This is a genomic window from Escherichia sp. E13S3 (assembly GCF_004212325.1).
GTDB lineage: Bacteria > Pseudomonadota > Gammaproteobacteria > Enterobacterales > Enterobacteriaceae > Escherichia.
The window spans coordinates 57,672-173,014 of the sequence record NZ_RHJR01000002.1 but is presented as its reverse complement, the minus strand read 5'-3'; the positions used below and the strand labels follow the sequence as shown (position 1 = coordinate 173,014).

Genomic DNA, 115,343 nt, shown 5'->3' with positions numbered 1-115,343 from the left:
GCAAACATCTGCGGTTTTACATTTTGCTTTAACTCAAAAACCATCCGCACGGTTTGCGGATCAAATTGGCCGACGCGTGCCGACTTGATGAACGGGTCGTCAGCGCGGATTTGCGCAGCCATCCCCTTGAGCACCGAGTTCAGGTTTACATCTTCGATATCCACCACCACGCGTTCAGGATTACTCAACGCGAACTGCTTATATTTCAGCTGACGATTTGATTCTACCGTCACGCGGGTGTAGCTGGACGCAGGCCAGACGCGCACCGCCACGACCTGGCTGACCGCAGCCAGACTCACCTGGCTTACGCTCAATAGCCACATGGCGCCCGCGCCTTGCAGTAAACGACGACGGCTGATTGCAGTGTTGGATCCTGACATGCCTCTCCCGAGCAAAAGAAATCTAAGCTGTGTAACAAGTAAACGACCAATTTGACCGGAAACTTTAGCGAAAGACGCATAATCTGTCATCTATAAAACGGTAAACATTCTATTTATATTCACGGTATTACTGATAAAAAAGTCGCACTCGCATAAAATTTGCACTTGCACACGGCGAAAAAACAGAATAAAAATACAATAATTTCGAATAATCATGCAAAGAGGTGTGCCGTGGTAAAGGAACGTAAAACCGAGCTGGTCGAGGGATTCCGCCATTCGGTTCCCTATATCAATACCCACCGGGGAAAAACGTTTGTCATCATGCTCGGCGGAGAAGCCATTGAGCATGAAAATTTCTCCAGTATTGTCAATGATATTGGGTTGTTGCACAGCCTCGGCATCCGTCTGGTGGTGGTTTATGGCGCACGTCCGCAGATCGACGCGAATCTGGCAGCGCATCACCACGAGCCGCTATATCACAAGAATACGCGCGTGACCGACGCCAAAACGCTGGAGCTGGTGAAGCAGGCTGCGGGTACGTTACAACTGGATATAACCGCTCGCTTGTCAATGAGCCTCAACAACACGCCGTTGCAGGGCGCGCATATCAACGTCGTCAGCGGCAATTTTATTATTGCCCAGCCGCTGGGCGTGGATGATGGTGTGGATTATTGCCATAGCGGGCGCATCCGGCGGATTGATGAAGAAGCGATTCATCGCCAACTGGACAGCGGTGCGATTGTGCTGATGGGGCCGGTGGCGGTTTCGGTCACTGGCGAGAGCTTTAACCTGACCTCGGAAGAGATTGCCACTCAACTGGCCATCAAACTGAAAGCTGAGAAGATGATTGGTTTTTGCTCTTCACAGGGCGTCACTAATGACGACGGTGATATTGTCTCAGAACTTTTCCCTAACGAAGCGCAAGCGCGGGTAGAAGCCCAGGAAGAGAAAGGCGATTACAACTCCGGTACGGTGCGCTTTTTGCGTGGCGCAGTGAAAGCCTGCCGCAGCGGCGTGCGTCGCTGTCATTTAATCAGTTATCAGGAAGATGGCGCGCTGTTGCAAGAGTTGTTCTCACGCGACGGTATCGGTACGCAGATTGTGATGGAAAGCGCCGAGCAGATTCGTCGCGCAACAATCAACGATATTGGCGGTATTCTGGAGTTGATTCGCCCACTGGAGCAGCAAGGTATTCTGGTGCGTCGTTCTCGCGAGCAACTGGAGATGGAAATCGACAAATTCACCATTATTCAGCGCGATAACACGACTATTGCCTGCGCCGCGCTCTATCCATTCCCGGAAGAGAAGATAGGTGAAATGGCATGCGTGGCTGTACATCCGGATTACCGCAGTTCATCAAGGGGCGAGGTTTTGCTGGAACGCATTGCAGCCCAGGCGAAGCAGAGCGGCTTAAGCAAATTGTTTGTACTGACTACGCGCAGTATTCACTGGTTCCAGGAACGCGGATTTACCCCGGTGGATATTGATTTGCTGCCGGAGAGCAAAAAGCAGTTGTACAACTACCAGCGTAAATCAAAGGTGTTGATGGCGGACTTAGGGTAAGCGATGGAAATCGCCGGATGCGATATGCGTAACACTCGTAGGCATGATAAGACGCGCATGCGTCGCATCAGGCACCGGCACTCATCGTCGGATGCGGCGTGAACGCCTTATCCGACCTACGGAAAATCAAAGGTGTTGATGGCGGACTTAGGGTAAGCGATGGAAATCGCCAGATGCGATATGCGCAATGCCCCCAGGCATGACAAGACGCGCATGCGTCGCATCAGGCATCGGCACTCATCGTCGGATGCGGCGTGAACGCCTTATCCGACCTACGGAAAATCAAAGGTGTTGATGGCGGATTTAGGGTAAGCGATGAAAATCGCCGGATGCGATATGCGCAATTCCCCTGGCATGATAAGACGCGCATGCGTCGCATCAGGCAATCACATTTATCCCCGCGAACTAAACAACGCTGCCAGCCCGCTACGCCGCTCGGTGCGCGTGGCGATTGCCGCACTTAAAATGCGTTCATCGGCATACAATGACAAACGCCGACGCGCACGGGTCACCGCGGTGTAAACCAGCTCTCGTGTTACTACCGGCGTGCGTTGGCTCGGTAAAATCAACGCCGCATGGTCGAACTCCGATCCCTGCGATTTATGTACCGTCATCGCCCACGTGGTTTCGTGCTCTGGCAAGCGACTCGGTTGCACCGACTTGATATTGCCATCCGGCATTGCAAACCAGACGCGCGTCCCCTGCCCGCGATCCAGAGCAACACCGATATCACCATTAAACAACCCAAGCGCACTGTCATTACGGGCAATCATCACCGGCCGGCCTTCGTACCAGCGCGAGTGCGGATGACGATGAATTTTGCGCTTCTGTTGCATAAACTGCTCAATTCGCTCATTCAGTCCAGCCACACCAAACGGCCCTTCCCGCAGGGCGCACAAAAGCTGATACTCATTGAACGCCTGAATGATTAAATCCGGCTCGGCACGCGCTTGCAGCAGATCCAGATAACGTCCGTAACCCGCAAGAGCTTCCTCAAGCATCGCAATATAATCTTCGCCGCTCTGTAAAAGCCGTTTTTCGATATCAGTAAAATCCTGCTGAAAAACGGTTTTCACTGCCGTTTTATCGCCACGATTAATAGCCGCCGCAAGCTGACCAATGCCAGAGTTGCTGCCGAAACGGTAACTCTTTTGCAGCAGGCAGAGACTGTCGCGCAAAGATGCCGCTTCTGTGCCGCTTCCCGCCGGAACATGGCTTCCCGTCAGGCGGCTCAACTGCCCGGCACGCTCTGCGGTAAAGCCCGCATTGGCATAAGCGCAGATATCGCCCAGCACAGCTCCAGCCTCAACGGAGGCCAGTTGATCGCGATCGCCGAGAAAGATCACTCGCGCATGATCGGGCAAGGCGTCGATCAGTCTCGACATCATCGGTAGATCGATCATTGACGCTTCATCCACCACCAGCACATCAAGATGCAACGGGTTACCCGCATGATGGCGTAAACGCTGGCTACCTGGCTGCGCGCCCAGGAGGCGGTGCAAGGTGCTGGCGTCTTCTGGTATGCGTTTCTTTTGTTCATCGGTCAGCGGTAACTGGCGCAGAGCCTTGCCGAGAGATTCTGTTAAGCGTGCGGCAGCTTTCCCCGTTGGCGCAGCCAGGCGGATACGACAGCGTTCACCGTCGGCCATCTGAATTAACGCAGCCAACAACTTCGCCACGGTCGTCGTTTTACCTGTGCCGGGGCCGCCGGAAATTACCGAAATGCGCCGCGTCAGCGCCACTGCTGCCGCCACTTTTTGCCAGTTAACTTCATCACCAGGCGGAAAGAGTTTATCCAGCGTTTGCGCCAGCAACGCTTCATCCACCTCGATGGCATGATTCACCTCATTGAAGAAGCGCGCCACCGTACGCTCGTTACACCACATGCGATTCAGATAAAGGCGATCGCCACAAAGGATCATCGGCGTTGGTTCATCTCCCCGGCTGACCGCTTGTGAAGCCAGCAAGCATTCTTCCCAATTTTGTAGCTCACCGATTTCACTGACACAGGTCGCCAACAGCGGATGCGACGCCTCGTTATTTTCCAGTCGTGAAAGCGGCAAACATACGTGTCCCTCTCCGGCATCATGACTTAACAGTGCCGCCGCGAGGGTGACGGCAGGATGTTCATCTCCGGCCACGGTCAGGGCAAATTGCACATCCAGCGGGCGTAGCTGTTTGTGCTCCACAGCTTCCAGTAATTGCTTTTGCAATTTCATTACGCCTCCTCCAGGGTCATACCGGCAAACATCTCATCCATCAGGTCAATCAACTCGGCGTTGGGTCGGGTCGCGTAGATCCCTTGTTGCGGATGTTCTTTATCAACGCCACGCAGGAACAGATAGATAACGCCGCCAAAGTGACGATCATAGTCGTAATCAGCAATGCGATGGCGCAGATAACGATGCAGCGCCAGGGTATAAAGCTGATATTGCAGATCATAGCGGTGTGCCTGCATCGCCGCTGCCATAGCCTGTTGGGTGTAGGCCGAACTGTCTTCACCCAACCAGTTGGATTTATAGTCGAGCAGGTAATAACGCCCTTCGTGGCGGAACACCAGGTCGATAAAGCCTTTTAACATGCCGCGTACCTGCATGAACTCCAGCGGCGGGCAGCCAGCGGATAGCGGGTCAAACTGGCGGATTAACGTATCAAGCTGACTGGCGATAAGCGGTTCACTAATCGGTAGATAAAACTCCATCTCCACCTGTTTATTGCGGGCGGAAAGTTGACTCAGGCTTACGCCGGTTTCATTGAGCGGCGCCTGAAGAATAGCGGTGATCCACTCAGTTAACACAGGTTCCCAGTGCGCTTCAAAACCGCCAAGCTCCAGTTTTTCCCGCACCCAGTTCGGGTCAACCGGCTGGGTAAAATCCAGGTCTTCAAACAAACTGTGCAAGAACGTCCCCGGTGACGCACCGCGCGGAAACTGATGTGGTGTTAACGTCGGTTCTTCAACGACGCTGACCACGCCTGCGGCATCAACATCCAGCCGTGGCATCAGATCCTGAGCGATACCGTGACCACGCTGCTGCAAACCTGAGTAGCTGGTGACACGCCAGTTATCGCCGGGCAATCGTTGTAGCGTCCTCGCATTCAGTTTTGCAGTTAAAGCATCATTAACCTGCCAGGGCTTGTTATCACCAGTTTGTGCCGTTTGCCAGGCAATATCATCATCGCATAACGCTTCAATACAGGTGCGAAGCCCTGCCGCATCTTGCGGTTCCCCTTTTTGCAGCAAACGCCCGAGCGCACTTTGGTGGACGTCGGTGTCACCTTTTTTATCGCCACGACGGCGCACTAGCGGTGCAACGCCGAGACTGCAATGCCAGACCGAACGCGTGAGCGCCACGTAAAGCAAACGCAGATCTTCAGCCAGACGTTCGGCTTCAGCAAAATCTACGCTTTCTGGCGCAGCGTTAAGATCCAGAACTGCTTCAAACGAGCCTCGATCGTGATAGAACGCCTGATCCTGTACACGGAAATTAGTGATAAACGGCAGCCAGACCAGCGGATACTCCAGCCCTTTCGATTTGTGGATCGTGACAATCTGCACCAAATGTTTGTCGCTTTCGAGGCGCATTTGTTGGCTGGAGGCATTACTGTCTGGCTCAAGGATATGTTGCGATAACCAGCGTACCAGCGCATGTTCACTTTCCAGCTGCGTTCCGGCTTCTTGTAGCAGTTCGCTGATATGCAAGATGTCAGTAAGACGCCGCTCGCCACCTGCCGTTGCCAGCAGGTTTTCTGCAATGTTGCGCGCCGACATCAGCGCCCGCAGCATTGGCATGACGCCACGTTTGCGCCAGATTTGCCGATAACCATCGAACTCTTCGACCACCGCGTCCCACGCATTTTCGTCATTGTTCAGCGTTTCGATATCCAGCGCGTTCAGCCCCATCATTGACGTTGCCAGCGCACTACGCAGGGTGTTCTCACGTTCGGGCGTCATCACCGCCTGCAACAACCAAAGCATTTCCTGCGCTTCCAGAGTTTCAAAAACACTGTCGCGGTTCGAAAGGTAAACGGAAGGGATTTCCAGCAACGTTAAGGCATCGCGCACCTGGGCGGCCTCCTGGCGGCTGCGCACCAGCACACTGATGTCCGAGGCACATACCTGACGTGCATCATCGCCGTTCATCAGCAACGCTTCCCCGCGCTGCCCGGCCTGTAACCAGTCGCGGATTTGCGCGGCACATACCTGCGCCATGGTACTTTGATAGTCGCCAACGCCGCAGCTTTCGCCTTCCATCAGCCACATTTTCATCGCTGGCTGCGTTTCACCTTTAAATACAAAACGCAGTGCCTGATTTTTCCCGGCAGATTTCACTGGAATAAACGGTATTTCGCGAAACATGAATGCGTCATCAGTCTGGCTGAAAAGCTTGTTTACGCTGTTCACCATTCCAGGTGCGGAACGCCAGTTGGTATCTAAGGTGTAGTGCGCGTGAACTTCGCTACGCGCCTTCATATACGTGAAGATATCCGCACCACGGAACGCATAAATGGCCTGTTTCGGGTCGCCAATTAGCAGCAATGCGGTTTCCGGCTGATGGTGCCAGATACGGCGAAAAATCCGGTACTGCTGCGGGTCTGTGTCCTGAAATTCGTCGATCATTGCCACCGGGAATCGCGTACGGATCGCCGCTGCCAACACCTCGCCGCTTTCGCTACGCAGCGCGGAATCGAGCCGACTTAACATGTCGTCAAAACCCAGTTCGCCACGGCGACGTTTTTCACGCGCTACCGTTTCGCGGATCTCAGCCAACGCGCGGGTGATCACCAGGTCGCGGATCGACAATGGTTCTGCAAGCAGTTGATCGATCGCCTCAAACAGCGGATGTCGCGGGGTTTCTCCCCCGGCTTTCGTGCGATCTTCTAAGAAACGCTGAGAGAATTTTTCCAGCGACTCTGGCAACTGATAACTGTTTGTCTCTTCTTCTGCCCAGGCACTGATCTTGTCTATCCATTTCGCCTGATTGCTACGGTTAAACTTGCGTCGATCAATACCAGAAGATTCGATCAGCGCATCCAGTTCACCCACTGCGTCGCGCCACTGCTGTTTTACCGTATCAATACGCGCCACAATTTGCGCGTGGCGGGAAGCCAGCGTTTCATCATCGGGCGGCGGTGCTTTGATAACCGGCGCTTCGCCTTGCAGATAACGATTAATATCGCGCAGTAACGCCTGCGGCCCTTTCCAGGTTTCAAAGACTACCTGAGCAATTTCACGCGGTAACGGGTAGCAATGGCGACGCCAGAAATCGGCGCAGGCCTGGTAGCGTAGCAGAGACTCATCTTCAATCAGCTGCTGCTCAAACAGCATGCCGGATTCAAAGGCATTCAGGTTGAGCATACGCTGGCAAAAACCGTGAATGGTAAAGACTGCCGCTTCATCCATCTGCCGCTCGGCTAACAGCAACCACTGCGCGGCCTGTGCTTTATCGTCGAGCTCTTCCAGCAGGCGTTTGTACAGTGGATTGTCGGTGGTTTCACGCAAACAAGCGATGCGCAGCTCGTGGATATTGCTACGGATACGACCGCGCAATTCTGCCGTGGCAGCCTCGGTAAAGGTCACCACCAGCAGTTCTTCAACGGTCAGCGGGCGGGGAAAGGCGGCAGAACCGCCTAGTCCAAGTAACAGGCGCAAATAGAGCGCCGCAATCGTAAAGGTTTTGCCTGTGCCAGCAGAGGCTTCAATCAGGCGCTCGCCCTGTAAGGGCAAGCGCAAAGGATCTAGAGTCTCGGCGACATCACTCATTCTTTTCACTCATCAGGGGCATTGTTTGCTGCAACGCGCTGACGTTCTCCCACACTTTCCAGCCTTCAGGGTGTACATATTCTGCTTTCCCATTCTGGCTGCCGGAAATCTGCGACAGGATAGCCATGCCTTGCGGCTCGACTACCGCCTGATGGAAGAAATCGGCCAGTTTTTGCGGCGTCAGCAGTTTAATCTGGGCTACGATTTTATCACGCGAATCGAAGCGCATATTGCCGCGATCGAAATCTTTACTTAACTTCGATGCTTCTTCGCCGAGCGTTTGCGGTGCCTGCAGCATCTGAGTAATTACCGCCTGCTGGATTTGCGCAAACTCTTCTGGCTTCATCGCCCGCAATTTTGCCTCTGCGGTTGGGAAAAACGCCTTGTAACGCTCCCACAAGAATGAAGGCTGTTTATCATTGCTTTGCAAAAGGAAGCCCATGCCCCACTGACGCCCCACGCTCATTGGGAATGCAAACACGGCATAGCCCAACTGTTCTTCGGTGCGCAACTGGTTGTAGAACCACGGCTGTACTATCTGCCCCAGCAGAGAACTATACGCTGAGCTGGTGTATTCATCGTAGCCAGTCGGTACAAATACCGCTGCCAGCGCAGAGTCGGTGCTATTACCGGCTTTTTCAAAGATGACGGATTGTTTTTTATCGACCAGTACATCTTTGTTACGACACCACTCTGAGCCATCAGCGCCCAACTGTTTTTGCACATTGCGCGCCAGCGTTGTTGCCTGGGCTTCGGTCATGTTGCCAATAACCATAAACTCTGGTCGAGCCCCTGATTTTAAGGCGTCGCGATAGGCCAGCACCTCTTTCAAAGTGATGGAAGGCAAAATTTTGCGCCGTTCATCACGCGAGAAGTAAGGCACCTGGGAGAGCATCTGCGCGGGCATAATCGCCTGCTCAAACGCTTTGCCCTTTTCTGCGGAATCCATCATCTGGTTATACCAGGATTTTGCCTGCTCAAGCTGATCTTCCGTGGCGGTATAGCTAAAGTACCCCTCGAGCAATGCCTGGAACAGCTGCGGCAGACGCTGGGTGTAACCATTAGCATTAACCATAAGGCCGTTGTTAGCATTGGTGGAAAAACTAATGCCGCCAACCGATGCCTGGTTGCTTAACTGATCAAGCGCCAGCCCTGCGAGATAATCATTGAGCGCAAACATCACCTGATTGCGGGCGCTGTCCATGGCTTTCGGATTACGCAAAATCAGGCTGACATCGGCTTTTGGCTCGCTGGCAAAATAACGGCTCGGCGCATACACCACACGCAGGTTCGATTCATCAACAATCAGCTCTGGGTGGTCATATTTCTTCTCTGACTTAATCAGCGAGAAATCGTCAGGAATATAAGGGTTAAGCTCTGGCAAAGAGAGCGCAATGTCGGCGGCTTTTTTCTGCCAGTCGGCGAAAGTTTGTGCGCTAATTTTATCGACCTGATACGGCGCATCTACAAAATAAGCCGTTTTATTGTGCGGCTCTTTCGGGCTGATATACCAGATACGCGCATTCTGCGGCGTCATCATCGCCAGACGTTCTTTTACCGCTTTAGCATCGTACCGATCGGCAATATTGACTGCATCCAGCGTATGCTCAACAGGAACGCGAATCATGGTATCCGCCAGCCATTCGACGTAATCCATATCACGGGTGATCGACGGATAACGGAAGTCGATATCCAGCACATTCGCCAGTTCATCGAAGTATTGTTTATCGATCCCTTTTTCACGTAACAAATTGAGGTAGCTAAAAATGGCCGCCACAACCTGATCGCGATTCGCCAGACCTTTATCGGTTAAAGAGGCTGAGATCGCTAAAACGCCGCTGTTGCCGTTGACGATAGGATCGGAGTTGGCGCTAATGCCCTCAACTAATCCCTGTTTTTGCAGCCAGTCGGAAAGTGTACCTGGGCTGCGATTACCAATCAGATAGGTAATCAATTCATCCGTTTTACTACGGAACTTCTCTGAGTTGTTATCGATGCGAAACTCAACGCGCAGAACTTTACGCGGCAGCGCCGGGACGTAATGAATGATAATGCCCTTTTGCGCGTCGGTGACTACCGGCACGGTGATTTCCGGTTTTTTGCTCTCTTTGTTCGGCACGCGACCGAAGGTGTCCGCCGCCATTTTTGCCAACTCCGGCAGCGGTTTATTGCTGTAAATAACCGCCTTCATCAGATTGGCGGAATAGTACTTCTCGTGGAAATCTTTCAGCGCCTGCTGCACCGGGTTACCAGGTTTATCGCTTAAAGTTTCGAGGTTACCACCAGAAAACTTTGAACCGGGGTGTGCCGGGTTAATGGTTTCTGCGCTGACCTGTGCCATGCGCATCCCGTCACGCGTACGCGCCATGGTTAATTCAGCGTTCACCGCATTACGCTCACGTTCGGCATATTTCTTGTCGAGCAAGGGTTCAGCAATAGCATCGGCCAGGCGGTCTACCGCACCAGGCAAGGCGTCGTTCTCAACTTCCAGATAGAAAGCCGTGCGATACGGCGCAGTGCTGGCATTGTGACTGCCGCCATGCATTTTGAGATATTCGGCCAGGCTATCAGCTTGAGGGTATTTTTTCGACCCCATCAAACTCATGTGTTCAAGGTAATGCGCCAGCCCCTGATAAGCCTCGGGATCTTCCAGCGACCCAACGGGCACCACCAGCGCCGAAAGCGATTTAACCGCCTGCGGATCTGAAACCAGCAATACCACCATACCGTTATCCAGACGCACAGCCTGATACTGGCGGTTATCTTTATCACTTTTACGGATGGTTTCCTGAATCGGCTGCCATCCCGTTTCTGCCTGACTTAAGGGTGCCCAGAGGGCGACAAACAACAATAATGCTTTGAACCAGGTGCTGCGGGGCATTCACGGACCTCATTATCAACTTTATTTTCCAACCAGATTCAACACGTTAACGCAAATCATCTGCCAGAATTTAATCTTGTGCTGAACGAGTCAGCCTATGTCTATATATCCATCAGTCCGTGACTGGTGCGCATCATAAAGTAAGCGAATGAATTGCGCAATTTTTATACAGCACTCATGACTGATTAAAGCGAAACAGCGGTAACAGAAAACGTTGCGATTGTTTAACGATGGCTTCCATTGTCTCTGGCGTTAATTGCCGCCATAGCCGTTGATACCAGATATCATCACCTTCGCCACGCACCATCATGTTGCCTTCGTAAGCCTGAAGGAATTTCGAACGAGCTTTTTGCAACGTGGATTCGTCGTCCAGCATGGCATCGTTTTCTGCGTCATAACAGGTTTTTAACCATGCACCGCCGCTTTCAGGTAATACCAGCAATGGCGCGGACATACCTTCACGATACCCTTCAATCAGCTGTGAGAGGTAATGTAAAGCCTGTTCGGCTGCAAGCGGCGGAAAACGCCACTCGCCGTCTTTGCGTAGAAAAAGGCGACTTTCACCATTACCACCGCTGGCACAGTAGACAAGGTGTTCCAGCCAAAGTTGCATTCCCTGCGCCACACTTAATAAAGAGGGACGCCAGCGCAACAGGCCATCCGACTGGACCTGCGGCAACCAGCCCGTTATTTGCACGCCGTTACAGGCGAGATCGATTTCCATGCTCTGGCCCGGCTGACGACAGGCAATGACTCTGTCGGCAAGTTGCTGCATTTCCTGACACTGCGTTTCCCAGAAAATTTCACCAAAGGCACCATACGGCAAATCACCTGCCGCCCGGAATCGGCGGAACAAGCGTTCGGCATCATCCTGCTCAACCAGTGCATTTAATAACTGCTGGTTGATTTGATAACGACTAAGCCCTTCAAGAATAAAAGGTTCGGTGTCGGGAATTTCGCTGTCTTCGGAACGGAAGTTCACCTGCAAACGCATCTGGAAAAACGCCCGCACCGGATGCGCCCAGAATCGTTGTAGCGTCTCCAGCGGCACAGTTTCCGGCAAGGTAAACGGTAGCGGCTGAACAAATTCAGAATGTGCCTTACCTGCCTGGCTGGCCGCGGGTAGCCACTCGCGCGCATAGCTTTGTAAGTTACCGGGCTGGTAGTTTTGCGGGTCAAACGGCATCCGGGTATGGTGGCAAGTAAGATGCGCTTTTACCCTTGCCTCGCTTTCATCACAGTTAAGCGCTTCATCGCCCGGTAGATAATGGCTTTGCCCGATGTAGTCGATCAGTTCCTGCACCAGAACCGACGGGAATCGTTCGCTGTTATCTTGAATGGAACGCCCGATATAGCTGATATAGAGTTTTTGTTGCGCGGATATTAACGCTTCCAGGAACAGATAGCGGTCGTCATCACGACGGCTACGGTCACCGCGCTTCGGTTTCTGGCTCATCAGGTCAAAGCCCAATGGCGCAAGCTGGCGTGGGTAAACTCCGTCGTTCATCCCCAGCAGGCAAACCACTTTGAACGGGATTGAACGCATTGGCATCAGCGTACAAATGTTAACCGGGCCTGCGAGAAAACGCTGGCTGATACGTTCTTGATCCAGGCGTTGTGCCAGTTCATCACGCAACAACGATAGCGGCACTGCGTCGCCATACTGCGCACCTAAACCTTCAGCGATAATCGCCTGCCATTGTTGCTCAATAAGCGTCATCGCCGCTTCGGTTTCCGCATCCGGCAGGAAGAAGGCATTGAGCATATCGCGGCAAACCGGCAGCCACTCTTCAAGCGGGCGCTCCTGCGCCAGCCCGCGACGCCAGATGTTTAGCTGCATTAGCAGTGAAGCCAGATGCCCCACCAGTTCTGCAATTAAGCCGCTCGATTCATCATAAGGTAGAACCGATTGCCACTCGCCCTGCGCGCTCTCCATCGCGTAGCCCAACAACATACGCGTCAGGCCAAATCGCCAGGTGTGTTGTCCGGTGGCGGGGAGTTCCAGCTCGCGAACGTTATCGTCATCTATCCCCCAACGAATGCCAGATTCGTTGACCCACTGACGTAAATAACGCAGCCCTTCTTCGGTAATGTCAAACCGCGCCGCCAGCACCGGCACATCCAGTAATGCCAGCACATCCTCCGACACAAAGCGACTGTCAGGCAGTGATAACAGGCTGATAAACGCTTCCAGCACGGGATGCGACTGCCGCGCCCGACGGTCGGAAATGGCGTAAGGCAGATACCGATCCGCTGGCGCACTGCCAAACACGGCCTGAATAAACGGACTGTAGCTGTCGATATCAGCCACCATCACGATGATGTCGCGCGGAGTGAGTGTCGGATCTTCTTCCAGCATCGCCAGCAGGCGATCGTGCAAAACTTCAACTTCACGCTGCGGGCTATGGCAAACGTGGAAGGTGATACTGCTATCCTGCGGGTCAAGCGGGCGTTTGTTATCGCTACGGGAAAACTCTTCGAGGTTCACGCCCGCAACGGCGCGGTTTTCCAGTTCCAGAATGTCGGACTGTATGTTATGCAGCAGATTGTCTGGCGTGACATCGACAAAGGCGTCCAGCTCCTGACTGTTCTCCAGATCGGAAAGGAGATAGATATAGTCGCGCCCCAACTTGCCCCAGGAGGCCAGTAGCGGGTTGCCGACATCCTGTTCACCGTCACTGTTAAAGAGCTGTCCGGCATTTTCGCTATCGCGAAATAGCGGCAATTCGCGATCTTCAAAACTGTGTCGACGCTGGCGGGTCAGCAGTTTCGCCAGATAAGCAGGATCTTTAATATCGCCCCAGTAATAACGGCAAGGGTTGGTAAACAGGAGATGGATTTCAATATGTTTACCCAGCGCCTGTAGCGCCTGGAGATAAACAGGCGGTAACGCGGAAATACCGCATATAAAGACGCGCGAAGGTAAGCCGGGTGGGCAGGTCGTCGCAGACTCCAGTGTTTCGATAAAGCGTTGATAGAGATTGGCACGGTGCCAGCGCGGTTGCCCGAGTTCATGGGTATATTCCACCAGCGCCTTCCACAACGGCGCTTGCCAGGCCTGCGCTTCTCCCAGCCCTTCAACCAGATGCCCGGCTTCCCACTGCGCCAGCCAGTCCGGGCGATAGACCAGATATTGGTCAAACAGGTCCGCCGCTTTTGAGGAAAGCTGAAACAGTTTTCGCTTGTCGCTATCGTCAGTCAGGTAATGACGCAATAGTGTAAAATCTTCGCGATCCAGCAGTTGCGGCAGCAGAGTCATCAGTTTCCAGGTCATACTCCGCTTGTTAAAGGCGCTCTCTTTGGGGATCTCTGGTAATACACGGACAAACATATCCCAGATAAAGCTTGCAGGCAGCGGAAAATCAATGTTTGCCGCAATGCCGAATTTCTGCGACAGGGTCATTTGCAGCCACTGCGCCATACCGGTACTTTGCACCAGAATCATTTCTGGCTCGAAAGGATCGTCCAGCCGTTCGCGTTCGACAATAAACTCCATCAACGCTTCCAGTACGTCCAGACGATTGGAATGGTAGACCCTTAACATAGCGGCTCCTGACTACTGACGATTCGGGCAATGCAGGCGGGTCATCTCGCCTTCTCTGCCCCCGGGTGAAAATAGCGTAACGCTGATGCTGACACATCCCGCCTGCGATGTCTGCATTCGGTTGACCTGCCAGTTTGCAGGTGGCGAAATCGCGCGCAGTTGTGCTTGCTGCCAGGCGTGGCGCCAGAGCTGCTGATACTGGTTTCTGCTGGCAAGACTGGTGCTTAATGTTCGCTGGTAACCAGATAACACAGTGACAATCATCACCATCAGTACCATCGCCAACATCACCTCCGGCAGGCTAAAACCTTGCTGATTCTTCAGGGAAGCTGACATAACGCCTCCTCTTTCAGCGGACAAAAATCACTCCAGCCATGTGGCGAAAATACGATATTCCCATCGATGACTTCCCCCATTCGCCATAATGAAACGTCTTCATAACCGGCTATTAGCAAGGCTTTATTATCCGCAAGTCTTCGCAGGCACGCTCGAGCACCCGTTGCGGCGTATTGCGAACACTGAACAGCTTGCTGTACCTGCCAGGCATGCATTTTCCCCCACTCAAGCGCCGACTGCACAATGGCCTGACGGCGTAATGACTGGCTTTCCATAGTCACGCGAGAGGCAAAACTACGCTCCTGCTGGCTCATTCCTTGTAACAGCAAGCTGCCCAAAACCAGCAGCATCAGGACCAGTGCCAGCGATGAAACACCCTTTTCGCGGTTCACAGGTTGAATCCTGTCACGCTATAGCTGGCATCCACCACGGTTTGTGGATCAGCCTTGCTGGCAGCGTGCATATTAACCGTCAGCACCGGCGGGAAACCGCTGTTATCCTGTCGGGTAACCTGAAAAGTGTCGATAACGACGGCATCTGGGTTGGTCAATTTATCCCAGCCCTTACCTTCACAGGATGTCGTGCCGCGTAGCGTTTCCAGGACATTGTCTTTTAGCCGAAATCCAATCTGGTCGGATTCTTTTCCCGGCTCATGCTCCCAGATACCGTTACTGTTCGCATCCCACTGCACAATGATGCAGTCACCCTGCCCAACAATTTTCAGACCTTCACCGGGACAGGTTCCATGACAATAACCTGCTCTCTGGAGATGCTTCGCGACTGTAAATACCCGCAGCCAGATTTCATCTTCCAGCGCCAGCTTGCGAGTAGTAATCAAACTGTCACGCTGTAATGCGGGCAGAAATCGCGCAGCTCCCAGCAGCAGTACGCTACTGATTGCCATAGCAATCAGCACTTCCAGCAGAGAAAAACCTTGCTCTTTTACAGGCATCCTTCTGTTTCTCCTTGCTGACAAAGCCGGAGCCTTCCCCACGGCGAAACCACCAACCACCACTCGCCCGCTGAATTTTTGAAGCGAATATGTCCGGCCCATGCAGTATTGCGTAGGCCAAAGAAAGTGAGCGAAGGTGTCAGGTCGCTCATTTCGACTTCGGGCCAGCGAGGCACAAAGACCAGCGGTGAACTGCCATGACAGGTATTCGCCCCAGCGGCGGCACTCGCAAGACACCATGACGTTCCCTCCCTGATGACACCGATACTGTGGTCGCGGTTATGCCAGTTGGCATCCTCACGTAAATAGAGCAAATAGTCTCGCGCCTGGCTGGCGGTTTGCCATAACCGTTGCGACTGCTGCCAGTACTGCCAGCCATAGAGACCACTTGCACTTAGCATGACCAAAATCAGCATCGCGACCAGCGTTTCAATCAGCGTATAACCACGTTGTGTTTTCATGCCGGCAGTATGCGGCGCGGAGAAAAAAAGACGAGTGCCAGTTTCTATTTCTTCGGCACGTCTTCCGGACTATTTACCCTGTTGCAGGGCGTTGCAAAATTTCGGGAAGGCGTCTCGAAGAATTTAACAGAGGATAAAAAAAACCGACGCACACTGGCGTCGGCTCTGGCAGGATGTTTCGTTATTAGATAGCCACCGGTGCCTTAATGCCCGGATGCGGATCGTAGCCTTCAATCTCAAAGTCTTCGAAACGGTAGTCGAAGATGGATTCGGGTTTACGTTTAATAATCAGCTTCGGCAGCGGACGCGGTTCACGGCTTAATTGCAGATGGGTTTGATCCATATGGTTGCTGTACAGGTGCGTGTCGCCACCGGTCCAGACAAAATCACCCACTTCAAGATCGCACTGCTGCGCCATCATATGCACCAGTAACGCATAGCTGGCGATGTTAAACGGCAGCCCCAGGAAGACGTCACAGGAGCGTTGATAAAGCTGGCAAGAGAGTTTGCCGTCTGCGACATAGAACTGGAAGAAGGCATGGCATGGAGCCAGTGCCATTTTATCCAGTTCCCCCACGTTCCACGCCGAAACAATAATGCGGCGGGAATCCGGGTCGTTTTTCAACTGGTTCAGCACTGTGGTTATCTGGTCAATATGACGTCCATCCGGCGTTGGCCAGGCGCGCCACTGTTTGCCATATACCGGGCCGAGGTCACCGTTTTCATCAGCCCATTCGTCCCAGATGGTGACATTGTTTTCGTGCAGATAAGCAATGTTGGTGTCGCCCTGCAGGAACCACAGTAGTTCGTGGATGATGGAACGCAGGTGGCAACGTTTGGTTGTCACCAGCGGGAATCCATCCTGCAGGTTAAAACGCATCTGATGACCAAAAATGGAAAGCGTTCCGGTTCCGGTACGGTCGTTTTTCTGTGTGCCTTCGTCGAGCACTTTTTGCATCAGTTCTAAATACTGTTTCATGGTTCCTCAGGAAACGTGTTGCTGTGGGCTGCGACGATATGCCCAGACCATCATGATCACACCCGCGACGATCATCGGGATGGAAAGAATTTGCCCCATGCTGATGTACTGCACCCAGGCACCGGTAAACTGCGCGTCGGGCTGGCGGAAAAACTCAACAATGATGCGAAACGCGCCGTAGCCAATCAGGAACAAGCCAGACACGGCCCCCATCGGGCGCGGTTTACGAATATACAGGTTGAGGATAATAAACAGCACCACACCTTCCAGCAGCAGTTCGTACAACTGTGACGGGTGGCGAGGCAGCACGCCGTAAGTATCAAAAATGGACTGCCACTGCGGATTGTTTTGCAGCAACAGAATATCTTCGGTACGGGAACCCGGGAACAGCATGGCAAACGGGAAGTTCGGGTCAACGCGGCCCCACAATTCACCGTTAATAAAGTTGCCCAGACGCCCGGCGCCAAGACCAAACGGAATAAGCGGTGCGATAAAATCAGAGACCTGGAAGAAGGAACGTTTGGTGCGGCGGGCGAAGATAATCATCACCACAATCACACCAATCAGGCCGCCGTGGAAGGACATGCCGCCGTCCCAGACACGGAACAGATACAGCGGATCGGCCATAAACTGCGGGAAGTTGTAGAACAGAACATACCCAATACGTCCGCCAAGGAAAACGCCAAGGAAACCCGCATAGAGTAAGTTTTCAACTTCATTTTTGGTCCAGCCGCTCCCCGGACGGTTCGCACGACGTGTTGCCAGCCACATCGCAAAAATGAAACCTACCAGATACATCAGGCCGTACCAGTGAAGCGCAACGGGTCCTATTGAGAAAATGACCGGATCGAATTCCGGAAAATGCAGATAGCTACTGGTCATCTGTCACCACAAGTTCTTGTTATTTCGCTGAAAGAGAACAGCGATTGAAATGCGCGCCGCAGGTTCCAGGCGCTCCAAAGGTGCGAATAATAGCACAAGGGGACCAGGCTGGTTGCCGGATACCGTTAAAAGATATGTATACGATCCGCGCTATAGCCCCCCGCGAATCAGCCCACCCATGCCGCGACGCTCCATAAATGCCGCAACCTGATGACGAACTTCAGTCGCCAGTTGTGCTTCCAGGCTGCGCCGCGCAAGGTTTTCCGCTTCGGCAAAATCAATGCGCCGCAGCAAATATTTTACGCGCGCGACAGAACGCCCGTTCATAGACAGATGGCGATACCCAAGCCCAATGAGGATTGCTACGCACATAGGATCTCCCGCCATTTCGCCACACAAACGGAGATCTATTCCTTGCGTTTCCGCTTCCCGGGCGATCATTGCCAGCGCACGTAACATCGCAGGATGCAAGCTGTCATAAATGTTCGCAACTCGCGTGTTGTTACGATCAACAGCCAGGATGTATTGAGTCAGATCGTTGGTGCCAACAGAGATAAAATCGACCCGGTTTGCCAGATGCGGCAGCATAAACACCATCGATGGCACTTCCAGCATGATACCGATACGCGGTTTCGGGATTGCATAGCCGATCATCTCCTCGACTTCACGTCCGGCACGTTCAATCAGGCGGCGTGCTTCGTCAACTTCATCGAGGCTTGTGACCATCGGCAATAAGATGTTCAGGTTGCCCGTTGCTGCATTAGCACGCAGCATCGCCCGCACCTGGATCAAAAAGATCTCCGGCTGATCGAGCGTAATGCGGATCCCACGCCAACCCAGACATGGATTCTCTTCGCTGATAGGCATGTAAGGCAGTTGCTTATCAGCACCAACATCCAGCGTGCGCAGCGTGACAGGCTTATCATTGAACATTTGCAACATGCCCTGATATTGCGCCACCTGCTCTTCTTCCGACGGGAAACCGCTTTGCAACATGAAAGGAATTTCAGTGCGATAAAGGCCGATGCCATCAATGCGGCTGCCCAGTTTTTCTTCATGTTCCGGGCTTAAACCTGCATTGAGCATGACTTTAATGCGCTCACCGCTTTTTAACTGTGCGGGTAAATTGACGTCATCTTCCGCCAGCCGGCTTAGCTCATTTTCTTCGCTAATTAGCCGTTGGTATTCTTGTAGCAACACCGGTTCCGGGTCGACCAGTAATTCCCCGCGATAACCATCAACAATCAGCGTCCGATGATGCAGCACTGAAGGTTGAATGTCCGCCCCCATCACGGTAGGAATACCCAGCGCGCGCACCATAATCGCCGCATGGGAGTTGGCCGCACCATCGCGTACGACGACGCCGACTAAGCGATCCTGGGGCAACTCCGCAAGGGTCGTCGCCGACAATTCATCTGCCACCAGAATGAAACGTTCCGGCCAGGCGTTCGGCCCCTGATTTGCATCATCAAGGTGAAACAGCAACCGCTGGCCCAGCGCGCGTAAATCGCCAGCGCGCTCTTTGAGATAGTTATCACTTAGCGCGGCAAACTGTTCAGCAAATTTTTCAATGACCGTTTTCACAGCCCACTCTGCGACCGAGCCTTTATCCACCTCGGCAAACAGTTCGCGACGCAAACGGGTGTCGGAAAGCAGGTGCGAGTAAAGATCGAAAATGGCCGCAGTTTCTTTCTGCGCCCCGGCAGCAAAGCGTTTGCTGTAACGACGAAATTCGTTAGCTGCCTCTTCCAGCGCTCCGGTCAGGCGCTCACGTTCCAGCGCTGGATCCAGCGTTGATGCCTGATACACCTGTTCCATTAAGGGTAAAGTGGCATCCTGCCAACCTTCGGCAATTGCCACGCCGGGTGCAGCCGGTAATGCGCGGATTCGCGTCTGGCGATATTGTCCGAATAAGGCAGTCAACTGCGACTGGGAAAGAATGGCCGCCATCTGGGTGGCGAGCGTCACCAGAAAGGATTCTTCGCTTTCATCGTACTGGCGTAGCTCTCGTTGCTGCACCACCAGCACGCCAAGCAATTGGCGACGCTGAATAATCGGAACGCCTAAGAAAGCACGGAAACGCTCTTCTTTTACGGAGGGGACATATTTGAAGCTGGGGTGTTTTTGCGCATCCGCAAGGTTTATCGGTTCCGCCAGCCTGCCAACCAGGCCGACGATCCCTTCATCAAACGCGAGCGTTACGGTGCGACCTCGCGGTTTTTTCAGCCCCCGAGTCGCCATCAGGTAGTAACAACGTCGGTCGTGATCGGCCAGGTAGACCGAACAGACTTCGGTATCCATCGCAAGACAGATGTCGGTAACCAGAATATTCAACGCCTCGTTAAGGCGGGGAGCACTGGCTACCTTTTCGACTATTTCGCGCAGGCGAGTGAGCATAATTGGCGTGACTTAACCTCTTTTACGTCGATAAGTAGATGCGTTTTGTGGTTTAGGCGTATTGTCCTGTAGCGCCATCACAACACTCGCAAACTCTTTCATTACCCTGCGGTAGACATCACGTTTAAATGACACCACCTGTCTGACCGGATACCAGTAACTTACCCAACGCCAGCCGTCAAACTCTGGTGTACTGCTGGTTTGCATATTGATTTCCGCATCGCCGCTCACCAGCTGCAAGAGAAACCATTTTTGTTTTTGGCCGATACACACCGGCTTCGTGTCCCAACGCACCAAACGTTTTGGTAATTTGTAGCGCAACCAGTTACGCGTTGAAGCAAGGATTCGAACGTCTTTACGGCTTAATCCTACTTCTTCAAACAATTCACGGTACATCGCCTGTTCTGCGGATTCTCCGGGGTTAATTCCGCCTTGCGGAAATTGCCAGGAGTGCTGACCAAATCGACGGGCCCACATTACTTGCCCCTGACGATTACAAATCACGATACCTACGTTTGGGCGGTAGCCATCGTCATCAATCACCGGACTACCTCAAAATAAAACTTTATATGCGAATGATTGTTTCATACTCCTGGAAGGCGGTAAACCACTCTCTGCAAGGCATTACACACTAATAACAATTGAATAACTCACAGTTAAGTGCAGAGTTATAAACAGCAGAGGGGGAACATCACCGTTTTTATTCACCTTTTCTGTGGATAGAGTTGTGAAGAACTACGGAATTACTACGGGAAAACCCAGAGCATTCTGAACACCCCTGATTCAGGCATTACAAAATAATAATTACTAATCAATGAACTAGGTGCTTAAATCGCTACCAAACAGGTAAAATCGTGACCTGTATCACACTCGCTGTATACGAGGTGGTGAAAGATCAACCAATGTCGTATTTATCCACAGAATGTGCCAATAAGTTAAGCACCGCATCACTAAAAATTGGAGTTTCGTCGCACGTCAAGGCTGTAAATGGAAACAGTAGTGAGGGTTTTTCACAGTTATCCCAGCTTTCTGTGGATAACATGGTGTAAGATCCTGTTTATTTTCAGTGACCAGATTTGGAAAACCTCCCCATACGTTGCGCAACACGGTTATCTGAGGCCTAAAAAGCAATATAAATCATGCAATTGAATAACACGCGTGGAAAAAGTTACACTTGGCATATCCGGTATAAAATTGCTGCTCAATTTTTAATCAAGGTATAACACCATGCTCCAGCCTCGCCCATTGCTCTCTCCACCAGAAACTGAAGCGCAGTTATTTGCGCAAGCACAGCAACTTTCCGGTTACACATTGGGTGAGCTGGCGGCACTTGCCGGGCTGGTTGCACCGGAGAATTTAAAGCGCGATAAAGGCTGGATAGGCGTGTTGCTGGAAATTTGGCTTGGCGCAAGCGCAGGCAGTAAACCTGAACAAGATTTTGCGGCCCTGGGCGTAGAGCTAAAAACGATTCCTGTGGATAGCCTTGGCCGTCCTCTGGAAACCACTTTCGTTTGCGTGGCGCCTTTAACCGGCAATAGCGGCGTCACCTGGGAAACCAGCCATGTACGTCACAAGTTAAAACGCGTGCTGTGGATACCTGTAGAAGGCGAGCGCAGTATTCCTCTGGCGCAGCGGCGCGTAGGGTCGCCATTACTGTGGAGTCCAAATGACGAAGAGGAACGGCAGTTACGCGAAGACTGGGAAGAATTGATGGATATGATTGTTCTTGGTCAGGTTGAAAGAATTACCGCTCGTCACGGGGAATATTTACAGATAAGACCTAAAGCGGCGAATGCGAAAGCGCTCACCGAAGCCATTGGCTCCCAGGGTGAACCGATTCTGACACTGCCACGCGGCTTTTATTTAAAGAAGAATTTCACCAGTGCGCTATTGGCTCGTCATTTTTTGATCCAGCACCCATCGCTTTGACCTGCCGCATTCCGGGCATATAATTACCGCTTCATTTTTTTGGCAGGGCTTTGTTTGATGTTATTTGCATGGGTAACCGATCCTAACGCCTGGCTTGCGCTCGGTACGCTGACGCTGCTGGAGATCGTTCTTGGGATCGATAATATTATTTTCCTCTCGCTGGTGGTGGCAAAACTACCTACAGCACAACGTGGCCACGCACGGCGTCTGGGTTTGGCAGCGGCTATGGTCATGCGTCTGGCGCTGCTGGCGTCTATTGCCTGGGTCACGCGTCTGACGAATCCGCTTTTTACAATTTTCAGTCAGGAAATTTCCGCTCGCGATTTAATTTTGTTACTCGGCGGTCTGTTCCTTATCTGGAAAGCCAGCAAGGAAATCCACGAATCCATCGAAGGTGAAGAAGAAGGATTGAAAACTCGCGTTTCATCATTCCTCGGCGCTATCGTGCAGATTATGCTGCTGGATATTATTTTCAGCCTCGACTCGGTGATTACCGCTGTAGGCCTGTCAGATCACTTATTCATAATGATGGCAGCAGTGGTGATTGCCGTAGGCGTGATGATGTTCGCCGCGCGCTCGATTGGTGATTTTGTCGAACGCCACCCTTCGGTAAAAATGCTGGCGCTCTCTTTCCTGATTCTGGTGGGCTTTACCCTGATTCTGGAAAGTTTCGATATCCACGTACCGAAAGGTTACATCTACTTCGCGATGTTCTTCTCTATTGCGGTTGAAAGCCTCAACCTGATTCGCAACAAAAAGAATCCGCTCTGATATTCCGTTCGCTCTCCTGCGGGAGAGCGTTCGGCCAGATCTCTTCCTCACAGTTTAAGATTTTCCTGCTTTCATGATGTATAACGTCAGATTATAAACAGTCTATTATCATTAATGGGCAAAATAGGTGAGGATGACCGGATGAAAAAATGGGCAGTATTAATTTCTGCAGTCGGACTGGCATTTGCCGTTTCCGGCTGTTCCAGTGATTACGTCATGGCGACCAAAGATGGCCGTATGATTTTGACAGATGGAAAACCGGAAATTGATGATGACACCGGGCTGGTGAGTTATCACGATCAGCAAGGTAACGCGATGCAAATAAACCGTGATGATGTTTCGCAAATTATTGAACGTTAAAAAATAAGGTCAGCATCCGGCTGACCTTAAGATTTTTCTCTTTCCCTTTTCCCTTCCCTCTGCCATTTTTATATTCCTTATGTCGTGATTATAAAAAGGAAACGGCTATGCAATATCACCGTATACCCCACAGCTCGCTGGAAGTCAGCACGCTGGGGCTTGGCACGATGACGTTTGGTGAACAGAACAGCGAAGCCGACGCCCACGCACAACTCGACTATGCCGTTGCTCAGGGCATTAACCTTATCGACGTTGCCGAGATGTACCCGGTACCGCCACGCCCCGAAACTCAGGGGTTAACCGAAACCTATGTCGGTAACTGGCTGGCAAAACATGGCAACCGCGAAAAGTTAATTATCGCCTCCAAAGTGAGCGGACCGTCGCGTAATAATGACAAGGGGATCCGCCCGGATCAGGCGCTGGACAGGAAGAATATTCGCGAAGCTCTGCATGACAGCCTCAAGCGTCTGCAGACTGATTATCTCGATCTCTATCAGGTGCATTGGCCACAGCGCCCCACCAACTGTTTCGGCAAGCTCGGTTATAGCTGGACAGATTCTGCGCCTGCAGTTTCGCTGCTGGATACGCTGGACGCACTGGCAGAGTACCAACGCGCGGGAAAAATTCGTTATATCGGCGTGTCGAATGAAACCGCATTTGGCGTAATGCGCTATTTACATCTCGCGGATAAACACGACCTGCCGCGTATCGTCACTATTCAAAACCCCTACAGCTTGTTAAATCGCAGCTTTGAAGTGGGCCTTGCTGAAGTCAGCCAGTATGAAGGCGTCGAGTTACTGGCTTATTCGTGTCTGGGTTTTGGTACGTTGAGCGGGAAATATCTCAACGGCGCAAAACCGGCTGGCGCGCGCAATACGCTCTTTAGCCGCTTCACTCGCTACAGCGGTGAGCAAACGCAAAAAGCCGTCGCGGCGTATGTTGATATAGCCAAACGTCATGGTCTGGATCCAGCTCAGATGGCGCTGGCCTTTGTGCGTCGTCAACCGTTTGTTGCCAGCACTCTGCTGGGCGCAACAACGATGGAACAGCTGAAAACTAACGTCGAAAGTTTGCATCTGGAGTTAAGCGAAGACGTGTTGGCAGAAATTGAAGCGGTGCATCAGGTTTATACTTATCCGGCACCGTGATCCTCTCGCCTGGCGTTTTGCGCCAGGCGTCTTTTTTCCCACTTTTCAGAATATATTCACTACTTTTCGCCGCATCTTTCCTGACAAAGCGCAATAGACTCTTTCGGTCAACGCCAGCGCGCGTTTCAATGCTTGTTAAGGATAACCATGTTGATTCTAAGACCACTTCCTCTCGCTATGCTGTTTGTCGGTTCCGTTTCTTCCGTTTGGAGTGCGCAATTAACCCAACCGCTAACACTTAAAGACGTCACTGTTTATCTGCATGGTGCCAGCCTGCAAGGTGAAGAGACACTCAACTTACCGGCAGGTGAAAGCGAAATCATCTTCACCCATATTGCCAATTCAGTAACCGACGACAGCATCGCTATCTCTATCGATAACGGAGTGACGGTGCTTTCCTCACGTATCGCGCTAATGGAAACACAGCCGAATGCGTTGCCGTCAGAGATTCAGCAACAGTTAAAAGCAGCAAAGGTGGAACAGGCAAAACTAACCGCCGAGAAAAACAATATTGCGGCTCAAATTAAGGTATTAGAGGCAAATAGCACATTAACCAATAAAAGTGCCGCCGAAGTTGGCAAGTATCTGCAAATGGTGAAAGAGAAAAATGGTGAGTTACTACGAGCCGACAATGAGTTGACGCAGAAACTTGCTGATAACCAGCTTGAAATTGAAAAGCTGGAACAACGCGAGAGTATGAATAACGGCGATTCAGAGGCTGCCGATGATCCGCAGGTTATTATCGCTAAGGTCTATGCCCCCCAAGCCGTCACGGCGAAGTCAGTGGTGCGCTATATGACGCCAAATGCCGCATGGACGCCGCTCTATGATGTTCACGCGAGTGCCATCAACCAACCGCTTCGTCTGGTTTATAAGGCTAATATTCGCCAGTACACCGGGCTTACATGGAAAAACGTTAATCTCGTACTCTCGACCAATGAACCTGATACTCATCTCACCTTGCCGCAACTGGAAACACAGTATGTGGATGTACCGGAGTATGGGGGCGGCTCGCTTTCAGCATCAACTTATAAGCGGGAACCCGTAATGGAACAGCGTTCGCGAGAGTCCTCTGACCAGGATGCCTCAGAATTGCAGAAAGCCCTGGAGACAGAGATGCAAAAAACAAGGGAGCAACGAGCCGGGCGCATGTATGCGGCATCGGCAGCGCCCGTTTCACCGCAACCAGAAAGTTTCACCGCGCAAAATGTTCGCTATGCACTTTCGCTGCCGTGGCAAATCGACAGCTATAATACCGCGCGCACGGTGGTCATTAAGGAAGAGTCGGTCAACGGTAAATATCGCTTCTTTGCTATTCCAAAGATCAGTAATGACGCCTGGCTCCAGGTGCAAATTAAAGAGTGGGAACAGTTAAATTTAATCCCCGGAGAAAGTCAGATCTTCTTTGGCAACAACCGTACCGGCGTGGGTTATTTGCAGCCGCCGGAAGATGGCAAGTCGCTGGATATTCAGCTTAACCGCGATCCTAAGTTGATAATTCAGCGTAAAGCCGCACTCAAAAAAGAGAATGCGTTATCTATCTTTAACGACAGCGCAATACGTAACTTCAGTTACACCCTTAATGTGAAGAACAGCTACGGCGAAGCGGTGGATATTACTCTGCTCGACCAGATCCCAGTCAGTGCTAATAGTGATATTACGGTAGAAAAAATGCAGTACGGGCAGGCGCAGTTTGATGCGAAAACGGGTGAACTGACCTGGACGCTGAAACTGTCAGGCAAAGAGAACGTGAGTCTGCCATTCTCTTACAGCGTGAAGTATCCGAAAGGTATGCACCCTTCGGGAATGTGACCTTCACCAGATGGCTGAATGTGCCATCTGGCAAAAGATTAATGACGGCGTTGCCAAATCCACAGCGCCGTTATTGCCAGCGCAAACAGCGCACCAAAGCCAATGCCTATGGGCACGACTGGGATGCCTACCATTACTGCCAACGAGTAAATTCCCAACATCAGCAGCATGGCGCTGTTTTCGCCAAGGTTTTGTACGGCAATCGCATTCCCCGCCCCGACGCTTTTTTTGCCTCGCTCCTGTAGCAACGCATTAAGCGGTACCACAAAAAAGCCCCCAAGTACGCCAATCAACATCAGCAAGGCATAGGCTGGCAGCAGTTCGTGTTGCAGGGAGAAAATCAGTACCACCACGCCAATCAAAATGCCGGCTGGCATGCAGCGTGATACGGTTTCCAGGGTGACCAGTTTTGCTGCCGCCCCCGCACCAACCACGATGCCAATCGCCACCATCGCGTTGAGGTAGGTCGGGGTCGCGTTATCGGTAATGCCCAGCGCCACCGGCACCCACAGCACCAACAGGAAACGCAACGTAACCCCCGCGCCCCAGAATAAACTGGTTCCCACCAGCGAAAATCGTGTTTCACCGTTGTGCCATAATACGGCGCAAGCAGAGATAAAGCTGCGGGCCATGTTGATGAGATTCCACGACTGTCCCGGACGCGCCGCCGCCAGTTTCGGAATGTAGAGATTTGCGGCTACCGCGCCAGCATAAGCCAGCGCACAGGCCGCCAGCGCAGCAAGAACATGCCAGTCCGCCAGCACGCCACCGGCTACGGAACCGAGTAAAATCGCCGCAATGGTGGATGCTTCCATCAAGCCGTTAGCTTTCACTAACTGATTACCGGTAGTTAACTCGCCAAGAATACCGTATTTCGCCGGAGAATAAGCCGCTGCACCGACGCCCACCAGCGTATAACCGAGAAACGGATTAATGCCAAAACAAATACTGGCAGCACCCAGCAACTTAAGGCCGTTGGCAAACATCATTACCCGGCCTTTCGCAAAGCTATCCGCCACCTGACCGACAAACGGCGCAAAAAGAATGTAAGCGCCCACAAACACCATTTGCAGGATTGGCTGACTCCAGTCCGGGTAGAACTGCGCTTTCAGTAGCGCCAGAGTGGCAAACAGCAGCGCGTTATCGCCAAACGCAGAGAGAAACTGCGCGGCAATAACTGCTTTCATCCCCTTCGACCATAGCGAAGTGTTAGTGTGCACTGACTCACTCATCGTGTTTTTCCGCTTCGTCTACCCAACTTTTCAACGTGACAAAGTCAGGCTTGCCGCTGCCCAGTAATGGCATCTGTTTCAGATAGCGAATGTCACGCGGTACGGCAAGTTCCGGTACGCCGTGCTCGCGGGCGTATTGCTGTAGTTTATCGCGCGTCAGTTCGCTGTCTGTAGTGAACAGTACCAGCGCCTCGCCTTTACTGGCGTCGCTCTTAATCGCGGTGGCATGGACTTTATCTGGAGAAACACCAAGTGCCAGTTGTTCCACCATTTCCAGTGAAACCATCTCTCCGGCAATTTTGGCGAAGCGTTTTGCCCGCCCCTGAATCTGCACAAATCCCTGTTCATCAAAACGCACGATATCGCCAGTGTCATACCAGCCGCGCTCCATCTCACCGTGGATGTTCTCAGCCGTTGGCACTTCCAGCACGCCTGGTTTCTCCACCCGCAGATAGCCGTTCATTATGTTCGGCCCTTTTAGTTGCAGGCGACCACCTTCTTCAATACCCGGAACCGCCAGCAGACGTGCATCCATCCCCGGCAAAATACGCCCGACGGTGCCGGGTTTCGCTGCCATCGGTACGTTGATGGACACCACTGGCGCACATTCAGTCACGCCGTAGCCTTCAAGAATACGCAGACCAAATTTATCCTGCCAAAGTCGTTTGGTGCTTTCTTGTAGTTTCTCCGCGCCAGCCACCACATAGCGTAGACGATAGAAGTCATACGGGTTGGCGAAGCGCGCGTAATGACCAAGGAAGGTCGAAGTGCCGAAAAGCACCGTACAACTGCGGTCGTACACCAGTTCAGGCACAATGCGGTAATGCAATGGACTGGGGTAAAGGAAGACTTCTGCGCCCGTCAGCAGGGGCGTAAACAGGCCAACAGTTAAACCAAAAGAGTGAAATAGCGGTAACGCCGACATAAAGCGATCGTTGGTGGTGAAATCGGCAATCGTTTTAATCTGCTCGACGTTCGCCAGAATGCTTTTATGGCTATGGACGACGCCTTTCGGATGGCCTTCAGAACCGGAGGTAAAGAGGATCAGCGCCTCTTCTTCTGGCTGCTGTTTTACCTGTGCCAGACGCGGCATCAACAGATGGGCGAAGATCCACACTTTGTCGGCAGTGGTGACATCCGCTTTTAAATCTTCCAGATACACCCAGCGTACCTGAGTCAGCTGCTCCGGCAGATGCCAGAGTTTGCCTTTGTCGAGGAACTGGCGGGAAGTGAATATAGTTTTGATTTCAGCCGCCGTAATGGCGCTGGTCAGCCCTTTTACCCCGGCGGTGTAGTTCATCATTGCCGGAATACGGCGACGGGCGATGGCCCCAAAAATCACTGCCGCACTAATGCCCGCATTGGGCAGCATTAAGCCGATTCTTTCCCCTTCAACGCTATATTTTTCGAGGATGCGACCAACAAACAGTGTTTTAGTGAGCAACTTGCGATAGGTATCCGGGGTAAAGTTGACGTCTTCGACACACTTTTTCCTGGCCCCAAAACGGTACATTGCGCTCAGTAGTGATTCGTACAGCGTTTCACGTGGGCGTACCGCCATACGCGCTTCCATCATAATTTGGTGCAGCATTTCCCCCGCGATTTTACGGCGGTCACGGGCGCGCGGCGCATCTGGCATCGGCACCTGCGTGGGAGGCAAAATATGCAGATGAATTTGCGGGAACAAGCGCCGTTTAACCAGACCTTTCAGGCGACTGAAGTGCGTAAGCTCCGCCCCTTCAATTCGCACCGGAATAACCGTCGCGCCTGACTTCGCCGCCACAAAACCGGCGCCATCGTAAATTTTCATCAGCGAACCGGTGGTCGTGATGCGCCCCTCCGGGAAAATCACTACCGGACGGCCTTGTTCCACCAAACGAACCAGATGTTTGATTGCCATCGGCTGTGTCGGATCGAGAGGAACGAAGTCGATAAATGATTTCAACCAACGCATATACCACTGCTGGCTGATGGAGGTGTAAACAGCAAACACTGGGCGAACAGGTAAAAATAGCGCCAGCAGAATGCCATCAATAAAAGAGACGTGATTGGGCGTGATAAGAACGCGCTCGCCCTTCAGCGCCTGGGTGTCACCTGTCACGCGAACGCGGTACAGAGCAAGGCACAAATTTCGAAAAAAGCTAAAAAGCATTTCAACTCCCTTTGCTCATTATTCATTAAATGCGAATGCGGTGAGATTACACGAGATGAAGAGCTCGAGCGATAGTAAAGTCGGTGCGAAAAAAAACCTGCGCATCCGCGCAGGTTGGTGCAAGAGACAGGGTACGAAGAGCGTACCGAATAATCTCACCAATCAATACCTCTGGGATCTTGATTGTGGTCCGCACGACGACGCTTCGCCAGCGAGAAAAAGCAAAGGAATGAAGGGAAATGCAACGAGGTGTGTAAATTGTCGGTTACTGTTACAGATTTGCGACAGGCAAAAAAAACCTGCGCATCTGCGCAGGCTGGTGTAATTCATGTGCTCAACCCGAAGTTGACTTCACCTATCAATACCTCTGGGATCACCACTTTATCAACCTGTAGACAAATGCCACCAGCAGTCAATCGCAACAGCGTTTCGCAAAGTGTAACCAAAGGTTTGCAATCTCTTTTTTTCCTTACGTATTCTCGTTTCGCGCACACTTCCCACGCTGAAATCACAACGCCCCTTGAACCAACGGGCGTTTTCCGTAACACTGACAGAATGTAAGCGTTTACCCACAAAGGTATTTTCATGGCGACCATTAAGGATGTAGCCCGACTGGCAGGCGTTTCAGTCGCCACCGTTTCCCGCGTCATTAATAACTCTCCAAAAGCCAGCGAAGCTTCTCGTCTGGCTGTGCATAGCGCAATGGAATCTCTGAGTTATCACCCGAACGCTAACGCCCGCGCGTTGGCTCAACAGACCACTGAAACGGTTGGCCTGGTCGTTGGTGATGTTTCCGATCCGTTTTTCGGTGCAATGGTGAAAGCGGTCGAACAGGTGGCTTACCATACCGGTAATTTCTTATTAATTGGCAACGGTTACCACAACGAACAAAAAGAGCGCCAGGCCATTGAGCAGTTGATTCGCCATCGCTGCGCCGCGCTGGTCGTCCATGCCAAAATGATCCCGGATGCCGATTTGTCCTCATTGATGAAGCAAATACCCGGCATGGTGTTAATCAACCGCATCCTTCCGGGTTTTGAGAGTCGTTGTATCGCTCTGGACGATCGCTACGGTGCCTGGCTGGCGACGCGCCATTTAATTCAGCAAGGTCATACGCGCATTGGTTATCTCTGCTCTAACCACTCTATTTCTGATGCCGAAGATCGTCTGCGAGGGTATTACGATGCCCTTGCCGAAAGCGGTATTCCGGCTAATGATCGGCTGGTGACTTTCGGCGAACCGGACGAAAGCGGTGGCGAACAGGCGATGACTGAACTGTTGGGAAGAGGCAGAAATTTCACCGCCGTGGCTTGTTATAACGACTCGATGGCGGCAGGCGCGATGGGCGTGCTCAATGACAATGGGATTGATGTACCGGGTGAAATTTCGCTGATTGGTTTTGATGATGTGCTGGTGTCACGTTATGTACGCCCACGGCTGACCACGGTCCGTTACCCAATAGTGACAATGGCGACCCAGGCTGCAGAACTGGCATTGGCGCTGGCGGATAATCGCCCACTGCCAGAAATCACCAACGTCTTTAGTCCTACGCTGGTACGTCGCCATTCAGTTTCAACACCGTCGCTGGATGCAAGTCATAACGCAGCCAGCGACTAGCCGCGATTAAAGCAACTCGAGCGCCAGTAATTCCTCAATGGTCTGGCGGCGGCGAATCAACCGCGCCTGACCATTATCAAACAGAACTTCTGGCAACAGTGGGCGACTATTGTAGTTAGATGACATTGACGCACCATATGCACCGGTATCATGCAGCACCAGATAATCGCCCGCCTTCACTTCCGGTAAGGCGCGGGTTTCGACATTCCCCCCTTCCTGCTGGGTAAAGACATCGCCCGATTCACATAATGGCCCTGCGACAACGGTTTCCACCGTTGGCGCATGTTCAAGAGAGCGACCATCAGCCGCCAGCGCGCTAATATGGTGGTAACTGCCATACATTGCCGGGCGCATCAGATCGTTAAATCCAGCGTCAACCAGCACAAAGTGGCGACTCCCCATTTGTTTGACGCTCCGCACCTGGGTAATTAACACACCAGACTGCGCTACCAGGAAGCGACCCGGTTCGATTTCCAGTTTCACAGGGTGACCGAGATGGCGGGCGATTTGCTCACGCGCGGCATGCCACAGACCATAATAATGTTCAGTATCAACCGCCTCTTCTCCCTGCTGATACGGAACAGAAAGCCCGCCCCCCGCAGAAATAGCCTGTAAATCCTGACCGAATTCGATGACCTGATGCACCATCGCGCCACACACCTGCTCCAGATGCGCATAATCAACACCAGAACCGATGTGCATGTGAATGCCAACCAATTGCATATGATGACGTTGTATGACTTCCAGCGCGGCCGGAAGATCGGTATACCAGATGCCGTGCTTGCTGTTTTCGCCACCGGTATTGGTTTTTTGGCTGTGTCCGTGACCAAACCCCGGGTTAACGCGCAGCCATACCCGATGTCCTGGCGAAACCTGACCCAGTTGATCGAGCATATCAACAGACCCCGCATTCACCGGAATTTGCAATTCACTGACGCGCTCAAGCGTTGCCTGATCGATAACATCCGCGGTAAAGACGATGTCATCGGGATGCGTTTGCGGATTATATCCCGCCGCCAGCGCACGCTCGATTTCCCCCAATGAGACGGAATCTACTTTCACACCCTGCTCACGCATTAAGCGCAAAATATGAATATTGGAACAGGCTTTCTGCGCGAAGCGCACCACATCAAACTGTTTCAGCGCTGCAATCTGCCGACGAATAATTTGCGCATCGTAAACCCACACCGGGCAGCCAAATTCTGAGGGCAAACGCAGTAGATTTTCGGCGGTGAGATCGGTATCGGTGCTGAACAGTGAATGTGGCATAACAAACTCCAGATAAGTGCTTTTTTATGATTACGCCACATCATAAAAAGAATAAAAAATATCGATTTATGTCGAGTCTATGCAAAAATGATATGGATTACCGGATTGCGAGAGAATGCTAATGGCCGCCGTTAACTTACGTCATATTGAAATTTTTCATGCGGTTATGACCGCCGGAAGCCTGACTGAGGCGGCACAACTGCTGCACACTTCACAGCCAACCGTCAGCCGCGAACTGGCGCGCTTTGAAAAGGTGATCGGGTTGAAACTGTTTGAACGCGTACGCGGTCGATTACACCCTACCGTTCAAGGGCTGCGTCTGTTTGAAGAGGTGCAGCGCTCCTGGTACGGGCTGGATCGCATCGTCAGTGCCGCCGAAAGTCTGCGCGAGTTTCGCCAGGGAGAACTGTCTATTGCCTGCCTGCCGGTCTTTTCGCAGTCTTTTTTGCCGCCGCTGCTACAACCGTTTCTGGCCCGTTATCCTGAAGTCAGCTTAAACATTATCCCGCAGGAATCACCGCTACTTGAAGAGTGGCTTTCAGCACAACGTCATGATCTCGGACTCACCGAAACGCTGCATACGCCTGCGGGTACGGAACGCACTGAATTACTGTCTTTAGACGAAGTGTGTGTTTTACCGCCAGGTCATCCGCTGGCGGTAAAAAAGGTATTAACACCGGAAGATTTTCAGGGTGAGAACTACATCAGCCTTTCCCGTACAGACAGCTATCGCCAGCTGTTGGATCAGTTGTTTAGTGAAAATCAGGTTAAACGACGCATGATAGTAGAAACCCATAGCGCCGCGTCAGTTTGCGCGATGGTACGGGCGGGGGCGGGAGTTTCGGTAGTTAACCCGCTCACCGCTCTGGATTATGCGGCAAGCGGATTAGTGGTTCGGCGGTTCAGTATTGCGGTTCCCTTCACCGTCAGCCTGATTCGCCCCCTGCACCGCCCGTCATCAGCACTGGTGCAGGCATTCAGCAAGCATTTACAAACCGGTTTACCAAAACTGGTTGCCGCTCTTGAGGCTATTTTGTAGCGAATTACGACAGCATAAAGGCGACTACATCCTCGGCATGAATAGCAGCAGTATCAAACACAGGCAGAACACTGCGCTCTTCTGGCACCAGTAAACCAATTTCCGTACAGCCAAAAATGACACCCTGCGCGCCCTGTTCTGCGAGGCGAGCAATCACTTGCACATAATAAGTGCGTGATGTTTCGCTAAAATGCCCCAGACACAGTTCTTCAAAAATAATCTGGTTAATTTTCGCCCGTTCATCCGCTTCAGGGATCAGACAGTCGATGGAAAATTGCTCCGCCAGTCGCCCACGATAAAAATCCTGTTCCATGGTGTAGCGTGTACCCAGCAGCGCCACGCGAGTCATTCCGGCACGGGTAATTGCACGTCCGGTGGCATCCGCAATATGTAAGAAAGGCAGTGAACAACGGGATTCGATAGCATCCGCTACTTTGTGCATCGTATTGGTACATAACACAATGCCTTCAGCCCCCGCCCGCTGTAAGCCAAGCGCCGCTTCAGCCAGAATTTCTCCTGCTTTGTCCCACTCCCCGCGACGTTGACACTCTTCTATTTCATGAAAATCAACGCTATGTAGCAGCACTTGCGCAGAGTGAAGCCCACCAAGTCGCTGTTTAATGCCTTCATTTATCAGACGATAGTAAGGAATAGTGGATTCCCAGCTCATACCCCCTAGCAGACCAATTGTTTTCATTCCTTTCTCCTGACTTGTGAGTTAATGCAGCAAGGCTGAATAAGGAACTCAACGGCCTGGCGCCCGATCTCTATTAGCGAAAAAAAGGCCGGATGTACAGCACATCCGGCCAGAGACATCAGATGCCGATATTTCTCAATTTCTCGCCTGCCATCAGTTTGCGTTCGATATGCTCCAGCGTGACATTCTTGGTTTCCGGAATGAGCCAGAAGGTAATACCCACAAACGCAATGTTCAGCGCGGTGTAGAGCCAGAACGTACCGGCAGCACCAATGCTGTCGAGCAGCGTCAGGAAGGTCGCGCCGATAATCATGTTCGACACCCAGTTCGTGGTGGTCGAACAGGTAATACCAAAATCGCGGCATTTCAGCGGCTGAATTTCAGAGCACAGGATCCACACCACTGGCGCGGCGCTCATCGCATAACCGGCAATACACATCATCGTCATGCCAACAGAGAGCCAGGACAGGCCACTGGAAGCCGTACCGTTATCAAACTGCATCAGGCAATAGCCCAGCACCAGGGTGCCTAGCGCCATCACGCTGAAACCAATTTTCAGTGCCGGCTTACGCCCGGCTTTATCTACCGTAAACACCGCAATAAAAGTAGCAAACATAAAGGTTAGCCCTACGACCAGAGTCGCAATCATCTGCTGTTCGGTCGTCGTAAAGCCCGCCATTTTGAAGATGCGCGGCGCGTAGTACATGATGATGTTCATACCGGTAAATTGTTGCATCGCCTGCAACAACATACCGAGGAATACCGCACGACGTACGTTACGGTTGATTTTAAACAGCGCCCAACCGCCCTGTTTTAACTTCAGGCTTTCACGAATTTCGTTAAGTTCTTCTCGCGCTTTTTCTGATGTATCGCGCAGCATACGCAGCACTTCTTCCGCCTCGATATGACGCCCTTTCTCCGCCAGCCAGCGCGGGCTATTTGGCAGGAAAACAACCAGAATAATCAGCAGGACTGCCGGTAAGGCAAGAACACCTAACATTGCACGCCAGTTACCGCTATAGCTGAATGCAGTGTCGGATAAAAACGCCAGCACGATGCCCAGCGTTACCATCAACTGGTACATACTGATCATCTTGCCACGTACGTTTTCACTCGCCATTTCAGAGAGGTACAGTGGAGCTGTATAAGAGGCAATCCCCACGGCAATACCAAGCACCACACGAGCGGCGATTAACATTTCTACGCTGGTCGCAAAAGCCGACCCTATCGAACCGAGCACAAACAGGATAGCCCCTGCCATCAAACTGTATTTACGTCCCAGGCGGAACGACAGCCAACCATTGAACAGCGCACCAATTGCCGCGCCGAGCATCATGCTACTGACCACCCATTCCTGCAATCGACTGGTTAGCACAAAGTGATCGGTAATGAACGGCAACGCTCCGGCGATGACCCCGATATCAAGACCGAATAACAATCCTGCGACCGCAGCAGCTACCGAAACAAACATATTCATACGACGCGTATCTCGCAGAGGACGCGGTGTTAAAGCAGATTCCGTATTGATAGTCACCATTTTTTTCCTGCCAGCAGAGAATAAGACATAGTGAAAAAATACGTGAACAACTCATTCTGGTGTCAGGTCGGAATTAGTATAAATATGGATTAAATTGCTACGACATGCGGTTATGTGATGGACATTCCAATTTTCAAATTAAGTAAAATTATTAACATTATTATTAACTACCTAATTTTAAAGTAGATAAAACTCATAAAGTTCATTAATTGATAATTGATATGGATTATTTCATAACCGAGATATGGATTATGATGATCTGCAGGTATAAAAAACCCTGCCATACGGCAGGGTCATAAAAGTGAATTGAATAACTTAACGCGCCAGCCAGCCGCCATCTACAGCGATGGTATAACCATTCACATAGTCTGAAGCACTGGAGGCAAGGAACACCACTGGCCCCATCAGATCGCTCGGCAATCCCCAACGCCCTGCCGGGATGCGGTCAAGAATTTCCGCACTACGCTGTTCATCAGCCCGCAGTTGTTGGGTATTGTTGGTCGCCATATAGCCCGGAGCAATCGCATTAACGTTGATGTTATGTTTTGCCCATTCGTTCGCCATCAGACGGGTCACGCCCATCACGCCGCTTTTTGATGCGGTATACGAAGGTACGCGGATCCCGCCCTGGAATGAGAGCATGGACGCGATATTGATAATCTTGCCGCCGTTGCCCTGTGCGATGAAGTGTTTCGCCGCCGCCTGGGACATGAAGAATACACTTTTGATGTTCAGGTTCATCACATCGTCCCAGTCTTTTTCACTGAAATCGAGTGCATCTTCACGGCGAATCAATCCGGCGTTATTCACCAGGATATCAATATGGCCGAACTCTGCTACCGCACGATCCAGCAGTGCAGGAATGCCATCAATCTGACGTAGATCGGCGTTCAGGCTTAAAAAGCGACGCCCCAGCGCCGTGACCTGTTCAATGGTTTCTGTCGGTTCAACGATATTAATGCCGACGATATCACAGCCCGCTTGCGCCAGTCCCAGCGCCATCCCCTGCCCCAGTCCAGTGTCACAACCAGTGACTACCGCGACTTTACCATCAAGAGAAAATTCTTTTAAAATCATGATAATACCTTATTCATTTTGCCCGCAACTAGCGCAGGTCTTTAACGGCAACGTGGTCCATATCATCGAAGACCTGGTTTTCACCGACCATGCCCCAGATAAAGGTATAAGCTTTGGTCCCTACGCCGGAGTGGATAGACCAACTCGGGGAAATGACGGCCTGCTCGTTATGCATCACAATGTGACGCGTTTCTTGCGGTTGCCCCATCATGTGGAAAACGCAGGCGTCATCATCCATGTTGAAATAGAAGTAAACTTCCATCCGACGCTCGTGGGTGTGGCATGGCATGGTATTCCACAGGTTTCCCGGAGCCAGCTCCGTTAGCCCCATGCTCAACTGGCAGGTTTCCAGCACATCTGGCACAAAATATTTGTTAATTGTGCGACGATTACTGGTGATGTTATCGCCCAGCGTAACCGGAGCGACTTCAGCCGGGGTCACTTTTTTAGTGGGATACGTCGTATGAGCAGGTGCGCAGTTGTAATAAAACTTCGCCGGAGTGGCACTATCAATGCTGGCAAAGACCACTTCTTTTGCACCTTTGCCAACATAGAGAGCGTCGCGGTGACCGATTTCGTAGCATTGACCATCGACGGTAATCGTACCAGCGCCGCCAATATTAATAACGCCCAGCTCGCGACGCTCCAGAAAGTAGCTCACGCCCAGTTGTTTTCCAACTTCCCCGCCAACAGAAACCGTTTTTGCTACCGGCATAATGCCGCCAACAATAATGCGGTCAATGTGGCTGTAAACCATCGTGTACTCATCCGCGACGAATACCTTTTCAACCAAAAATTCATTGCGCAGCCCCTGTGTATCCAGCGTTTTTGCATGCGCACTGTGGATGCTCTGTCTTACGTCCACATCAACCTCCGATAATCATTGAACTGTAAAATTACAACGATTGTGAAACATCGTTTCGTTTTATTCTTTAAAGGATGATATGCCTGCACAGTGCGCTTTTCAATAAAAAATAAAACATTGTTTCATTTTTAGATAAGGGATTGAGAAAAGTGTCGCGTCGATCACGAATAAGTCAGGTGAAGGAAAAACTCAGCGTCTATGGGGTATGTGCGCAGACGTGCCAACCATCATCATGAAATGGCTTGATGGCGGCAGATGTTTAACGAATAGAAAGGAATTTAGATCGGGTCGTCACGTTCAATAGTTAACGCCACGCCCTGACCACCGCCAATACAAAGTGTAGCCAGCCCTTTACGCGCGTTGCGTTTTACCATTTCATGGACCAAAGAAACCAGAATACGGCAACCGGATGCGCCAATCGGGTGACCCAACGCAATTGCGCCACCGTTAACATTGACCCGACGTTCATCCCATTCGAGCATTTTGCCAACGGAAAGCGCCTGCGCGGCAAACGCTTCATTAGCCTCAATAAGATCGACATCAGAAAGCTGCCAGCCCACACGCTCAAGGCAACGGCGAGTCGCATATACCGGAGCAATCCCCATCAGCGCAGGATCAACACCAACACTGGCAAAGGCGCGAATACGTGCCAGCACGGGTAAATTCAATGCTCGCGCTTTGGCTTCGCTCATCATCATTACTGCAGCAGCACCATCATTAATAGATGAAGCATTACCCGCAGTAACAGAACCGTGGCTATCAAATGACGGATTTAAGCTCGCCAGCCCTTCTGCACTGGCATCCGTACGCGGCTGCTCATCGGTATCAACAATCAATAGCTGCCCATTATTTTGCGTTCTTACCGGGACAATCTCATCGTTGAATCGTCCAGCGTCAATGGCCGCCCGCGCTTTTTGTTGTGAACTAAGCGCATAGGCATCTTGTAATTGACGGCTGATACCATATTCACGCGCCAGATTTTCGGCAGTGACACCAATATGGTAATCATTGAATGCATCCCATAAGCCATCATGCACCAGACTATCAACCAGTTGGCTATCGCCAAGCTGTGCTCCGGTACGGCTATCTGTCAGGACATGTGGTGCGCGACTCATGTTTTCCTGACCACCGGCGATGACAATATCAGCCTCGCCACACTGGATCGCTTGTGTGGCAAGATGCAGTGCTTTTAGCCCGGAACCACAAACATCATTAATCGTAATTGCCGAAACACTGTTGGGTAGACCACCTTTAATGGCTGATTGCCGTGCTGGATTCTGCCCAGCCCCTGCGGTCAGAACCTGCCCCAGAATCACTTCATCCACCGCATGTGCAGCAACGCCAGTACGTTCTAATAACGCTTTCACGACCAGGCTACCAAGTTCTACGGCAGAATGGCCAGCCAACGCTCCACGAAAGCAGCCGATAGGTGTTCGTAACGCACCGACAATCACAACGTCTTTCATCACAACCTCGCACAGATTAACAGCGCAATAGTAAATGATTGTTAATAAAAATTATTTTAAATGTTTAAAAATAGTGATTTTTATCACAAAGGAAATTCACCGGAATGAGGGATGGATACCCAACTGGCACGCAAGGTTTGCATCTACTAACCCATGAATCCATGAGCTGATATAGCGTTAATCTCCCATGTTTGACCTGGTTTATGGTAAATTGCCCTCCATTTTTCTTAATTTGTAGATGATACGTTCAAATAATGTCTAAAATTTGGTCAAAAGAAGAAACTCTCTGGAGCTTCGCACTTTACGGCACAGCCGTTGGCGCAGGCACGCTCTTTCTCCCTATTCAGCTAGGTTCAGCGGGAGCGGTAGTCCTGTTTATTACAGCACTGGTCGCATGGCCTTTAACATATTGGCCACATAAGGCCCTGTGCCAGTTCATCCTTTCTTCAAAAACATCCGCAGGCGAAGGGATTACTGGCGCAGTAACTCATTACTATGGCAAGAAGATCGGCAATCTGATTACCACTCTTTACTTCATTGCTTTTTTTGTCGTCGTGTTGATATATGCAGTGGCGATCACCAATTCGCTGACAGAACAACTGGCAAAGCATATGGTCATCGACCTGCGCATTCGTATGCTGGTGAGTCTGGGTGTTGTGTTAATTCTGAATCTCATCTTTCTGATGGGGCGCCATGCCACAATTCGGGTAATGGGATTTTTGGTGTTTCCACTAATTGCCTATTTCTTATTTCTTTCTTTCTACCTCGTCGGTAGCTGGCAACCCGCTCTATTAACTACCCAGGTAGAGTTCAATCAGAATACCCTTCACCAGATATGGATATCGATTCCCGTGATGGTTTTCGCCTTTAGCCATACACCCATTATTTCTACGTTTGCTATTGATAGACGTGAAAAATATGGCGAACACGCTATGGATAAATGCAAAAAAATTATGAAAGTCGCTTATCTCATCATCTGTGTGAGCGTGCTTTTCTTCGTCTTTAGCTGCCTGTTATCAATACCACCTTCTTATATTGAAACAGCTAAAGAAGAGGGCGTTACCATTTTATCGGCACTTTCTATGCTGCCAAATGCCCCTGCATGGTTGTCGATTTCCGGAATAATTGTCGCGGTTGTAGCAATGTCTAAATCATTTTTAGGTACCTACTTTGGTGTTATTGAAGGTGCAACGGAATTAGTCAAAACAACGCTACAGCAGGCAGGGGTTAAAAAAAGCCGTGCATTTAACCGCGCGCTGTCAATTATGTTAGTGTCACTGATTACTTTCATCGTTTGCTGCATCAACCCTAATGCAATTTCGATGATTTATGCGATCAGTGGTCCACTTATTGCCATGATTCTTTTTATCATGCCAACGCTGTCAACATATCTCATCCCGGCACTTAAGCCCTGGCGCTCCATCGGAAATCTAATTACGTTGATCGTCGGTATCCTGTGCGTATCGGTAATGTTCTTTAGCTAATCACTGATGTGAATGGTTCAAAATAACCACTATTTTGAACCATTCCAATTCTTACAGTGCACATCTTGCATTGTTCACCCTCCCCAAACGCTCCATAACTTAAACGAACATTATCAAGCTGTTATCCTAAATAAAAATCTGAACATCTTAATTAAGACTATTTAAGATGCATCACTTAGATTTACAAGATATCTTCTGGTCATTCGAAAACAATTTGCAGTATAGATATTCTTAATACATTAGGCACTTGTCTGATTTGCAATAAGGTCAATATGATTAACTGAGTGAAATCCAATCACATTTAAAGCTTAATGATGCACTCTTAAATATGTCATTAAGAATAATATCAAATACGGATTAAACACAATTTTTCATAAAAAGCTTACTAAATCAGAGTGTATTGACATCATCAATAACCAATGAAATTATGCAATTATCTATGAATAGGGAGGTTATTAACATGAGGCTTTGTAGTCGCTATAAAAGTCTTACATGCAATAGTTGCTCAATGCATTGCCAAATAATGCCAGAAAAATCACCACGTTTGCAGTATTGTGCAAATGCATGTTTTTGTATGTGGCCCGAAGAGAGTTCGTATTTTAATCGTGGCGTGGTTGAAGGTATATTAAGTAAAAACCACAATGCGCGATTAAGCGGATATATTTTTGTAGATTTTTCAGTAAGCTTTTTACGCCTTTTTTTAGAGAGTGACTGGATCGACTATCTTACGAGTACTGAGATGGGAATAGTGTTAGTAAGCGATCGAAATATGCAATCTCTTGCTAATTACTGGAGGAAACACAACTCCGCGATATCAGCCATTATATATAATGATGATGGACTGGATATTGCCAACGAAAAGATCAGGCAACTATTCATTGGTCGTTATTTGTCATTTACCAGAGGCAATACGTTAACTCAAATGGAGTTCACCATTATGGGACATATGGTTTCTGGTTATAATCCATATCAGATTGCAGAGGTTCTTGATATGGATATCCGTAGCATCTACGCCTACAAGCAAAGAATTGAAAAAAGGATGGGTGGTAAAATAAACGAATTATTTATCCGTTCACACTCCGTTCAGCACTGAAACGTAACTGTCAATAATAATAAGCATTGTATATACGGGCACTTATAAAGATGCCCGTATTTTATCACATGAACTTTTAATTCAGTTTATTTGAGCGCTTATTTAATTATGTCACCTTACGCGCCACCGCAAAAATGAAAAGATATTGCGAGAAGAAGGCATAAAGACAACGGTTAAGAGTGTTAAATTTGTTAATTCACATGGAATTTTAAGTTGCACTGATATGCTATAATTATAGTTTGCATGATAAATATAAAATTAATATATATTTATTCCATGAATACTAATATACTTATCAAACTATATTATTTCAATTTACTTAATTTTATGTTTCATTGACGTATGTACTGGATTATTAACGATAATATTGAGTTCTGGCCAGAGCACAGAAAATTAATTTCGGTACATGACGCCGAGCTTAACGCCGTTCTGACAACGCCAGCAAGCAGGTGCTTATCGCTGCTACTTGAAGCCTTTCCTGATGTGGTTGCACAACAGGATTTTTTCTCCAGAGTCTGGGAAGAAGAAGGCATGCGAGTACCGGTCAACACGTTATATCAAAATATATCGATCATCAGACGCGGGTTTCGCACGGTTGGTGAAACCAACCATTCGCTTATTGCAACCGTACCGAGAAAAGGTTTTAAGCTCAGTAATGATGTAAACATAGAAAACCATGTAATAATCCCTTCTGCAGATGCACAAAAGACCATATCTCCCCAATGCTTGAACGTTAAAGATGAGTTTAAAGAGACAAGTGCTCATCCAGATAATTATCTCAGAAATATAGTCAGGCTATCTAAAAATTATTTACCCATGCTAAGTGCATTTTCCGTAGGTTTGCTTACCGCATTTTTTCTCTGGCACAATAGTCAGCCCAAATCATTCTTTAAAGATTACAAAACTGTTGCACAAATAAATGGTTGTCATTTCAATGTTACAGAAGATAGCATTGATGGGTTGAAAGATCTCGATCAATATAAGAACCGTATATTAGGATCTGGAATTGATTGTAAAAAGTACCCCTGGCTATATTTCCCTCTCGATAAATCATCTCCCGGATTGATTGTTATGGCATGCAAAAAAAACCATAGTAATAACACAGTTGCAGACTGTTTAACTCTATCGTATCGCGGAGTTAACCATGATTCGTTATAAAAAAACGCTGTTTATTATTTTATGCTTTCTCAGTGGCTTCATTTTTTTTATTGCCTATCATTATTCCAAAGAACAAATAGTATACAATGAGAAATGCACGGCCAATTGGATTATATTTAATGACCAGGGAAGGGCTAATCTCACTATTGACTTTATGTATAATAAAAATAACAAGACAGGAACTGTTGCGCTTAGCGGCACCTGGAAACAAAACACGAACACTTATAAATCATTTCGCCGAGATATTGAATATACGTGGATCGAAAATTATGACACTTTACATCTTACCTCTACCAAAATAAATAAATTTGATATTATCGATCAAATTTCAGATGATAATCTGGCACAACTCCTGCCTGATTTTTATATATTCCCGGGAAAAATGATAAGCTATAATGTTCAAAAACAGAACAATCATGATTTTCTTTTAAGCATTGGCAATAGAGCAATTATGTATTGCGCAAGGTAACAAAACAACTTGATGCTGCATCTGTAATTAAAAGTCAAAACAACAAATGTAACATTTCAGGCATTGGAATATAATCTTTATATATTCTTTTAGCCATCTTCATCTCTGACGGTTCATGCGGCAATCCCCTCCCCCATTCAAATTACATCCGTCATTAAAAAATCCTTCCGCACTCCACTATGACAATAATGGTGTAAAAATAAACGCTGGTTCGCACAGAGATGTTTAATAGAGCACATAAACATAATAGCTATTAATAAATAAAATTACTCTTGCAATAATTCTTTCACACCAGATTGTCAGTCGACGAATAACTATTCCTCACAGCCTATCATTTTATCTTAAATGAACAATTACATTAAATTAAGAAATGTGATAAGCAGGACTTTATCAATGATTTTCAATAGGTTATATACTTACATGATTAACAAATCATTAATTAAGAATATTTCAGATTACAATCACATCAAGCTAATATAAATTAACTTAAACAATCATGATGAATTTCGTTAAATGAAATATATGAATATCAGTTATATCTGTTACTCATGCAGGATGCCAAAAACCACAAACTTAATAGAGGTGAGCTAATGGATTTAGAAAATAAGTTCTCATATCATTTCCCTGATGGAATCATACTTACAGAAGATGGCATTCTTACAAAAGGGAATGAGGAATTTTACATCCCGCCGAAAGAACTCGGTGTATTATTTGTATTGCTTGAATCGGCGGGAAATGTTGTATCCAAAGATGCGATCATCGAATCTGTATGGAAAAATGTAATTGTAAGTGACGAATCCCTTACACGATGCATCTATTCATTAAGATGTATTTTTGAAAGAATTGGCTACAACCGTTGCATTGAAACCATATATAGAAAAGGTTATCGATTCAGTGGGCAAGTATTCAAGATAAAAGAAAATCAAGATAATGCTCCAGGCAGCACTATTGCTTTATTTCCATTTACAATATCTCACAGTAGTCAGGATCCATTAGCGCTTAATCAGGAACTTGTACAACTAATCTCAAATAAAAAAACCGATGATCTCTATATATATCCAATGACTGCAACCCAGTATTGCATAGATAATAAATCTCAGACAGCCTTCCTGGCCAGGTTCAAACCCGATTATTTTGTCACAGGAAGAATCAGCAAATATGATGCTTCAAATAGTTTATATATTGAAGTAATAGATGCAAAAAGTTTTTATCTTATTGCCAGTACACATCTTCAGGCAGATGACATACAAAAAATCTCACACTTTATAATTAGCAACTTATATCTGGCAATGAAGAAACCTAAAGTAGAACCAGGTTTTATGTCCCGACACGTACCTTCTGATAAAAATATTTTATCAGCCGAAATGTCTGCCGGGAAAAATGAACTGAATGAATTCACGCCTGAAAGCATTGCCAATGCAATAACTATATTTGAAAGTGTTAAAAACAAATCTAATGCTCAGTCAATAACCAATGAATGCTATTGCCTGTTGGCTGAATGTCATATGTCTATGGCACTTCATGGTCTATACGAACTTAAACATGCAACTCAAAAAGCATTGGCCTTTATAGATAAGGTATCTGATAAAAATATTTTCGATGGGAATATTTTAGGAATTATGGGACTGATAACCGGTCTTTCCGGACAAACGACTGCATCACGCATTTTTTTTGACCATGCACAGACACAAGTATTAGATGTAGCCTCCTTGTATTACTATAAGACACTGGTAAATATATATAACGAAAGAATTGAAGATGCTATCGCTTGTATAGACCAGTCACTGCTACTTGAACCTAAAAGACATAAAGCCGCTATAATAAAAAAATGCATTGATGTATATGTTTCTACAACACACAATGAAAGAAATGCGTTCTCTTATCACGGAACAGAGAAAGAATATCATTTAGTTATTATCAATAACATTCAAAAATTGAAGCAATTGACAAAAGTTAACAGCATTATTGATTTTAATGCTCAATATGAGGTCGCTTGATCTGCAATAAATATCATAAGCAGAATAGTGCTCTATATTTTGAGCTATACACTCTATTTTTATAGGGGATATTGGATTTATCTACATCTGACGTGAACGTATCAACAATAACGGAAGAATTCGATGACTACGGAAAAAACTGAGAAAGAGAAAAAGTAAGAAACTGGAGCGGGCGAAGGGAATCGAACCCTCGTATAGAGCTTGGGAAGCTCTCGTTCTACCATTGAACTACGCCCGCTTCGAGATGCGTAAGGCATTATAAACCTTACGCTCTCCTAAGCAAGTGCCTTGCTACTGACTGCTGATTAATTCGCCATCAGCACTTTGGCTTGCTACCCTGTGGCGGCAAGTAGCGCAAAGGATCTATTGCCGTAGCACGGTAGCGAATCTGGAAATGTAGCCGCACGGATTCCGCATCAGTACTTCCCATAGTCGCTATCTTTTGCCCGGCTTTAACACTTTGCCCATTGTTCACCAGCATCGTGTCGTTATGGGCATAAGCAGTAATGTAATCTTCACTGTGTTTAATCATTATAAGATTACCGTAACCACGCAGCTGATTACCCACATATACCACTTTCCCGGCACCTGCAGCGTATATTGGCGTCCCGCGTGCCGCCGCAATATCAATCCCTTTATTGCCGCCATCTGCCATTGAGTAAGGCATAATAACCTTTCCGCTCGTTGGCCATAACCAGCAACGTTGCCCAACCGGCGGCCATGAAGATTTCGAAACGGCCGAAGACGGTGTCACTGACGCTGTTTTTGTCGTCGATTTGCCGGTGGATTTACGCGTGCCGTTACTACTTTTTTTCGCCCCACCCAGTTTCAGCTTTTGGCCGATTTCAATGGTATAGGGGGGGGAGATGTCGTTGAGTCGGGCTAGCTCTTTTACGCTGGTTCCCGTGGTGCGTGAAATACGATAAAGCGTATCCCCCCGTTTCACGGTGTAAACGGAGCCGGAATACGTTCCTGTATCTGATGATTTGCTACCCGAGCAGCCAGCCAGAAGCAGCCCTACCGATAACAGCATCACGATACCCAGAGTTTTTTTATTCAGGCGTCCTGCGCTCAAAATCTTTCCTCGCTAAAAAACAAGACGCTATATCATAGCAGCCCCCCGTCAGATCCCCAATCCATTGCGTGGGAACAGGCATGTACGAATCAATAACTGTTAAAGAATCAATTAGCACCGTTGGCAAACATCGGAACCATCCTGATTGACCTCTAATACTCATTTATCACAATGATTTTTATCACGCTCATATTGATAAACTGCACTCACTTTCTTTGCTGATAAAAATGCATCATCCGTAGCGTTTTTTTAACGACATCACACTTCCCCTCTCCCCTCGTGTTTATAGTCGTTTCTGGCGTAATTCTTGCCTGCAAAGACTTAATCATTGCCATAAGAACCAAATGTTCAAATCAAGGGGATTTCTATGGAAGCGCGGGAAGCAACCGCTACAGGTGAATCATGCATGCGCGTCGATGCCATTGCGAAGGTCACCGGGCGGGCACGATATACTGACGATTATGTTATGGCGGGCATGTGTTACGCGAAATATGTACGTAGCCCAATTGCACATGGTTATGCGGTGAGCATTAACGATGAACAAGCCAGAAGTTTACCAGGCGTACTGGCCGTATTTACCTGGGAAGATGTTCCTGATATTTCCTTTGCCACGGCGGGCCATGCCTGGACTCTGGATGAGAATAAACGCGATACCGCCGATCGCGCCCTGTTAACACGCCACGTCCGCCATCATGGCGATGCGGTTGCTATTGTCGTTGCCCGTGATGAACTCACAGCGGAAAAAGCAACGCAACTTGTTCACATCGAATGGCAGGAATTACCCGTCATTACCACGCCAGAAGCGGCACTGGCAGAAGACGCTGCGCCAATCCATAGCGGCGGCAATTTACTGAAACAAAGCACGATGTCGACAGGTAATGTCCAGCAAGCAATCGACGCCGCCGATTATCAGGTGCAGGGGCATTATCAGACGCCGGTCATTCAACATTGTCATATGGAAAGCGTGACCTCATTGGCGTGGATGGAAGACGATTCACGAATTACCATCGTTTCCAGCACCCAAATCCCGCACATTGTCCGCCGCGTTGTCGGTCAGGCGCTGGATATTCCCTGGTCGTGCGTGCGGGTTATCAAGCCCTTTGTCGGCGGTGGTTTTGGTAATAAACAAGATGTACTGGAAGAGCCGATGGCGGCATTTCTGACCAGTAAACTCGGCGGCATTCCGGTGAAAGTTTCCCTAAGCCGCGAAGAGTGTTTTCTGGCGACCCGCACTCGCCACGCTTTTACCATTGACGGACAAATGGGCGTCAACCGCGATGGTACGCTGAAAGGCTATAGCCTGGATGTTCTGTCTAACACCGGCGCTTACGCTTCACACGGTCATTCCATCGCTTCTGCAGGCGGCAATAAAGTTGCTTATCTCTACCCGCGCTGTGCCTATTCTTATAGCTCAAAGACTTGCTATACCAATCTACCCTCAGCGGGTGCGATGCGTGGCTATGGCGCACCGCAGGTGGTTTTTGCTGTTGAATCTATGCTGGATGACGCTGCTGAAGCGCTGGGCATTGACCCGGTTGAAATTCGTTTACGCAATGCCGCCCGCGAAGGCGATACAAATCCACTCACAGGCAAACGCATCTACAGTGCCGGATTGCCAGAGTGCCTGGAAAAAGGGCGGGAAATCTTTGAATGGGAAAAACGCCGTGCAGAGTGCCAGAACCCGCAGGGCAATCTGCGCCGCGGCATTGGCGTCGCCTGTTTTAGCTACACCTCTAACACCTGGCCTGTCGGTGTAGAAATCGCTGGCGCGCGCCTGTTGATGAATCAGGATGGAACCATCAACGTGCAAAGCGGCGCGACGGAAATCGGTCAGGGTGCCGACACGGTGTTCTCGCAAATGGTAGCTGAAACCGTGGGCGTTCCGGTCAGTGATGTACACGTAATTTCGACGCAAGATACCGATATTACGCCATTCGATCCCGGCGCATTTGCCTCACGTCAGAGCTATGTTGCCGCGCCTGCGCTGCGCAGTGCGGCACTGTTATTAAAAGAGAAAATCATCGCTCACGCCGCAGTAATGCTGCATCTGTCGGCGATGAATCTAACCCTGATAAAAGGCCATATCGTACTGGTTGAAAGGCCGAAAGAGGCGTTACTGTCGTTAAAAGACCTGGCAATGGATGCGTTTTATCATCCTGAACGTGGCGGGCAACTTTCTGCCGAAAGCTCGATCAAAACCACCACGAACCCACCTGCGTTTGGCTGTACCTTTGTTGATCTGACAGTCGATATCGCGCTGTGTAAGGTCACCATCAACCGCATCCTCAACGTTCATGATTCGGGCCATATTCTTAATCCGCTGCTGGCTGAAGGTCAGGTTCACGGCGGGATGGGGATGGGCATCGGCTGGGCGCTTTTTGAAGAGATGATCATCGACGCGAAAAGTGGCGTGGTGCGTAACCCAAATTTACTGGATTACAAAATGCCGACCATGCCAGATCTGCCACAACTGGAAAGTGCGTTTGTCGAAATTAATGAACCACAATCTGCATACGGACATAAGTCACTGGGTGAGCCGCCAATTATTCCTGTTGCCGCTGCAATTCGTAATGCGGTGAAGATGGCTACCGGTGTCGCAATCAATACGCTGCCGCTGACACCAAAACGGTTATATGAAGAGTTCCATCTGGCAGGATTGATTTGAGGATAACATCATGTTTGATTTTGCTTCTTACCATCGCGCAACGACCGTTGCCGATGCAACCAACCTGCTGGCTCAAAATCCGCAGGCCAAACTGCTCGCCGGTGGCACTGACGTACTGATTCAACTCCACCATCACAATGATCGCTATCGCCATATTGTTGATATCCACAATCTGGCGGAGCTTCGGGGAATTACGCTGGCGGAAGATGGTGCACTACGCATCGGCTCTGCGACGACCTTTACTCAGTTAATAGAAAATCAGTTAACGCAACATCATCTCCCGGCATTATGCGCTGCGGCTTCGTCTATTGCCGGCCCGCAAATCCGTAACGTCGCGACCTACGGCGGAAATATTTGCAACGGCGCCACCAGCGCAGATTCAGCCACGCCAACGCTGATTTACGACGCGAAGCTGGAAATCCATTCACCGCGTGGGGTCCGTTTCGTCTCGATTAATGGTTTTCATACCGGACCAGGCAAGGTTTCCCTTGAGCATGATGAAATTCTGGTCGCGTTTCATTTTCCTCCGCAGCCAAAAGAACACGCAGGTAGCGCACATTATAAATATGCCATGCGCGATGCGATGGATATTTCAACAATCGGGTGTGCCGCTCACTGTCGATTGAACAACGGCTACTTCAGCGAGTTGCATCTGGCATTTGGTGTTGCCGCACCAACGCCGATTCGCTGCCAACATGCCGAACAGGCTGCGCAAAATGCGCCATTAAACCAGCAAACACTGGAGGCCATCTGCGAATCTGTCCTGCAAGATGTCGCACCGCGTTCTTCATGGCGAGCAAGTAAAGAGTTCCGTCTGCATCTCATTCAGACGATGACCAAAAAAGTGATTAGCGAAGCCGTCGCTGCGGCGGGGGGAAAATTGCAATGAATCACAGCGAAAGTATTACTATTGAATGCATCATTAACGATATGCCTTTTCAGCTTCACGCCGCGCCAGGCATGCCGCTTTCGGAACTGCTCCGCGAACAAGGGCTGCTTAGTGTCAAACAAGGATGCTGCGTTGGTGAATGCGGTGCCTGTACGGTGTTGGTTGACGGAACCGCGATAGACAGCTGCTTATACCTGGCCGCATGGGCTGAAGGAAAACAGATCCGCACGCTGGAAGGCGAAGCGAAAGGCGGCAAACTTTCTCATGTACAACAGGCTTATGCGAAATCTGGCGCTGTACAGTGTGGTTTTTGTACGCCGGGGCTTATTATGGCCACTACGGCAATGCTGGCAAAACCTCGAGAGAAACCGTTAACCATTACGGAAATTCGCCGTGGCTTGGCCGGGAATCTGTGTCGCTGTACCGGATATCAAATGATTGTGAATACTGTTCTGGACTGTGAAGAAACGAAGTAAAACGCAATCCGGCCTGAATTCAGGCCGGATTTTTTGATGACTATGCGCTTAACAATTCATATTTCTTAATTTTACGATAAAGCGTGGCGATGCCAATACCAAGCTCATCAGCGACTTGCTTCTTACTGTTATGCCGTGAGAGCGCTTCGCGAATCATCTGCTTTTCCATCTCCTCCAGCGCTGTGCCGCCAGCATCATCAAGAGCCAAATGTGCCTCGCTGGCTTCTGGCATCTCACTTTGCTCCGCCGTACCGTTATTAACCAGATTTGGTGGTAGTAGCGTACTGTCGATGACTTCGCCCGAAGGAACGACGTTGACCAGATACTCCATCAAATTACTTAACTCTCGCAGGTTTCCTGGCCAACGATGCTTACGCAGTAACTCAACAACATCGGGAGCAATACCCGGGTAAACCGATCCCAGACGACGGGTATGGAGATGTAAAAAGTAATGCACCAGCAGTTCAATATCTTCCTGACGCTCACGTAGCGCTGGCAGAGTGATAGGAATAACGTTAAGTCGGTAGAAAAGATCTTCGCGGAATTTACCTTCGGCTATGAACTGAGCCAGATTCTGGTTTGTTGCAGAAATGATGCGGATGTCGACCTGTATTGGGCTACTGGCGCCAATAGGCAGGATCTCACGCGCTTCAATCGCCCGCAGCAGTTTTGCCTGAAGCATTAAAGGCATATCGCCAATTTCATCAAGAAACAGCGTTCCCGTGTTTGCTGCCTGAATCAGCCCTGTTTTACCGTTGGTAGAAGCGCCAGTAAATGCGCCTTTAACATAACCGAACAGCTCACTCTCCAGAAGCTGCTCCGGAATCGCCGCGCAGTTGATAGCGATAAAGGGTTTGTTCCGTCGCCCACTCAACTTATGAATAGCACGGGCCACCACTTCTTTTCCGGTCCCGCTTTCACCAACGACCATGACGCTGGAGGGGCTAGGTGCGATGCGGCTAATCAGCCGTTTTAATTGCCGCATAACACGGCACTCGCCAACCAATTGTTCAATATGCGGTTCATCAGATGCATTTGCCACGGAAAAACTGGTATGGGATTGGTGAAACGCCATTAAAAATAGCTGTCGTCCCTGAATGTTATGCAACTGACCAATTATCAATTCACTTTTATCATCCCACGAGACAATATGTTGCATATGTCCATGAGTAAAATTACTCTCAAATGTTAATGGCCTGAAACGGATAAGTTTCCCAACCATATTATTTTGCACAACGCCAAGTGTTTTTAATGCAGTCTGATTAACGAACTGAACACGATTTTCCTCATCAATAACTAATACACCTTGATCCATATTATCGATCATGGTAGCAAATATTTTACTGATGTTATCTCCCGGCCCCTGATCTTCCAGGAGTTTCGAGACAAAAATAGTCGATATATGGCGAACGTAATCTGAAAATTCGCGTAAATTATCACTGATATGTTCTTGTTGCTCATGAGTAACCGCAATCAAACTTATCACTCCGACACAACGATCCTGCAGAATAACGGGCGTCCCCAGGAATGCCTTCTCACGACAACTCTCTTTACTGTCGCAGCCTTCACAAAGGGGATCGAAGCGAGAATGTGTCACGACCTTTTCGGTTTTTGTTTCGAGGACATAGCGGAGCAAGCGTGAGTTGCCACTCAACTGGCGACCAAGAAATTTCCCATATGCGCCGGTTCCAGCGACGCGACACAAGTTTTCATCAACGATCTCAACCTCAAGCTGCAAAACGCTGGCTAGCATTCTGGCAAAACGCTGAATTGTTGGTTGAATTTGCATCAAAACTGACTGCGTATTAGCAAGCTCCATAGCTTTACCTTCCAGAATCACTTAAAAGTCGATCATTGAAGACGTTGATGGTTCACAGATCATAACGATATTAACTCAGGCAAAAATCGCTTTGCTAAAAACATAAGATTTTTATCACTTTCTAATGAAATTATGGAAGTGATATCACATTTCTATATCAATATGAGAATTACGGGAGTGAGTTTATCAAACTGACGAGTTTTCACCTGTCCCTTTATCTTATTTCTGATACTTAGCAGCAAATAAATAACTGCGTTAAAAAAGCCAAACGTTTCCGTATATTTTTAACTTCCGTAGTGTGGCGATAATTTGTGATCAATCCCACATATCCCCTGTCAGATTAGCGTTTCGTGACCGCGTAGATAATTCTGGCATGTTTATTGTTAGTCCCTGGTATAGCTGTGAAAACACCAATCACTTTGGCAAGTCACAGTGAAATAAACCACTTTGCCTGTCATTCCACTACCGGGACTTTATGATGAAAACTGTTAATGAGCTGATTAAGGATATCAATTCGCTGACCTCTCACCTGCACGAGAAAGATTTTTTGTTAACGTGGGAACAGACGCCAGATGAACTGAAACAAGTACTGGACGTTGCCGCAGCATTAAAAGCACTGCGTGCCGAAAACATCTCTACCAAAGTCTTTAATAGTGGATTAGGTATTTCCGTATTCCGCGATAACTCCACCCGTACCCGTTTCTCTTATGCTTCCGCACTTAACCTGCTCGGCCTTGCACAGCAGGATCTCGATGAAGGTAAATCACAGATTGCGCACGGCGAAACTGTCCGTGAAACCGCTAATATGATCTCCTTCTGCGCTGACGCTATCGGTATTCGTGACGATATGTATCTGGGCGCGGGTAACGCCTATATGCGTGAAGTTGGCGCGGACCTCGACGACGGCTATAAGCAAGGCGTACTGCCGCAGCGCCCGGCTTTAGTTAACCTGCAATGCGATATTGACCATCCGACTCAATCAATGGCTGACCTGGCATGGTTACGTGAACACTTTGGTTCGCTGGAAAACCTGAAAGGTAAAAAAATCGCCATGACCTGGGCCTACTCCCCAAGCTACGGTAAACCGCTGTCTGTACCACAAGGCATCATCGGTCTGATGACCCGCTTCGGTATGGATGTCACCCTTGCCCATCCAGAAGGTTACGACCTGATCCCAGATGTCGTTGAAGTCGCTAAAAACAATGCTAAAGCCTCCGGCGGCAGCTTCCGTCAGGTAACAAGCATGGAAGAAGCATTCAAAGACGCTGACATCGTTTATCCGAAGTCCTGGGCACCTTACAAAGTGATGGAAGAGCGTACTGAACTGCTGCGCGCGAACGATCACGAAGGACTGAAAGCGCTGGAAAAACAGTGTCTGGCACAGAACGCACAGCACAAAGACTGGCATTGTACTGAAGAGATGATGGAGCTGACCCGTGATGGCGAAGCTCTGTATATGCACTGCCTGCCAGCCGATATCAGCGGCGTATCCTGCAAAGAAGGTGAAGTCACTGAAGGCGTATTCGAAAAATACCGTATCGCGACCTACAAAGAAGCCAGCTGGAAGCCATACATCATCGCCGCGATGATCCTGTCCCGTAAATATTCCAAACCAGGCGCACTGCTCGAACAACTGCTTAAAGAAGCGCAAGAACGCGTGAAATAACCCCCTCGGGCCGATCGACAGGTCGGCTCTCTATTTCCAGAGGCCAAAAGGATAGGATATGTCCGTTTTCTCATTGAAGATTGATATCGCCGATAACAAATTTTTCAACGGCGAAACATCACCGCTCTTTTCGCAAAGCCAGGCAAAACTGGCGCGCCAGTTCCACCAGAAAATTGCTGGCTATCGCCCAACACCGCTTTGTGCGCTGGACGATCTCGCAAACCTTTTTGGTGTGAAGAAAATTCTCGTTAAGGACGAATCAAAACGATTCGGTCTGAACGCCTTCAAAATGCTCGGCGGTGCGTACGCCATCGCTCAATTATTGTGCGAAAAATATCATCTTGATATCGAAACGCTGTCATTCGAGCATCTGAAAAATGCCATCGGCGAAAAAATGACATTCGCTACAACGACCGACGGCAACCACGGGCGCGGTGTTGCCTGGGCAGCACAGCAACTCGGTCAGAACGCGGTAATTTACATGCCGAAAGGTTCTGCTCAGGAACGCGTTGACGCCATTCTGAACCTCGGAGCCGAGTGCATCGTCACTGACATGAACTATGACGATACCGTTCGCCTGACCATGCAACACGCGCAGCAACACGGCTGGGAAGTGGTGCAAGATACCGCCTGGGAAGGTTACACCAAAATTCCAACCTGGATCATGCAGGGCTACGCCACTCTGGCAGATGAAGCCGTCGAGCAAATGCGTGAAATGGGCGTAACACCAACTCACGTTCTGCTGCAAGCCGGTGTCGGCGCTATGGCCGGCGGCGTACTAGGTTATCTGGTGGATATTTACACCCCGCAAAATCTGCACAGCATCATTGTTGAACCTGACAAAGCTGACTGTATTTATCGCTCCGGCGTCAAAGGTGACATCGTCAACGTTGGCGGCGATATGGCCACGATTATGGCGGGCCTGGCTTGCGGCGAACCTAACCCTCTGGGCTGGGAAATCTTACGTAACTGTGCCACCCAATTTATCTCCTGTCAGGACAGCGTTGCCGCATTAGGTATGCGTGTGCTGGGTAATCCGTACGGCAACGATCCACGCATCATTTCTGGTGAATCTGGCGCTGTCGGTTTGGGCATTCTCGCGGCTGTTCATTATCACCCGCAACGTCAAAGCCTGATGGAAAAACTGGCGCTGAACAAAGATGCCGTCGTCCTGGTTATCAGCACCGAAGGCGACACCGACGTGAAGCACTACCGCGAAGTTGTCTGGGAAGGCAAACACTCTGTAGCACCTTAATCACCCTATTGGAACAACTCCCCGCCAAACGGGGAGTAAAAAATCTGGAGAAAAATAATGGCTAAGAATATTCCATTCAAACTGATTCTTGAAAAAGCAAAAGATTACCAGGCAGACATGACTCGCTTCCTGCGCGATATGGTTGCTATTCCCAGTGAAAGCTGCGACGAAAAACGTGTAGTACATCGTATTAAAGAAGAGATGGAAAAAGTCGGCTTCGATAAAGTTGAAATCGATCCGATGGGTAACGTTCTCGGCTATATCGGCCACGGTCCGCGTCTGGTTGCGATGGACGCTCACATCGACACCGTAGGAATTGGTAACATCAAAAACTGGGAATTCGACCCGTACGAAGGCATGGAAACCGACGAGCTGATCGGTGGCCGTGGTACTTCCGACCAGGAAGGCGGCATGGCATCAATGGTTTATGCCGGTAAGATCATTAAAGACCTCGGTCTGGAAGATGAATACACCTTGCTCGTTACCGGTACGGTACAGGAAGAAGACTGCGACGGTCTGTGCTGGCAGTACATTATTGAACAATCCGGCATTCGCCCGGAATTTGTGGTCAGTACCGAACCAACCGACTGCCAGGTATATCGTGGTCAGCGCGGTCGTATGGAAATTCGCATTGATGTTCAGGGCGTTAGCTGCCATGGTTCAGCACCAGAACGCGGTGATAACGCCATTTTCAAAATGGGTCCGATTCTTGGCGAATTACAAGAACTGTCCCAACGTCTGGGCTATGACGAATTCCTCGGCAAAGGTACTCTGACTGTTTCCGAAATTTTCTTCACCTCACCAAGTCGTTGCGCAGTAGCAGACAGCTGTGCCGTTTCCATCGACCGTCGCCTGACCTGGGGCGAAACCTGGGAAGGCGCGCTGGATGAAATCCGCGCCCTGCCTGCGGTACAGAAAGCCAATGCTGTCGTTTCTATGTACAACTACGACCGTCCGTCCTGGACTGGCCTGGTTTACCCAACCGAATGCTACTTCCCGACCTGGAAAGTGGAAGAAGATCATTTCACCGTTAAAACGCTGGTGAATGCCTACGAAGGTCTGTTTGGCAAAGCACCGGTCGTTGATAAGTGGACGTTCTCAACTAACGGCGTATCCATCATGGGCCGTCACGGCATTCCGGTCATCGGCTTTGGACCGGGTAAAGAACCTGAAGCACACGCGCCAAACGAAAAAACCTGGAAATCTCACTTGGTGACCTGTGCCGCTATGTACGCTGCAATCCCGTTAAGCTGGCTGGCAACAGAATAATTACTCTTCACCTATTTCCCTCCGGTTCGCCGGAGGGTTTTTTGGAGTTTGCTATGCGCGTATTGATCAAAAACGGCACTGTCGTTAACGCAGATGGACAAGCCAAACAGGACTTGCTGATTGAAAGCGGTATTGTCCGCCAGTTAGGCAAAGATATTTCGCCGCAACTCCCCTGTGAAGAAATTGATGCCACTGGCTGTTACATTTTCCCTGGCGGCGTAGATGTCCATACACATTTCAATATTGATGTCGGCATCGCGCGCAGTTGTGATGATTTTTTTACCGGTACCCGCGCAGCCGCGTGTGGCGGTACAACAACCATTATTGATCATATGGGATTTGGCCCGAATGGCTGCCGATTACGCCATCAACTGGAAGTTTATCGTGGTTATGCCGCCCATAAAGCGGTCATCGACTACAGCTTCCACGGTGTTATCCAGCATATTAATCACGCCATCCTCGACGAAATTCCGATGATGGTCGAAGAAGGGCTGAGCAGTTTTAAACTCTATTTAACCTATCAATACAAACTCAACGATGATGAAGTCCTACAGGCATTACGCCGCCTGCATGAATCCGGCGCGCTGACCACTGTACACCCAGAAAATGACGCCGCAATCGCCAGTAAGCGAGCGGAGTTTATCGCCGCTGGGTTAACCGCGCCGCGCTACCACGCCTTGAGCCGACCTCTGGAATGCGAAGCCGAAGCCATCGCCAGAATGATTAACCTGGCACAAATTGCCGGTAACGCCCCGCTCTATATCGTGCACTTGTCTAACGGCTTAGGTCTGGATTATCTGCGCCTTGCTCGCGCGAATCACCAGCCAGTCTGGGTTGAAACCTGCCCGCAATATCTCCTGCTGGACGAACGCAGTTACGATACAGAAGATGGCATGAAGTTCATTCTTAGCCCACCGCTGCGCAACGCTCGCGAGCAGGACAAGCTGTGGTGTGGCATCAGCGATGGTGCGATTGACGTGGTGGCGACCGATCACTGCACCTTCTCGATGGCCCAGCGCCAGCAAATTTCTAAAGGCGATTTCAGCCGCTGCCCAAATGGCTTGCCCGGTGTGGAAAATCGCATGCAGTTGCTGTTCTCCAGTGGCGTAATGACGGGACGTATCACACCGGAGCGTTTTGTTGAATTAACCAGTGCGATGCCCGCAAGGCTGTTTGGCCTGTGGCCACAAAAAGGATTATTAGCACCCGGTTCCGATGGCGACGTGGTGATTATCGACCCACGCCAGAGCCAACAAATTCAGCACCGCCATCTCCACGACAACGCCGACTACTCTCCCTGGGAGGGTTTTACCTGTCAGGGCGCAATTGTCAGAACCTTATCCCGTGGTGAGACGATTTTCTGTGACGGCACCTTTACAGGCAAAGCCGGACGAGGACGTTTCCTGCGACGCAAACCGTTTGTCCCTCCCGTGCTCTAACCACTGCCAGGGATCTATACACAATCAAGAATGATGAGTGAGGAAAAATGAGTAAGAAAATTGTTCTCGCCCTCGGCGGGAATGCGCTGGGCGACGATCTGGCCGGACAAATGAAAGCGGTAAAAATTACGTCTCAGGCAATTGTTGATTTAATTGCCCAGGGACATGAAGTTATCGTCACTCATGGTAATGGACCGCAGGTAGGCATGATTAACCAGGCATTCGAAGCCGCTGCAAAAACTGAAGCGCATTCACCGATGCTGCCAATGTCTGTCTGTGTTGCGTTGAGTCAGGGATATATTGGTTACGATCTGCAAAACGCCTTAAGAGAAGAACTGCTTTCTCGTGGCATTAATAAACCCGTTGCAACGCTGGTTACCCAGGTCGAAGTCGACGCTAACGATCCGGCCTTCCTCAACCCAACCAAACCGATCGGTTCGTTCTTTACCGAGCAGGAAGCAGAGCAACTGACAAAACAGGGCTATACCCTGAAAGAAGATGCGGGTCGCGGCTATCGTCGTGTCGTTGCTTCGCCTAAGCCGGTAGATATTGTTGAAAAAGAGACAGTTAAAGCGCTGGTAGATGCAGGACAGGTTGTGATCACCGTTGGCGGTGGCGGTATTCCTGTAATTCGAGAAGGTAACCATCTGCGCGGCGCCAGTGCGGTTATCGATAAAGACTGGGCCAGCGCCCGTTTAGCAGAAATGATCGATGCCGATATGCTGATCATTCTGACTGCTGTAGAAAAAGTGGCGATTAACTTCGGTAAAGAGAATGAGCAGTGGCTCGATCGCCTGTCATTGGCCGATGCAGAACGCTTTATCGAAGAAGGGCATTTTGCAAAAGGTTCTATGCTGCCGAAAGTGGAAGCCGCCGCATCATTTGCCCGCTCTCGCGCAGGTCGCGAAGCACTGATTACCGTGTTGAGCAAAGCGAAAGAAGGGATTGAAGGCAAAACCGGAACGGTGATTTCTCAGTAATTTATTGGCCGGGTGGCGATGCCATTCGGCCAAAGATTGTTAACAAAGTGCGCGTTATTGATGCCGGATGCGGCGTGAACGCCTTACTCAGTCTATAAAACATCTAATATTCAATTAATTGCAAAGCACTTGTAGGCCTGATAAGCGCAGCGCATCAGGCAATTTAGCGTTTATCATCAGTCTCAAGGCCGGGTGGGTAATACCATCCGGCCATTTTCATTTAAGCTACTTCCAGCACTTCTTTCGTCGCTTTAACGCCCTGATGCATCAACATCATTAACGCCTCAAGTACGCCACCACCAATCGCTCGGGCTTTGTCAGAAACGCTGGTGAAATCAGCCGTTTCACCACGAGGATCGATATCACCGATTTTAAAGCCACCGACTACCGCCAGCCCGTCGTTAAGTAAACCACGCACCATTCCCGCCAACGGCGCTTTTATTTCATGCTCACCAATCCAGGCAATAACATCGCCTTCTTGCACCAGATCGCCTAACTTCACGTTGGAACGCATGATACCTGCCGCCGGAGCGCGAATAACTCGCCGGGTGGTATGCCCCATAATATTGCCGGGAACGCCAGTATTCTCCTGTGCGCAACCTGAGTAAATAACCTGTCCCAACCAATGCCCACGATTTGTTTCAATCACCGCATGACAATCTTTACCTGCGGTAAAGCCCGGCCCAAGCGCGATCGTCACTGGAGCCATATCTGCACGCGTACCCAAATTCTGTTTCGCCAGAATAGCGTCCACCACGCAAAGTGGTTTCAGCTCATCAAGCAGTAAACAGTCGGGGTCTACCATCACGGGAATAAACCCGCGTTCAGTCAGTTTCATCGCCTCTGCAGAGCTGGTTGCCAGTCGGGCGGTGACACCTTCAACCATCATTTCGCCGTCGAACACGGCCTGGGCAAACGCCACGGTACAGCGAATCACCGTCGGTTTTTCCACTTCCAGCATGATCACTTTGAACCCCGCATGATACAGACGCAGCGCCACACCACTGGCGATATCCCCCGCGCCGCGAATTACCACCAGCTGGTGTCCGGAAGGATGAGAAGGTTTCATCATCAGCCCGCCCGGCGCATTATTTTTCACCTGTAATATTTCTGCCAGTACACTGATAGCGATCTCCTGCGGCGTTTCGGCACCAATGTTGTAGCCCACCGGTGCGTGCAAACGGGCAATATGTTCTTCAGCCACGCCTTTCTCACGCAACTGACGCAGGAAAAGCTGAACCTTGCGGCGACTTGCCAGCAACCCCAACCATGCAATGGGCTGTTCAATGAGTTTATCGAGGGCTTCACGATCCTGATTATTTGTGGCAATCAGGACAAAATTATCAGGGCGAATCTCCAGTGCTTCCGCTGCCGCGCCAAACGACTCAGCATGAACAAGCGCAGTTGATGGCGGGAAAAGTTCAGGATTCAGGCTTTCGCGATAAATATCGGCAACAGCAATATCAAACCCCAGCAGTGCTGCGCTTTGGGCTATCGCCCGGTTAACATGCCCCGCGCCGATCAACACCAGCCGGGGTCGCATACCATGTACGCTGATAAACACTGACATTGCGCCTCCGCAATCTGACCCGACGGCATCCGCGCCGTTACGCGCCATGCGTCCATGGAATAATCGCGGCTTACGTTCCTGCAATGCCTGTAGTGACTCTTCAATCACCTTCCGCTCAACCATTCCGCCACCAATTGTGCCGACGATTGAACCATCGGCGCGCACTAACATTTGTGCAGAATGGCGGGGAGTAGAGCCTCGGCTATCTACAATTTGCGCCATCGCAAACGGACAATTTTGCTCTTCGAGTTTTGCAGCCTCTGTGAAAATATTCATACCAACCTCAATGGATATCCTTTCAGTAACCCGCAATATCCGGGCCGCTAATTCACAAATCTGCGCGCGATTGCAGGATGTTCTTGTATATCGCCCAGCCAGATTGCCTCTACGTCATGTTGTTGCAGCGGCTGAAGTAGCTCGCTTTGCGCAATCGCATTCTCACATTGAGAAAAACGGTTAATGAACCAGATTCGTCGACAGCCTTGTGGTACGTTTTTAAACGCGCCCTGAGGGTGACGAACCAGCGCAACGAGATCGCTCAGTTGCAAGGTTGCATCAGGTGTTAACCCGGTAATATCAGCAAACTGCGACCAGCGATGGACATTTTCCGTGCCAACTTGCGCGCCCAAAATATGCCCTCCCATCACAGCAATCACGCAGCAACTGCTTTTGGGTATGCAAGGTTCGTGCTCATCAGGCGCTTTTAACGGCATTCCACGCGAGCCATCTGCCTCAATGAGAATTACGTCACACTCTGGTCGTTGCACCAGTGCATCAATCACTTCTGGCGTAAATCCCTGCACTTTTCCCTGGTTCGCTTTCCAGCGGTGAAAACAAAATGAAATGGGGAATTTGAGAGACGAGCGAGGAAGCATGGCGGGATCACGGCAGATAACCACGGGCCAGTGTGAATCTGGCATAAACATATGTGTGGTCGTAGTGATCAACACGCGCCTACCGATGGACTGAAATAACTGCGCCAGCCAAAAAAGCAGGCTGGTTTTCCCCCCTGCGCCAACAACAGAAATCACTGTGGGGTGTTTCTGCGCGCCTAAATCAATGAATAACGCCGATGGGTCAATTATACTTTTCACGAGTCTTCATGGACCTCTCTGGGGTAAGCACGCATTAATCAGGGAGTAACACATTTCCAGGCGTTATTAGCCCATATAATAATGGAACCACTATGTCAGCCATCGACTGTATAATTACCGCGGCCGGATTATCATCAAGAATGGGGCAATGGAAAATGATGTTACCCTGGCAACAGGGAACAATTCTTGACGCGAGTATCAAAAATGCGTTGCAGTTTTGTAGCCGAATTATTTTAGTCACTGGTTATCGCGGCAATGAACTGCATAATCGCTACGCTAGCCATAGCAACATTACTATTATCTACAATCCAGATTATGCGCAGGGGTTACTGACTTCGGTAAAAGCCGCAGCGCCAGCGGTACAAACAGAACATTGTTTTCTCACTCATGGTGATATGCCAACCATCAACAGAGATATCTTCCTAAAAATCTGGAAGTTACGAAACAACGGAGCCATACTCCCGCTCCATCATGGTACGCCTGGCCATCCGATTTTAGTGTCAAAATCCTGCCTGATGCAGGCGGTCAAACAACCTAATGTTACCCATATGCGCCAGGCATTACTCATGGGCGAACATTATTTCGTCGAAATGGAAAATGAAGAAATAATTTTAGATATTGATACTCCAAATGACTTTATTAATGCACAAAAAAAGTATACTAAAATTTAGAAAAGCCAGTTAAACGATTGCGTTCAAATATTAAATCCACTCAGTACTTCTTTATCATAATGATACAGAATCACTGATTTTGAGAAATGAGAAAAAGTGATAAAACTCCTGACAACAATAATACCCAGGAGTGATTTTAATTCTCATTTGACACCTGTGAGATCATTCACAAAAGTCCCTTAAGTTTCGAGGCGCTTCACATTTTTTTATATTTCCTGGCGAACATGGCAAGAGTGGTGTGATTGTTGCTCTATCCCCCTAAACCACCGGATTTCTCAATACCGGTCACTCAATGATATCTGTGTAAGCTAAGGAGAGGGTTATGGGGGATATTATGCGTCCCATTCCGTTTGAGGAACTTTTGACGCGCATATTTGATGAATACCAACAACAACGCTCAATCTTTGGTATTCCCGAGCAACAGTTTTACTCACCCGCAAAAGGTAAATCTGTCGGTGTTTTCGGTGAAACCTGTGCGACACCAGTCGGCCCCGCCGCAGGTCCGCACACGCAACTCGCACAAAACATCGTCACGTCCTGGCTGACTGGCGGACGCTTCATCGAACTTAAAACAGTACAAATCCTCGATCGTCTGGAGCTGGAAAAGCCCTGTATCGACGCCGAAGACGAGTGTTTTAACACCGAATGGTCCACCGAATTTACCCTGCTTAAAGCGTGGGATGAATACCTCAAAGCCTGGTTCGCCCTGCATCTTCTCGAAGCTATGTTCCAGCCGTCCGAGTCCGGTAAATCATTCATCTTTAATATGAGCGTCGGTTACAACCTCGAAGGCATTAAACAACCACCCATGCAGCAGTTCATCGATAATATGATGGACGCATCTACACATCCGAAGTTTGCACAATACCGCGATACGCTTCATAAACTACTCCAGGATGACGCATTTTTAGCCCGCCACGGTTTGCAGGAAAAACGTGAAAGCTTGCAGGCCTTATCGGCACGTATCCCCACCAGCATGGTACAAGGCGTTACCCTCTCCACGATGCACGGCTGCCCTCCACATGAAATCGAAGCCATTTGCCGTTACATGCTGGAAGAAAAAGAGCTCAATACCTTCGTGAAACTCAACCCGACTTTATTGGGTTACGCGCGAGTGCGCGAGATTCTCGATAGCTGTGGTTTCGATTACATTGGCTTAAAAGAAGAGTCATTTGATCACGATCTCAAGCTAACCCAGGCGCTGGAAATGCTGGAACGCCTGATGGCGCTGGCGAAAGAAAAATCGCTCGGCTTTGGCGTCAAACTGACTAACACCCTCGGCACCATCAACAATAAAGGCGCACTGCCTGGCGAAGAGATGTATATGTCCGGGCGTGCGCTGTTCCCGCTCTCCATCAATGTCGCAGCAGTTCTTTCCCGCGCCTTTGACGGCAAACTGCCCATCTCTTATTCCGGTGGCGCCAGCCAGTTAACTATCCGCGATATTTTCGATACGGGTATTCGCCCGATAACCATGGCAACTGACCTGCTGAAACCTGGTGGCTATCTGCGCTTAAGCGCTTGCATGCGCGAACTGGAAGGGGCAGACGCCTGGGGGCTTAACTGTGTTGACGTCGAACGGTTGAACAGGCTGGCAGCAGATGCGCTAACTATGGAATACACCCAGAAACACTGGAAGCCAGAAGAGCGTATTGAAGTGGCAGAAGACCTGCCACTGACCGACTGCTACGTTGCCCCCTGTGTTACTGCTTGTGCCATCAAACAGGATATTCCGGAATATATTCGCCTGCTGGGCGAACATCGCTATGCCGACGCGCTGGAACTTATCTACCAACGCAACGCCCTGCCCGCGATTACCGGCCATATTTGCGATCACCAGTGCCAGTACAACTGTACTCGTCTGGATTACGACAGTGCGTTGAATATCCGCGAACTGAAAAAAGTCGCCCTGGAAAAAGGCTGGGATGAATATAAGCAACGCTGGCACAAACCAGCCGGTTCCGGGTCACGCCATCCGGTTGCCGTGATTGGTGCCGGTCCGGCGGGTCTGGCTGCAGGTTACTTCCTTGCCAGAGCAGGCCATCCGGTCACGCTGTTTGAACGCGAAGCTAACGCGGGCGGCGTGGTGAAAAATATTATTCCGCAGTTCCGTATTCCGGCTGAGTTAATTCAGCACGATATCGATTTTGTCGCCGATCACGGCGTGAAATTTGAGTACGGTTGCTCGCCGGACCTGACCGTCGAACAGTTAAAAAATCAGGGTTTCCACTACGTTCTGATTGCCACAGGTACTGATAAAAATAGCGGTGTGAAACTGGCGGGCGACAACCAGAATGTCTGGAAATCTCTCCCCTTCCTGCGCGAGTACAACAAGGGTACTGCGCTCAAGCTGGGCAAACATGTGGTGGTTGTCGGGGCGGGTAACACCGCAATGGACTGCGCCCGTGCGGCATTACGCGTGCCTGGCGTTGAAAAAGCAACCGTCGTTTACCGTCGTTCATTACAAGAGATGCCTGCGTGGCGCGAAGAGTATGAAGAAGCACTGCACGATGGCGTGGAGTTCCGTTTCCTGAACAATCCTGAACGTTTCGATGCTGATGGCACCTTAACGTTGCGCGTCATGTCACTTGGCGAACCTGATGAGAAAGGTCGTCGCCGCCCGGTAGAAACCAACGAAACGGTAACACTGCACGTAGACAGTTTGATTACCGCCATTGGCGAACAACAGGATACTGAAGCCCTGAATACGATGGGCGTGCCGCTGGACAACAACGGCTGGCCAGACGTCGACCATAACGGTGAAACCCGCCTGACTAATGTCTTTATGATCGGCGACGTACAGCGCGGACCTTCCTCCATTGTCGCGGCTGTCGGCACAGCTCGTCGGGCATCGGATGCCATTCTTAGCCGGGAAAATATCCGTTCACACCAAAGCGATAAATACTGGAACAACGTCAACCCGACGGAAATCTACCAACGCAAAGGCGATATCTCTGTCACCCAGGTCGACAGCGATGATCGTGACGCGTTTGTCGCTCAGGAAGCCGCACGTTGTCTTGAATGTAACTACGTTTGCAGCAAGTGTGTGGATGTCTGCCCGAACCGCGCCAACGTGTCAATTGCGGTCCCTGGATTCCAGAACCGTTTCCAGACACTGCACCTGGACGCCTACTGCAACGAATGCGGCAACTGCGCCCAGTTCTGTCCGTGGAACGGTAAACCGTACAAAGACAAAATCACCGTCTTTAGCCTGTCGCAAGACTTTGATAACAGCAGCAACCCAGGCTTCCTGGTGGAAGATTGCCGAGTACGCGTGCGTCTGAATAACCAAAGCTGGGTGTTAAACATCGACAGCGAAGGCCAGTTCAACAACGTACCGCCAGAGCTGAACGATATGTGCCGCATCATTAGCCATGTCCACCAGCATCATCATTATCTGCTGGGCCGCGTGGAGGTGTAATCATGTTGATTCTGAAGAATGTCACCGCAGTACAGCTACACCCGGCGAAAGTGCAGGAAGGCGTCGATATCGCCATCGAAAATGATGTGATTATCGCTATCGGTAACGCCCTGACACACCGCTACCCTGAAGCCAACTACAAAGAGATGCATGGCCGGATTGTAATGCCGGGGATTGTCTGCTCGCACAACCATTTTTACTCGGGGCTTTCCCGCGGAATTATGGCAAACATCGCCCCCTGCCCGGACTTCATCTCGACGCTGAAAAACCTGTGGTGGCGGCTCGATCGCGCCCTTGATGAAGAATCTCTCTACTACAGCGGACTGATTTGTTCACTGGAAGCAATCAAGAGCGGATGTACATCGGTTATCGATCACCATGCTTCTCCGGCGTATATCGGCGGGTCGCTCTCAACGCTGCGCAACGCATTTTTAAAAGTTGGCCTGCGCGCGATGACCTGTTTTGAAACCACTGACCGTAACAACGGCATTAAAGAGTTACAAGAAGGGGTAGAAGAAAATATCCGCTTCGCCCGTCAGATTGATGATGCGAAGAAAGCGGCAACCGAGCCGTATCTGGTAGAAGCGCATATCGGCGCTCACGCTCCGTTTACCGTGCCAGATGCTGGGCTGGAAATGCTGCGCGAAGCAGTGAAAGCTACCGGGCGAGGTTTACACATTCACGCCGCTGAAGACCTTTACGACGTTTCTCACAGTCACCACTGGTACGGCAAAGACCTGCTGGTACGGCTGGCAGAATACGATCTCATCGACAACAAAACGCTGGTTGCTCACGGACTTTATTTGTCGAAAGAAGATATTGCTCTGCTCAATCAGCGCGATGCGTTCCTAGTGCATAACGCCCGTTCCAACATGAACAACCACGTCGGCTACAACCATCACCTTAGCGACATCCGCAATCTGGCGTTGGGAACCGACGGCATTGGTTCAGACATGTTTGAAGAGATGAAATTTGCCTTCTTTAAACATCGCGATGCGGGTGGTCCGCTATGGCCTGACAGTTTTGCCAAAGCCCTGACTAACGGCAACGAACTGATAAGCCGCAACTTTGGCGCGAAATTTGGCCTCCTGGAAGCCGGTTATAAAGCAGATTTAACCATTTGCGATTACAACTCGCCGACGCCGCTGCTGGCAGAAAATATCGCCGGACATATCGCCTTTGGTATGGGGTCAGGCAGCGTTCACAGCGTGATGGTCAACGGCGTGATGGTCTATGAAGATCGTCAGTTTAACTTCGATTGCGATTCCATTTATGCGCAAGCCAGAAAAGCCGCTGCCAGTATGTGGCGTCGTATGGATGCATTGGCATAAATGACAAAAACCCTCTTCCTTCCGGGAAGAGGGTTAAATAAGGAAAGAAGATGATTGAACAATTTTTCAGGCCCGACTCTGTCGAACAGGCGCTGGAACTGAAGCGCCGCTACCAGGATGAAGCCGTCTGGTTTGCCGGCGGCAGCAAACTCAACGCCACGCCAACCCGCACCGATAAAAAGATTGCCATTTCCTTACAGGATCTGGAACTGGACTGGGTTGACTGGGATAACGGCGCACTGCGTATTGGTGCAATGTCTCGCTTACAGCCACTGCGTGATGCGCGCTTTATTCCTGCGGCACTGCGCGAAGCACTCGGTTTTGTTTACTCTCGCCATGTTCGTAATCAGTCGACTATTGGTGGCGAAATCGCCGCCCGGCAGGAAGAATCGGTGTTGCTTCCCGTTCTGCTGGCTCTGGATGCTGAACTGGTTTTTGGCAATGGTGAAACACTGTCCATCGAAGAGTACCTGGCCTGCCCATGCGATCGCCTGCTAACCGAAATCATCATTAAAGATCCGTACCGCACCTGTGCGACTCGCAAAATTAGCCGTTCCCAGGCTGGATTAACGGTAGTGACGGCAGCCGTAGCGTTAACCGACCACGACGGTATGCGAATTGCGCTGGATGGCGTCACCAGTAAAGCACTGCGTCTGCACGATGTCGAAAAACAAAATCTGGAAGGCTATGCACTTGAACAGGCTGTCGCCAACGCCATTTTCCCGCAGGAAGATTTGCGGGGCAGCGTAGCCTATAAACGCTATATCACGGGAGTTCTGGTAGCCGACCTGTATGCCGACTGCCAACAGGCTGGGGAGGAAGCCGTATGAATATCCACTTTACTTTAAATGGCGCGCCCCAGGAGCTAAAAGCCAATCCTGGTGAGAACGTGCAAAAGCTGTTGTTTGGCATGGGTATGCACTCTGTGCGCAACAGTGATGATGGCTTCGGTTTTGCCGGTTCTGACGCGATTCTTTTTAACGGTAATATCCTTAACGCCTCCCTGTTGATAGCAGCACAGTTAGAAAACGCAGACATTCTCACCACTGAATCCTTAGGCAAATGGAATGAATTAAGTCTGGTTCAACAGGCAATGGTTGATGTCGGCGTGGTGCAGTCCGGTTATAACGATCCGGCTGCGGCTCTGATTATCACCGATCTTCTCGATCGCATCGCCACACCAACCCGCGAAGAGATCGACGACGCGCTTTCTGGTCTGTTCAGCCGCGATGCTGGCTGGCAGCAATACTACCAGGTCATTGAACTGGCGGTTGCACGTAAAAATAACCCACAGGCTACGATTGATATTGCCCCAACTTTCCGCGATGACCTTGAAGTTATTGGTAAACATTACCCAAAAACCGACGCTGCCAAAATGGTGCAGGCGAAACCCTGCTATGTTGAAGACCGCGTAACCGCTGACGCCTGCGTCATTAAAATGTTACGTAGCCCACACGCTCACGCACTGATTACTCATCTGGATGTCAGTAAAGCCGAGGCTTTACCGGGCGTTGTTCACGTTATTACTCACCTGAATTGCCCGGATATCTACTACACACCTGGTGGTCAGAGCGCACCAGAACCGTCACCGCTTGACCGCCGTATGTTCGGCAAGAAAATGCGTCACGTCGGCGATCGCGTGGCTGCGGTCGTCGCTGAAAGTGAAGAAATTGCGCTCGAAGCACTGAAGCTCATCGACGTTGAATATGAGGTGCTTAAGCCAGTAATGTCGATTGACGAGGCAATGGCGGAAGATGCGCCTGTCGTACACGATGAACCGGTGGTGTATGTTGCTGGTGCGCCAGATACTCTGGAAGACGATAACAGCCATGCAGCCCAGCGCGGCGAGCATATGATCATCAACTTCCCTATCGGTTCTCGCCCTCGCAAAAATATCGCCGCCAGTATTCATGGTCATATTGGTGATATGGACAAAGGCTTTGCCGACGCCGATGTGATCATTGAGCGGACCTATAACTCAACTCAGGCGCAGCAGTGCCCTACTGAAACACACATCTGCTTTACCCGCATGGACGGCGATCGTCTGGTTATCCACGCGTCCACTCAAGTACCGTGGCACCTGCGTCGCCAGGTTGCGCGTCTCGTGGGCATGAAACAGCATAAAGTTCATGTCATTAAAGAACGCGTAGGCGGCGGTTTTGGGTCTAAACAGGACATCCTGCTGGAAGAAGTGTGCGCCTGGGCAACCTGCGTGACCGGACGTCCGGTACTGTTCCGCTACACCCGCGAAGAAGAGTTTATTGCTAACACCTCTCGTCACGTCGCGAAAGTCACCGTCAAACTGGGGGCCAAAAAAGATGGTCGCCTGACGGCAGTGAAGATGGATTTCCGCGCCAACACAGGCCCTTACGGCAACCACTCACTCACCGTACCGTGTAACGGACCGGCGCTGTCGCTGCCGTTATATCCGTGCGATAACGTCGATTTCCAGGTCACCACCTACTACAGCAACATCTGCCCAAATGGTGCTTATCAGGGTTATGGCGCACCGAAAGGTAACTTCGCTATCACTATGGCATTAGCAGAACTGGCTGAACAGTTGCAGATCGACCAGCTGGAAATTATCGAACGTAACCGGGTACACGAAGGGCAAGAGCTGAAGATTCTCGGCGCAATTGGCGAAGGTAAAGCGCCAACCTCCGTTCCTTCTGCTGCCAGCTGCGCACTGGAAGAGATCCTGCGTCAGGGGCGTGAGATGATCCAATGGTCTTCACCTAAAGCGCAGGAAGGTGACTGGTGCGTGGGTCGTGGCGTCGCCATTATTATGCAGAAATCAGGTATCCCTGATATCGATCAGGCTAACTGCATGATCAAACTGGAATCAGACGGTACATTTATCGTCCATTCTGGTGGTGCTGACATTGGTACGGGTCTGGATACTGTAGTCACTAAACTGGCGGCCGAAGTGCTGCATTGTCCACCGCAGGACGTGCATGTTATCTCCGGTGATACCGATCATGCGTTGTTTGATAAAGGCGCGTATGCCTCGTCCGGCACTTGCTTCTCAGGCAACGCCGCACGTATGGCAGCGGAAAATTTACGCGAGAAAATCCTTTTCCACGGCGCGCAAATGTTGGGTGAGCCACTGGAAGATGTTCAACTGGCAACGCCGGGTGTCGTTCGCGGCAAGAAAGGCGAAGTCAGTTTCGGGGATATTGCCCATAAAGGCGAAACTGGTACTGGCTTTGGTTCACTGGTGGGAACAGCCAGTTACATCACGCCTGATTTCGCCTTCCCGTATGGGGCAAACTTCGCTGAAGTGGCCGTCAATACACGTACCGGTGAAATCCGCTTGGATAAATTCTACGCCTTGCTGGATTGCGGTACTCCGGTCAACCCGGAGTTAGCGTTGGGGCAGATCTACGGCGCTACCCTCCGAGCTATCGGCCACAGCATGAGCGAAGAGATCATTTATGACGCCAAAGGACACCCATTAACGCGTGATTTACGCAGCTATGGCGCGCCGAAAATTGGCGACATTCCGCGTGATTTCCGCGCTGTGCTGGTGCCGAGTGACGATAAAGTCGGCCCATTCGGGGCGAAATCAATCTCGGAGATCGGCGTGAACGGTGCAGCACCGGCAATTGCTACCGCAATTCACGATGCTTGCGGCATTTGGTTACGCGAATGGCATTTCACACCGGAGAAAATACTCACCGCACTGAAAAAAATATAAATAATAAATGGCCGCTTCGGCGGCCAGTTTCCCTTGTATTAAAGATAACTAATTAGTAACTGCGAAAATGAGATAAGTCGTTCTCAAGGCGTCCTGCGCCCCAAATTCGTGGGAATTTATTTTACTGATTCAGATGATCAAATTTACTTTATAAAGGAGTGAAGGGATGTCTGATATAAACCATGCAGGTTCTGACCTTATATTTGAACTGGAGGATCGCCCTCCTTTTCATCAGGCTATCGTTGGTGCCATTACCCATCTATTGGCAATTTTCGTCCCAATGGTAACACCCGCGCTAATTGTGGGGGCGGCCTTACAACTTTCCGCAGAAACCACTGCCTACCTGGTTTCTATGGCGATGATCGCTTCTGGTATTGGTACCTGGTTGCAGGTAAATCGCTATGGAATTATAGGTTCAGGTTTACTCTCTATTCAGTCAGTCAATTTTTCATTTGTGACAGTCATGATTGCGCTGGGTAGCAGCATGAAAAGCGACGGTTTTCATGAAGAGTTAATCATGTCGTCACTCCTCGGCGTCTCCTTCGTTGGCGCCTTTCTGGTGGTCGGAGCCTCTTTTATTCTTCCTTATTTACGCAGAGTAATTACTCCCACTGTCAGTGGTATTGTTGTACTGATGATCGGCTTAAGCCTGATTAAAGTTGGCATTATTGATTTTGGCGGTGGTTTTGCCGCCAAGAGCAGTGGCACGTTCGGCAACTACGAGCACCTTGGCGTTGGTTTACTGGTGCTGATTGTGGTTATTGGCTTTAACTGTTGTCGCAGTCCGCTACTACGTATGGGCGGAATCGCCATTGGTTTGTGCGTGGGTTATGCGGTTTCATTATGCCTTGGCATGGTGGACTTCAGCAGTTTACGCAATCTCCCCCTCATTACTATTCCCCATCCTTTCAAATACGGATTTAATTTCAACCTCCATCAGTTCCTGGTGGTCGGCACCATTTATCTGCTTAGTGTACTGGAAGCAGTAGGGGATATCACCGCCACAGCAATGGTTTCCCGCCGCCCTATCCAGGGAGAAGAATATCAGTCACGCCTGAAAGGCGGCGTGCTGGCAGATGGTCTGGTTTCGGTTATCGCCTCCGCCGTCGGTTCACTACCATTAACCACGTTTGCACAAAATAACGGTGTTATTCAGATGACCGGTGTCGCCTCACGTTATGTCGGGCGAACCATCGCGGTAATGCTGGTTATCCTCGGATTATTTCCGGTGATCGGTGGCTTCTTCACCACTATTCCCTCGGCAGTTCTGGGTGGTGCAATGACGTTGATGTTTTCCATGATTGCCATTGCGGGTATCCGCATCATTATTACCAACGGATTAAAGCGCCGTGAAACACTTATTGTCGCCACTTCTTTAGGTTTAGGACTTGGTGTTTCTTATGACCCCGAAATTTTTAAAATATTACCCGCCTCAATATATGTATTAGTTGAAAATCCTATTTGTGCCGGAGGCCTAACTGCGATTTTATTAAATATTATCCTCCCTGGTGGCTACCGACAGGAAAACGTTCTGCCGGGTATTACCTCAGTGGAAGAAATGGATTAACAGTAAAGGAGTCAATGATGTCAGGGGAACACACGTTAAAAGCAGTACGAGGCAGTTTTATTGATGTCATCCGTACGCTCGATAATCCAGAAGAGATCGCTTCTGCGCTGCGATTTATTGAGGATGGTTTATTACTCATTAAACAGGGGAAAGTGGAATGGTTTGGTGAATGGGAACAGGGCAAGCATCAAATCCCGGACACCATTCGCGTCCGTGATTATCGTGGCAAACTGATTGTACCGGGCTTTGTCGATACGCATATCCATTATCCGCAGAGTGAAATGGTCGGTGCCTATGGCGAGCAGTTACTGGAATGGCTGAATAAACACACCTTCCCTACTGAGCGCCGTTATGAGGATTTAGAGTACGCCCGCGAAATGTCGGCGTTCTTCATCAAGCAGCTTTTACGTAACGGAACCACCACGGCGCTGGTGTTTGGTACCGTCCATCCGCAATCCGTTGATGCGCTGTTTGAAGCCGCCAGTCATATCAATATGCGCATGATTGCCGGTAAGGTGATGATGGACCGCAACGCACCGGATTATCTGCTCGATACTGCCGAAAGCAGCTATCACCAAAGCAAAGAACTGATCGAACGCTGGCACAAAAATGGTCGTCTGTTATATGCCATTACGCCACGCTTCGCCCCAACATCTTCACCTGAACAGATGGCGATGGCGCAACGCCTGAAAGAAGAATATCCAGATACGTGGGTACATACCCATCTCTGTGAAAACAAAGATGAAATTGCCTGGGTGAAATCACTCTATCCTGAACATGATGGTTATCTGGATGTTTACCACCAGTACGGCCTGACAGGAAAAAACTGCGTCTTTGCTCACTGCGTCCATCTGGAAGAAAAAGAGTGGGATCGTCTTAGTGAAACCAAATCCAGCATCGCTTTCTGCCCAACCTCCAACCTTTACCTCGGCAGCGGCTTATTCAACTTGAAAAAAGCATGGCAGAAGAAAGTCAAAGTGGGCATGGGAACGGATATCGGTGCCGGAACAACTTTCAACATGCTGCAAACGCTGAACGAAGCCTACAAAGTGTTGCAATTACAAGGCTATCGCCTCTCGGCATATGAAGCGTTTTACCTGGCCACGCTCGGCGGAGCGAAATCTCTGGGCCTTGACGATTTGATTGGCAACTTTTTACCTGGCAAAGAGGCTGATTTCGTGGTGATGGAACCCACCGCCACGCCGCTACAGCAGCTGCGCTATGACAACTCTGTTTCTTTAGTCGACAAATTGTTCGTGATGATGACGTTGGGCGATGACCGTTCGATCTACCGCACCTACGTTGATGGTCGTCTGGTGTACGAACGCAACTAATAATAAAACCTTAAACATCCTCGTGAGGACATCATTATGTCTGGAGACATCCTACAAACACCGGACGCACCAAAGCCACAGGGCGCGCTGGATAGCTATTTTAAGATTACCGCTCGTGGCAGTACCGTTCGCCAGGAAGTTCTGGCAGGCTTAACCACATTTCTGGCGATGGTTTACTCCGTTATTGTCGTACCGGGAATGCTGGGTAAAGCAGGCTTTCCTCCCGCCGCGGTGTTTGTCGCCACCTGTCTGGTTGCGGGCTTCGGTTCCTTGCTGATGGGATTGTGGGCCAATTTGCCAATGGCGATCGGCTGCGCCATCTCCTTGACGGCATTTACCGCATTCAGTCTGGTTCTCGGACAACAAATTAGCGTTCCTGTCGCACTGGGCGCGGTCTTCCTGATGGGCCTCATCTTCACCGCCATCTCCGTAACCGGTATACGAACCTGGATCTTACGCAATTTACCAATGGGGATCGCCCACGGAACAGGCATCGGTATCGGCCTGTTCCTGCTGCTGATTGCAGCTAACGGCGTTGGTATGGTTATCAAAAACCCGATTGAAGGCTTACCGGTGGCGCTCGGGGCATTTACCTCTTTCCCTGTAATGATGAGCTTGCTGGGATTAGCGGTGATTTTTGGTCTGGAGAAGTGCCGCGTACCTGGAGGGATCTTACTGGTAATTATCGCCATCTCGATAATCGGCTTAATCTTTGATCCCGCGGTGAAATACCACGGTCTGGTGGCGATGCCGAGCCTGGCTGGCGAAGATGGTAAGTCGCTAATTTTCAGCCTCGACATTATGGGTGCACTCCAGCCAACAGTTCTCCCGAGTGTACTGGCACTGGTGATGACCGCCGTATTTGATGCCACCGGCACCATCCGCGCAGTAGCCGGTCAGGCGAATCTCCTGGATAAAGACAACCAGATAATCAACGGTGGTAAAGCCCTGACCAGCGATTCCGTCAGCTCGATATTTTCTGGGCTGGTGGGTGCTGCGCCTGCGGCGGTCTATATCGAATCTGCTGCAGGAACCGCAGCGGGTGGCAAAACAGGTCTGACAGCGACTATTGTTGGCTTACTGTTCCTGTTGATTCTGTTTTTATCACCGTTATCGTTTCTGATCCCCGGTTATGCCACAGCTCCCGCACTGATGTACGTGGGTCTGCTGATGCTAAGTAACGTCTCAAAACTGGACTTCAATGACTTTATTGATGCGATGGCGGGCCTGGTTTGCGCTGTCTTTATCGTCCTGACCTGTAATATCGTCACCGGCATTATGCTGGGCTTTGTAACTCTCGTAGTGGGTCGTGTTTTTGCTCGCGAATGGAACAAACTCAATATTGGTACTGTCATCATAACTGTCGCCCTGGTCGCGTTTTACGCGGGTGGTTGGGCTATCTAGAAGAACCTCCGCGCCATACAGCGCGGAGTTTTGTCAGAGTGGATTCTTGCCGCTGGCAGCAATACGCTGCTGGCGGACTCGCCTGAGTTCTCCTTCGGTTAACAACTGCAACGCCTGCGTCGGGCAAGATGCAACGCAAGCCGGTCCCTCTTCCCGCTGTTCGCAAAGGTCACATTTCACGATTTCTGGCCGAACATTTCCCGGCCACATTTGAATTGTGATCATCCCAAACGGACACGCGCTGACGCAACTCTGGCAGCCGATACAACGGGCAGAATTTGCCTGCACCACCTGCTCACCCATCGTCAGCGCCTGCACGGGGCAGGCCCCAACGCAAGGCGCGTTTTCGCACTGGTGACACATCACCGGAGCGCTAATTCGATCCAAACGCTGCACCTTTAAGCGAGGCAAAAAGAAGCTGGCATTTAAAGTCTGCTCTGACGGATGGGCGACAACACAGGCTACTTCACAAGTGCGGCAGCCAATACAGTCAGCCGGATTAACGATAATTAACGATTTCATCACGATGCCTTCGTATCAAACATAGTTAACATATCGCGCGCCGCCTGCCGTCCTGCCGCCATTGCAGTGACAACCAGATCCGCTCCATGAACCGCATCCCCCCCGGCAAAGACCTTTTTCAGATGCGTCTGAGTAGCGAAATATCCCGCGTCACCGGTTTTAATCAGTCCCCATTTATCGAGTTTTATTCCACTCCCCTGTAACCACGGCATTGCATGTGCCTGAAAACCAAACGCCATAATCAGAACATCGGCGGGCAGTTCAAACTCAGAGCCCGCCACCGGACGTGGACGACGGCGCCCATCTGGTCCCGGCTCGCCCATTGCGGTACGAATCAGGCCCACCGCAGTTAAACGCCCATCATCGTCACAAGCAATATATTGCGGCTGAACATTGAACTGAAACTCAACGCCTTCCTCGCGCGCGTTGACTACCTCTTTCCGCGAACCGGGCATACTGACTTCATCACGGCGATACGCGCAGGTCACGCTGGCAGCATTGAGGCGGATGGAAGTGCGCAAACAATCCATTGTCGTATCGCCGCCACCTAAAACCACGACGCGTTTACCTTCAACATCCGTCAGCGGATACTCTTCAGACTCCGGCAGTCCCATAAGCTGGCGGGTATGGGCAGTCAGGAACGGTAGCGCCTGAATGACGCCCGGCGCATCTTCATGCGGCAGATCTGCACGCATCATGCCGTAAGTCCCCACGCCGAGGAAAACAGCATCATATTCCGCCGTTAATTCGTTGAAAGAGATATCGCGGCCAATTTCACAATTGAGATGAAAGTCGATTCCCATTGCGGTGAATATCTCCCGCCGCTGGCTTAATACCATTTTATCGAGCTTGAACGGAGGAATGCCAAATGTCAGCATACCGCCAATTTCTGGATGGCGATCAAAGACATCAACATGAACACCCGCCCTCGCCAGAATGTCGGCACATCCCAGTCCCGCGGGTCCTGCGCCAATCACCGCCACTTTTTCTATGCGGGGAACAACCTGGCTGACATCAGGACGCCAGCCCATCGCCAGCGCAGTATCAGTAATATAGCGTTCCAGATTACCGATAGAGACTGCGCCAGAGTGATCTTTTAAAGTACATGCGCCTTCACAAAGCCGGTCCTGCGGACATACCCTACCGCAAATTTCCGGTAATGAACTGGTCTGGTGGCAGAGTTCTGCCGCTTCAATAATCTTCCCTTCCTGCACCAGGCGGACGTAATCAGGGATAGCGTTATGCAGCGGGCAATGCCAGTTACAGTTGGCTTTTTCGGCGCAATAGACACAACGGTCGCTTTCATACGCCGCTTGTTTTTGATCAAGGCCGCAATAAATTTCGCCAAAGTGGGTCTTCCGCTCGCTTGCTGTAACTTTATCCGCCCCTTTGCGTGGAGTGACAGGGAGCAATGCCTCGCGACGCGATGATTGTGGTTTTTCCGATGCTTTTCCCTCCGCCGTTCTGCGCTGTCGCAGCGTTTTCATCTGCTGCAAGCCGTTCTCATCCATCAGCCGCAACGCCTGGGTTGGGCAGACTTCAATACAGGCTTGCGCGCCGGAATTGCGCTGGTTACAAAGGTCACATTTCTGCGCAATAGCATCGACCATCTCAATTACCCCAAAGGGGCAAGCGATTGCGCATCTTTTACAACCAATGCATTTTTGTTCATCCAGTTGCACGCTATCGGGCTGAAAAGTCAGGGCATTTACCGGGCAAGCCGTAACGCAGGGGGCATTGTTGCAATGATGGCAAGCCACTGGATTTGCAGCCAGACCTTTCCCAACAACGTGGATACGGGGTCGAAAATCACCATGACTCTGCGGCCAGTTTTCTTGATTATGAGCCACCGCACAGGCAATTTCACAGGCATGACAGCCTATACATTCCGCAGCATCAGCAGCAATAAACTTGTTCATTTGCATCCCTTTCATTTGATGAGTTATGTCTTCTCAAATGTCGCAATGCAATAAACGGGCGTATATGAGGAAACGAGTCAGTTTTAATTATAATTTTGTGAGAGATATCAAATTATCGCCCCTCAATCTGTGCCGTTTTCAAGATTTAAACATCGCCGTTCAAAAAAATGCCATTCGGATAAAAAGTATTAAATACGAGAGTGCGACATGCCAGAATGATTAATGAAATATCAATATGAGAAAATTAAAGATAATTTCATTGTCTATTTTTATTCTCATTTTCTCGGTTTAATCCCGATTATGTGATTGCCCCCGCATTTCCATCTTGTAACGTCCCCTCCTTGTGAAAACTGGCATCCCACGAGCATGTCATTAAAGAGTTTTAGTGAACGTAAACGGTTGCTTTTTACTCTGGCGAGCGAAAGGAGAAAGACTGATGAGCGCCATAGATTCTCAAATTCCCTCATCTTCAGGGCAAGACCGCCCAACGGATGAGGTGGACCGCATATTATCACCAGGAAAGCTGATCATACTCGGTCTGCAACACGTCCTTGTTATGTACGCGGGCGCAGTCGCCGTCCCACTGATGATTGGTGACAGACTCGGACTCTCGAAAGAAGCTATCGCAATGCTGATTAGCTCCGATCTCTTTTGCTGCGGTATCGTCACATTATTGCAATGTATCGGCATTGGTCGCTTTATGGGGATTCGCCTGCCGGTGATTATGTCGGTGACTTTTGCGGCTGTAACGCCAATGATTGCCATTGGGATGAACCCGGATATCGGCCTGCTGGGGATTTTTGGTGCCACTATCGCCGCGGGTTTTATCACCACATTATTAGCGCCACTTATCGGTCGCTTGATGCCTTTATTTCCGCCACTGGTTACCGGTGTGGTTATTACTTCTATCGGGCTTAGCATCATTCAGGTGGGTATTGACTGGGCCGCCGGAGGTAAAGGGAATCCGCAATATGGTAATCCCGTTTATTTAGGTATCTCCTTTGCCGTCTTAATTTTTATCTTGCTCATTACTCGCTATGCGAAAGGATTTATGTCCAACGTCGCCGTATTACTGGGGATTGTATTTGGCTTTTTACTTTCGTGGATGATGAATGAAGTCAATTTATCCGGGCTACATGATGCTTCATGGTTTGCGATTGTTACGCCGATGTCGTTTGGTATGCCGATTTTCGATCCCGTTTCCATTCTGACCATGACCGCAGTGTTAATCATCGTATTTATTGAGTCGATGGGGATGTTCCTGGCATTGGGGGAAATTGTCGGTAGAAAACTTTCTTCACAAGACATTATTCGCGGGCTACGGGTAGATGGCATAGGGACAATGATTGGCGGCACGTTTAACAGCTTCCCGCATACTTCCTTTTCGCAAAACGTTGGCCTGGTCAGCGTGACGCGCGTTCACAGTCGCTGGGTGTGTATCTCTTCCGGGATTATATTAATCATGTTCGGGATGGTGCCCAAAATGGCGGTGCTGGTGGCTTCCATTCCGCAATTTGTACTAGGCGGTGCAGGATTAGTAATGTTCGGTATGGTGCTGGCGACGGGGATCCGCATTCTGTCGCGCTGTAACTACACCACCAACCGCTACAACCTGTATATCGTGGCTATTAGCCTTGGCGTGGGTATGACCCCAACGCTTTCTCATGATTTCTTTTCTAAGTTACCGGCGGTACTGCAACCGTTGTTACATAGCGGCATTATGTTGGCGACTATCAGCGCGGTGGTGCTGAATGTCTTTTTCAATGGTTATCAGCATCATGCCGATCTGGTGAAGGAATCTGTCTCTGATAAAGATTTAAAAGTCAGAACAGTGCGTATGTGGCTTTTGATGCGCAAGCTAAAGAAAAATGAGCATGGTGAATGATATGAACCTATTAATACGCACTATATTCAGTCTGTTATTACTCTTAATGATCTCCATTCCTGTCATTTCTGACTGCGTGGCAATGGCTATTGAAAGTCGCTTCAAATATATGATGCTGCTTTTTTAAATGACCTTTCTCTGTCAGCATCCGTTCAAAACGGGCGGATGCCGATAAACACTCACTTGGTTAATCATTTGACTCTTCAGTTATCTATAATAACGAGTGATTAGAATTACATGTGAGAAATTATGCAAACGGAACACGTCATTTTACTGAATGCACAGGGAGTCCCCTCGGGTACGCTGGAAAAATATGCCGCACACACGGCAGACACCCCCTTACATCTCGCGTTCTCCTGCTGGCTATTTAATGCTAAGGGACAACTGCTGGTTACCCGCCGCGCACTAAGCAAAAAAGCGTGGCCAGGCGTGTGGACTAACTCGGTGTGCGGTCATCCGCAACTGGGCGAAAGCAATGAAGAGGCGGTAATCCGCCGTTGCCGCTATGAACTGGGCGTGGAAATAACGTCACCCGAATCGGTTTATCCAGACTTCCACTATCGCGCCACTGACCCGAATGGCATTGTCGAAAATGAAATGTGTCCAGTCTTTGCCGCACGAATTACCAGCGCGTTACAGCCCAACGGTGATGAAGTGATGGATTATCAATGGTGTGATTTATCAGATGTTTTACGCGCTATTGATGCTACGCCGTGGGCGTTCAGTCCGTGGATGGTGATGCAGGCGACAAATCGCGAAGCCAGAAAACGATTATCTGCATTTACCCAGATTAAATAAAAAAACTCCGACGGTTGCCGAGGTAACAGATTGCTGACAATGTGCTCGCTGTTTTATGCCGGATGCGGCGTGAACGCCTTATCCGGCCTACAAAGTCGTGAAAATGCAATATATTGCAGAGGCGATGTAGGCCTGATAAGCGTAGCGCATCAGGCAATTTTGCATTTGCCAACAGTCATAACCCCGACATTTGCCGGGGTTGTGAGCATAACGTAATGCTTATTTTACCGGACGCATCGCCGGGAACAGAATAACGTCGCGGATGGTATGGCTGTTGGTGAACAGCATAACCATACGGTCGATACCAATACCCAGACCTGCTGTCGGCGGCAAACCATGTTCCAGTGCGGTGACGTAATCTTCGTCGTAGAACATTGCTTCGTCGTCGCCTGCATCTTTCGCGGCAACCTGATCCAGGAAGCGCTGCGCCTGATCTTCGGCATCGTTCAGCTCGCTAAAGCCGTTACCGATTTCACGACCACCGATAAAGAACTCAAAGCGGTCAGTGATTTCCGGGTTAACGTCGTTACGACGCGCCAGCGGAGAAACTTCTGCCGGATATTCAGTAATGAAGGTCGGCTGAATCAGATGTGCTTCTGCCACTTCTTCGAAGATCTCGGTAACGATACGACCCAGACCCCAGCTCTTCTCAACGTGGATGCCGATAGATTCAGCAATCGCTTTCGCAGAGTCGAAGTTGTCCAGATCCGCCATGTCGGTTTCCGGGCGATATTTCTTGATCGCTTCACGCATGGTCAGTTTTTCGAACGGTTTACCGAAGTCCAGCGTCACGTCGCCGTAGGTCACTTCCGTCTTACCGAGAATATCCTGTGCCAGAGTTCGGAACAGCGATTCGGTCAGCTCGATCAGATCTTTGTAATCTGCGTAAGCCATATAGAGTTCCATCATGGTGAACTCTGGGTTATGACGTACGGAAATACCTTCGTTACGGAAGTTACGGTTGATTTCGAATACACGCTCGAAGCCACCGACCACCAGACGCTTGAGGTACAGTTCCGGCGCGATACGCAGGTACATATCGAGATCCAGCGCGTTGTGATGGGTGATAAACGGACGCGCAGCGGCACCGCCAGGGATCACCTGCATCATCGGCGTTTCAACTTCCATAAAGCCGCGGTTCACCATGAACTGGCGAATACCAGAGAGGATCTGCGAGCGCACTTTAAAGGTGTTACGGGATTCATCGTTAGAGATGAGATCCAGATAACGCTGACGATAGCGCGCTTCCTGATCCTGCAAGCCGTGGAATTTATCCGGCAGCGGACGCAGTGCTTTGGTCAGCAGACGCAGCTCGGTGCAGTGGATAGACAGTTCGCCGGTTTTGGTTTTGAACAGCTTACCTTTCGCGCCGAGGATGTCGCCGAGGTCCCATTTTTTGAACTGCTCGTTGTAAACGCCTTCCGGGAGATCGTCACGGGCAACGTACAGCTGAATGCGACCGCCAACGTCCTGAAGGGTCACGAAGGAGGCTTTACCCATAATACGGCGGGTCATCATGCGGCCAGCAACGGCAACTTCGATGTTCAGCGCTTCCAGTTCTTCGTTCTCTTTACCGTCGAATTCTGCGTGCAATTGGTCAGAGGTATGATCGCGACGGAAATCGTTCGGGAAGGCAATCCCCTGCTCGCGCAGGTTCGCCAGCTTCTCACGACGCGTTTTCAGTTCATTGTTAAGATCGACTACCGCGTCAGCGCCCTGTGCGTGTTGTTCAGACATGTTGGTTCCTCATAACCCTGCTTTCAAACTTGCTTCGATAAATTGATCCAGACTGCCGTCCAGCACGGCCTGCGTGTTGCGGGTTTCTACCCCAGTGCGCAGATCTTTAATGCGGGAGTCATCAAGGACATAAGAACGAATCTGGCTGCCCCAGCCGATGTCGGACTTGGTGTCTTCCATCGCCTGTTTCTCGGCATTCTTCTTCTGCATCTCCAGTTCATAAAGCTTCGCTTTCATCTGCTTCATGGCCTGGTCTTTGTTCTTGTGCTGGGAACGGTCGTTCTGGCACTGGGTCACGATCCCGGTCGGGATGTGAGTAATACGCACCGCAGATTCGGTACGGTTAACGTGCTGACCGCCCGCGCCGGACGCGCGATAAACGTCAATGCGCAGATCCGCCGGGTTGATTTCGATATCAATATCATCATCAACTTCCGGGTAAACAAACGCGGAGCTGAACGACGTGTGGCGACGACCGCCGGAGTCAAACGGGCTCTTACGCACCAGGCGGTGAACGCCAGTTTCTGTACGCAGCCAGCCGTAAGCGTAATCGCCGGAGATTTTGATCGTCACGGATTTAATACCCGCCACTTCACCTTCCGACTCTTCGATGATTTCAGTTTTGAAACCACGCGATTCTGCCCAGCGCAGATACATACGCTCAAGCATGCTCGCCCAGTCCTGTGCTTCCGTACCGCCAGATCCCGCCTGAATATCGAGGTAGCAGTCGGCGCTGTCATATTCGCCAGAGAACATACGGCGGAACTCAAGCTGCGCCAGTTTTTCTTCCAGGGCATCGAGTTCAGCAACGGCTTCATTAAAGGTTTCTTCGTCGTCAGCTTCTACAGCCAGTTCCAGCAGACCAGAAACATCTTCCAGCCCCTGTTTCATTTGGTCGAGGGTGTCGACAACGGCTTCGAGGGAGGAACGCTCTTTACCCAGCGCCTGTGCGCGTTCGGGTTCGTTCCAGACATCCGGCTGTTCCAGCTCGGCGTTTACTTCTTCCAGACGCTCTTTCTTGGCGTCATAGTCAAAGATACCCCCTAAGAACGTCGGAGCGTTCCGTGAGGTCCTGAATGCGATTATTTACCGGATTAATTTCAAACATGGTCTGATTTCTTTTATTGAGCTAGTCAAAATGCGGTGATAAGAGCGGGATTGTACCCAATCCACGCTCTTTTTTATAGAGAAGATGACGCTAAATTGGCCAGATATTGTCGATGATAATTTGCAGGCTGCGGTTGCCGCGAAACTCGTTGATATCGAGCTTGTACGCCAGTTGCACTTCGCGCACGCCGTTATCCGGCCAGAGGGCGGTATCGACATTAAAAGCAATACCATCCAGCAGTGGACCGCCGCCGACCGGTTCGACCATCACCTTCAAATGACGCTCGCCTACCAACCGCTGTTGCAGCAGGCGGAAATGGCCATCAAACAATGGTTCCGGGAACATCTGCCCCCACGGGCCAGCATCACGTAGCAGCTGCGCCACTTCCATGGTCATCTCTTCAGCGCTTAACGGGCCGTCGGAGACGACTTCACCCTGTAATAATGCGGGGTCCAGCCACTCGGTAACCAGTTCGCCAAAGCGTTGCTGAAAAAGTTCGAATTTATCCTCTTCCAGCGACAGGCCTGCCGCCATCGCATGGCCGCCAAACTTGAGCATCATGCCGGGGTAGAGTGTGTCTAATCGCTCCAGCGCATCACGCATATGCAGCCCCTGAATGGAGCGACCGGAACCTTTCAGCGTACCATCACCCGCAGGCGCAAACGCAATAACCGGACGGTGAAAACGCTCTTTAATACGCGAAGCCAGAATACCGACAACCCCCTGATGCCATTCAGGATGATACATTGCCAGCCCGCCGGGCAGCGTGTCGCGACTGCGCTCCAGTTTCTCGCACAGAGTCAGCGCCTCAACCTGCATTCCCTGTTCAATCTCTTTGCGCGTCTGGTTTAGGGCGTCGAGTTCATTTGCCAGCACACGCGCTTCGCCGATGTTGTCGCACAGCAACAGCGCTACTCCGACGGACATATCATCCAGTCGCCCGGCAGCATTGAGACGTGGCCCCAGCGCAAAACCTAAATCGCTGGCGGCGAGTTTTTGCGGATCGCGGTTTGCTACTTCCAGCAGAGCTTTAATCCCCGGACGGCACTTCCCGGCACGGATGCGACTCATCCCCTGCCAGGTCAGGATACGGTTATTCGCATCCAGCGGCACCACGTCCGCCACCGTCCCGAGCGCTACCAGATCCAGCAATTCCGCCAGATTAGGGATTGCAATGCCACGCTCATCAAACCAGCCCTGATCGCGCAAAAAGGTGCGCAGCGCCAGCATCAGATAAAATGCGACGCCTACGCCTGCCAGTGACTTCGATGGAAAGTCGCAGTCACGCAAGTTAGGGTTAATAATGGCTTCCGCCGCGGGTAACGTATCGCCCGGCAAATGGTGATCGGTAACAATAACCGGAATGCCCAGCGTGCGAGCATGTTCAACGCCCGCGTGAGAGGAAATGCCGTTATCCACCGTCACAATCAACTGCGCGCCACGGGCATGCGCTTGCTCAACCACTTCCGGACTTAAGCCATAACCGTCTTCAAAACGGTTCGGCACCAGGAAGTCGATGTTGGCGCAGCCAAGCGAACGCATCGCCAGCACGCTAAGGGCGGTACTGGTGGCGCCGTCGGCGTCGAAATCTCCGACCACAATTATCCGCGTTCCTTCGCGAAAAGCGTTGTAAAGGATCTCAACGGCCTTTTCGACGCCGCTCAGTTGCTGCCAGGGCAGCATGCCTTTAACACCGCGTTCCAGTTCCTGCGCGCTACGCACGCCCCGGCTGGCGTATAAACGACGCAGCAAGGGCGGCAGATCAGCAGGCAGGTCTGCCGTTTCATCGATTTCACGGCGACGAAGTTTTATCTGTTGTTTCACGCGAATTATTTACCGCTGGTCATTTTCTGGTGTTCGTCGAGGAATTCTTTCATGTCTTTCGGCGGCTGGTAGCCCGGCACCAGAGTACCGTTGCTCAGCACAATTGCCGGAGTACCACTGACGCCAAGCTGGACGCCAAGCGCGTAATGGTTGGCAATATCCACGTCGCAACTGGCTGGCGCGACGCTTTTACCCGCCATCACATCATCAAACGCTTTGTTTTTATCTTTCGCACACCAGATGGCTTTCATTTGTTGCTCAGCCTGGCTCTCCAACCCCTGGCGCGGGAAAGCGAGATAACGCACGGTGATCCCCAGCGCGTTGTAGTCTGCCATCTGCTCATGCAGCTTGTGGCAGTAGCCACAAGTAATATCGGTGAACACGGTGATGACGTGTTTTTCCTGCGGCGCTTTATAAACAATCATATCTTTTTCAAGCGCGTTCAGTTGCTTTAACAGCATCTTATTGGTGACATTGACCGGAGCTGTGCCGCTAACGTCATACATTGGCCCCTGAATGATATGTTTACCATCATCGGTGATGTACAGCACACCGCTGTTAGTCAGAACTGTCTTCATGCCAGCCACGGGTGCGGGCTGAATATCGCTGCTTTTGATGCCCATTTTGGCTAACGTTTGTTGAATTGCCGCGTCATCCGCCTGAACAAAGCCTGAAAACGCCGCCAAAAAAGTAAACAACATAAAACCTTTCTTCATAAATCTTCCCGTTCTTTTCAGACATCACGCCCGTGGGTGATGCTGTTGATGAAGTTGCCGCAGACGCTCGGTAGCGACATGCGTATAAATTTGCGTGGTGGAGAGATCGCTATGGCCCAACAACATCTGCACCACGCGTAGGTCCGCACCATGATTTAACAAATGAGTGGCAAAGGCATGACGCAACACATGCGGTGACAGCTTTTCGCTATCGATACCCGCCAGCACGGCATAATGTTTAATGCGGTGCCAAAAGGTCTGGCGCGTCATCTGCTGAGCGCGCTGGCTGGGAAACAGCACGTCAATCGACACACCGTTCAATAGCCATGGTCGCCCGTGTTCCAGATAGTTTTCCAGCCAGTAGACCGCCTCTTCACCTAACGGCACAAGACGCTCTTTGTTGCCTTTACCAATGACCCGTACCACGCCCTGGCGCAGACTAATGTCGCTCATTGTCAGCCCAACCAGTTCCGAGACACGCAGCCCGGTAGCATACAGCACTTCGAGCATGGCTTTATCGCGAAGCTCCAGAGGCTGATCGACTAAAGGTGCCTGTAATAATCTTTCAACCTGCGCTTCGCTTAAATCTTTCGGCAAACGCTGGGGCAATTTCGGCGAAGCCAGATGCGCACTGGGATCGTCTTCACGAAATTTTTCGCGATAAAGATACTGGAACAATCGGCGCACTGCACTCAGCAAACGCGCTGAACTGGTGGCTTTATACCCGCCCTCCAGCCGTTCTGCCAGTAATGCCTGCAAATCGTCACTTTGTGCCGTTGCCAGCGTCAGCCCACGATGATGCAACCACTCCACCATCATTGACAGATCGCGACGGTATGCGTTCAACGTATTTTCGGCGAGATTTTTTTCCAGCCACAGGGCATCCAGAAACTGCTCGATGCGTGCCAGATCTTGTTTCACTTGCGCCCCTTATCGTTACTCGTTTGATCCATTATGCCTTATTGTGCCGTGACTAAAGCGATTCTGATACACTAGCCGCAAAAGCCACAGCAGAATCGAGAAGCTTACGTTATGAATATGGGTCTTTTTTACGGTTCCAGCACCTGTTACACCGAAATGGCGGCGGAAAAAATCCGCGATATTATCGGCCCAGAACTGGTGACCTTACATAACCTCAAGGACGACTCCCCGAAATTAATGGAGCAGTACGATGTGCTCATTCTGGGTATCCCGACCTGGGATTTTGGCGAAATCCAGGAAGACTGGGAAGCCGTCTGGGATCAGCTCGACGACCTGAACCTCGACGGTAAAATTGTTGCGTTATATGGGCTTGGTGATCAGCTGGGATACGGCGAGTGGTTCCTTGATGCGCTCGGCATGCTGCATGACAAACTCTCGACCAAAGGCGTGAAGTTCGTCGGCTACTGGCCAACGGAAGGATATGAGTTTACCAGCCCGAAACCGGTGATTGCTGACGGACAGCTGTTCGTGGGTCTGGCGCTGGATGAAACTAACCAGTATGACCTTAGCGACGAGCGTATTCAGAGCTGGTGTGAGCAAATCCTTAACGAAATGGCAGAGTATTACGCCTGATGTGACTGACGGCTTTGCGCATTAGCGTTGCCGTCATGTTTACCTTTGCGTCTCTTGTTGCAACAAAATTCGCCGTAAATCCCGCCATTCGGCTTCGTCCATGCTGTCTGCTGCCAGCCATAAATGTTGACGTTTGCCACTATCAGCGCGTAAACGCAACATCATACCGCTTTTAATCATCCATGGCGCTTTGACGATGCTCCACTCCTGTCCTTGCCAACGCAAACGCCCGTCCATCAACAGGCGAATTTCCCCCTGACGAGCATTAATGCGCCGCTGGCTGCGAACGCAATCAAACACCACCAGCGAAAGCAACACCATCCATAACGGGGTGTAACTGAGCGGCCAGGGCATGAGTAAAATAACAGCGGCAACCAGCCCATGAATCAGCAAGGAAAGCCACTGTGCGCGCCAGGAGACGCGCAGATCAGATTGCCACAGGACCACGTTCCCGGTTCCGTGTCTGGATAAGTCGGACCATCATTTCCAGTTCTGCATCGGCCGGTTTACCGTGATTCATCAGCCAGTTGAACAGGTCCGGGTCGTCGCATTCCAGCAGACGAATAAAGATGCGTTTTTCGTCATCACTTAAGCTGTCGTACTCATGTTCGAAAAACGGCATGATTGAAATATCGAGTTCGCGCATACCACGGCGGCATGCCCAATGAATGCGGGCTTTGTTGTTAATGTCCATCTTCTTCCTGTCTCACGAAAATCCAGTACCTGGCTATTGTAACGTGTTTTTCGACTTCTTTTGCGGGAATATCGGTAAACACAATCGCGATCGCGAAATTAATCCGCAACAATTCAATAGCTTCATTTTTTTGGATGTCGCCTCGCAAAGCATATCAGAAGGCACAGATCGCGTAGTGAAAGCACTTGCATTGCCTCATAGCTCTTTTACCATTAGTCATTAATACGCCGTTTGTTACACAGGACTCCATTATGGCTTTTACACCTTTTCCTCCCCGTCAGCCTATGGCTTCTGCCCGTTTACCACTGACGCTGATGACGCTTGATGACTGGGCGCTTGCCACCATTACTGGCGCGGACAGCGAAAAATATATGCAGGGTCAGGTGACAGCAGACGTCAGCCAGATGTCAGAAGACCAGCATTTGCTCGCCGCGCATTGCGACGCCAAAGGTAAAATGTGGAGCAATTTGCGTCTGTTCCGCGATGGCGACGGCTTTGCATGGATTGAACGCCGCAGCGTGCGTGATTCGCAGCTGACTGAACTGAAAAAATATGCGGTGTTTTCTAAAGTGACCATCGTGCCAGACGATGAACGTGTGCTGCTCGGTGTTGCCGGTTTTCAGGCACGCGCCGCGCTGGAAAATCTCTTCAGAGAAATGCCTTCGAAGGAAAAACAGGTAGTCAGAGAAGGTGCGACCACACTGCTATGGTTTGAACATCCGGCAGAACGTTTTCTGATCGTAACCGATGAAGCTACTGCCAATATGCTGACCGATAAACTGCGCGGTGAAGCGGAACTGAACAATAGCCAACAGTGGCTGGCATTAAACATTGAAGCAGGTTTTCCGGTGATTGATGCCGCCAACAGCGGGCAGTTTATCCCACAGGCGACCAACCTCCAGGCGCTGGGCGGTATCAGCTTTAAGAAAGGCTGCTATACCGGACAAGAGATGGTGGCACGAGCAAAATTCCGTGGTGCCAACAAACGCGCGCTCTGGTTGCTGACAGGTAGTGCCAGCCGACTGCCGGAAGCTGGTGAAGACTTAGAGCTGAAAATGGGCGAGAACTGGCGTCGTACTGGTACGGTGCTGGCTGCGGTAAAACTGGAAGATGGTCAGGTCGTGGTACAGGTCGTCATGAATAACGATATGGAACCGGACAGCATCTTCCGCGTGCGCGACGATGCGAATACATTGCGTATCGAGCCGCTGCCGTATTCGCTGGAAGAGTAAATCGCTGTATCGCTTCGGGCATCTATTGCCTGATGCGACGCTGGCGCGTCTTATCAGGCCTTCAACTTGGTGCCTTTTTCACAAGTGGGAAGCGGCCCGTAGGCTGGATAAGGCGTTCACGCCGCATCCGGCAGTTGCGCTCCGATGCCTGATGCGACGCTGGTGTGTCTTTTCAGGCCGACAAAGGCACAGCCATTACGGCTGTCCAATATACAAATAGATCGCCAGGAAATGGCACACACTACCGCCGAGTACAAAGCCGTGCCAGATGGCGTGGTTGTAGGGGATGCGTTTGCAGACGTAGAAAATCACCCCAAGCGAGTAAACCACACCGCCTACCGCCAGTAAGGTAACGCTGCCCGCCGCGAGCTTAACTGCCATTTCATAAATCACCACCAGTGACAGCCAGCCCATCGCCAGATAAGTCACCAGAGATAAAATTTTGAATCGGTGCGCGATGGTCAGTTTGAACAGAATCCCCAGCAATGCCAGGCTCCAGATAACAATCATCAACCCGCGCGCTAACGGAGAATCCAGCCCCACCAGCAAAAACGGCGTGTAGGTTCCGGCAATCAACAAGTAAATGGCGCAATGGTCAAATTTCTTCAGCCACATTTTTGCCCGTTGATGAGGAATGGCGTGATAAAGCGTCGAAGCGAGGAACAGCAGGATCATACTGCCGCCATAGAGGCTGTAACTGGTTATCGCTGTGGCACTGGCATTGAGATCCACCGCCTGAACCAGTAGCAACACCAGCCCAACGATACCAAACACCAGCCCAATGCCGTGACTGATGCTGTTGGCAATTTCCTCTGCCAGCGAATATCCCTGCTTAATGAGAGGCTTCTGAACCATAACTTACTCCGGAGAAACGTACACGCACGTGAACACTTCTCCAGCGTAACTGAGAATAGTTCCAGTGAACACCTGTTAGCTAAAATAAATTCTGATTTGAGAGTAATCTCCGAAAAATCATGAAATTAAATGTTAAATTTCAACTAACAGGCGTGAGTTCAACTTAAAGGCATTTAAATTCAATTACATAAAACCGTGTCTGACCAGGATAGATGTCGGCAATGACTTTTTTCAGTTCAGGCAGGGTCATATTTTCCTGTTGTGCATGTTTTTCTGTGAGAGTATCCAGCGTTACGGTTGAAGTTGCGGTAACTTCAATGGTGCAAAAATAGCCGTTATCTTCAAAGCGCCCGACGCGAAGCACATCGCCCGTTTTAAAGTGCGATTCAGACTCGTCGCGGATGGTGATGGTTTTACGCCCAGCCAGAATGTCATCCTGGAAACGTTGAAAAAAAGTGATGTCGTTTGGCTGCATGGTACTATTTCCTGTAAGAATTGACTCATTTGGAGCCTATGATAGTGAAAAAACTCACCTTACCGAAAGATTTCTTATGGGGCGGCGCAGTAGCCGCTCATCAGGTCGAAGGCGGCTGGAACAAAGGCGGCAAAGGGCCGAGCATTTGTGACGTTCTGACCGGTGGCGCACACGGCGTGCCGCGCGAAATCACCAAAGAAGTCTTACCGGGCAAATACTATCCGAACCATGAAGCCGTTGATTTTTATGGTCACTACAAGGAAGACATCAAGCTATTTGCCGAAATGGGCTTCAAATGTTTTCGGACTTCCATCGCCTGGACACGCATTTTTCCAAAAGGCGATGAAGCTCAGCCAAACGAAGAAGGGCTGAAGTTCTACGATGATATGTTCGATGAACTGCTGAAATACAACATCGAACCGGTGATCACCCTCTCCCACTTTGAAATGCCGCTGCATCTGGTGCAGCAATACGGTAGCTGGACCAACCGTAAAGTGGTTGATTTCTTTGTCCGTTTCGCGGAAGTGGTATTTGAACGCTATAAGCATAAAGTCAAATACTGGATGACCTTCAACGAAATTAACAACCAGCGTAACTGGCGTGCGCCGCTGTTCGGTTACTGCTGCTCCGGCGTGGTGTATACCGAGCATGAAAACCCGGAAGAGACGATGTATCAGGTGCTGCATCACCAGTTTGTCGCCAGCGCCCTGGCGGTGAAAGCCGCGCGTCGCATTAACCCGGAGATGAAAGTCGGCTGTATGCTGGCGATGGTGCCGCTCTATCCTTACTCCTGTAACCCGGACGATGTGATGTTTGCCCAGGAGTCGATGCGCGAACGCTACGTCTTTACCGATGTGCAGCTGCGTGGCTATTACCCGTCCTATGTGTTGAACGAGTGGGAGCGTCGCGGATTTAACATCAAAATGGAAGACGGCGATCTGGATGCGCTGCGCGAAGGCACCTGCGATTATCTTGGTTTCAGCTATTACATGACCAACGCAGTGAAGGCCGAAGGCGGCACCGGCGATGCGATCTCTGGTTTTGAAGGCAGCGTACCGAACCCGTATGTTAAAGCATCTGACTGGGGCTGGCAGATTGATCCTGTGGGTCTGCGTTACGCGCTATGCGAATTGTATGAGCGTTACCAGAAGCCGCTGTTTATTGTCGAAAACGGTTTTGGCGCTTACGACAAAGTGGAAGAAGACGGCAGCATCAACGACGACTACCGCATTGATTACCTGCGCGCCCATATCGAAGAGATGAAAAAAGCGGTGACTTACGATGGCGTAGATCTGATGGGCTACACGCCGTGGGGCTGCATCGACTGCGTGTCATTCACTACCGGGCAGTACAGCAAACGCTACGGCTTTATCTATGTGAATAAACATGACGACGGTACTGGCGATATGTCGCGTTCACGTAAGAAGAGCTTTGACTGGTACAAAGAAGTGATTGCCAGCAACGGCGAGAAGCTTTAAGTCGATGAAGTACCGGATGCAATACTCGTTGCATCCGGTCAGATAACTTTCCTGTTTTATTTTCCACCCGCCAAATCGATAAAACTTCCCGTGACATAAGAGGCTTTATCACTTAACAGCCAGACGATGGCCTGCGCGACCTCTTCCGCCTGTCCGCCGCGCTGCATGGGGATGTTCGACTTGACGCGATCTACGCGTCCGGGTTCACCGCCGCTGGCGTGCATTTCGGTATAAATAAACCCTGGCCGCACGCCGTTAACGCGAATTCCTTGCGCAGCGACTTCCAGAGACAGTCCGGTGGTTAACGTATCAATCGCCCCTTTCGATGCCGCATAATCAACGTATTCTCCCGGCGATCCCAGCAGTGAGGCCACTGAAGAGACATTGACGATAGCACCGCCATTACCGCCGTTTTTTAGCGCCATACGCTTTACTGCTTCGCGGCAGCAGAGAAAAAAACCCGTCACGTTGGTGGAAAGTACCCGGTTGATTCGCTCTGCGGTAAAGTTTTCTACGGTGCACTGGGTAAACAAGATCCCGGCGTTATTGACCAGCGCGGCTAGCGGTTCATCGTGCTGATCGATTGCTGTAAACATCGCGACGACCTGGTTTTCGTCGCTGATATCCGCCTGGAGTGCAAATGCCTTGCCACCGGCTTGCGTTATTAAGTTCACCACTTCCTGCGCCGCGTGGAGGTTTTGTTGATAATTAACCGCCACCGTATACCCTTCTTGCGCCAACAGTAATGCAGTTGCCCGCCCGATGCCGCGACTGCCACCGGTCACAAGTGCTGTAGCCATTTGTTTTTCCCAAAAAATAAAGGCGCCAAAGCGCCTTTCAAATTATTGATGACAAAGTACTTTTATTATGCCGGATGCGGCGTGAACGCCTTATCCTGCCTACAAGATCGTGCAAATTCAATACATTGCACAGACTATGTAGGCCTGATAAACGAAGTGCATCAGGCAATGTTGAGTTTGACATCAGTGTCAAAGGCGCCGAAGCGCCTTTAGAAGATAGTCGAATCAGTAAATTACTGGTATTCGCTAATCGGTACGCAGGAGCAGAACAGGTGACGGTCGCCGTAAACATCATCCAGACGTTTCACCGTCGGCCAGTATTTGTCTGCCACGCCTGCCGGGAATACTGCAACTTCACGGCTGTACGGATGCGCCCACTCGGCGACCAGTTCGCTCTGAATGTGCGGCGCGTTCACCAGCGGGTTATCTTCCAGCGGCCAGACACCGGCTTTCACCTGGTCAATTTCTGCGCGGATAGCCAGCATCGCGTCGATAAAGCGATCCAGTTCCACTTTGCTTTCAGATTCAGTCGGTTCAACCATCAGCGTACCCGCCACCGGGAACGACATGGTCGGCGCGTGGAAACCGTAGTCGATCAGGCGCTTGGCAATATCCAGCTCGCTGATGCCGGTTTCTTCTTTCAGCGGGCGAATATCGAGAATACATTCGTGCGCCACGCGACCGTCGCGACCGGTATACAGCACCGGGAAGGCATCCTGCAGGCGGCTGGCAATATAGTTGGCGTTAAGAATTGCCACCTGGCTTGCTTTTTTCAGCCCTTCTGCGCCCATCATGCGGATGTACATCCAGCTGATTGGCAGGATAGAGGCGCTACCGAACGGTGCCGCAGAAACCGCGCCCTGACGGGTTAACATGCCTTCGATTTGCACCACGCTATGACCCGGTACAAACGGTGCAAGATGCGCTTTCACGCCGATCGGTCCCATACCCGGACCACCACCGCCGTGCGGAATGCAGAAAGTTTTATGCAGGTTGAGGTGCGAAACGTCTGCGCCAATAAAGCCCGGCGAGGTGATGCCAACCTGAGCATTCATGTTCGCACCATCAAGGTAAACCTGACCGCCGAACTGATGCACGACTTCACACACTTCACGGATCGTTTCTTCATACACGCCGTGGGTGGACGGATAGGTCACCATGATACAGGAGAGGTTATCGCCCGCCTGTTCCGCTTTCGCGCGCAGATCAGCCAGATCGATGTTGCCGTTTTTATCACAAGCCACAACCACCACCTGCATTCCTGCCATATGTGCAGAAGCGGGGTTAGTTCCGTGCGCAGAAGCCGGGATCAGGCAGATATCGCGATGCCCTTCGTTGCGGCTTTCATGATAATGACGAATCGCCAGCAGGCCCGCGTATTCGCCCTGTGCGCCAGAGTTCGGCTGCATACAGACGGCGTCGTAACCGGTCAATTTCACCAGCCAGTCAGCCAGCTGCGCGATCATCTGCTGATAACCTTCGGCCTGCTCGGGCGGGCAGAACGGGTGCAGTTCGGCAAATTCCGGCCAGGTGATTGGGATCATCTCGGCGGCGGCGTTCAGTTTCATGGTGCAGGAACCCAGCGGGATCATCGCCTGATTCAGCGCCAGATCTTTACGCTCCAGCGAGTGCATATAGCGCATCATTTCGGTTTCGCTATGGTAGCGATTAAACACCGGATGGGTGAGAATTTCGTCGTCGCGCAGCATCGCAGGCTGAATAGAGCGGCTGTCGTGAGCCACGTCTTTGTCCAGCGTGTCTATGTCCAGCCCGTGGTTATCGCCCAGCAGCACGCTGAAAAGCTGCATCACGTTTTCGCGCGTGGTGGTTTCATCAAGGGTGATCCCAACCGCGTTCAGAATATCGCTACGCAGGTTGATTTCAGCCGCTTCGGCACGCGCCAGTACGCCCGCTTTGTCTGCCACTTCCACACACAAAGTGTCGAAATAGTGCGCATGGCGCAGCTTCAGACCTTTTTGTTGCAGGCCCGCCGCCAGAATATCGGTCAGACGGTGGATGCGATTAGCGATACGTTTCAGGCCAACCGGGCCGTGATAAACGGCATACAGGCTGGCGATGTTTGCCAGAAGTACCTGGGAAGTACAAATGTTGGAGTTCGCTTTCTCACGGCGAATATGTTGCTCGCGAGTCTGCATCGCCATGCGCAGCGCGGTATTGCCAGCTGCATCTTTCGATACACCGATAATACGGCCCGGCATTGAGCGTTTGTATTCATCTTTCGCCGCAAAGAATGCCGCGTGCGGGCCACCGTAGCCCATCGGCACACCAAAGCGTTGCGCCGAACCAAAAACAATATCCGCGCCCTGTTTACCCGGCGCGGTTAACAGCACCAGCGCCATAATATCGGCGGCGACGCTGACCACAATTTTGCGTGATTTCAGTTCGCTGATAAGCGCAGTGTAGTCATGGATTTCGCCCGTCGTACCGACCTGCTGTAACAGCACGCCGAACACCTCCTGGTGATCGAGCACTTTTTGCGCGTCATCGACAATCACTTCAAAACCAAAGGTTTCGGCACGGGTGCGAACCACATCCAGCGTTTGCGGATGAACGTCAGAAGCAACGAAGAAGCGGTTGGCATTTTTCAGTTTGCTGACGCGTTTCGCCATCGCCATTGCTTCGGCGGCAGCAGTGGCTTCGTCAAGAAGAGAAGCCGAAGCCATATCCAGCCCGGTTAAATCCAGCGTTACCTGCTGGAAGTTGAGCAGTGCTTCGAGGCGGCCCTGGGAGACTTCAGGTTGATACGGAGTATACGCGGTATACCAGCCCGGATTTTCCAGCATGTTACGCAGAATAACCGGCGGCAACTGCACGGCGGTGTAACCCATGCCAATGTAAGACGTGAAGCGTTTATTGCGACTGGCAATAGCCTTGAGTTCCGCCAGCGCGGCGTATTCGGTCGCCGGTGCGCCAACCTGCGGCGGAGTCGCAAGCTGAATATCTTTCGGCACAATCTGGCCGGTCAGCGCGTTTAACGATTGTGCGCCAACGGCATTCAGCATTTCTTGCTGTTGCGCGGCGTCCGGTCCGATATGGCGTTCAATAAAAGCGCCGCTGTTTTCAAGCTGGCTTAACGTCTGTGTCATGAGCGATGGTTCCTGAAACGTGCAGTGAATTGTGAACCTCTCTCCTTGCGAAGAGAGTGAGGGTGAGACGTAAATTTCCCTCACCCTGATCCTCTCCCGCAGAAGAGGATTAAAGCCGTTACTCGTCTTCTAACAGTGCTTCGTATGCGGTCGCATCCAGCAGTGATTCCAGTTCGCTTTCATCGCTGGCTTTGATTTTAAAGATCCAGCCGCCTGCATACGGTTCGCTGTTCACCAGTTCCGGGGAATCGCTCAGTACGTCGTTTACCGCCACGATTTCACCGCTTACTGGCGCATAAATGTCTGACGCCGCTTTTACCGATTCGGCAACCGCGCAGTCATCGCCCGCGCTAACCGTCGCGCCCACTTCCGGCAGGTCAACAAACACCATATCGCCTAACAGCTCCTGAGCGTGTTCGGTGATGCCAACGGTGTAAGTGCCGTCGGCTTCTTTACGCAGCCATTCGTGTTCTTTGCTGTATTTCAGTTCTGCTGGTACGTTGCTCATCAATCAATCTCCAAAAAAGTAAATCACGCGACGGCTTTGCCGTTACGCACAAAAACAGGTTTCGTCACTTTAACCGGCATTTCACGGTTGCGAATTTGCACAATCGCTGTTTCACCAATACCTTCCGGCACGCGCGCCAGCGCAATGCTATAACCCAGCGTCGGGGAGAAAGTACCGCTGGTGATAATGCCTTCATGCTGGTTGCCCTGCGCGTCGGTAAAACGTACCGGCAGTTCATTACGCAGCACGCCTTTTTCGGTCATCACCAGACCAACTAATTTTTCTGTGCCATGCTCACGCTGCACTTCCAGAGCTTCACGGCCGATAAAGTCACGATCTGCCGGTTCCCAGGCGATAGTCCAGCCCATGTTGGCGGCTAAAGGAGAAATGGTTTCGTCCATCTCCTGACCATAAAGATTCATGCCCGCTTCCAGACGCAGCGTGTCACGCGCGCCCAGGCCGCATGGCTTAACGCCCGCTTCCACCAGCGCGCGCCAGAAATCGGCCGCTTTTTCATTGGGCAGCGCAATTTCATAACCCGCTTCACCGGTATAACCGGTGGTGGCAATAAACAGATCGCCCGCCTGCACGCCAAAGAACGGTTTCATCCCTTCCACTGCCTGACGCTGGGCATCATTAAACAGTGTGGCAGCTTTTGCCTGCGCATTCGGCCCTTGTACGGCAATCATGGAAAGGTCATCACGAACGGTAATTTCGATGCCGAAAGGTTCAGCGTGTTGGGTAATCCAGGAGAGGTCTTTTTCGCGGGTGGCGGAGTTAACAACGAGGCGGAAGAAATCTTCAGTGAAGTAGTAGACGATGAGGTCATCTATCACACCGCCAGAGGCATTCAGCATCCCCGAGTAAAGGGCTTTGCCGCTTTTGGTGAGCTTCGCCACATCGTTCGCCAGCAGATAACGCAGAAACTCCCGGGTGCGGCTGCCGCGGAGATCGACGATGGTCATATGCGACACATCAAACATTCCGGCATCGGTACGTACCGCATGATGTTCGTCGATTTGCGAACCGTAATGCAGCGGCATCATCCAGCCGTGGAAATCCACCATGCGAGCGCCGCAAAGCGTGTGTTGTTCGTACAAAGGAGTCTGTTGTGCCATCTTGTCCTCATTGAATAAGCGGGGCTGACAACTTTTCGCGGTGAAATTGTCACCACGAAACCCAGCACTGGAGCCACTCCCGGTCCCCAACGCAATCGTTCTCTTTTCCCTGAACTTACCACCGAAACAGACGGTTAACCATAAGGAAAAATTGATCATCACATTAGCTTATGGTTAAAAACCGCAAAAATGACAACAGGACAAAAAACCAAATAACACGATACCAGCAAACAAACATAACGAATTAATAAAACAGTTTTGAATAAAGCGATATTAAGAACTAAAAAATTGTCAAATATCACTAAATCAAAAATTAACGACATTAGAAAATATAATGCGAAATTGCGGGTGAAATTAGTTTATTTCAAATGAGGAAAATCTCCCGGCGAAAAAACCGGGAGATGAAAGTGTGATGGGTATCAAATAAACAACAGAGGAGAAATTTTTAACGCAGCCATTCAGGCAAATCGTTTAATCCCATTGCCTGGCGGATAAGTTGTGGTTTAACGCCAGGAAGCGTGTCGGCCAGTTTCAGACCAATATCACGCAGCAGTTTTTTCGCCGGATTGGTACCGGAAAACAGATCGCGAAAGCCCTGCATACCTGCCAGCATCAGCGCTGCGCTGTGCTTACGGCTACGCTCATAGCGACGCAGGTAAATGTACTGCCCGATGTCTTTACCCTGACGGTGCAACCGTTTCAGTTCAGCAATCAGCTCTGCAGCATCCATAAAGCCGAGATTTACCCCCTGCCCCGCCAGCGGGTGGATGGTATGCGCGGCGTCGCCCACCAGCGCCAGACGGTGCGCGGCAAACTGGCGCGCATAACGCCCCGTCAGCGGAAACACCTGACGCTCGCTCTCAACCTTGCATAAGCCCAGGCGATTATCAAAAGCGATATTTAACGCGCGATTAAATTCGTCTTCCCCTGCCTGCTGCATCCGCTGCGCTTCCTCTGGCGACAGTGACCAGACAATCGAGCAAAGATGCGGATCGCTAAGCGGTAAAAAGGCCAGAATGCCTTCGCCATGGAAAACCTGCCGCGCCACCGCATCATGCGGTTCTTCCGTGCGAATGGTCGCCACCAGCGCGTGATGCTGATAATCCCAGAAAGTCAGCGGAATATCGGCCTTGTTGCGCAACCAGGAATTAGCGCCGTCCGCACCAATTACCAGACGCGCCGTTAACATGCTGCCATCTTTCAGCGTCAGGAAGGTTTCGTTTTCCCCCCAGGCGACCTGCTGTAATTCTGCGGGGGCCAGCAGGGTGATATCTGATGACTGCTGTGCTTTGTTCCACAGCGAGTAATGAATCACTGAGTTTTCAACGATATGCCCAAGATGGCTATAGCCCATGCTTTGATCGTCAAACGAGATGTGACCAAAACTGTCTTTATCCCACACTTCCATACCGTGATAACAGCTGGCTCGGCGAGAGAGGATGTCCTGCCAGACGCCAAGACGGGTGAGTAATTTTTCGCTGGCGGCATTGATAGCCGAAACGCGCAGTTGTGGTGGTGCATCCGCCGCCAGAGGTTCCGGTACGCGCTGCTCCAGTACGGCAACGCGTAAGCCGCTCCCCTGTAAGCCGCAGGCAACCGCCAACCCCACCATGCCGCCGCCAACAATGGCTACATCAACACTTTGCATTGTTTATTCCTTAAAACCGCCTTCAACGCGCCACCCAACCGAGGGTGCGCTGCGCCAGCACATCGCGTGCCGGGGTGAATAATTCCATCGTCATCAGTCCGATGTTGCGCCCGACAACCAGCGGCGCCCAACGGTTGGCAAAAAGATGTACCAGACTGTCCGTGACGCCGATGGTTGCTTCGCGATCGCTCTGCCGACGCTGCTGATAACGGCATAATACGCCGTAATCACCAATGTCTTCTGCGCGCTCCTGCGCCTGGGTCAGGGTTTCCGCAAGGCTCATCACATCACGCATACCGAGGTTAAATCCTTGCCCGGCAATCGGGTGCAGGGTTTGCGCCGCATTGCCCACCAGCACGGTGCGATGGGTAATCGGTCTGGCGGCGCGGGTTAACGCCAGCGGATAAGCACTGCGTTTACCGGCGTGGGTAATTTGCCCCAGTCGCCAGCCAAAGGCTGACTGGAGTTCACGGCAAAACTTCTCGTCGCTCCACGCCAACACTTCTTCGCGCCGTTCCAGTGGATGACACCAGACCAGCGAACAGCGTCCTTCAGACATCGGCAACATCGCCAGCGGGCCATGTTGCGTAAAGCGTTCAAAAGCGCGGCCTTCGTGCGCAACGGAAGTCGCAACGTTCGCAATCACAGCCAGTTGTTCGTAGGGCTCCTGCTGCCAGTCAACGCCGCACACAGTGGCTAACGCTGAATGGGTGCCATCAGCGGCTATCAGCACGCGGCCCGTCAGCGTCTCGCCACTCTCCAGCGTCACTTCAACGTTAGCTGGGGTACGAACAACATTAGCAATGCGATCCGGGCAATGCACCGTTACGCCAGGCGCTTTGCGCAACAGCGAAAACAGCCGCTGCCCGACATTATGCAATTCGACAACCTGCCCCAGCGCCGCCAGTTGGTAATCTTCTGCGGCGAGGGTGACGAATCCGGCATGACCGCGATCACTGACATGCACGGTGGTGATGGCGGTTGCGCAATCAGCCAGAGATTGCCAGACGCCAATGCGCGCCAGTTGCTGACAGGTACCCGCCGCCAGCGCAATAGCCCGTCCATCAAAGCCCGGATGAGCATGAGACTCTGGCGCGGTCGCTTCAATCAAATGTACCGGCAGCGTCCCGTGACTTAACCGGGAAATAGCCAGCGCCAGCGTCGCGCCCGCCATGCCGCCACCGACGATGATTACGCTCATTGCTTTCTCGCAGCTGCCATCAACGCTTCAATTTCTTCCGGCTTTTTCACCACGCTGGCGGTGAGGTTTTCGTTGCCGTTTTCGGTAATCACAATGTCGTCTTCAATACGAATGCCGATCCCACGATATTGTTCTGGTACATCCGCATCCGGCGCAATATACAGACCGGGCTCTACGGTCAGTACCATACCTGGTTCAAGAATGCGCGAGCGCTCCTGGCCATAAACGCCCACATCATGGACATCCAGTCCTAACCAGTGGCTAAGGCCATGCATAAAGAAAGGACGATGTGCGTTCTGAGCGATCAGTTCATCAACATCACCTTTGAGGATGCCGAGTTTTACCAGGCCGCTAACCATGATACGCACAACTTCCCCGGTGACTTCCTGAATGGAGGTTCCCGGACGATACAGACGCAAGCTGGTTTCGAGAGATTCCAGCACAATGTCGTAGATTTCGCGCTGGGCCTGGGTGAATTTGCCGTTGACCGGGAAGGTACGGGTGATATCGCCCGCGTAACCTTTATATTCACAACCAGCATCAATCAACACCAGGTCGCCGTCGCGCAGTTCACACTCGTTTTCGGTGTAATGCAGAATGCAGCCGTTTTCACCACTGCCGACAATGGTGTTATAGGAAGGATAGCGCGCACCGTGGCGGTTGAATTCGTGGTGAATTTCGCCTTCCAGATGGTACTCGAACATCCCCGGACGGCATTTTTCCATCGCCCGGGTATGCGCCAGGGCGGTGATTTCACCCGCGCGGCGAAGTACGGCAATCTCTTCCGGCGATTTGAACAGGCGCATTTCATGAACAATGGGACGCCAGTCGATCATCGTTGCTGGCGCGGTGAGATTTTGCCGCGAGCCTTTACGCAGTTTTTCCAGCGCACTATTCACGATTTCATCAGCATATGCATATTCGCCCTGGGCGTGGTAAACCACATCCAGACCATTAAGTAGTTGATAAAGTTGCTGATTGATTTCGCTGAACGCCAGAGCGCGATCAACGCCCAGTTTCTCTGGCGCGGCATCCTGCCCTAAACGACGGCCAAACCAGATCTCCGCCGTCAGGTCGCGCACGCGGTTAAACAAAACGCTGTGGTTATGAGTGTCATCGCTTTTAATCAGCACCAGCACCGCTTCCGGTTCATTAAAGCCGGTGAAGTACCAGAAGTCGCTGTTCTGACGATAGGGGTATTCGCTGTCGGCGCTACGGGTCACTTCTGGTGCCGCAAAAATCAGCGCGGCGCTGCCGGGTTGCATTTGCTCCACCAGGGCCTGACGGCGGCGCTGAAATTCCTGCTGAGATATCTCACTCATAACACTCTCCTTACGTTTTTTGTTTTTAGTGTAGAGTTGGTTTTTGTACTTCTGGTGCGGTCGGTTGCGGATGAGTAAAGGTGTCGTGGCATAACAGCGCGGCAACACGGACGTACTCGATGATCTCTTCAAGCGACATTTCCAGCTCTTCTTGATCTTCGTCTTCGTCGTAGCCCAGTTGCGCGATGTTACGCAGATCGTCAATGGCTTCGCCAGTTTCACCGGTCACTTTATCCAGCTTCGGCTGAGTGACGCCAAGACCGAGCAGGAAGTGATTTACCCAGCCTGCCAACGCATCAGCGCGATCGAAAACGCTAACGTCATCGCCATCAGGCAGATAAAGCTGAAAAAGGAAGCCGTCATCTTGCAAGGCATCACTGGTGGCAGAGTGCATTTTGCGCAATGCCTGGGCAAGTTCATGCCCGAAAGCCATACCTTCGTTCGTCAGGTCGTGAAGCAGCGGCAGCCAGGAGCTGTCATCATTACCGCCACATATCATCCCACTGATTAAACCATGCATCTCAGCAGGGGTCAGACCTGTCCCTTGTTGGTTCAGATACTGGTTCATTTCATTGTAACCAGGCATTTCGTTCTGTATTGACATAAGCATTCGGCATCAAAGGGAGGAAGATTCATGATATGCTATCACTTTGGACCCTGGTGGACCAGAAAAGGGCTTGTCTCATTGCACCAGGGTAGCTATAGTTTCGCCCCTTCGCAGACCAAAGGTCTGAAGGCGAAGGCAGCGCAGTCAATCAGCAGGAAGGTGGCATGTCTGCACAACCCGTCGATATCCAAATTTTTGGCCGTTCACTGCGTGTGAACTGCCCGCCTGACCAAAGGGATGCGTTGAATCAGGCTGCGGACGATCTGAACCAACGGTTGCAAGATCTGAAAGAACGCACTAGAGTCACAAATACTGAACAGTTGGTTTTCATTGCCGCATTGAATATCAGCTACGAGTTAGCGCAAGAAAAAGCGAAGACTCGTGACTACGCGGCAAGTATGGAACAGCGTATTCGGATGCTGCAACAGACCATCGAACAAGCGTTACTTGAACAAGGTCGCATCACCGAAAAAACGAACCAAAACTTTGAATGACACTTTCCGGTTTACTGTGGTAGAGTAACCGTGAAGACAAAATTTCTCTGAGATGTTCGCAAGCGGGCCAGTCCCCTGAGCCGATATTTCATACCACAAGAATGTGGCGCTCCGTGGTTGGTGAGCATGCTCGGTCCGTCCGAGAAGCCTTAAAACTGCGACGACACATTCACCTTGAACCAAGGGTTCAAGGGTTACAACCTGCGGCGGCATCTCGGAGATTCCCTTCTTAATCTGGCACCAGCCATGACGCAACTACCAGAATTCCCACTGACATTATCCCGACAAGAAATCCGTAAAATGATTCGGCAGCGTCGTCGTGCGTTAACGCCGGAGCAACAACGTGAAATGGGCCAGCTGGCTGCCATGCGGATGATGAATTATCCCCCTGTTGTGATGGCGCATACGGTCGCTGTATTTCTCTCTTTTGATGGCGAACTCGACACCCAGCCGCTCATAGAACAACTCTGGCGCGCAGGTAAGCGCGTGTATCTTCCAGTTTTACATCCCTTTAGTGCCGGTAATTTACTGTTCCTGAATTACCATCCTAAGAGTGAACTGGTGATGAACAGGTTGAAGATCCACGAACCAAAACTGGACGTGCGTGACGTGCTACCCCTTTCCCGATTAGACGTCCTGATAACACCGCTGGTCGCCTTTGATGAGTTCGGTCAACGCCTCGGAATGGGCGGTGGATTTTATGATCGGACATTGCAAAACTGGCAGCACTACAACATGCAGCCAGTAGGTTATGCCCATGATTGCCAGTTGGTGGAAAAACTCCCCGTAGAAGAATGGGACGTCCCGCTGCCTGCGGTGGTTACGCCATCGAAAATCTGGGAGTGGTGAGGGCGACACACCTGCATCGCCCTGATTGACATCGTTGATTCTTTGACCTAATTTAGTGAGTAAGGGTAAGGGAGGATTGCTCCTCCCCTGAGACTGACTGTTAATAAGCTGGCAAACTTATGAGTAACAGTACAATCAGTATGATGACAAGTCGCATCATAACCCTTCTCCTTTAAGCCCTCGCTTCGGTGAGGGCTTTACCGTTACAGCCCTGCGCTGCCCCGTCATCGTAAATCCTCTTTGAATAAACACAACGCATTGATCTGGCTTTAATTTATTTCTTCGAGCAGGCTCGCAAAGGCGATTACACAGCGATGCAAATGCCGTAATTAGCGCGGTAAAAAGGATAAAAAAACGGGCAAGTCAGTGACCTGCCCGTTGATTGTCAGAGAAGGAAAATTAGTACAGCAGACGGGCGCGAACAGTACCCGGAATAGCTTTCATGGCCTGTAACGCTTTTTCAGCAACGTCTTCGTCAGCTTCAATATCAATAACGACGTAACCCATCTGGGCAGAAGTTTGCAGATATTGCGCGGCAATGTTGACGCCCTGCTCGGCAAATATTTTGTTCAGCGCAGTCAGCACGCCCGGGCGGTTTTCGTGAATGTGCATCAGACGGCGTCCACCATGCAACGGCAGCGAGACTTCCGGGAAGTTCACCGCAGAGAGTGTGGAGCCATTGTCAGAGTACTTGATTAATTTGCCCGCAACTTCCAGGCCGATATTCTCCTGTGCTTCCTGAGTTGAACCGCCAATGTGTGGCGTCAGAAGGACGTTGTCGAATTCGCACAGCGGAGAGGTAAATGGATCGCTGTTGGTCGCCGGTTCCGTCGGAAATACGTCGATTGCCGCCCCCGCCAGATGTTTGCTCGCCAGCGCGTCACACAGCGCCGGAATATCAACCACCGTTCCGCGCGAAGCGTTAATCAGTAGCGAGCCCGGCTTCATCAGCGAGATCTCTTTCGCGCCCATCATATTTTTGGTAGACGCATTCTCTGGCACATGCAGACTCACTACATCGCTCATATTCAGCAGGTCGGAAAGATGTTGCACCTGAGTGGCGTTGCCCAAAGGCAGTTTGTTTTCAATATCATAGAAGTAAACATACATCCCCAGCGATTCCGCCAGAATGCCCAGTTGCGTACCAATATGACCATAACCAATAATGCCCAGCTTTTTGCCGCGCGCTTCAAAAGAACCTGCGGCCAGCTTGTTCCATACGCCACGGTGCGCTTTGGCGTTGGCTTCCGGCACTCCGCGTAATAGCAGCAGAAGTTCGCCAATCACCAACTCAGCAACGGAACGCGTATTTGAAAACGGGGCATTAAATACCGGGATCCCGCGTTTTGCCGCAGCATTCAAATCAACCTGGTTGGTCCCAATGCAGAAACAGCCAATAGCGACCAGTTTTTCAGCAGCATTGATCACGTCTTCGGTCAGATGGGTACGGGATCGCAAGCCGATGAAGTGGGCATCGCGGATGGATTCTTTTAATTGTTCATCATCCAGCGCGCCTTTGTGAAATTCGATGTTGGTGTAACCTGCCGCACGAAGGCTTTCGAGCGCCTTTTGATGCACGCCTTCTACCAGCAGAAACTTAATCTTGTCTTTCTCCAGCGATACCTTTGCCATTTACCCAATCCTGTCTTTGAAATGTTGTGTGCGGATTTGCGTCCGCCTTTCAACATATCAAAAAATAATATTGCGGCAATATGAACGTTTGCGTCGCGATGTTGAGGAAATATCACGCAAAGGTATTTCTTGGATGAATATGCTGGTTTAGAGGATTTATTTAGAGCAATCGACAATAGCCTGGTAAAAACGTGACACATGTCACCAAATTTAATGAAGAGAATTTTTTTAACGGGGGAGGTTCCCCCGTCAGATCATTTCACAATGGTTTTGACACCGTCAGGTGTGCCAATCAGCGCAACGTCCGCGCCACGGTTAGCAAACAAGCCAACGGTCACCACGCCAGGAATCGCATTTATAGCGTTTTCCATCGCGATCGGGTCAAGGATTTCCATGCCGTGGACGTCGAGGATCACGTTGCCATTATCGGTCACCACACCCTGACGGTATTCCGGACGACCGCCCAGTTTCACCAGCTGGCGCGCCACTGCACTACGTGCCATCGGGATAACTTCTACTGGCAGCGGGAATTTGCCCAGAATATCAACCTGCTTGGAAGCGTCTGCAATACAGATAAATTTTTCCGCAACCGAAGCAATGATTTTTTCACGGGTCAGCGCCGCACCGCCGCCTTTGATCATCTGCATGTGGCCGTTGATTTCATCTGCGCCATCAACGTAGATGCCAAGGCTGTCGACTTCGTTGAGATCAAAAACGTGAATGCCGAGGCTCTTCAGTTTTTCAGTGGAAGCATCTGAACTGGAAACGGCCCCTTCAATCTGGCCTTTCATTGTACCGAGCGCGTCAATAAAGTGTGCGGCGGTGGAACCTGTACCTACACCAACAATGGTGCCGGGCTGAACATACTGAAGTGCCGCCCATCCTACTGCTTTTTTCAATTCATCCTGCGTCATGATCGTTTCGCCTGTGGTATGAAATTTCACTCGCATTATATACAAAAAAAGCGATTCAGACCCCGTTGGCAAGCCGCGTGGTTAACTCATCCATAAAATAACGGGCAATGTTGCTCTTCAGGAAAAAGATAGACAAAGGGCCTAATATTCAGCTCCACAGCATAAACCGTTGCACCAACTCTCCGTTCTCCCGCGCAGACGCAATGGGATTATTGGCCGATAAACCAACCTTTACAACACACGGCCCAGGTACTTCACAAAGGTTTAGAAAGCACGGTATTGCCAACCAAAATGTCCACTATGACCGCTTTTGTATGCGTTAAATACTCTGTACCCAAAGCAAAATTATGTCATAGTTCGGCATAAGAAAATTTGAGGAGCAGGTTAAAGCAATGAAACGCCCGGACTACAGGACATTACAGGCACTGGATGCGGTGATACGTGAACGAGGATTTGAGCGCGCGGCACAGAAATTGTGCATTACGCAATCAGCCGTCTCACAGCGCATTAAGCAGCTGGAAAATATGTTCGGGCAGCCGCTGTTGGTGCGAACGGTTCCCCCGCGCCCGACAGAACAAGGGCAAAAATTACTGGCACTGCTTCGCCAGGTCGAGCTGCTGGAAGAAGAGTGGCTGGGCGATGAACAAACCGGTTCCACCCCACTACTGCTCTCGCTGGCAGTCAACGCCGACAGTCTGGCAACCTGGTTGCTTCCGGCACTGGCTCCTGTACTGGCTGATTCGCCTATTCGCCTGAACTTACAGGTGGAAGATGAAACTCGCACCCAGGAGCGTCTGCGTCGAGGTGAAGTGGTCGGCGCGGTGAGTATTCAGCATCAGGCGCTGCCCAGTTGCCTGGTCGATAAACTTGGCGCGCTCGACTATCTGTTCGTTAGCTCCAAACCGTTTGCCGAGAAATACTTCCCCAACGGAGTAAGCCGTTCTGCGCTGCTCAAAGCACCAGTAGTCGCGTTTGACCATCTTGACGATATGCACCAGGCATTTTTGCAGCAAAACTTCGATCTGCCGCCAGGTAGCGTACCGTGCCATATCGTTAACTCGTCCGAAGCCTTCGTGCAGCTCGCTCGCCAGGGTACAACCTGCTGTATGATCCCACACCTGCAAATTGAAAAAGAATTGGCCAGCGGAGAGTTGATTGATCTGACGCCCGGGCTGTTCCAACGGCGAATGCTTTACTGGCATCGCTTTGCCCCAGAAAGCCGCATGATGCGTAAAGTCACTGATGCTTTGCTCGACTATGGTCACAAAGTGCTTCGTCAGGATTAATCAATCAGTTAACGCCTGGTAGCACATATCAGGCGTTTTTCTTTTTTTCTTTTTTATTCTTTGAATAAAGTCACAAAACAGACAAATCTCACACGGCAAAAAACGACGCCCCATTCCATTTTTTTTGCTGGCGACAAACCCGTATAAAAAGCTCACCGTAAGCGCAAACACCCTCATTTTTATTGCGTTTTATGGAGCAAATAATGTCAAACGTGCAAGAGTGGCAACAGCTTGCCAACAAGGAGTTGAGCCGTCGGGAGAAAACCGTCGACTCACTGGTTCAGCAAACGGCGGAAGGGATCGCCATCAAGCCACTGTATACCGAAGCCGATCTCGACAATCTGGAAGTGACCGGTACCCTTCCTGGCTTGCCGCCCTATGTTCGTGGTCCCCGCGCCACCATGTATACCGCCCAACCGTGGACCATCCGTCAGTATGCCGGTTTCTCGACCGCCAAAGAGTCCAACGCTTTTTATCGCCGTAACCTGGCTGCCGGGCAAAAAGGTCTTTCCGTGGCGTTTGACCTTGCCACCCACCGTGGCTACGACTCCGATAACCCGCGCGTGGCGGGCGATGTTGGCAAAGCGGGCGTCGCTATCGACACCGTAGAAGATATGAAGGTGCTCTTCGACCAAATCCCGCTGGATAAAATGTCGGTTTCGATGACCATGAACGGCGCAGTCCTGCCAGTGATGGCCTTTTATATCGTGGCGGCAGAAGAGCAAGGCGTTCCCCCCGATAAACTGACGGGTACAATTCAGAACGATATCCTCAAAGAGTACCTCTGCCGCAATACCTATATTTACCCACCGAAACCTTCTATGCGCATTATCGCTGACATTATCGCCTGGTGTTCAGGCAATATGCCGCGCTTCAATACCATTAGCATCAGCGGCTACCACATGGGCGAAGCCGGTGCGAACTGTGTGCAACAGGTGGCGTTTACTCTCGCCGATGGGATTGAGTACATCAAAGCAGCTCTCTCTGCTGGCTTAAAAATTGATGACTTCGCCCCGCGCCTGTCGTTCTTCTTTGGTATCGGCATAGACCTGTTTATGAACGTCGCCATGCTGCGCGCCGCACGCTATCTCTGGAGCGAAGCAGTAAGCGGGTTTGGTGCTAAAGATCCGAAATCGCTGGCGCTACGCACCCACTGTCAAACCTCCGGCTGGAGTCTCACCGAACAGGATCCGTATAACAACGTTATCCGCACCACCATTGAAGCGTTGGCAGCTACCCTTGGCGGAACCCAGTCGCTGCATACAAATGCCTTTGATGAAGCGCTTGGTTTGCCGACCGATTTTTCGGCTCGTATTGCCCGTAACACCCAGATCATTATTCAGGAAGAGTCTGAACTCTGTCGCACCGTCGATCCGCTGGCCGGTTCTTATTACGTTGAGTCACTAACCGATCAGATCGTGAAACAGGCCAGAGTCATCATTGATCAGATCGACGAAGCCGGAGGCATGGCGAAGGCGATCGAAGCAGGTCTGCCAAAAAGGATGATCGAAGAAGCGTCTGCTCGTGAACAGTCGTTGATCGACCAGGGCAAACGCGTGATCGTCGGCGTCAACAAGTACAAACTGGATCACGAAGATGAAACTGATGTCCTTGAAATCGACAACGTGATGGTGCGTAACGAGCAAATTGCTTCGCTGGAACGCATTCGCGCCACCCGTGATGATGCCGCCGTAACCGCCGCATTGAACGCTCTGACTCACGCTGCACAGCATAACGAAAACCTGCTGGCTGCCGCTGTTAATGCGGCTCGCGTTCGCGCGACGCTGGGTGAAATATCCGATGCGCTGGAAGCCGCTTTTGACCGTTATCTGGTACCGAGCCAGTGTGTTACCGGCGTCATTGCGCAAAGCTATCATCAGTCGGAAAAATCAGCCTTCGAGTTTGATGCCATTGTTGCGCAAACGGAGCTGTTCCTTGCCGACAATGGTCGTCGCCCGCGCATTCTGATCGCCAAAATGGGACAAGATGGACACGATCGCGGAGCGAAAGTCATTGCCAGCGCCTATTCCGATCTTGGTTTCGACGTTGATTTGAGTCCCATGTTCTCCACGCCGGAAGAGATCGCCCGCCTGGCAGTGGAAAACGACGTTCATGTGGTGGGCGCATCCTCGCTTGCAGCAGGACATAAAACGCTGATCCCGGAACTGGTTGAAGCCCTGAAAAAATGGGGGCGCGAAGATATTTGCGTGGTCGCCGGTGGCGTTATTCCGCCGCAAGATTATGCCTTCCTGCAAGAGCGTGGCGTGGCAGCGATTTACGGTCCTGGAACTCCCATGCTTGACAGCGTGCGTGATGTGCTGAACCGGATTAGCCAACATCATGATTAACGAAGCCACGCTGGCAGACAGCATTCGACGCCTGCGTCTGGGTGAGCGAGCCACGCTCGCTCAGGCCATGACGCTGGTTGAGAGCCGTCACCCTCGCCATCAGGCACTCAGCACTCAACTGCTTGATGCCATCATGCCGTTTTGTGGTAACGCCCTGCGACTGGGCGTTACCGGCACGCCAGGAGCAGGAAAAAGTACCTTTCTTGAAGCCTTTGGCATGTTACTGATTCGCCAGGGGCTTAAGGTCGCAGTGATTGCCGTCGATCCCAGCAGCCCAGTGACCGGTGGCAGCATCCTTGGGGATAAGACTCGTATGACCGAACTGGCGCGTGCCGATGCAGCGTTTATTCGCCCGGTTCCGTCATCTGGTCACCTTGGCGGCGCCAGCCAGCGGGCGCGGGAGTTAATGCTGTTATGTGAAGCGGCGGGTTATGACGTGGTGATCGTTGAAACCGTCGGCGTCGGGCAGTCAGAAACGGAAGTCGCCCGCATGGTGGACTGCTTTATCTCGCTACAGATTGCCGGTGGCGGCGATGATCTCCAGGGCATTAAAAAGGGTTTGATGGAGATGGCAGATCTGATTGTCATCAACAAAGATGATGGTGATAACCACACGAATGTCGCCATTACCCGCCATATGTACGAAAGCGCTCTGCATATTCTGCGCCGCAAATATGACGAATGGCAGCCACAGGTCCTCACCTGTAGTGCTCTGGAAAAATGCGGTATCGATGAGATATGGCGCGCAATTATCGATTTCAAAACCGCACTGACTACCAGCGGTCGTTTACAACAGGTGCGGCAACAACAATCGGTGGAATGGCTGCGTAAACAGACCGAAGAAGAGGTGCTGCACCACCTGTTCACTAATGAAGATTTCGATCGCTATTACAGCCAAACGCTATTAGCGGTCAAAAATAATATGCTCTCGCCGCGCACAGGTTTGCGGCAGCTCAGTGATTTTATCCAGACTCAGTATTTTAATTAAGGGAATTTTTATGTCTTATCAGTATGTTAATGTAGCCATCATCAACAAAGTGGCGGTCATTGAGTTTAACTATGCCCGCAAACTCAATGCGTTAAGTAAAGTCTTTATTGATGACCTGATTCAGGCATTAAACGATCTCAATCGTCCAGAAATCCGCTGCATCATTCTGCGCGCCCCAGGTGGTTCCAAAGTCTTTTCCGCAGGTCACGACATTCATGAGTTGCCGTCAGGAGGCCGCGATCCGCTCTCTTACGATGATCCGCTACGTCAAATTACCCGCGTGATCCAAAAATGCCCCAAACCGGTAATTTCGATGGTCGAAGGTAGCGTCTGGGGTGGCGCATTTGAAATGATCATGAGCTCTGATCTGATCATCGCCGCCAGTACTTCTACCTTCTCAATGACGCCAGTCAACCTGGGCGTACCGTATAACCTGGTGGGGATCCACAACCTGACTCGTGACGCGGGCTTCCACATTGTCAAAGAGCTGATTTTTACCGCTTCGCCAATCACCGCTCAACGCGCGCTGGCTGTTGGCATTCTCAACCACGTTGTTGAGGCCGATGAACTGGAAGATTTCACCTTACAAATGGCTCACCACATTTCCGAAAAAGCACCGTTAGCCATCGCAGTAATCAAGGAAGAGCTGCGTGTGTTGGGTGAAGCGCACACCATGAATTCAGATGAATTTGAACGTATTCAAGGGATGCGCCGGGCGGTTTATGACAGCGAAGATTATCAGGAAGGTATGAACGCCTTCCTGGAAAAACGTAAACCTAATTTCGTCGGTCATTAATGATCCACGAACTAAGGAGCAAAGGATGAATATTACCCGGACAAGGATGACCGCCGATGAAGCGGCGGAAATTATCCAGCACAACGATATGGTGGCATTCAGTGGTTTTACCCCTGCGGGTTCGCCCAAGGCACTTCCTGTCGCCATTGCCCGTCGCGCCAATGAACAACATGAGGCGAAAAAACCGTATCAAATTCGCCTGCTGACCGGAGCGTCGATTAGCGCCGCCGCCGATGACATACTCTCTGAAGCTGACGCCGTTTCATGGCGCGCGCCATACCAGACATCATCGGGATTACGTAAAAAGATCAATCAGGGATCGGTTAGTTTTGTTGATCTGCATTTGAGCGAAGTTGCGCAAATGGTCAACTACGGCTTTTTCGGCGACATCGATGTTGCGGTAATTGAAGCCTCAGCCCTCGCTCCGGATGGGCGCGTCTGGTTAACCAGTGGGATCGGTAATGCCCCAACCTGGTTGCTGCGTGCAAAGAAAGTGATCATTGAACTCAATCATTATCACGATCCGCGCGTTGCAGAACTGGCGGATATTGTGACTCCAGGCGCACCACCGCGGCGCAATAGCGTGTCGATCTTCCATGCGATGGATCGCGTCGGTACCCGTTATGTACAAATCGATCCGAAAAAAATTGTCGCCGTCGTGGAAACCAACTTACCTGATGCAGGCAACTCGCTGGATAAACAAAATCCTATGTGCCAGCAAATCGCCGACAATGTGGTCACCTTCTTGTTGCGCGAAATGGCGCAGGGGCGCATTCCGCGGGAATTTCTGCCACTGCAAAGCGGGGTAGGCAACATCAATAATGCGGTAATGGCGCGTCTGGGGGAAAACCCGGAAATTCCTCCGTTTATGATGTATTCAGAAGTGCTACAGGAGTCTGTGGTTCATCTTCTGGAAACCGGCAAAATTACCGGGGCCAGCGCCTCCAGTCTGACAATTTCTGCCGATTCACTGCGCAAGATTTACGCCAATATGGATTACTTCGCCAGTCGCATTGTGTTACGTCCGCAAGAGATTTCCAATAACCCAGAAATTATCCGCCGCCTTGGTGTTATCGCTCTGAATGTCGGCCTCGAGTTTGATATTTACGGACACGCCAACTCAACGCACGTATTCGGCGTTAATTTAATGAATGGTATCGGCGGTAGCGGTGATTTTGAACGCAACGCGTATCTGTCGATCTTTATGGCGCCGTCGATTGCTAAAGAAGGCAAGATCTCAACCGTCGTGCCTATGTGCAGCCATGTTGATCACAGCGAACACAGCGTGAAAGTGATCATCACAGAACAAGGGATCGCCGACTTGCGTGGCCTCTCTCCACTTCAGCGCGCGCGCACTATCATCGATAACTGCGCACATCCGATGTACCGTGACTATCTGCACCGCTATCTGGAGAATGCACCCGGCGGGCATATTCACCACGATCTTAGCCACGTTTTCGATCTGCATCGTAATTTGATCGAAACGGGCTCAATGCTGGGTTAATCGCTCGTACCGTCACGATCTTCAGCAATTTGCTGTAGCAGCGTGGCGGTGTAGCGATGATTTTTCAGTGAATAAAGGTATTCCTGCATATACATTGGCGTATGCGGTGCATCAAAATATTTCAACGTAGCTGGGTTCACCAGCCGCCATGCAAAATGTGGGATCACCGTAAGAAAATGTCCGTGCTCAACGGCGCTAATTTTGGCCATAAAACTGTATGGGCGATAAATAATTGTTGGATTGATCCCACAAGGGCGCATGTTCGAATCTATCATCGCTTCATAATTAGCACGGTTTTGAAAGCGCATCTGTAACCAGGGCAACTCCTGTAATAACTCCTGCTCCTGACGCTCTTCATAACGGCGAGAAACGAGAAACCCCAGTCGCAGCGGCGGCAGTTTACTCATTGTTAGATTATCCAACCCGTGTACACGAGCGGAAACATGCTGCGGAGAGATAATAAAATCAAGCTGACGATAGAAGAGATTGTCGATAACCTCATTTTCGCTGAATTCAACCGGCTGGGCCGTCACGCCTTCGTACTTATCACCCAGGCTAATTAACTGATCAAAAATAATCGTCGGATAGGTATTATCGATACCAATCACAATTTCACGAGAACGACGTCCAGAATTATGAATTTCATTATCGATAGCAGAAAGCCGTTGGTAAACCGGGAAAAGCTTTTGATAAAGCTCCTGCCCGGCTTTATTAAGGCTGATGTTATTATCTTTACGGGTAAATAATGTATAACCAATTTGCTCCTCTAGCGCGGCAATACTTTTGCCGAACGGCGAAGCAGTCATATGTAACTTTTCTGCCGCTCGGGCAATATTATTGGTTTGCGCTAATAAAATAAAATTGCGCATCTTTTTCGAAATAAAAATATCCATCGCCGCTTCCTCCAAACATCCCTGTCCGCTTAACCGTTTCAGTAAGTTAATCCTTAATGAAATCGCAAGCAAAGATAGGTGCTTGCGTCATGGTTTTACAGAAAATTACAGAAAAAAGAGGCGATATCAGATAAAGACATTAGCCCGACAAATGAGTCGGGCTACAAGTATTATTGTGCGGCAGGTGTTTTAGCGGGTTGTTGATCCACTGGTTCTAACTGGAAGACCACATCGACCTGATCATCAAACTGAATAGCGGCCTGCTCGTAAGTTTCCTGGGCGGAAACCGGTGCGGCATCGGCTTTCATCATGCGTACCATTGGGCTGGGCTGATAATTGGAAACATGGTAGCGCACGCTATATACCGGCCCCAGTTTGCGATTAAAGCCGTTCGCCAGCTCCTGAGCCTGATGAATCGCGTTATCAATCGCTGCCTTACGCGCTTTGTCTTTATAGGCATCTGGCTGTGCCACGCCCAACGACACAGAACGAATTTCGTTGAGTCCGGCCTTCAGCGCGCCATCCAGCAAGGAATTCAGTTTGTCTAACTGACGAAGCGTGACTTCCACCGTTCTCACGGCACGATAGCCTTTCAGAATACTTTTACCATCCTGGTAATCGTAGTCTGGCTGGGTACGCAAATTCGCGGAACTGATATCTTTTTTCGCGATCTGATTGAGTTCAAGGAAAGAAATATATTGCGCGACACGCTCATCCGCCTGCTTCTTGGCAGAAGCGGCGTCCTTCGCCGTCACGTTAACTTCAATAGCAAGAATAGCGATATCTGGCACCGCATCAACGCTTGCCGTTCCTGAAGTGACAATGTGCGGACCATCCGGTAGTTCATTGGCCTGCACAGCCATCCCGCTGAAACCCATCAATGCCGCCAGGGCGATAACTTTGAACTTCACGTTAGTCTCTCCGTGTTAATTGACTTGCCCAAAATTCAGGACCTCTGGAGGCAAGCTTAGCGTCTCTGTTTTATTTTTCCATCAGATAGCGCCTAACTGAACAAGGCTTGTGCATGAGCAACACCCTCTTTCGCCAGTTGTAGGGCGATAATCCACATAACGCAGCCCACCACGAGATTGATAATGCGCTGCGCTTTGGCGGTACGCAAACGCGGCGCCAGCCAGGCGGCTAATAACGCCAGACCAAAAAACCACAGGAAAGAGGCACTGATCGTCCCGAGCGCAAACCAACGTTTGGGATCTGGCTCAAGTTGCCCGCCCAGACTGCCCAATACCACAAAGGTATCCAGGTAAACATGCGGATTCAGCCAGGTTACTGCCAGCATAGTGGCAATAATTTTCCAACGTCCCTGCTTCATCACTTCAGCACTAACCAGCTCAATATTGCTGCTCATCGCCGTTTTAAAAGCACCAAAGCCATACCACAGCAAGAAGGCCACACCGCCCCAGGTCACCAGCGCCAGCAACCACGGTGACTGCATCAATAACGCGCTACCACCAAAAATCCCGGCGCAAATCAGGACCAAATCGCTTATCGCGCAGAGCAAAGCAATCATAATGTGGTACTGACGGCGAATGCCCTGATTCATCACAAAAGCATTTTGCGGGCCAAGCGGTAGAATCATAGCA

General features: G+C 50.6%; 93 protein-coding genes, 1 tRNA gene, 1 other RNA gene and 1 pseudogene (2 of these 96 cut by a window edge). 44 read left to right on the top strand and 52 right to left on the bottom strand.

What is annotated here, in order from left to right:
• Positions 1-380, bottom strand: partial view of an N-acetylmuramoyl-L-alanine amidase AmiC gene (gene amiC, locus D9597_RS01985; RefSeq protein WP_044189882.1) — the 5' end (the start) only. Its footprint begins 874 nt before the window's first position; only the first 380 of its 1,254 coding nucleotides appear in the window; its start codon is at positions 378-380; its stop codon lies beyond the left edge, outside the window.
• Positions 381-611: 231 nt separating this feature from the next.
• Here amiC and argA point away from each other — a divergent pair, with 231 nt between their 5' ends.
• On the top strand, positions 612-1,943 hold the full coding sequence (gene argA / locus D9597_RS01980; protein ID WP_064529846.1) for an amino-acid N-acetyltransferase: 1,332 nt from the start codon (positions 612-614) through the stop codon (positions 1,941-1,943).
• Positions 1,944-2,335: 392 nt separating this feature from the next.
• Here argA and recD read toward each other — a convergent pair whose 3' ends face one another.
• From recD to D9597_RS23505, 13 genes are all read right to left on the bottom strand, one after another.
• Positions 2,336-4,162, bottom strand: a complete 1,827-nt coding sequence (gene recD, locus D9597_RS01975; RefSeq protein ID WP_130221496.1) for an exodeoxyribonuclease V subunit alpha — start codon at positions 4,160-4,162, stop codon at positions 2,336-2,338.
• Complete coding sequence (gene recB / locus D9597_RS01970) at positions 4,162-7,704, bottom strand: exodeoxyribonuclease V subunit beta (protein ID WP_130221495.1); 3,543 nt, start codon at positions 7,702-7,704, stop codon at positions 4,162-4,164. The genes recD and recB overlap by 1 nt, the downstream gene beginning before the upstream one ends.
• A complete protein-coding gene (gene ptrA, locus D9597_RS01965) occupies positions 7,697-10,585 on the bottom strand; it encodes a pitrilysin (protein ID WP_130221494.1) in 2,889 nt (962 codons plus the stop codon). Before ptrA ends, recB begins: the two co-directional genes overlap by 8 nt.
• 175 nt (positions 10,586-10,760) lie before the next feature.
• Complete coding sequence (gene recC / locus D9597_RS01960) at positions 10,761-14,129, bottom strand: exodeoxyribonuclease V subunit gamma (protein ID WP_130221493.1); 3,369 nt, start codon at positions 14,127-14,129, stop codon at positions 10,761-10,763.
• A gap of 12 nt (positions 14,130-14,141) precedes the next feature.
• Entirely contained in the window at positions 14,142-14,465 is a 324-nt protein-coding gene (locus D9597_RS01955; RefSeq protein ID WP_130221492.1) for a prepilin-type N-terminal cleavage/methylation domain-containing protein, read from the bottom strand.
• The gene (locus D9597_RS01950; protein WP_130221491.1) at positions 14,450-14,857 is read right to left on the bottom strand and encodes a DUF2509 family protein; all 408 of its coding nucleotides are present in this window, start codon (positions 14,855-14,857) and stop codon (positions 14,450-14,452) included. The genes D9597_RS01955 and D9597_RS01950 overlap by 16 nt, the downstream gene beginning before the upstream one ends.
• Positions 14,854-15,417 carry a prepilin peptidase-dependent protein gene (locus tag D9597_RS01945; protein WP_130221490.1) on the bottom strand — a complete coding sequence of 188 codons (564 nt, stop codon included), beginning with the start codon at positions 15,415-15,417 and terminating at the stop codon, positions 14,854-14,856. Before D9597_RS01945 ends, D9597_RS01950 begins: the two co-directional genes overlap by 4 nt.
• On the bottom strand, positions 15,408-15,878 hold the full coding sequence (locus D9597_RS01940) for a prepilin peptidase-dependent protein (RefSeq protein ID WP_130217877.1): 471 nt from the start codon (positions 15,876-15,878) through the stop codon (positions 15,408-15,410). The genes D9597_RS01945 and D9597_RS01940 overlap by 10 nt, the downstream gene beginning before the upstream one ends.
• A gap of 184 nt (positions 15,879-16,062) precedes the next feature.
• The gene (gene thyA / locus D9597_RS01935; protein ID WP_000816232.1) at positions 16,063-16,857 is read right to left on the bottom strand and encodes a thymidylate synthase; all 795 of its coding nucleotides are present in this window, start codon (positions 16,855-16,857) and stop codon (positions 16,063-16,065) included.
• Positions 16,858-16,863: 6 nt separating this feature from the next.
• Positions 16,864-17,739, bottom strand: coding sequence for a prolipoprotein diacylglyceryl transferase (lgt, locus tag D9597_RS01930; protein WP_032239304.1), 876 nt, complete (start codon positions 17,737-17,739; stop codon positions 16,864-16,866).
• A 150-nt stretch (positions 17,740-17,889) separates the two neighbouring features.
• Entirely contained in the window at positions 17,890-20,136 is a 2,247-nt protein-coding gene (ptsP, locus tag D9597_RS01925) for a phosphoenolpyruvate--protein phosphotransferase (protein WP_130221489.1), read from the bottom strand.
• 12 nt (positions 20,137-20,148) lie between these two features.
• Positions 20,149-20,679 (bottom strand): RNA pyrophosphohydrolase, encoded by a 531-nt coding sequence (rppH, locus tag D9597_RS01920; protein WP_130207736.1) that lies wholly within the window; start codon positions 20,677-20,679, stop codon positions 20,149-20,151.
• 352 nt (positions 20,680-21,031) lie between these two features.
• Entirely contained in the window at positions 21,032-21,178 is a 147-nt protein-coding gene (locus tag D9597_RS23505; RefSeq protein ID WP_276319965.1) for a hypothetical protein, read from the bottom strand.
• A 185-nt stretch (positions 21,179-21,363) separates the two neighbouring features.
• Between D9597_RS23505 and mutH the strand changes: the two genes are divergently transcribed.
• From mutH to D9597_RS01890, 5 genes are all read left to right on the top strand, one after another.
• Entirely contained in the window at positions 21,364-22,065 is a 702-nt protein-coding gene (gene mutH / locus D9597_RS01910; RefSeq protein ID WP_130221488.1) for a DNA mismatch repair endonuclease MutH, read from the top strand.
• 57 nt (positions 22,066-22,122) lie between these two features.
• Entirely contained in the window at positions 22,123-22,836 is a 714-nt protein-coding gene (locus tag D9597_RS01905; protein ID WP_064529833.1) for a TerC family protein, read from the top strand.
• Between the two features lie 141 nt (positions 22,837-22,977).
• On the top strand, positions 22,978-23,196 hold the full coding sequence (gene ygdR, locus D9597_RS01900; RefSeq protein WP_000758660.1) for a lipoprotein YgdR: 219 nt from the start codon (positions 22,978-22,980) through the stop codon (positions 23,194-23,196).
• 107 nt (positions 23,197-23,303) lie between these two features.
• On the top strand, positions 23,304-24,344 hold the full coding sequence (locus D9597_RS01895; RefSeq protein WP_130217886.1) for an NADP(H)-dependent aldo-keto reductase: 1,041 nt from the start codon (positions 23,304-23,306) through the stop codon (positions 24,342-24,344).
• 147 nt (positions 24,345-24,491) lie between these two features.
• Entirely contained in the window at positions 24,492-26,156 is a 1,665-nt protein-coding gene (locus D9597_RS01890) for a DUF4139 domain-containing protein (protein ID WP_130221487.1), read from the top strand.
• A 38-nt stretch (positions 26,157-26,194) separates the two neighbouring features.
• Here the strand turns inward: D9597_RS01890 and lplT are convergent, their stop codons facing one another.
• Positions 26,195-27,388 (bottom strand): lysophospholipid transporter LplT, encoded by a 1,194-nt coding sequence (gene lplT / locus D9597_RS01885; RefSeq protein WP_130221486.1) that lies wholly within the window; start codon positions 27,386-27,388, stop codon positions 26,195-26,197.
• Positions 27,381-29,540 carry a bifunctional acyl-ACP--phospholipid O-acyltransferase/long-chain-fatty-acid--ACP ligase gene (aas, locus tag D9597_RS01880; RefSeq protein ID WP_130207748.1) on the bottom strand — a complete coding sequence of 720 codons (2,160 nt, stop codon included), beginning with the start codon at positions 29,538-29,540 and terminating at the stop codon, positions 27,381-27,383. Before aas ends, lplT begins: the two co-directional genes overlap by 8 nt.
• A 585-nt stretch (positions 29,541-30,125) precedes the next feature.
• On the opposite strand from aas, the gene galR reads away from it, so the two are divergent.
• Positions 30,126-31,157, top strand: a complete 1,032-nt coding sequence (galR, locus tag D9597_RS01870; protein ID WP_130207752.1) for an HTH-type transcriptional regulator GalR — start codon at positions 30,126-30,128, stop codon at positions 31,155-31,157.
• A gap of 6 nt (positions 31,158-31,163) precedes the next feature.
• On the opposite strand, the gene lysA is transcribed toward galR, so the two are convergent.
• Positions 31,164-32,426: a diaminopimelate decarboxylase gene (gene lysA / locus D9597_RS01865; RefSeq protein ID WP_130221485.1), complete on the bottom strand. Its 1,263-nt coding sequence runs from the start codon at positions 32,424-32,426 to the stop codon at positions 31,164-31,166.
• Between the two features lie 121 nt (positions 32,427-32,547).
• Between lysA and lysR the strand changes: the two genes are divergently transcribed.
• Positions 32,548-33,465 carry a DNA-binding transcriptional regulator LysR gene (lysR, locus tag D9597_RS01860; RefSeq protein WP_130221484.1) on the top strand — a complete coding sequence of 306 codons (918 nt, stop codon included), beginning with the start codon at positions 32,548-32,550 and terminating at the stop codon, positions 33,463-33,465.
• Between the two features lie 4 nt (positions 33,466-33,469).
• On the opposite strand, the gene ygeA is transcribed toward lysR, so the two are convergent.
• The 5 genes from ygeA to D9597_RS01830 form a co-directional block, all read right to left on the bottom strand.
• Positions 33,470-34,162 (bottom strand): amino acid racemase, encoded by a 693-nt coding sequence (ygeA, locus tag D9597_RS01855; RefSeq protein WP_130221483.1) that lies wholly within the window; start codon positions 34,160-34,162, stop codon positions 33,470-33,472.
• A gap of 118 nt (positions 34,163-34,280) precedes the next feature.
• The gene (araE, locus tag D9597_RS01850) at positions 34,281-35,699 is read right to left on the bottom strand and encodes an arabinose-proton symporter AraE (protein ID WP_130207760.1); all 1,419 of its coding nucleotides are present in this window, start codon (positions 35,697-35,699) and stop codon (positions 34,281-34,283) included.
• 315 nt (positions 35,700-36,014) lie between these two features.
• Positions 36,015-36,776 (bottom strand): 2-dehydro-3-deoxy-D-gluconate 5-dehydrogenase KduD, encoded by a 762-nt coding sequence (gene kduD, locus D9597_RS01845; protein ID WP_130207762.1) that lies wholly within the window; start codon positions 36,774-36,776, stop codon positions 36,015-36,017.
• Positions 36,777-36,804: 28 nt separating this feature from the next.
• Positions 36,805-37,641: a 5-dehydro-4-deoxy-D-glucuronate isomerase gene (gene kduI / locus D9597_RS01840; protein WP_130207764.1), complete on the bottom strand. Its 837-nt coding sequence runs from the start codon at positions 37,639-37,641 to the stop codon at positions 36,805-36,807.
• Between the two features lie 278 nt (positions 37,642-37,919).
• Positions 37,920-39,107 carry an acetyl-CoA C-acetyltransferase gene (locus tag D9597_RS01830; RefSeq protein ID WP_130207766.1) on the bottom strand — a complete coding sequence of 396 codons (1,188 nt, stop codon included), beginning with the start codon at positions 39,105-39,107 and terminating at the stop codon, positions 37,920-37,922.
• A 254-nt stretch (positions 39,108-39,361) separates the two neighbouring features.
• On the opposite strand from D9597_RS01830, the gene D9597_RS01825 reads away from it, so the two are divergent.
• The 5 genes from D9597_RS01825 (at position 39,362) to D9597_RS01805 (ending at position 45,308) form a co-directional block, all read left to right on the top strand.
• On the top strand, positions 39,362-40,591 hold the full coding sequence (locus D9597_RS01825; RefSeq protein WP_064529821.1) for an amino acid permease: 1,230 nt from the start codon (positions 39,362-39,364) through the stop codon (positions 40,589-40,591).
• 460 nt (positions 40,592-41,051) lie between these two features.
• Positions 41,052-41,684 carry a helix-turn-helix transcriptional regulator gene (locus D9597_RS01820; protein WP_130207770.1) on the top strand — a complete coding sequence of 211 codons (633 nt, stop codon included), beginning with the start codon at positions 41,052-41,054 and terminating at the stop codon, positions 41,682-41,684.
• Between the two features lie 342 nt (positions 41,685-42,026).
• Positions 42,027-42,842, top strand: a complete 816-nt coding sequence (locus D9597_RS01815; protein ID WP_130221482.1) for a transcriptional regulator — start codon at positions 42,027-42,029, stop codon at positions 42,840-42,842.
• Entirely contained in the window at positions 42,829-43,311 is a 483-nt protein-coding gene (locus D9597_RS01810; protein WP_130221481.1) for a hypothetical protein, read from the top strand. Before D9597_RS01815 ends, D9597_RS01810 begins: the two co-directional genes overlap by 14 nt.
• A gap of 590 nt (positions 43,312-43,901) precedes the next feature.
• Positions 43,902-45,308, top strand: coding sequence for a winged helix-turn-helix domain-containing protein (locus D9597_RS01805; RefSeq protein WP_130221480.1), 1,407 nt, complete (start codon positions 43,902-43,904; stop codon positions 45,306-45,308).
• 164 nt (positions 45,309-45,472) lie between these two features.
• Here the strand turns inward: D9597_RS01805 and D9597_RS01800 are convergent.
• Positions 45,473-45,546, bottom strand: a tRNA-Gly gene (locus D9597_RS01800).
• Between the two features lie 78 nt (positions 45,547-45,624).
• Positions 45,625-46,383, bottom strand: a complete 759-nt coding sequence (actS, locus tag D9597_RS01795; RefSeq protein ID WP_130217906.1) for an amidase activator ActS — start codon at positions 46,381-46,383, stop codon at positions 45,625-45,627.
• Positions 46,384-46,750: 367 nt separating this feature from the next.
• Between actS and xdhA the strand changes: the two genes are divergently transcribed.
• Genes xdhA through xdhC form a run of 3 tightly spaced genes read left to right on the top strand, consistent with a single transcriptional unit; the run spans position 46,751 to position 50,413 of the window.
• The gene (gene xdhA / locus D9597_RS01790; protein WP_130221479.1) at positions 46,751-49,048 is read left to right on the top strand and encodes a xanthine dehydrogenase molybdenum-binding subunit XdhA; all 2,298 of its coding nucleotides are present in this window, start codon (positions 46,751-46,753) and stop codon (positions 49,046-49,048) included.
• Positions 49,049-49,058: 10 nt separating this feature from the next.
• Complete coding sequence (gene xdhB, locus D9597_RS01785) at positions 49,059-49,937, top strand: xanthine dehydrogenase FAD-binding subunit XdhB (RefSeq protein ID WP_130221478.1); 879 nt, start codon at positions 49,059-49,061, stop codon at positions 49,935-49,937.
• Entirely contained in the window at positions 49,934-50,413 is a 480-nt protein-coding gene (gene xdhC / locus D9597_RS01780; RefSeq protein WP_130207784.1) for a xanthine dehydrogenase iron sulfur-binding subunit XdhC, read from the top strand. Before xdhB ends, xdhC begins: the two co-directional genes overlap by 4 nt.
• Positions 50,414-50,453: 40 nt before the next feature.
• Here xdhC and D9597_RS01775 read toward each other — a convergent pair whose 3' ends face one another.
• Positions 50,454-52,232 (bottom strand): sigma-54-dependent Fis family transcriptional regulator, encoded by a 1,779-nt coding sequence (locus tag D9597_RS01775; RefSeq protein WP_130221477.1) that lies wholly within the window; start codon positions 52,230-52,232, stop codon positions 50,454-50,456.
• A 478-nt stretch (positions 52,233-52,710) separates the two neighbouring features.
• Between D9597_RS01775 and ygeW the strand changes: the two genes are divergently transcribed.
• Genes ygeW through arcC form a run of 5 tightly spaced genes read left to right on the top strand, consistent with a single transcriptional unit; the run spans position 52,711 to position 58,841 of the window.
• On the top strand, positions 52,711-53,898 hold the full coding sequence (gene ygeW, locus D9597_RS01770) for a knotted carbamoyltransferase YgeW (RefSeq protein ID WP_130221584.1): 1,188 nt from the start codon (positions 52,711-52,713) through the stop codon (positions 53,896-53,898).
• A 58-nt stretch (positions 53,899-53,956) separates the two neighbouring features.
• Positions 53,957-55,153, top strand: a complete 1,197-nt coding sequence (gene dpaL / locus D9597_RS01765) for a diaminopropionate ammonia-lyase (RefSeq protein WP_130221476.1) — start codon at positions 53,957-53,959, stop codon at positions 55,151-55,153.
• A gap of 57 nt (positions 55,154-55,210) precedes the next feature.
• A complete protein-coding gene (locus D9597_RS01760) occupies positions 55,211-56,422 on the top strand; it encodes a YgeY family selenium metabolism-linked hydrolase (protein WP_064529812.1) in 1,212 nt (403 codons plus the stop codon).
• A gap of 53 nt (positions 56,423-56,475) precedes the next feature.
• Positions 56,476-57,861 (top strand): D-phenylhydantoinase, encoded by a 1,386-nt coding sequence (gene hyuA / locus D9597_RS01755; RefSeq protein WP_130221475.1) that lies wholly within the window; start codon positions 56,476-56,478, stop codon positions 57,859-57,861.
• 47 nt (positions 57,862-57,908) lie between these two features.
• The gene (gene arcC, locus D9597_RS01750) at positions 57,909-58,841 is read left to right on the top strand and encodes a carbamate kinase (RefSeq protein ID WP_130207792.1); all 933 of its coding nucleotides are present in this window, start codon (positions 57,909-57,911) and stop codon (positions 58,839-58,841) included.
• A gap of 220 nt (positions 58,842-59,061) precedes the next feature.
• On the opposite strand, the gene yqeB is transcribed toward arcC, so the two are convergent.
• Both yqeB and yqeC read right to left on the bottom strand, forming a co-directional pair.
• The gene (gene yqeB, locus D9597_RS01745) at positions 59,062-60,687 is read right to left on the bottom strand and encodes a selenium-dependent molybdenum cofactor biosynthesis protein YqeB (protein ID WP_130221474.1); all 1,626 of its coding nucleotides are present in this window, start codon (positions 60,685-60,687) and stop codon (positions 59,062-59,064) included.
• A 47-nt stretch (positions 60,688-60,734) separates the two neighbouring features.
• Positions 60,735-61,505, bottom strand: coding sequence for a selenium cofactor biosynthesis protein YqeC (gene yqeC, locus D9597_RS01740; protein WP_130221473.1), 771 nt, complete (start codon positions 61,503-61,505; stop codon positions 60,735-60,737).
• A gap of 92 nt (positions 61,506-61,597) precedes the next feature.
• On the opposite strand from yqeC, the gene mocA reads away from it, so the two are divergent.
• From mocA to ghxQ, 8 genes are all read left to right on the top strand, one after another.
• Entirely contained in the window at positions 61,598-62,176 is a 579-nt protein-coding gene (gene mocA / locus D9597_RS01735; protein ID WP_130221472.1) for a molybdenum cofactor cytidylyltransferase, read from the top strand.
• Positions 62,177-62,498: 322 nt separating this feature from the next.
• Positions 62,499-65,597, top strand: a complete 3,099-nt coding sequence (gene ygfK, locus D9597_RS01730) for a putative selenate reductase subunit YgfK (RefSeq protein ID WP_130221471.1) — start codon at positions 62,499-62,501, stop codon at positions 65,595-65,597.
• Positions 65,598-65,599: 2 nt separating this feature from the next.
• A complete protein-coding gene (gene ssnA / locus D9597_RS01725) occupies positions 65,600-66,928 on the top strand; it encodes a putative aminohydrolase SsnA (protein WP_130221470.1) in 1,329 nt (442 codons plus the stop codon).
• A 50-nt stretch (positions 66,929-66,978) separates the two neighbouring features.
• Positions 66,979-67,758, top strand: a complete 780-nt coding sequence (gene ygfM, locus D9597_RS01720; protein WP_130221469.1) for a molybdopterin-dependent oxidoreductase FAD-binding subunit — start codon at positions 66,979-66,981, stop codon at positions 67,756-67,758.
• Positions 67,755-70,625, top strand: coding sequence for a molybdopterin-dependent oxidoreductase Mo/Fe-S-binding subunit (locus tag D9597_RS01715; RefSeq protein WP_130221468.1), 2,871 nt, complete (start codon positions 67,755-67,757; stop codon positions 70,623-70,625). Before ygfM ends, D9597_RS01715 begins: the two co-directional genes overlap by 4 nt.
• Before the next feature lie 166 nt (positions 70,626-70,791).
• The gene (gene xanQ, locus D9597_RS01710) at positions 70,792-72,192 is read left to right on the top strand and encodes a xanthine/proton symporter XanQ (RefSeq protein ID WP_130217932.1); all 1,401 of its coding nucleotides are present in this window, start codon (positions 70,792-70,794) and stop codon (positions 72,190-72,192) included.
• A gap of 17 nt (positions 72,193-72,209) precedes the next feature.
• A complete protein-coding gene (guaD, locus tag D9597_RS01705; RefSeq protein ID WP_130221583.1) occupies positions 72,210-73,526 on the top strand; it encodes a guanine deaminase in 1,317 nt (438 codons plus the stop codon).
• Positions 73,527-73,562: 36 nt separating this feature from the next.
• On the top strand, positions 73,563-74,930 hold the full coding sequence (gene ghxQ / locus D9597_RS01700; RefSeq protein WP_130221467.1) for a guanine/hypoxanthine transporter GhxQ: 1,368 nt from the start codon (positions 73,563-73,565) through the stop codon (positions 74,928-74,930).
• 33 nt (positions 74,931-74,963) lie between these two features.
• Here the strand turns inward: ghxQ and D9597_RS01695 are convergent, their stop codons facing one another.
• Both D9597_RS01695 and ygfT read right to left on the bottom strand, forming a co-directional pair.
• Positions 74,964-75,452, bottom strand: coding sequence for a 4Fe-4S dicluster domain-containing protein (locus D9597_RS01695; RefSeq protein ID WP_130221466.1), 489 nt, complete (start codon positions 75,450-75,452; stop codon positions 74,964-74,966).
• Positions 75,452-77,371 carry a formate-dependent uric acid utilization protein YgfT gene (gene ygfT / locus D9597_RS01690; RefSeq protein ID WP_130221465.1) on the bottom strand — a complete coding sequence of 640 codons (1,920 nt, stop codon included), beginning with the start codon at positions 77,369-77,371 and terminating at the stop codon, positions 75,452-75,454. Before ygfT ends, D9597_RS01695 begins: the two co-directional genes overlap by 1 nt.
• A 436-nt stretch (positions 77,372-77,807) precedes the next feature.
• Between ygfT and uacT the strand changes: the two genes are divergently transcribed.
• From uacT to D9597_RS23500, 4 genes and pseudogenes are all read left to right on the top strand, one after another.
• Positions 77,808-79,256: a urate/proton symporter UacT gene (gene uacT, locus D9597_RS01685; RefSeq protein ID WP_130221464.1), complete on the top strand. Its 1,449-nt coding sequence runs from the start codon at positions 77,808-77,810 to the stop codon at positions 79,254-79,256.
• A 1-nt stretch (position 79,257) separates the two neighbouring features.
• The gene (locus tag D9597_RS01680; RefSeq protein ID WP_130217940.1) at positions 79,258-79,383 is read left to right on the top strand and encodes a hypothetical protein; all 126 of its coding nucleotides are present in this window, start codon (positions 79,258-79,260) and stop codon (positions 79,381-79,383) included.
• Between the two features lie 122 nt (positions 79,384-79,505).
• Positions 79,506-80,054: an isopentenyl-diphosphate Delta-isomerase gene (gene idi / locus D9597_RS01670; protein ID WP_130221463.1), complete on the top strand. Its 549-nt coding sequence runs from the start codon at positions 79,506-79,508 to the stop codon at positions 80,052-80,054.
• Between the two features lie 57 nt (positions 80,055-80,111).
• Positions 80,112-80,210 (top strand): annotated as a pseudogene (locus tag D9597_RS23500) (hypothetical protein); the annotation flags it as partial.
• A 63-nt stretch (positions 80,211-80,273) separates the two neighbouring features.
• Here the strand turns inward: D9597_RS23500 and lysS are convergent.
• The 5 genes from lysS to xerD form a co-directional block, all read right to left on the bottom strand.
• Positions 80,274-81,791: a lysine--tRNA ligase gene (lysS, locus tag D9597_RS01660; RefSeq protein ID WP_000003071.1), complete on the bottom strand. Its 1,518-nt coding sequence runs from the start codon at positions 81,789-81,791 to the stop codon at positions 80,274-80,276.
• 9 nt (positions 81,792-81,800) lie between these two features.
• Positions 81,801-82,899, bottom strand: a protein-coding gene (gene prfB / locus D9597_RS01655; protein ID WP_096179399.1) for a peptide chain release factor 2 whose coding sequence is annotated in 2 segments (ribosomal slippage) — positions 81,801-82,823 and positions 82,825-82,899 — 1,098 coding nt in all. Because the reading frame shifts where the segments join, the coding sequence is not laid out codon by codon here.
• Positions 82,900-82,989: 90 nt separating this feature from the next.
• Positions 82,990-84,723, bottom strand: a complete 1,734-nt coding sequence (gene recJ / locus D9597_RS01650) for a single-stranded-DNA-specific exonuclease RecJ (protein ID WP_130221462.1) — start codon at positions 84,721-84,723, stop codon at positions 82,990-82,992.
• 5 nt (positions 84,724-84,728) lie between these two features.
• On the bottom strand, positions 84,729-85,439 hold the full coding sequence (gene dsbC, locus D9597_RS01645) for a bifunctional protein-disulfide isomerase/oxidoreductase DsbC (RefSeq protein WP_130217946.1): 711 nt from the start codon (positions 85,437-85,439) through the stop codon (positions 84,729-84,731).
• Positions 85,440-85,463: 24 nt separating this feature from the next.
• A complete protein-coding gene (gene xerD / locus D9597_RS01640) occupies positions 85,464-86,360 on the bottom strand; it encodes a site-specific tyrosine recombinase XerD (RefSeq protein WP_064529792.1) in 897 nt (298 codons plus the stop codon).
• A 111-nt stretch (positions 86,361-86,471) separates the two neighbouring features.
• Here xerD and fldB point away from each other — a divergent pair, with 111 nt between their 5' ends.
• Positions 86,472-86,993, top strand: coding sequence for a flavodoxin FldB (gene fldB, locus D9597_RS01635; RefSeq protein ID WP_130217948.1), 522 nt, complete (start codon positions 86,472-86,474; stop codon positions 86,991-86,993).
• Between the two features lie 39 nt (positions 86,994-87,032).
• Here the strand turns inward: fldB and D9597_RS01630 are convergent, their stop codons facing one another.
• Together D9597_RS01630 and sdhE are read right to left on the bottom strand one after the other, a co-directional pair.
• Positions 87,033-87,440: a protein YgfX gene (locus D9597_RS01630; protein ID WP_064529790.1), complete on the bottom strand. Its 408-nt coding sequence runs from the start codon at positions 87,438-87,440 to the stop codon at positions 87,033-87,035.
• Positions 87,421-87,687 (bottom strand): FAD assembly factor SdhE, encoded by a 267-nt coding sequence (sdhE, locus tag D9597_RS01625; RefSeq protein WP_000354046.1) that lies wholly within the window; start codon positions 87,685-87,687, stop codon positions 87,421-87,423. Before sdhE ends, D9597_RS01630 begins: the two co-directional genes overlap by 20 nt.
• Positions 87,688-87,938: 251 nt before the next feature.
• On the opposite strand from sdhE, the gene ygfZ reads away from it, so the two are divergent.
• Positions 87,939-88,919, top strand: coding sequence for a tRNA-modifying protein YgfZ (gene ygfZ / locus D9597_RS01620; protein WP_130221461.1), 981 nt, complete (start codon positions 87,939-87,941; stop codon positions 88,917-88,919).
• Positions 88,920-89,114: 195 nt separating this feature from the next.
• Here the strand turns inward: ygfZ and D9597_RS01615 are convergent, their stop codons facing one another.
• Positions 89,115-89,774: a hemolysin III family protein gene (locus D9597_RS01615; RefSeq protein WP_130217956.1), complete on the bottom strand. Its 660-nt coding sequence runs from the start codon at positions 89,772-89,774 to the stop codon at positions 89,115-89,117.
• A 163-nt stretch (positions 89,775-89,937) separates the two neighbouring features.
• Complete coding sequence (yqfB, locus tag D9597_RS01610; protein WP_130221460.1) at positions 89,938-90,249, bottom strand: N(4)-acetylcytidine aminohydrolase; 312 nt, start codon at positions 90,247-90,249, stop codon at positions 89,938-89,940.
• Between the two features lie 44 nt (positions 90,250-90,293).
• Between yqfB and bglA the strand changes: the two genes are divergently transcribed.
• Positions 90,294-91,727, top strand: a complete 1,434-nt coding sequence (gene bglA / locus D9597_RS01605; protein ID WP_165383525.1) for a 6-phospho-beta-glucosidase BglA — start codon at positions 90,294-90,296, stop codon at positions 91,725-91,727.
• 56 nt (positions 91,728-91,783) lie between these two features.
• On the opposite strand, the gene D9597_RS01600 is transcribed toward bglA, so the two are convergent.
• The 8 genes from D9597_RS01600 to ygfB all read right to left on the bottom strand — a co-directional run bounded on the left by D9597_RS01600 (position 91,784) and on the right by ygfB (position 102,035).
• Positions 91,784-92,527, bottom strand: coding sequence for an SDR family oxidoreductase (locus tag D9597_RS01600; RefSeq protein ID WP_130221458.1), 744 nt, complete (start codon positions 92,525-92,527; stop codon positions 91,784-91,786).
• 233 nt (positions 92,528-92,760) lie between these two features.
• On the bottom strand, positions 92,761-95,634 hold the full coding sequence (gcvP, locus tag D9597_RS01595; RefSeq protein ID WP_130221457.1) for an aminomethyl-transferring glycine dehydrogenase: 2,874 nt from the start codon (positions 95,632-95,634) through the stop codon (positions 92,761-92,763).
• Between the two features lie 118 nt (positions 95,635-95,752).
• Entirely contained in the window at positions 95,753-96,142 is a 390-nt protein-coding gene (gene gcvH, locus D9597_RS01590; RefSeq protein ID WP_001307993.1) for a glycine cleavage system protein GcvH, read from the bottom strand.
• 23 nt (positions 96,143-96,165) lie between these two features.
• Positions 96,166-97,260, bottom strand: coding sequence for a glycine cleavage system aminomethyltransferase GcvT (gene gcvT / locus D9597_RS01585; protein WP_000068701.1), 1,095 nt, complete (start codon positions 97,258-97,260; stop codon positions 96,166-96,168).
• Positions 97,261-97,705: 445 nt separating this feature from the next.
• Entirely contained in the window at positions 97,706-98,908 is a 1,203-nt protein-coding gene (gene ubiI, locus D9597_RS01575; protein ID WP_130221456.1) for an FAD-dependent 2-octaprenylphenol hydroxylase, read from the bottom strand.
• Positions 98,909-98,930: 22 nt separating this feature from the next.
• On the bottom strand, positions 98,931-100,109 hold the full coding sequence (ubiH, locus tag D9597_RS01570; RefSeq protein ID WP_130221455.1) for a 2-octaprenyl-6-methoxyphenyl hydroxylase: 1,179 nt from the start codon (positions 100,107-100,109) through the stop codon (positions 98,931-98,933).
• Positions 100,106-101,431 carry a Xaa-Pro aminopeptidase gene (gene pepP, locus D9597_RS01565; RefSeq protein WP_130221454.1) on the bottom strand — a complete coding sequence of 442 codons (1,326 nt, stop codon included), beginning with the start codon at positions 101,429-101,431 and terminating at the stop codon, positions 100,106-100,108. Before pepP ends, ubiH begins: the two co-directional genes overlap by 4 nt.
• Positions 101,432-101,456: 25 nt before the next feature.
• Positions 101,457-102,035 (bottom strand): UPF0149 family protein YgfB, encoded by a 579-nt coding sequence (ygfB, locus tag D9597_RS01560; protein ID WP_001295378.1) that lies wholly within the window; start codon positions 102,033-102,035, stop codon positions 101,457-101,459.
• 167 nt (positions 102,036-102,202) lie between these two features.
• Between ygfB and zapA the strand changes: the two genes are divergently transcribed.
• The 3 genes from zapA (at position 102,203) to D9597_RS01545 (ending at position 103,381) form a co-directional block, all read left to right on the top strand.
• Positions 102,203-102,532: a cell division protein ZapA gene (gene zapA / locus D9597_RS01555; protein WP_001276008.1), complete on the top strand. Its 330-nt coding sequence runs from the start codon at positions 102,203-102,205 to the stop codon at positions 102,530-102,532.
• 41 nt (positions 102,533-102,573) lie between these two features.
• A non-coding RNA gene (ssrS, locus tag D9597_RS01550) (6S RNA) lies at positions 102,574-102,757 on the top strand.
• A 21-nt stretch (positions 102,758-102,778) separates the two neighbouring features.
• On the top strand, positions 102,779-103,381 hold the full coding sequence (locus D9597_RS01545; RefSeq protein ID WP_130221453.1) for a 5-formyltetrahydrofolate cyclo-ligase: 603 nt from the start codon (positions 102,779-102,781) through the stop codon (positions 103,379-103,381).
• Positions 103,382-103,481: 100 nt separating this feature from the next.
• On the opposite strand, the gene D9597_RS01540 is transcribed toward D9597_RS01545, so the two are convergent.
• From D9597_RS01540 to rpiA, 3 genes are all read right to left on the bottom strand, one after another.
• Positions 103,482-103,541 carry a type I toxin-antitoxin system Ibs family toxin gene (locus D9597_RS01540; RefSeq protein ID WP_100635201.1) on the bottom strand — a complete coding sequence of 20 codons (60 nt, stop codon included), beginning with the start codon at positions 103,539-103,541 and terminating at the stop codon, positions 103,482-103,484.
• 239 nt (positions 103,542-103,780) lie between these two features.
• Positions 103,781-105,013 (bottom strand): phosphoglycerate dehydrogenase, encoded by a 1,233-nt coding sequence (serA, locus tag D9597_RS01535; RefSeq protein ID WP_130217979.1) that lies wholly within the window; start codon positions 105,011-105,013, stop codon positions 103,781-103,783.
• A 254-nt stretch (positions 105,014-105,267) separates the two neighbouring features.
• Positions 105,268-105,927 (bottom strand): ribose-5-phosphate isomerase RpiA, encoded by a 660-nt coding sequence (rpiA, locus tag D9597_RS01530; protein WP_000189743.1) that lies wholly within the window; start codon positions 105,925-105,927, stop codon positions 105,268-105,270.
• 392 nt (positions 105,928-106,319) lie between these two features.
• Here rpiA and argP point away from each other — a divergent pair, with 392 nt between their 5' ends.
• The 5 genes from argP to scpC all read left to right on the top strand — a co-directional run bounded on the left by argP (position 106,320) and on the right by scpC (position 112,849).
• Positions 106,320-107,213: a DNA-binding transcriptional regulator ArgP gene (gene argP / locus D9597_RS01525; RefSeq protein WP_000828349.1), complete on the top strand. Its 894-nt coding sequence runs from the start codon at positions 106,320-106,322 to the stop codon at positions 107,211-107,213.
• Between the two features lie 203 nt (positions 107,214-107,416).
• Complete coding sequence (gene scpA / locus D9597_RS01520) at positions 107,417-109,561, top strand: methylmalonyl-CoA mutase (RefSeq protein ID WP_130221452.1); 2,145 nt, start codon at positions 107,417-107,419, stop codon at positions 109,559-109,561.
• Entirely contained in the window at positions 109,554-110,549 is a 996-nt protein-coding gene (gene meaB / locus D9597_RS01515) for a methylmalonyl Co-A mutase-associated GTPase MeaB (RefSeq protein WP_130221451.1), read from the top strand. Before scpA ends, meaB begins: the two co-directional genes overlap by 8 nt.
• A 10-nt stretch (positions 110,550-110,559) precedes the next feature.
• Positions 110,560-111,345: a methylmalonyl-CoA decarboxylase gene (gene scpB / locus D9597_RS01510; protein WP_130217985.1), complete on the top strand. Its 786-nt coding sequence runs from the start codon at positions 110,560-110,562 to the stop codon at positions 111,343-111,345.
• 25 nt (positions 111,346-111,370) lie between these two features.
• Positions 111,371-112,849, top strand: coding sequence for a propionyl-CoA:succinate CoA transferase (scpC, locus tag D9597_RS01505; protein WP_130221450.1), 1,479 nt, complete (start codon positions 111,371-111,373; stop codon positions 112,847-112,849).
• On the opposite strand, the gene D9597_RS01500 is transcribed toward scpC, so the two are convergent.
• The 3 genes from D9597_RS01500 to argO form a co-directional block, all read right to left on the bottom strand.
• Complete coding sequence (locus D9597_RS01500) at positions 112,846-113,742, bottom strand: LysR family transcriptional regulator (RefSeq protein ID WP_130221449.1); 897 nt, start codon at positions 113,740-113,742, stop codon at positions 112,846-112,848. The genes scpC and D9597_RS01500 overlap by 4 nt on opposite strands.
• A gap of 170 nt (positions 113,743-113,912) precedes the next feature.
• Entirely contained in the window at positions 113,913-114,653 is a 741-nt protein-coding gene (locus tag D9597_RS01495; RefSeq protein WP_064529765.1) for an oxidative stress defense protein, read from the bottom strand.
• Positions 114,654-114,745: 92 nt separating this feature from the next.
• A protein-coding gene (gene argO / locus D9597_RS01490) for an arginine exporter ArgO (RefSeq protein WP_130217989.1) crosses the window boundary here: on the bottom strand, positions 114,746-115,343 show its 3' portion. Its footprint extends 38 nt past the window's final position; 598 of the gene's 636 nt are visible here — the last part of the coding sequence; the start codon falls outside the window, past its right edge; its stop codon occupies positions 114,746-114,748.

Bases quoted from the DNA above. Each gene is read 5' to 3' on its own strand.
- recD (WP_130221496.1), bottom strand. From the start codon at position 4,162: ATGAAATTGCAAAAGCAATTACTGGAAGCTGTGGAGCACAAACAGCTA.
- recB (WP_130221495.1), bottom strand. From the start codon at position 7,704: ATGAGTGATGTCGCCGAGACTCTAGATCCTTTGCGCTTGCCCTTACAG.
- ptrA (WP_130221494.1), bottom strand. From the start codon at position 10,585: ATGCCCCGCAGCACCTGGTTCAAAGCATTATTGTTGTTTGTCGCCCTC.
- recC (WP_130221493.1), bottom strand. From the start codon at position 14,129: ATGTTAAGGGTCTACCATTCCAATCGTCTGGACGTACTGGAAGCGTTG.
- D9597_RS01955 (WP_130221492.1), bottom strand. From the start codon at position 14,465: ATGTCAGCTTCCCTGAAGAATCAGCAAGGTTTTAGCCTGCCGGAGGTG.
- D9597_RS01945 (WP_130221490.1), bottom strand. From the start codon at position 15,417: ATGCCTGTAAAAGAGCAAGGTTTTTCTCTGCTGGAAGTGCTGATTGCT.
- D9597_RS01940 (WP_130217877.1), bottom strand. From the start codon at position 15,878: ATGAAAACACAACGTGGTTATACGCTGATTGAAACGCTGGTCGCGATG.
- thyA (WP_000816232.1), bottom strand. From the start codon at position 16,857: ATGAAACAGTATTTAGAACTGATGCAAAAAGTGCTCGACGAAGGCACA.
- lgt (WP_032239304.1), bottom strand. From the start codon at position 17,739: ATGACCAGTAGCTATCTGCATTTTCCGGAATTCGATCCGGTCATTTTC.
- ptsP (WP_130221489.1), bottom strand. From the start codon at position 20,136: ATGCTCACTCGCCTGCGCGAAATAGTCGAAAAGGTAGCCAGTGCTCCC.
- D9597_RS23505 (WP_276319965.1), bottom strand. From the start codon at position 21,178: ATGTTATCCACAGAAAGCTGGGATAACTGTGAAAAACCCTCACTACTG.
- mutH (WP_130221488.1), top strand. From the start codon at position 21,364: ATGCTCCAGCCTCGCCCATTGCTCTCTCCACCAGAAACTGAAGCGCAG.
- D9597_RS01905 (WP_064529833.1), top strand. From the start codon at position 22,123: ATGTTATTTGCATGGGTAACCGATCCTAACGCCTGGCTTGCGCTCGGT.
- ygdR (WP_000758660.1), top strand. From the start codon at position 22,978: ATGAAAAAATGGGCAGTATTAATTTCTGCAGTCGGACTGGCATTTGCC.
- D9597_RS01895 (WP_130217886.1), top strand. From the start codon at position 23,304: ATGCAATATCACCGTATACCCCACAGCTCGCTGGAAGTCAGCACGCTG.
- D9597_RS01890 (WP_130221487.1), top strand. From the start codon at position 24,492: ATGTTGATTCTAAGACCACTTCCTCTCGCTATGCTGTTTGTCGGTTCC.
- lplT (WP_130221486.1), bottom strand. From the start codon at position 27,388: ATGAGTGAGTCAGTGCACACTAACACTTCGCTATGGTCGAAGGGGATG.
- aas (WP_130207748.1), bottom strand. From the start codon at position 29,540: ATGCTTTTTAGCTTTTTTCGAAATTTGTGCCTTGCTCTGTACCGCGTT.
- galR (WP_130207752.1), top strand. From the start codon at position 30,126: ATGGCGACCATTAAGGATGTAGCCCGACTGGCAGGCGTTTCAGTCGCC.
- lysA (WP_130221485.1), bottom strand. From the start codon at position 32,426: ATGCCACATTCACTGTTCAGCACCGATACCGATCTCACCGCCGAAAAT.
- lysR (WP_130221484.1), top strand. From the start codon at position 32,548: ATGGCCGCCGTTAACTTACGTCATATTGAAATTTTTCATGCGGTTATG.
- ygeA (WP_130221483.1), bottom strand. From the start codon at position 34,162: ATGAAAACAATTGGTCTGCTAGGGGGTATGAGCTGGGAATCCACTATT.
- araE (WP_130207760.1), bottom strand. From the start codon at position 35,699: ATGGTGACTATCAATACGGAATCTGCTTTAACACCGCGTCCTCTGCGA.
- kduD (WP_130207762.1), bottom strand. From the start codon at position 36,776: ATGATTTTAAAAGAATTTTCTCTTGATGGTAAAGTCGCGGTAGTCACT.
- D9597_RS01830 (WP_130207766.1), bottom strand. From the start codon at position 39,107: ATGAAAGACGTTGTGATTGTCGGTGCGTTACGAACACCTATCGGCTGC.
- D9597_RS01825 (WP_064529821.1), top strand. From the start codon at position 39,362: ATGTCTAAAATTTGGTCAAAAGAAGAAACTCTCTGGAGCTTCGCACTT.
- D9597_RS01820 (WP_130207770.1), top strand. From the start codon at position 41,052: ATGAGGCTTTGTAGTCGCTATAAAAGTCTTACATGCAATAGTTGCTCA.
- D9597_RS01815 (WP_130221482.1), top strand. From the start codon at position 42,027: ATGTACTGGATTATTAACGATAATATTGAGTTCTGGCCAGAGCACAGA.
- D9597_RS01810 (WP_130221481.1), top strand. From the start codon at position 42,829: ATGATTCGTTATAAAAAAACGCTGTTTATTATTTTATGCTTTCTCAGT.
- D9597_RS01805 (WP_130221480.1), top strand. From the start codon at position 43,902: ATGGATTTAGAAAATAAGTTCTCATATCATTTCCCTGATGGAATCATA.
- xdhA (WP_130221479.1), top strand. From the start codon at position 46,751: ATGGAAGCGCGGGAAGCAACCGCTACAGGTGAATCATGCATGCGCGTC.
- xdhB (WP_130221478.1), top strand. From the start codon at position 49,059: ATGTTTGATTTTGCTTCTTACCATCGCGCAACGACCGTTGCCGATGCA.
- xdhC (WP_130207784.1), top strand. From the start codon at position 49,934: ATGAATCACAGCGAAAGTATTACTATTGAATGCATCATTAACGATATG.
- D9597_RS01775 (WP_130221477.1), bottom strand. From the start codon at position 52,232: ATGGAGCTTGCTAATACGCAGTCAGTTTTGATGCAAATTCAACCAACA.
- ygeW (WP_130221584.1), top strand. From the start codon at position 52,711: ATGAAAACTGTTAATGAGCTGATTAAGGATATCAATTCGCTGACCTCT.
- dpaL (WP_130221476.1), top strand. From the start codon at position 53,957: ATGTCCGTTTTCTCATTGAAGATTGATATCGCCGATAACAAATTTTTC.
- D9597_RS01760 (WP_064529812.1), top strand. From the start codon at position 55,211: ATGGCTAAGAATATTCCATTCAAACTGATTCTTGAAAAAGCAAAAGAT.
- hyuA (WP_130221475.1), top strand. From the start codon at position 56,476: ATGCGCGTATTGATCAAAAACGGCACTGTCGTTAACGCAGATGGACAA.
- arcC (WP_130207792.1), top strand. From the start codon at position 57,909: ATGAGTAAGAAAATTGTTCTCGCCCTCGGCGGGAATGCGCTGGGCGAC.
- yqeB (WP_130221474.1), bottom strand. From the start codon at position 60,687: ATGAATATTTTCACAGAGGCTGCAAAACTCGAAGAGCAAAATTGTCCG.
- mocA (WP_130221472.1), top strand. From the start codon at position 61,598: ATGTCAGCCATCGACTGTATAATTACCGCGGCCGGATTATCATCAAGA.
- ygfK (WP_130221471.1), top strand. From the start codon at position 62,499: ATGGGGGATATTATGCGTCCCATTCCGTTTGAGGAACTTTTGACGCGC.
- ssnA (WP_130221470.1), top strand. From the start codon at position 65,600: ATGTTGATTCTGAAGAATGTCACCGCAGTACAGCTACACCCGGCGAAA.
- ygfM (WP_130221469.1), top strand. From the start codon at position 66,979: ATGATTGAACAATTTTTCAGGCCCGACTCTGTCGAACAGGCGCTGGAA.
- D9597_RS01715 (WP_130221468.1), top strand. From the start codon at position 67,755: ATGAATATCCACTTTACTTTAAATGGCGCGCCCCAGGAGCTAAAAGCC.
- xanQ (WP_130217932.1), top strand. From the start codon at position 70,792: ATGTCTGATATAAACCATGCAGGTTCTGACCTTATATTTGAACTGGAG.
- guaD (WP_130221583.1), top strand. From the start codon at position 72,210: ATGTCAGGGGAACACACGTTAAAAGCAGTACGAGGCAGTTTTATTGAT.
- ghxQ (WP_130221467.1), top strand. From the start codon at position 73,563: ATGTCTGGAGACATCCTACAAACACCGGACGCACCAAAGCCACAGGGC.
- D9597_RS01695 (WP_130221466.1), bottom strand. From the start codon at position 75,452: ATGAAATCGTTAATTATCGTTAATCCGGCTGACTGTATTGGCTGCCGC.
- ygfT (WP_130221465.1), bottom strand. From the start codon at position 77,371: ATGAACAAGTTTATTGCTGCTGATGCTGCGGAATGTATAGGCTGTCAT.
- uacT (WP_130221464.1), top strand. From the start codon at position 77,808: ATGAGCGCCATAGATTCTCAAATTCCCTCATCTTCAGGGCAAGACCGC.
- D9597_RS01680 (WP_130217940.1), top strand. From the start codon at position 79,258: ATGAACCTATTAATACGCACTATATTCAGTCTGTTATTACTCTTAATG.
- idi (WP_130221463.1), top strand. From the start codon at position 79,506: ATGCAAACGGAACACGTCATTTTACTGAATGCACAGGGAGTCCCCTCG.
- lysS (WP_000003071.1), bottom strand. From the start codon at position 81,791: ATGTCTGAACAACACGCACAGGGCGCTGACGCGGTAGTCGATCTTAAC.
- dsbC (WP_130217946.1), bottom strand. From the start codon at position 85,439: ATGAAGAAAGGTTTTATGTTGTTTACTTTTTTGGCGGCGTTTTCAGGC.
- fldB (WP_130217948.1), top strand. From the start codon at position 86,472: ATGAATATGGGTCTTTTTTACGGTTCCAGCACCTGTTACACCGAAATG.
- sdhE (WP_000354046.1), bottom strand. From the start codon at position 87,687: ATGGACATTAACAACAAAGCCCGCATTCATTGGGCATGCCGCCGTGGT.
- ygfZ (WP_130221461.1), top strand. From the start codon at position 87,939: ATGGCTTTTACACCTTTTCCTCCCCGTCAGCCTATGGCTTCTGCCCGT.
- D9597_RS01615 (WP_130217956.1), bottom strand. From the start codon at position 89,774: ATGGTTCAGAAGCCTCTCATTAAGCAGGGATATTCGCTGGCAGAGGAA.
- yqfB (WP_130221460.1), bottom strand. From the start codon at position 90,249: ATGCAGCCAAACGACATCACTTTTTTTCAACGTTTCCAGGATGACATT.
- D9597_RS01600 (WP_130221458.1), bottom strand. From the start codon at position 92,527: ATGGCTACAGCACTTGTGACCGGTGGCAGTCGCGGCATCGGGCGGGCA.
- gcvP (WP_130221457.1), bottom strand. From the start codon at position 95,634: ATGACACAGACGTTAAGCCAGCTTGAAAACAGCGGCGCTTTTATTGAA.
- gcvH (WP_001307993.1), bottom strand. From the start codon at position 96,142: ATGAGCAACGTACCAGCAGAACTGAAATACAGCAAAGAACACGAATGG.
- gcvT (WP_000068701.1), bottom strand. From the start codon at position 97,260: ATGGCACAACAGACTCCTTTGTACGAACAACACACGCTTTGCGGCGCT.
- ubiI (WP_130221456.1), bottom strand. From the start codon at position 98,908: ATGCAAAGTGTTGATGTAGCCATTGTTGGCGGCGGCATGGTGGGGTTG.
- ubiH (WP_130221455.1), bottom strand. From the start codon at position 100,109: ATGAGCGTAATCATCGTCGGTGGCGGCATGGCGGGCGCGACGCTGGCG.
- pepP (WP_130221454.1), bottom strand. From the start codon at position 101,431: ATGAGTGAGATATCTCAGCAGGAATTTCAGCGCCGCCGTCAGGCCCTG.
- ygfB (WP_001295378.1), bottom strand. From the start codon at position 102,035: ATGTCAATACAGAACGAAATGCCTGGTTACAATGAAATGAACCAGTAT.
- zapA (WP_001276008.1), top strand. From the start codon at position 102,203: ATGTCTGCACAACCCGTCGATATCCAAATTTTTGGCCGTTCACTGCGT.
- D9597_RS01545 (WP_130221453.1), top strand. From the start codon at position 102,779: ATGACGCAACTACCAGAATTCCCACTGACATTATCCCGACAAGAAATC.
- serA (WP_130217979.1), bottom strand. From the start codon at position 105,013: ATGGCAAAGGTATCGCTGGAGAAAGACAAGATTAAGTTTCTGCTGGTA.
- rpiA (WP_000189743.1), bottom strand. From the start codon at position 105,927: ATGACGCAGGATGAATTGAAAAAAGCAGTAGGATGGGCGGCACTTCAG.
- argP (WP_000828349.1), top strand. From the start codon at position 106,320: ATGAAACGCCCGGACTACAGGACATTACAGGCACTGGATGCGGTGATA.
- scpA (WP_130221452.1), top strand. From the start codon at position 107,417: ATGTCAAACGTGCAAGAGTGGCAACAGCTTGCCAACAAGGAGTTGAGC.
- meaB (WP_130221451.1), top strand. From the start codon at position 109,554: ATGATTAACGAAGCCACGCTGGCAGACAGCATTCGACGCCTGCGTCTG.
- scpB (WP_130217985.1), top strand. From the start codon at position 110,560: ATGTCTTATCAGTATGTTAATGTAGCCATCATCAACAAAGTGGCGGTC.
- scpC (WP_130221450.1), top strand. From the start codon at position 111,371: ATGAATATTACCCGGACAAGGATGACCGCCGATGAAGCGGCGGAAATT.
- D9597_RS01500 (WP_130221449.1), bottom strand. From the start codon at position 113,742: ATGGATATTTTTATTTCGAAAAAGATGCGCAATTTTATTTTATTAGCG.